We start from the raw sequence: 112,866 nt of genomic DNA on the forward strand, positions 1-112,866 counted from the left end.
TGCTCCCAACCGACCTGGGTCGATCCCTTGCGGCCTGAATGGCCGATTTGACAGCAGATCTTTGCATCGGTCTGTTGATGTACAAAATCCACCAGGCGTTTCCAGGCCGCCTCATGCTCTGGTGCATAAAGACCCGGACATCCCGGGGTAATCCGCCCCTCGGCACTGACGCAGGTCATCTCGGTGTAGACCAGGCCCGCGCCACCTTTGGCCCGTTCCCCGTAATGGATCAGATGCCAGTCCGTCGGGCAGCCATCCACTGCCTTGTACTGCGCCATCGGAGACACCACGATGCGGTTCTGCAATGTCATATCCCGCAGCTGATAGGGGGCAAACATCGGCGGGCGCACGGGGGCGTCGCTGGGTGCTCCTGCTTTTTGCTGAAACCACCGCTCAGCCGACTTCAGCCATTTGGGATCGCGTAAACGAAGGTTTTCATGAGAAATCCGCTGACTGCGGGTGAGCAGGGAATAGTTGAACTGTACCGGATCCATGCCAAGATACCGCTCGACATCCTCGAACCACTCCAGGGAATTGCGCGCCGCCGATTGCAGACGCAGCACATCCAGGCGGCGTTCCTCCTGGTAACGTTCAAAGGCCCGCTCCAGGCTTGCTTCGGTAGAGATCAGTTCGGCCAGGGCGATAGCACTGTCAAAGGCTAGCCTGGAGCCCGAGCCAATCGAAAAATGTGCCGTCGCCGAAGCATCGCCCAGCAAAACCACATTTTCATGATGCCACTTGTCGCAGAGCACCCGCGGGAAATTGATCCAGACCGCCGAACCACGCAGGTGATCAGCATTGGACATCAGCGCATGGCCGCCAAGATGATCGGCAAAGATCTCCTCGCAGGTGCGGATGATCTCCTCCTTGGACATGTCCTCAAATCCCCAGCGTTCCCAGGTCTCGCCAGAACATTCCACAATCACGGTCGCGGTGTCATCGTCGAATTGGTAAGCGTGGATCCAGACCCAGCCATGTTTGGTTTTTTCAAATACAAAGGTAAATGCATCATCAAACTTCTGATGGGTGCCAAGCCAGATAAACTTGCAGGGTCGCACGTCAATATTGGGTTTGAAGTGGTCGGCAAACTCGCTGCGAACGGCAGAGTTCAACCCGTCGCAACCAACAACAACGTCATAATCGGATTGATAGGCCGAAGCAGGCTTTGCCCGGGTTTCAAACTGAAGATCGACGCCCAGCTCTTTCGCGCGCTCCTGCAAGACCAACAGCATCTTCTTGCGGCCAATGCCCGCAAAACCATGCCCTTCAGAGACGGTCCTCACCCCCTCTTGCACGACAGCGATGTCGTCCCAATAAGCAAAACTCTCTTTGATCGCCTGGGCGCTTTGCGGGTCATTTTGACTGAGATTATCGAGCGCATCATCTGACAGCACCACGCCCCAACCAAAGGTATCATCCGCTTTGTTTTGCTCAAAAACCGTTACTTCGGTCTCAGGCTGTCGCAGCTTTAGCGAGATTGCAAAATAGAGCCCCGCAGGCCCCCCTCCCAAACATGCGACTTTCATGACAGCACTTCCCTGAAACCAGAATATCTATTCAGGATAAGTCAGCGGGAAAAACTTTCAAGCTTAAAGTTTCATACTTGAAGGTTTTAACAATCTCTCCCCCCTCCAGCCTGCAAAGCTGGGCAGCCTCCCCCGTGAGCACAGAAGGTAATGTAAGCCATCATACTGACCTGCACCCACACTACAGGGAGTGATGATTTTATCTTTATTAACAAAATATTAAAAGGTGAACTTATGTGGATAACACTGTGGACGAACACAGGATAAACCGCCGACTTGTTGAGACAGAGACAGGGCTTCATCAGGCTCCACATAGGAATTCGGGAAAAATGCTCCGCACTTTGGTCCCTCTGTGCTACCGCCCCCCGGCGATCCGCCCGGCTTGGCGCTAAAGGTTGAAAAAACACAAATTTTGACAGACATTTACGATAGATTGCTGAAATTTTACGGAATATCACAATGAAGAGTATCTGGAAAACGCCCAAACTGGGCATAGTCCAGACAAAATGGTAGAGGGGACGGAGAGAGAAAGTTCAAGTGAACACTTAGGCCAATGCCCTAGGAAATCTTAAAGAAAGGCCACCGAGGCACAATAGGTCAGACCATTCGACGTCAAACCTCACGCAGGTAGCGCATTACCGCCTCACGCACCGATTGGTCACCGCGATGCCGTGCCTCAAAGATGACCCTCCGCAAATCCTGAAGGTCAACTCGCATTAACAAAGACTTAACGGGCCCAATTGAAGCTGGTCGCATGGAAAGTGTCCGCACGCCCATTGCTGCAAGACAGGCAGCCTCGATGGGGCGTCCGGCGTCTTCACCACAGAAGCTGAGCGAGGTGCCCGAGATGGAACAGCGCTCCACAATCTGCTCAATGAAGCTGAGGAAGCTGACATTCAAACTGTCATAGCGCTTGCGGACGCGCTCATTCTCACGGTCTGCGGCAAAGAAAAACTGCTTCAGATCGTTGCCGCCGATGGAAATGAAATCGACCTCATCAAAGAATTTTTGCGGCGCAAAGGCCAGCGAGGGAGTCTCCAGCATGGCGCCAATTTCCAGGCTTTCGGGCAGCGCATGCCCCAGGATACGTTCTCGTTCCAGCGTCTTGCTCACCTCGTTGCGCGCGGCACGAAACTCCTCTGCCTGGGCCACAAAGGGGAACATCACAGTCAGCGGGCGCCCCTCGGCTGCGCGCATCAGCGCCTGCAGCTGCATCCGCATGATGCCCGGCTTATCCAAGCCCACCCGGATAGCACGCCAGCCCAGGGCCGGGTTTGGCTCGTCATTTGGCTTCATATAGGGCAGGACCTTGTCTGACCCAATATCCAAAGTTCGAAATACAACCCGCTTGCCCTGGGCCGCATCCAGCACCCGCTTATACAGCGCCACCAGCTCAGACCGCCGGGGCATCTGGTTGCGCACCAGGAACTGTAGCTCGGTGCGAAACAGGCCAACCCCCTCAGCGCCGGAGTTTTCCAGCGACGGCAAATCGGCCATCAGACCCGCGTTCATCACCAGGTCGATCTTGCAACCATCCTGGGTCACAGCGGCCTTGTCGCGGATCGAGACATAGCGCTCCTGCGCCTGGGCCAACATGGCAATCTTGTCACGGAAGGCGCTCACAACACTGTCATCCGGGCGCAGATGCACCACGCCCTGCTCGCCATCCACCATAATGTGGTCGCCGTTCAGCGCCTCGTTGGTGATGCGTTTGGTATTGACCACCAGAGGGATCGCCAACGCCCGGGCGACGATCGCCGCATGGGAGCCAACCGAGCCTTCTTCCAGCACGATGCCCTTGAGATTACGGCCATACTCCAACAGTTCTGCAGGGCCGATATTTCGGGCAACCAGAATAGGATCATCCGGCAGTTCAGCGCCGGTTTCAGCCCCCTGCCCGGTGAGAATACGCAGCAGACGGTTGGACAGATCGTCCAGATCACTAAGCCGCTCCCGCAAATAGGCATCCTGCACCTGAGAAAGCCTTGCGCGCGCCTGAGATTGCTCCTTTTCAACAGCCGCCTCAGCGCTCAAGCCCCGCGCGATATCCTCTTCCATGCGCCGCATCCAGCCCTTGGAATTGGCGAACATGCGATAGGCTTCAAGAACCTGTAGCTGCTCCTTGTCGCCATTCTGCGAGATCTCCAGCATCTTGTCGACGCCAACGCGCAACTGTTCCACCGCCTCATGCAGGCGCTCCAGCTCTTTGTCGGGGTCATCCGCAATTGGATTGGTGACCAGCACGCGTGGCTCATGAAGCCAAACATGCCCCTCTGCAGCGCCTTCCTGTGCTGCTGTTCCTGGCAGCAAAACCGGCTGCTGGTGCAATGGGGAGAGGCCGGACTCCTCGCCGACAAAAGCCCCCAGCTCTGTCATCTCGGCGATGACCATGGCGACCACTTCCAGCGCATAGACCGCATCAGCAGAGAATTCGCGCGCGTCTTTTGATTGCACAACCAAAACGCCCAGCATTTCGCCAAGCCGCTGGATCGGGATACCCAAGAAGGAGGAGAACCGCTCTTCGCCGGTTTCCGGCATGTAGCGGAATCCCTTGGCGTTGGGGGCATCGGGGGTGTTGATCACCTTGCCAAACTTGGCAACGCGCCCAACCAGCCCCTCGCCAATCCGCATCCGGGTCTGGTGTACGGATTCGACGTTCAGACCTTCACTGGCACAAAGCTCAAGCGTTTCATCATCGCGAAACAGATAGACCGAGCAAACCTCGGTGCCCATGCTATCGCCGATAAGATGCGTGATCTTGTCCAGACGGGCCTGGCCGGGGTCTTCCCCAGCCATGGCCTCTCGCAAGCGGCCAAGCAGCTTGCGGCTTTCTGATTCAGTAGATTCGACCATGGGCCCTGTTCACATATTCTTTTTGTGGCAGGCAGCCCAAAAGGATCAGGCTACCTTGTCCAATTCAAAGGCATCATGCAGTGCTTGGACTGCAAGTTCCATGTATTTTCGATCCACAAGGACGGAAATTTTAATCTCTGAGGTTGTAATGACCTTGATGTTAATCCCCTCATCCGAGAGCACCTTGAACATCTTGGCCGCCACACCCGACTGTGAGCGCATGCCAATGCCCACAACAGAGACCTTGGCAACATCCTTGTCGGCCACCAGTTCAGCGTAGTTCAGCTCGCCTTCTTCCTTGATACCCAGCAGTGCCTTTTCAGCACGGGCCACCTGATCGGTGGGGCAAGAGAAGGTCATATCCGTGCGGCCATCTTCGGAGATGTTTTGCACGATCATATCGACGTTCACCCCACCATCGGACAGGGCGTTAAAGATGATCGCCGCGATGCCTGGACGGTCAGCAACCGACATCAGGGTCATCTTGGCTTCGTCGCGGGAATAGGCCACACCGGCCACTACATTGGATTCCATGATTTCCTCCTCGTCGCAGACCAGTGTTCCGGCCTCGTCGGATTGTTCTTCAAAGCTAGAGAGAACGCGCAGTTTCACCTTGTAGCGCATGGCCAGCTCAACCGAGCGGGTCTGCAGCACTTTGGCCCCGAGTGAGGCCAGCTCCAGCATTTCTTCAAACGCGATCTTGTCGAGCTTGCGTGCCTTATCGCAGATGCGCGGATCTGTGGTGTAGACCCCATCCACATCTGTATAGATATCGCAGCGTTCCGCCTCAAAGGCCGCGGCAAAGGCCACCGCAGTGGTGTCAGAGCCGCCACGACCCAATGTGGTGATGCGGCCCTCGGGGCTGATGCCCTGAAACCCGGCAACCACGGCCACGCGCATGCCCTCAGCAAACTTGGCATTGATGTTTTCCGGCGGGATCTCTTCGATCCGGGCCTGGCTATGGGCGCTGGTGGTTTTCAGCGGCACTTGCCAGCCCTGCCAGCTGCGCGCGGGCACATCCATTTCCTGCAGCGTCAGCGCCATCAGCCCGGCAGTGACGTTTTCGCCAGAGGAGACCACCGCGTCATATTCACGGGCGTCAAACATCGGCGAGGTCTCATTGACCCAGCCAACCATTTCATTGGTCTTACCGGACATGGCAGAGACGATGACGATGACGTCATAACCCTTGGCCACTTCGACACCAACGCGCTTGGCGGCGCGGCGGATCCGGTCGAGGTTGGCGACAGAGGTGCCGCCAAATTTCATTACTAGAACGGGCATGGGCTAAAGTCTCCGTGCGCTCGCTGTTTCCGATCACTGCCTCATAGGCGGTCAGGGTTTCAAGGGCAAGGCTGCGTATTGTAGCGATACACGCCCCCACCCCGGACCAGACGATCTGCCGCAGTCGCTCGGCCACATACAATGCCTGAGCTCAGGCGCGCCAGAACCGGACGGTGAGAATGGCATAGACCGCCATTAGCTCCAGCCGCCCAATCAGCATAGCACTGCTCAGGATCCACTTGGCCGTATCGTTCAGTGAGGCAAAGTTCCCTGCCGGCCCGATGGTCTCTCCCAGTCCAGGGCCCACATTGGCCACTGCTGTGGCAGCGCCAGAAATCGCGGTGATGAAATCCAACCCCGTCAGCGCCAGTGCCCAGGCAACAATGCCCATGGTCACAATGAAGAACATGAAAAAGGAAATCACCGAGCTCAGCACGTCCTGCCCCACAGGGCGGCCCTCAAACCGGGGCACAAAGATCCCATGTGGCGAGCGGATTCGCTGGATCTGCACCCGGATCGAGGCAAAAAGCAGCTGATAGCGAAAGACCTTGATCGAACAGGCCGTTGAGCCCGCACAGCCGCCGATCATCCCGATGAAGAAGAACACCATCACCAGAAAACTGCCCCATTGCATATAATCGGTGCTGGCGTAGCCCGTGCCGGACATGATCGAGGTGATATTGAACAGCGACTGGCGCAGGACCTGTTCGGGTGGATGGGGCAGCACAAACAAAAGCACACCGGCCGTCACCAGCACCAACAGCCCCAGCGTCCCCAGAAAGGCCCGGATCTGGCTGTCACGAAACATTGCCTGTGTCTGGCCGTTGACCAATTGCACATAGCGCACAAATGGCAGTGCCGCGAGGATCATGAAAATGGAGGCGGCATATTCCGCCTGGCCGCTGAAGGCCCCAAAGGAGGCGTCGTAGTTGGAGAACCCGCCGGTGGCGATAGTGGTCATCGCATGGACCAGCGCATCAAAACCGCCAATCCCCAGCATCAGATATACCAGCATGCACATCAGGGTCAGCCCAACATAGATGAGCGAGATCTGCTTGGCGATGGCCTGAGCGCGGGGCAGGATTTTCCCAAAGGTATCAAAGCTTTCGGATTTGAAGATCTGCATACCACCGACCCGCAATTCGGGCAGGAACACCATGGCGACAACAATGATCCCGATGCCCCCCAGCCATTGCAGGATACCACGCCACAAGAGCAACCCCTTGGGCAGATCATCCAATCCCGAAATTACCGTTGACCCGGTGGTGGTCAGCCCCGACATGGCCTCAAAAAACGCATCCGTAAAGCTGAGCTCAGTCACCCCCAGCATCAAAGGCAGGGCCCCAAAGATCGGCAGCGCCACCCAGACAAAGGTGGTCAGCAAGAAGGTCTGCTGGATGGTCAGCCCCTGGTGGTCTCCGCTACCGCAGCTCAGCGCCAACAGTGCCCCGGCGAGCATGGTGATGACGGCGCTTTCCAGAAACACAGGCCATTCGCCTCGCCCCTCGATGAGGTCAGCAAGGAAGGGAAACACCATCATGGCGCCCAGAATCACAACCAGCAGGCCGATCACATATCCAACGGGTCGAAAATCCAACATGGGGGCGAGCGTTGGCCCTCCTTGCAGAAACTGTCAAGCCAAACTCCACCCAGATCCCAATGACGTGCTCAGCCAACAACGGTTTGCTGAACAGGTCGGAAGCGCGGTTTCAGCCTTGGTGGATCAGGGTGGAGAAAAGACGTGGGTCCAAGCTTTTATCAGCAAAAAGTGGCCCCTGGGTCAGGATGCTGATGGCATCATGGCTGTGCAGGCTTTCCTGATGGCTGGCGACAATGCGGAAATCCTTGATTCGCGCATCGTTCTGCAGGGCTTCACAGAACAGCCGCGCCGCATCCTCGACAAAGATCGGATTGGCAGCGTTCAGCTCGGCAAAGGCCTGTTCATCCTCGCGCTTGACCATCACCTGGGTTTCAGTGGGCACGGCTTTGCGACAATGCTCGATCAGATCCTCAAACCAGAGGATTTCGCCCTCGGGATCCGCGGAAACCGAAATCCGCGCCACTGAGCGCTGCGAATGGGGTGTCGCCAATTGGCCCCGCGCCTGGCGCGCATGTTCGCTCAGCTCCAGCGAACAGGGGCAGGTCGACGAATAGACATAGTCCAGATGCATCACCTTGTGGCGAAGACCTTCTGACTGCACCAGCTCCAGTGCGATGTCATAATACTGATAGCCAGACAGGCCGGAACGGAGGCTTTCGATCCGCACCGGAAAGGAAAACCGCATCTGGATACGGGCATCCATACTGCCCAGATCCGTGAGGTAGTCGCTGAGTGCAGCCTCCATCACCTCAAAACTAAAGGTTTTTTCGGCATGTTTGTAAAAGGACCGCATGATCCGGGACATATTGATGCCCTTCTTGTCGGCCTCCAGGCTCACCGATCCGGTGATGCTGGTCTCTAGGGTCTGATCACCGCCATCGCGGCTGTGAAAGCGGATCGGCAGGCGAAAGTTGGAGATGCCAACGTGCTGGATCTGCTCTTTGGCACCACGGATCAAGCTGGCGGGTCCGTTTTGCAGGTCGGGTAGCGTGGCGCGATAGGCCTCATCGGAGACAAAATCCTCAGGGTAGTCACGCGACAACTCTGGGTAATTGCCCACTTCACGTCCCGGCAACAAACGCGCAACAGCTGGATCCAGCTGTGCCACCTCGGTCGGGGTTGCGGCTTCGGCCCACTGGCGCAGCAGGGCCAAGGCAGCTTCTGCGGCCTGACGGTCGGGCGCGTCAGAGAGATCACGCGTTGGGATATTCATGGCAAAATGCACTCCGATGGCGCCGCCCTGCAGGGGTGACGTTCAACTGATGTAGACCTTTACGGCGCAAAACTCAAAACAGATCCGCCAAATACGGCAGGTTTCGGCCCGGATCGGACGAAAGCATTCAATCCGGGGGCCTGCCCAAAGGTTCGGATCAGGCTAGCCTTGGGCCACTGCCAGCGCCTGGGAGAGATCCGCGATCAGGTCATCAACGTCTTCCAGACCCACCGAGAAACGCACCAGGCCAGGGGTAATACCCAACTCCACCTTCAACTCATCAGCAAGCCGCTGATGGGTGGTGGTTGCCGGATGGGTGGCAATGGATTTTGCATCACCCAGATTGTTGGAAATCACCGGAATGGTCAGCGCATTGAGGAAGCGGAAGGCAGCTTCTTTGCCGCCCTTCAGATCCAACGAGAGCACCGTGCCGCCGCGGCCATCCAGCTGGCTCTGCACCAGCGCATTTTGCGCATGATCCGCCAGTCCGGGGTAGATCGTGCGCTCGAGTGCCGCATGGCCCTGCAGGGCCGTGGCAATCTGCAGCGCGGTATCGGCCTGCGCCTTGACCCGTAGATCAATGGTCTCCAACCCTTTGAGCAGCGTCCAGGCATTAAAGGGGCTGAGCGAGCCACCGGTGTGCTTCATATAGGGTTCAAGCGTGCCGCGGATATAGTCCATGGTGCCCAGCACCACGCCGCCCAGTACCCGCCCCTGACCGTCGATATGTTTGGTCGCCGAATAGACCACTACATCAGCGCCTTGCTCGATCGCTTTCGAGAAGACAGGCGTGGAGAACACATTGTCCACAACCACTGTTGCGCCCACCTCATGCGCGATGGCAGAGACGGCGGTGATGTCGATGACCTCCAAAGTGGGGTTCGACATGCTCTCAAAGAACACGGCCTTGGTGTCGGGACGCATCGCCGCGCGCCATTGATCCAGATCGGTGCCATCGACAAATGTCACCTCAACGCCGTATCGCGTCAGGATGTTTTCCAGAATATAGAGACAGGATCCAAACAGAGCCTTGGCCGAAACCACGTGATCCCCAGCCTTTAGCAGAGATGTCAGCGCGCCGCTGACAGCCGCCATGCCAGAAGCGGTGGCAAAGGCATCTTCGGCGCCTTCCAACAGGGCAATACGCTCTTCGAACATGGCCACCGTCGGGTTGCCGTAGCGCGCATAGATGAACTCATCCGGGCCGGTCTCGATAAACCGCGCCTCTGCCTGCTCAGCACTATCGTAGACAAACCCCTGTGTCAGGAAGATCGCTTCGCTCACCTCATTGTACTGACTGCGGCGGGTACCGCCATGCACCAGCTTGGTGCGGTTGTTCCAGCTCTCACTCATCTCATGTCCTCCTGCGCCTATCGCGCAAAAAAAAGCCCCCGTTCGGCCAAGCGAAAGGGGGTCCTTCACATCCTGACCTCTTTAGCGGAATATTTTACGTGGCCCGCAATCCGGTTACAAATCGCCACACTGGTAGTGGCAAAGCCGATACGCCCCTTGCGCCACTCAGTCAAGCGTTTCGCGCGTATTGAGCACCCGATCACTCCCCTGTGATCCGTCCTCCCTCCAGCCAAGCTTGCTTGCCCAGGGCCTGCATGCTGTTATCGGCCAGAAGCTATGACAGACAAGTTTGTACAAAGGGCGGATCATGCAGGACGCAATCGCGCTATTTTACTGGCCGACACCAAACGGCTGGAAAATCTCCATCGCGCTGGAGGAAATGGGCCTGCCCTATGAGGTCAACTTGATTGACATCTCGGCTGGCGATCAGTTTGCGCGGGAGTTTCTGAAGATCGCCCCCAATAACCGGATGCCCGCCATTACCGACCCGGGTGGCCCCGATGGCGCGCCTGTCTCCCTGTTTGAAAGCGGCGCGATCCTGCAATATCTGGCACGCAAAACCGGGCGTTTCTACGGCAAGGGAGAGGCCCAGCATCTGGTGGTCGACCAATGGCTGATGTGGCAGATGGGCGGGCTGGGGCCGATGGCCGGCCAGGCGCATCATTTCCTGAAATATGCGCCTGATCCCATCCCCTACGCCAAGGACCGTTACCGCAGCGAGGTGGCGCGGCTCTACGGGGTTTTGGACAGACAGTTGGCAGAAAACGAATTTGTGGCAGGCGACAGTTTTACCATTGCCGATATGGCGATCTGGCCCTGGGCCTCATTGTGGGAAGGACAGGAGCAATCACTGGAGGATAAACCCCATATGGCGCGCTGGCTTGATCTGCTTTGGACCCGTCCTGGTGTGATCGCCGGGCGCAGCCTGGAGGCGGTACGGCGCGCAGACCGCTCAGACAGCCGCGCACAACAGGTTATCTTTGGCAAAGGCGCGACGGGGCAATAGCCCCGCCTGCTTCGGGTTTATACTGAGGCAGCTTAAGCCTCATCCTCGTCAGGCAGCCCATGTTCCTGGAACACCTTGCCCTGGAACATGAAGAAGGCAAACATCGCAACTGGCAGACCAAAAGTTTTGAAATAAACCCATGTATCGGTGCTCGTCAGACGCCAGATCAGCTCATTCGCCAGGGCAAGACCGAGGAAAAACATGCAGATACGACGGGTCAGGATCATCCAGCCCTCATGCTCCAGCGGCATCAGCTCTTCCATCACCAATTTGAGATAGCTTTGGCCGCGCAGCAGACCAATTCCCAAAGCACCCCCAAAGAGCAGATAGATCAGCGTCGGTTTCATCTTGAAAAACCGCTCATCGTTGAGCCAGACCGATAGCCCGCCCATAAACACCACCAGCACCAGCGTGGCCACCTGCATCTTTGACAGATGGCCCGTGAGTTTCCACAGCGCCAGAGTGGACAGAATCATCAGCGGGATGAAGGCCGCTGTGATGATGATGAAGCCCTTGTATTCCTGACCTGCGATCAGAAATACCTCTTCGCGCAGCTTGATGTAGCCGATGAAAAACAGAACAACAGGGCCAAGCTCCAGCACCATTTTTAGGGTTGGATTGATCTTCTTGGCTGCACTTGTGTCGCGCGTCATGGGATCTCCTGTAGGTCAGTTAGGTCAGTGCCTTGATCGGCGCTTTGGATGGTGGCCGTCAGCCGCCCATCTCCACTATCACGGCGCCCAGCGCGATCAAAGCCATCAAGGCAATGCGGCGGGGGCCTACGGTTTCTTTCAGCACCAGCCAGCCGATGAGGGCGGCAAAGACGGTGGAGGTCTCGCGCAGCACAGCAGCCTCGCCCACCTTGTCGAGCCGGGTGGCCAGCATTACGGCACCAAAGGAAGCAAAGGCGATCAACCCGCCAAAGAAGCCTTTGACCGCCAAGGGCACCAGCGCCGGTTTTTCTGCCATGCGGCGCCAGCGCAGATAGGCATAGGGCGGCATCGCCAACCCGTCGATCATGAAGAACCAGGCCAGGAAGGTAAAAGGATCTGCAGTGGCGCGGATACCGTAGGCATCATAGGTGGTGTAAAGCGCCACAAAAAGCCCGGTGACCAGCGCCAGAAACATCGCCACCCCCAGGGTTTCCCGGTGGGTTTCGAGGTAACGGTAGTTATAGGCTGCAAGACCAAAAATCCCCGCAAGCAAGACGCCGACGCCAGCCCATTGCACCAGCGAGAAGGTCTCGCCGAACAAATAATAGGAGCCAATCACCGTGAACAGTGGCCCGGTGCCACGCACCACGGGGTAGACCACCGTATAGCTGCCCTTGGTATAGGCCAGCGCCTGCAACACCTTATAGGCCACGTGAATAACCCAAACGGCAGCAAAGATCGCCCACATATGGGGTTCGGGCCAGGGTACCACAAAGAGCGCAAAAGGCGCGGCCATCAACCCGTAGGAGGCATCAATGGCGCCACGCGACAGCCACGGATCATGGCGCCCCTTTTGCAGAGCCCCAAAGATCGCGTGCAGAAAGGCCGCCATCAGGGCCAGGATCAGCGCCGCCTGATGGCCTGCCTCTGTACCTTCCAGGGAAATCAGCCAATCGCTCATTGGGGGAACTCAATCTGTTGTTGCGAGGGCACGCGTTGGGGGGTTTCCACCCCCAAACCCCCGGAGGATATTTTTAGCCAAATGAAGGCAGGAGGTCGGTGTTTTAGGATTGGTCAAGCCCGGTCAGAGCGGCGGCAAATTCTTCGGGATCAAAGGGAGCGAGGTCGTCGATCTGTTCCCCTACGCCAATGGCATGAATTGGCAGAGCAAACTTATCTGCCAGTGCCACCAGCACGCCCCCCTTGGCGGTGCCGTCCAATTTGGTCATCACCAGGCCAGAGACATCCGCAAGTTTCTGGAAGGTCTCAACCTGGCTGAGCGCGTTCTGGCCGGTGGTGGCATCCAGCACCAGCAGAGTATTATGCGGCGCGGTCTCGTCCTTTTTGCGGATGACGCGGATAATCTTGGAGAGTTCCTCCATCAGGTCGGCCCGGTTTTGCAACCGGCCGGCAGTGTCGATCATCAACAGATCTGCGCCATCTTCCTGAGCACGAGTCATGGCGTCATAGGCCAGGCTGGCGGGATCTGACCCTTCGGGGGCGGTTAGCACCGGCACCCCAGCACGATCCCCCCAGACCTGGAGCTGCTCAACCGCGGCGGCGCGAAAAGTGTCCCCAGCGGCAATTACCACGTTTTTTCCAGCGGCTTTGAACTGGCTGGCCAGTTTGCCGATGGTGGTTGTCTTACCGGAGCCATTGACACCGACCACCAGAACCACCTGGGGGCGATGCGCATAGATCGGCATAGGCTTGGCGACCTGCTCCATCACCCGGGCAACCTCGGCTGCCAGCAATTCCTTGATCTCGCGGGCAGAGAGTTTCTTGCCCAAACGTCCCTCGGCCATATTGGCGGTCACCCTCAGAGCGGTGTCCACCCCCATATCGGCGGCAATCAGCAGCTCCTCGAGCTGCTCCAGCATGTCGTCATCCAGGGTCCGGCGCTGCTCGGCCCCGCTGCCGCGTCCCACGAGACGTCCCAAGATACCTGCAGGCTTTTCGTTCTCGGGCGCTGGAGTTGGGTCTAGGGGCGGGGAGGCGGGCGCCACATCCGCCGCGGATGTTTCGACAGCTGCGGTCTGTTCGGTGCCGCCCTCATCAACAATTGCCTCCAGCCCCTCGTCCAGTTTTGACGAGGATTTGAACAAGCGCTCCTTGAGCTTTGAGAAAAACGCCATCAGGGCCTCCGCAACAGGGTTTCCCCATCACCTAATGCGGATTGCGCCGGGTTGCAAAGCGGATGGGCGTCGCAGTCAGGAAAAAGACAGATAAAATCCAGCCTGCGCCCCCCAATAGAGCGGCCAGACCAGATAGGGCGTGTAACGACGCATTGGATGATCTTCGGGCAGGACAAAGGTTTCAAAGGCCAGGATCACATCGGAGGTCTTAAACGCCAGAGCCGCGGGCAGCACCCAGAGCAAGGCTGGACTGGTCAGGCTTGTTGCCGCGACCCCCATGGAGAGGATGATGGGAATATAGATCAACACCGGGATTTTGAGCTCCCCGGCACGAGGAACCAAAACAATGACCATCATCACGCCCAGCACCCCAAAGGCAGCGGCGAGGCCCAGACCGGGCATCACCCAGATCTGGCTCAAATCGCTGCTGGGATGCCCAAGAAACAATACGACATAGGCCAGGTGCCCCAGGGCAAAGGCTCCAACCCCGCCCATAAATGCGGTATCGCCGTCACGCGACAGGAAGAAATCTCCCAGCGCACAGAGCGCCAACCCCAGGACCAACCAGATCGGCGCACTCAGGAGCAAAGCAGCGATAGCGAGCACTGCAACTGAAGCGGTCTTGAGCAGGCTGCGCAGAGCGCTTGGCGGGCGGGCGGTAAAGCCAAGATAGCCGAGAGCCGCCAGCAGGGCTGCTACCTCCAAGATACCTATGCCTGTCATTTGCCGTTCTCCTGTCTGAGCCACCCCTATGGGACAATCATGGCTCATGCTTGCCCCGAATGCCCCCCCCGGTCAAAGGTGACCCAAGGGGAGACAGAAGGAAAGCGATAGGCGCGGTGGTGCAAGCTCTTTGCCTAAAAGAGCGGCTCTGTCACAGTGAAAGACATGCGACAGCAGATGATTCTTTTTGCCGTGATGATTGCGCTGCCCCTGTCCGGGCAGGCGGCAGAACCGATGGGGGGCGCGGAATTTGATCGCTACACCCAAGGAAAGACGCTTTTTTATGGCTTTGATGGCACCGCCTATGGGGTGGAACGCTACCTGTCCGGTCGTCGTGTCATCTGGTCCTTTTTGGATGGGCGCTGCCAGAGTGGCCAATGGTATGAGGAGGGCAAGCAGATCTGTTTTGTCTATGAAGACAACAACATTCCCCAATGCTGGAGCTTTGTGCTCACCCCAAAAGGCCTGACCGCACGGTTCCAAAATGACCCACAGGCCACCGAACTCTATGAATCCGGTGACATTGATGAGGAAATGCTCTGTCTTGGACCAGAGGTCGGGGTTTAATCCCGCTGCAGCCTATTCTTCTGGACTCTGTGCCACTGCTTTTGAAGCGAGATCCAGCGTCCCATCTGCAAATTCAATGCTGAGTGACGGGGCCTTTGCGGCCTGGACCTGGGTGGTGATCACCTCTGAACCGCTGCGCACAACCGCATAGCCACGCGACAAGGTCGCCTTATAGCTCAGGATATCCAGTTGACGCCCGGCGGCTTCCAACTGTTGGTTTTGCCGGGCAATCCGCACCGACTGGGCTGCAACCATACGGGCGTTCAACTTCTCCAGATCCGCCTTTTGTCGGGTGACTTCACGCGCAATCGGATAGGGAGAGAGCTTGGCAATTGCGGTCTCAAACTGCCCTCTGCGGCGCTGAACCAGGCTGCGCAGGGTGGCAGGTCGCAAACCAGCCGAGGCCCGGCTCAGACTGACCTGTCGCTGTTGCACCGCCGTCATCAGGGCGCGGGGCAGATTGTAGCTTGCCTGATCCAGGCGCTGGCGCGGGGTTTCCAACAGGCTCTCAGCACGCGGCATGGCGCGGGACAGATCATTCAGCCGCTGGCGACGCTGCTGCACCACCTGACTGGTGCCCCGCAACAGACGTGCGCCCTGATCTTCAACCCAGGCCATCAGCTCCAGCCGCACCGGCACCGCCAGCTCTGCTGCCGCTGTCGGGGTCGGGGCGCGGCGATCCGAGACAAAGTCGATCAAGGTGGTATCCGTCTCATGGCCCACAGCCGAGATTAGCGGAATATCCGAGGCTGCAGCGGCACGGGCCACCACCTCTTCATTAAAGCCCCAGAGATCCTCAATCGCGCCGCCACCACGGGCCACAATGATCAGATCCGGCCGCGGCAAAGCCCCACCGGGGGTCATTTTATTAAACCCTTCAATGGCATGAGCCACCTCTGGCGCACAATTGGGGCCCTGCACGGCCACTGGCCAGACCAGCACTTTACGTGGGAATCGCTCGCGTAAGCGATGCAGGATATCGCGAATCACCGCCCCGGAGGGGGAAGTCACCACGCCAATGATATGCGGCAGATAGGGCAGCGACTTCTTGCGCTCCGGGGCAAACAAGCCCTCAGCTTCGAGCTGCTTTTTGCGTTTTTCCAACAGCGCCATCAGGGCACCCTGCCCCGCAACGGCCACCTCATCTACGTTCATATTGTATTTGGACTGCGCCCCAAAGGCGGTCAGACGGCCAGTGACGACCACTTCCAACCCCTCTTCGGGCACCACCGACAAGCTGGAGATCTGCCCCTTCCAGGTGGTACAGGCCAGCACCGACCGGTCATCTTTGATATCGTAATAGAGATGGCCCGAGCGCGCCTTGAACACGCGCCCCACTTCGCCGCGCACCCGGATACGGCCAAAGGTACCTTCCAGTGTTCGCTTAACCTCACCGGAAATTTCGGACACGCTGAATTCCGGAGCATTCTGACCGGGGGTAGGATCATCAAAGAGGTCGGACACGTAGGCAGCGCTCCTGCGGCAAAGTTGGCGTTCTGAGCCTGCATTGAGCGCAGGTTCTTGTTTTGCGGGCTCGCGCAGCATAGAACCCGCCGCAAGCAAGGCAAGCCCCGACGAATGGCTTTGGGGTCCATGGGTGCAACTGGTTCTGATTTCTGGATGGCAGATCGGATCAGCAGATCGGAGACGACGCTATGAATATTCTTATCCTTGGCAGTGGCGGGCGTGAACATGCTCTGGCCTGGGCCGTGATGCAGAACCCAAAATGTGACAAACTGATCGTCGCGCCCGGCAATGCAGGCATCGCCCAAATCGCGGAATGCGCCGATCTCGACATCATGGATGGGGCTGCGGTCACCATCTTTGTCGAAGAAAACGCCATCGGCTTTGTCATCATTGGCCCCGAAGCGCCCTTGGCAACCGGTGTGGCCGACCGGCTGCGCGAGGCCGGTGTTCTGGTCTTTGGCCCCTCCGAGGCCGCCGCGCGTCTGGAAGCCTCCAAGAGCTTTACCAAGGAAGTCTGCGATGCTGCACAGGCCCCGACTGCGGGCTATGGTCATTTCACCGATGCAGCGGCTGCCAAGGCTCATATACGTCAGCACGGTGCACCTACCGTGGTGAAGGCGGATGGTCTGGCCGCCGGTAAAGGCGTGATCATCGCCATGAGTGAAGACGAAGCCCTGGATGCGATTGACGACATGTTTGGCGGCGCCTTTGGTGGCGCTGGTGCTGAAGTGGTGATCGAAGAGTTTATGGAAGGCGAAGAAGCATCACTCTTTGTGCTGGTCGATGGCGAAGAAGTGCTGTCGATTGGCTCCGCCCAAGACCATAAACGTGTTGGTGAGGGTGATACCGGTCCAAACACCGGCGGTATGGGCGCCTATTCGCCCGCGCCGGTGCTGACGGCGGCAATTGAAGCCAAGGCGATGGAGGAGATTGTCAAACCAACGATGAAGGTGATGGCTGACCGCGGCATGCCCTATCAGGGGGTGCTCTATGCCGGCCTGATGATCAAGGACGGCCAACCGCGTCTGGTGGAATACAATGTGCGCTTTGGTGACCCCGAGTGTCAGGTGCTGATGATGCGTTTGGGAGCCCAAGCGTTGGATCTGATGCAATCCGCCGCCGAAGGCCGCCTGGCAGAGGCACAGGTCAACTGGGGCGACGACCATGCCATCACCGTGGTCATGGCTGCCAAGGGATACCCAGGCTCGTACGAAAAAGGCACCTTGATCAAAGGCCTGGACGCTCTACCTGAAGACAGCTCCAACATGGTTTTCCATGCGGGAACAGCCGCGAAGGATGGCACAATTGTCGCCACGGGCGGACGCGTTCTCAACGTGACCGCACGGGGTACGAGCCTGAAAGAAGCACGCGACCGGGCCTATGCAATGGCGGCTCAGGTCGACTGGAGCGAAGGATTCTTCCGCCGCGATATCGGCTGGCGCGCGCTGGATTGATCCAAGTTCTGATGAGCGTGCCGGGGGCTCTGCCCCCGCCGCCTCCGGCGACTCCCCCGGGATATTTTTAGCCAAATGAAGATGGCAGGGGCTTTGACCTTCATTTGGCTAAAAATATCCTGGGGGTGAGCGCCTTGCGCGAGGGGGCAAAGCCCCCTTTGACGGAAACCTTTGAAACTGGGCCGCCTTTGACAAAGGCGAAGCCCAGGTTCCGCTATAAACTCAAGACAACAAAAGTCTAAGAATAGGCCAGATATGATCATCCGCGAAAAAACTGGCCTCTTTGAGTTGCTCTTTGCCACCAGGGGCTCGGTTCTGCCCCGTATACTGCCGCGTATCCTAGTCGTGTCGCTTTTGGCGCTGTTCATTGTTTGGCTGGATGGCTCTGTTGTCCCCCTACCCCATCTGGATGCGGCACCCTTTGCCGTTTTTGGTATTGCGCTATCGTTGTTTCTCGGTTTTCGCAACAATGCCGCCTATGAACGCTGGTGGGAGGGACGCAGGCTCTGGGGGCAACTGGTGGCGGATATGCGTTCCTTGGCCCGCGACTGCGAAGTGTTTCTACCGGAGGAAACAAGTCGACATGAGGTCCTGCGCCTGGCCTTGGATTTTGTGCACTTGCACCGGGTCAATCTGCGCCGCCTACGAGGTCCCGATGTGACACAGAAATGGTCCGCAGAAGATTTCAGCCAAGCGCCTCATCCGCCCTGTGCCGCCCTCAATGCTGCCAATCTCGCCATCGCCAAGGCCGCCCCGGATGGCTTTGCCCGCAAGGCCCTTTCAGAACGACTATGCTCACTCGCCTTGGCGCAGGCGGGTTGTGAGCGTATCGCGACCACGCCGCTGCCCTATGTTTATTCGCTCTTGGTGTTTCGTACCACCTACCTCTATTGCCTGCTCATCCCTTTTGCTCTGTTGGAAAATGCAGCCTGGATGACTCCGATCTTTGTTGCCATCATTGCCTATGTGTTTTTTGGTCTGGCAGAGGTTACTGAAGAACTGGCCCAGCCATTTGGGGTAACGGTTAACGGCTTGCCTCTGGATGCGATGTGCCGAACGGTGGAGATTTCCTTGGCACCCCATTTGGGCATCACAGCCCCTCCTGCATTGGAACCTCAGGGTTACTATTTAAGCTAACGCCTCGTAATATCCTCCTTTTCAGGGGTACTATGACCGTCAAAGCTGTTTTCATAGCGATCTTCCAAAGCTACAGTCCCCACAAGATCTTGGAGGAACGATGGAACAACAGCCCTGTTCGGACAAGCTAGACCAGCTTTTTGACTCGCGGGACCTGGCGAAACTGGCCTTTGACTTTGCGCCTGTTGGCATCGTCGTTACGGAAAACCGGGTCCTGCGCGAATGCAATCAACGTTTTTGTCAGATGTTTGGCTATGCGCGAAACGAGCTCCTGGATCAACTGTTTGCCTTTCTCTATCCCTCTGAAGAAGAATTTCAAAATCTGCGCACTCGCGGTGACAAGATCCTGGGTCAGGGCAACCCCTATTGGGATGAACGGGTGATGCAGCGTAAGAATGGCGAGCTGTTCTGGGTCAGGGTGCGCGGGCATACCTTCACCCCCGAAGCTCCTCTGGGTCGTGCAGTCTGGAGTTTTGCTGATCTCTCAACCCTGCGCCCCTATCTGCCGCTGACCCGGCGCGAAAGGGAAGTCTACTCACTGCTCGGCGAAGGTCAGACCAGCAAGGAAATCGCTCGCTCTCTAGATCTCAGCTACCGCACGGTCGAGGTGCATCGTGCACGTTTGCTCAAGAAGATGGGCGTCAACAATACTGCCAGCCTATTTTCTTCGCTGGGCGATATCGGAGGCGATCATGTGGTGCGCAACGCTACCCCCTAAGTCGCTACAACGCCTTTGTTACCAATCCGCCATGGCCTTGGCTTTCTGCGGCCAGCCTCGGCCTAAGGTGCCAAGCTCATGCTAAAACAAAGAAAGAGGGAGCTCCCGCGCGCTTAGGCATTCAAAGAATACCACACCCTTGGGCCTAGCGCCGCGCTGGCGCGCGGCGCTGTTCTTGCTACCGCATCGCTAGCAAGACGAGAAAGTTACAGGCAGTCCAGCGCAGACTGTAGGCTCGACTGGCCAGTAAAAGGGCCAATGTCGCGGCGATGGATTTCTCCTTTGGCCAGCCGTACAGCGACCAGTCTTTGCCAGCTGGCATCAACCAAGACCAGCTCTGGGGCTTCAGCACAGTTGCGCAAACCCGAGGTGATAAAATCGTCTCCGATACGATGATTGGTCAAGCCTGACATCGCAGCCACCTGCGTGAGTGCGCCCGCTTCAAACCGCCAAATTCGCAAGGTCTTTGCTAGATGTGGTCGGTCGACATAGGCAAGCTCAACCTGCCCGTCATTGTCAAGATCAGCTGCCGCAATCGGCGCCAGCCAACGAAAGCGGGTTCCGATCGGGGGAGTGGCAGCAATCTTTGCCCCACGTTGATCGTAGATCGCCAGCTGTGCGCCCAGAGAGGCGTCACTCTCGACCACCATAATCTCACGTTGCCCATCTCCATCAAGATCTATCAAGCGCGGCGCGAGATCTTCAAAGACACGCGATTGCGGCAATCGCACTACAACGGTTCCATGCCGTTCAACCGCGTCCTGGCTCAGTTGATTCTGAGCCGTATTGCTCCAATGGATAAGAAGGCTGCCATATTCAATCTCATCCCCCAACACCCCATGTGGATAGCGGCTGGTCGGATTGGAAAACTCCGCAGCTGTGATCTCTGCCGCCAAAGGTGACACGCCTGCAACCGCAGCTACAAACACGCCCCCTTGCCACGCGCGGCGGGGCAGACCGAACCACAGGCGCGACATCAGACGCCGCGCCAGGGTCCGTACAGGCATCAGATCTGCTTTTCAGGCATCTGAACGATCAGGCCTTCCAGTGCATCCGTCACCTTCACCTGACAGGTCAGGCGCGAGCGGGCAGGATCCGGTTCAAAAGCAAAATCCAACATGTCCTCTTCCATGTCATCCTTGGCCGGGAGCTTCTCTACCCAATCCGGGTGGATATAGACATGACAGGTTGAACAGGCACAGGCGCCACCACAATCTGCTTCAATGCCCGGAACATTATTGTCGCGGGCGCCTTCCATCACTGTCAGGCCATTGGCTACTTCCACAACATGCTCAGTGCCATTGTGTTCGACATAGGTAATCTTTGCCATCGTTTGCTATTCCCCTTCTCGGTACTTAGCTGAATGTGTAGCCAAGCCCCTGCGCCTGTACCAGCCCAATTTGTACAGATATATATCAGGGGTGAGTTCCCACCCCAAATGTTCTGCCTTTTCCCAACAATATCGCGTTTTTTGCAACAGGCTATTTTGAGAAAACCAGGCTCTCCTCCAATCTTCACGGTGTCTTCCTCGGCCTTCCACTGCGGTGGCCTGGTTTCAGCCAGCAGACTGCCACTTCCCAGGCTTCACCCAGAACGCCTGTCGCACCGCAATACAGGCTACAGGCTACTTCCAAAGATGCCAAAGTGCCCCCGCGGCTAGGTTTCTTGCACCAAGGCCCAGGCACCTGCGTGTGCCTGCCGCTGCGCTCAACTGGCAGGAGGCCGCGTGCATTTAAGTCGCTCACATCACCACCCAAGACCTTGGAGATAGCCGTTCCATGCGGGGTCTCTTGGCCATGGAACAGGGGATCAGGAGGATCTGACCTTTGCGCCCATTCAGGTTCTGGGCTAGGCTGACGCCAAACAGCAGTCTAAAAGGCTGGCAAAAAGGGTGGCCAAGGGAATCACCCAAAGAGATCGAGCACCTATAGGCATGACCAGACCAAATTCACCTCTTGTTGTCAGCCTGTCGCTCATTTTGACCATGGGACTTGGCGCCTGCGTTCCCCAACAGCTGGCAACCGACGCTGCAGCCTCCCCGCCTGAGGCCCCTCCCGGCGCGCCTCCGGGCACCTGCTGGCACCGCAACACCAGCCCGGCGGTCATCCAAACCGTCACCGACCAGATTGTCGTCAGCCCAGCTGTGCTCGATGCGACGGGTCAGATCACCCAGCCTGCGGTGTTTCGAACCGTCACCCGTCAGGAGATTGTCCAGCCCCGCCGCGACACCTGGCTTGAAACCCCCTGCCCGGAACAGATGACGCCCGAGTTCATCGCCTCGCTGCAACGCGCCCTCGCAGCGAGGGGGTTTTATCGCGGCATCGCATCTGGCCAGATTGACCGCGCAACCAGACTGGCCATTCGCCGCTACCAAAAAGAAACCGGACAGGACAGCAGCACCCTATCGCTGGACACTGCCCGACAGCTGGGCCTGATCGCCATCGCCCAGTAACAAAGGGTACCCAATCCGCCCTCCCCATAGACCTGGGCTTACAAGCAGTCGACGAACAACGAGGCGGAACTCAGCCCAGAGTTCCCCAAGCGGCCCTGCTCTGCTAGAACCACTGCAAAGAGCAGGCTTATGCTAGAGCCGCCCGCCCCGCCCGGAACACTCATCTGGCGCAACAACGATGGAGACCAGAGAGATCATGCCAAACGACCGCTTGCCAAAAACCGGCTTTTTGTCCGCTGCTTCAGCACCATTGCGTGAAATGCTGGAAAGTCAGGCAAGCGAAATACGCCTCTCCAACGGGGAGACCCTGTTTGAGCAGGGTGACACTGGAGATGCATTCTATGCCATCATTGAGGGGTCTTTGGAGTTCTCCATCCTGTCCGCTGCGGGCCGCAAGCTCTCGCTTGACCTGATGCGTCCCGGCGCTGTCTTTGGCGAAATTGTTTTATTTGACCCCGGCCTACGCACTGCCACAGTGACCGCCGCAGAGCCCAGCCGATTGCTGCGTCTGCGCAACCGTGACATTCTGAACCAGATCCAGAAACATCCAGAACTGGCCGGAGATCTCTTGCGCCTGGCAGGGCAACGGATGCGATGGATGAATATGCAGCTGAATGAGCAGGTCTTTCTGCCGATGCCGGTCCGGCTCGCCCGTAAACTGCTCTATCTGGCGCCTGATAGTGGCAACGGACGGCTGGCCCTGTCGCAGGCTGAACTGGCAGAATATGTGGGGGCCACCCGCGAGGCTGTCTCCAAGACACTGTCGAATTGGAAGCGCAGCCAGCTGATCGAAATCAGCCGAGGCGGGTTGCAGATACTGGACCGCAGCGCCCTTGCGCTGCTGGCGGAACCAGAATCGATCTAACCGACATCAGGATTTGTAAGCTGCCCCGCAAAGCCCAAAGCCTGCGGAGCCAACTGATTTTAGTTATGATCCTTGCGCCATTCAGCAGGGGTCTGGGTCTCTGCCTGCCAAATTCCGCGGCCAGCGGCCTGCGCCTGAGCCGCTTCCGGCAGGTAATGCCCCTGCTCTTCATCTGGCCAGGCCAGCCCCTCTGCCACCAATAGCGCGCCGACGTCCAGGCCATCGGCCTTGCAGGAGGCCAGGTAGTGACCATAGCTGTCTTGCTCATTGCTGAAGCACTCAATCCGCTCTGCGCTGCGTAGCAGGTCCCCGATCCGGTCCTCAGCCTCCGCTGCACATTCCCAGTGGCCACCCTCGGCAGTGTTGCACTGCTGCGCAACCTCGGGCGCATCAATCCCCACCAGGCGAATGCGCAGGCTGCCCAAGCCCAGGAAATCACCCTCGATGATCCGGAAGGTGCCGCCCGGCACGGAAAGCAGAGGATTCAAAACACCGGCGAGGCGCTGAATGCTGTGCAATTCCAAAAACACCTTCGCCGAGGCGGAGTCGCCTTTTGGCAAATCAGCAGCAAAAACCGTGCTGGCAGCAAACGCAAAGACAGCACTTACAAGGGTAGGTTTTATCATCATCAGGTGACCATTCTGGTTATGGGTTAGCGTAACGTCAGCCAGGACTGTGCACTCAAAGTGTCCAAGATTCTGTTAACTCTCACCAGATTTTCTCCTCTTCCAGGCAACACAGGCCCTCACCGCCTGGGAAATCCAGAAAACTCCTCATTCTTTTTTGCCTCCTGTGAAGCAGTTCACAGAACCCTGACCACAGCTCTGAAATAGTCTCCCTACGGCAGACATTATCATTCCATCCCGATGACTGCCTGTTCCATAAAAGAGCCGTATGCCCGCCAGCATATGGCTCTTTCCCTTTTGGGGGAGGTCTTTGGGACCAGGATCTCCAACAAAAAGGCCGGGGAGTCCCCGGCCTTTTGTCTAAATTTGCACTGTAGCAACCGCCTATTTCAGCAGGTTCAAAGCCACAAACCGTGGATCACCATTGCGCCGGACCAACAGCAAGAGCGACTTGCGTCCAGCTTCTTTTGCCTCAGCAATGCGGGTCTCCAATCCACTGATGGTCGATACCTTCTGTTGTCCTGCCTCGGTGATCACATCACCCGCCCGCAGGCCCTTTTCCCAGGCTTCGGAGACTTCATTAACGGACAGAATAACCAATCCATCCGTACCAGCCGAAAGGTTCAATTCGCCTCGGATCTCGTCGGTCAGCACCCCGATGGAGAGGCCCAGAAGCTCTTTCTCGGTGACTTTAGGCGTCTCGCTGTCACCGCCTGTCGTGGTGCTGGCTTCGCGCTCAGCATCCTCCCGGCGACCAAGGGTCACCTTCAGAGTTTCGGTTTTGCCCTCACGGTAGACGACTACCCGAACCGTCTTACCCACCTCAGTATTGCCAACGGTACGCACCAGGCTGCGGGTGTTTTTGACCTCTTCACCATCAAAGCTGAGAATCACATCCCCTGCTTGCAGACCGGCCTCTTTGGAGGGGCCTTCCGGCACATCAGTGACCAGCGCGCCTTTTGCGTCTTCCAGACCCATGGCCTCGGCCACATCATCGCTCACATCCTGAATGCGCACACCCAACCAGCCGCGACGGGTTTCACCAAACTCTTTCAACTGGACGACAACCTTGCTCACCACATTGGAGGCCATGGAAAAACCGATACCGATCGAGCCGCCATTGGGAGACAGGATCGCGGTATTCACCCCAACCACATAACCATCCATGTTGAACAGTGGCCCACCGGAGTTGCCCCGGTTGATCGCTGCATCGGTCTGGATGTAATCGTCATAGGAACCGGAAAGCTCGCGGTTGCGGGCCGAGACAATCCCGGCAGAAAGCGAAAACCCCTGGCCCAGCGGATTGCCCATGGCCACGACCCAATCGCCGACACGGGCTGTATCGCTATCACCGAAGGTGACAAATTTCAGCGGCGCTGAAGCCTCGACTTTGAGCAGGGCAATATCCGTATTAGGATCGGTGCCAATTACCTTGGCTGGCAACAGCTCTTTGGGCTGTCCATCACCAGGGAAGAATTCGATTTGGATCTCATCCGCATCGGCAATCACGTGGTTGTTGGTGACGATATAGCCATCCTCTGAGATCACGAACCCCGAGCCCAGCGCAGAAGAACGCTGCGGGCGGTTGCCGTTGCCACCATTGTTGCCGCCGTTGCGGTCCTGAAACTCGCGAAAAAAATCTTCAAAGGGCGAGCCCTCGGGCACAATGCCCTGCGGACCGGTGCGACCCTCAATGACGGTGGAGGTGGTGATATTCACCACAGCTGGGCTGATCTCCTCCGCCAGCGGTGCCAGGCTTTCGGGGCGCGCCTGTGCCGATAGCATCTGCGCCATCACCATCACCAGGCTAAGTACCCCCAACCAAAGCACGCGCCACATGGTGGCCTGTCCGCTTTGTTCTTTTGAAACTGCAATCGCCTTGGGCTGCACGGAGTTCCTCCTTGTCATCACCATTCCTGTTTTTGCCATCTTCTTGTTCTGCCCTCATCCCCAGATCTGATTGCCAAGAGCTGCAAGACATCGACCTGTGCCAGACACAGGCATTATCCTACAGGAGCTTGGTTCCAATGTAGGGGGAGAATTTCCTTTCACAACACCTGTAAGAGCGGATCAATTGGTTGTGAAAAATTTGGGTCATTTTCCGCTCCTCAAGATGTCCGGTTCTCAGCTGCAATTGTAGCACTGTTCAGGCTGAAAAGAGTCGTGAAAACAGCTCCGGCGGAAAATCGCTTGATACCAAAACACTAGACGAGCAGAGCCCTAGCGACCGCAACTCTGTGTCAGACTTTCAACAAAAAGGGGCCAACCGCTAGGTCAGCCCCTTTTGTTCCAACAGATTATAGATCCGAGGAGTTATTATTCGGCGGGCGTCCCGCGCGAAGATCTTAGGTAGTTGAAGAACTCAGAGTTCGGTGACAGCACCAGCGAAGAGTTGTTTCCCTTCAACGCGCCCTCATAGGCGTTCAGGCTGCGGTAGAATTCAAAGAACTCAGGGTCGCGACCATAGGCCTCGGCAAAGATAGCGTTACGTTCCGCATCCGCTTCACCACGGATGATTTCCGCTTCACGCTCGGATTCGGATACCAGCTCAACCACGGTCCGGTCGGCCTGGGCACGAATCCGCTGGGCGGCTTCGTTACCACGGGCGCGCTCATCAGTCGCTTCACGTACACGTTCAGCCCGCATCCGCTCAAAGGTTGCTTCCAGGTTTTCAGATGGAAGATCGGTGCGCTTCAGACGCACATCGATGATGGCAATCCCGAGCGACTGGGCATCGAGGCTCGCACCATTACGAATACGCAGCATCAGCGCTGCCCGGTCCGACGACAGAATATCGTTGGAGCTGACCGAGCCGAGGATCTCACGTGTCTGCGCCCGCAGGATCGAATCCAGACGGTTTTCCGCAGTTGCGATACCACCGGCACCAACCGCTTGGCGGAACCGGTTTACATCGACGACCCGATACCGTGCAAAGGCATCAACCACCAAACGACGATCATCCGATGGGGTGATTTCCAGCGGATCAATATCGCGGCTCAGGATCCGGTCATCATAGCGCACGACTTCCTGAATAAGCGGGATCTTGAAAGCCAGGCCCGGATCTTCCTTGACCGAGACCACACGACCAAACTGCAGCACCAGTGCCTTTTCGCGCTCATCCACGATGAAAACGGAAGACAGGATGCCAACGAGTGCCAGTACCAGAACCGGCAGGAGGAAAGTTGTCTTTTTCATCAGTTGCTTCCTCCCGAACGGCGCAGCTCGTTCAGCGGCAGATAGGGAACCACGCCCTGGCCACCTTCACCGGTTGATTGGTCCAGGATCACCTTGTTCACGTTGCCCAGAACCTGCTCCATGGTTTCCAGATAGAGACGCTTGCGCGTGACTTCTGGCGCCTTTTGGTATTCGGTCAGAACCGCGCTAAAGCGGCTGGCCTCACCCTGGGCCTCGTTGACCACCTGAGCGCGATACCCTTCGGCACGTTCCAACAGCTCAGCTGCTTGACCACGGGCCTGCGCCAAAGCGTTGTTCGCATAGGCATCCGCTTCGTTCTGACGCTGGTCGCGTTCCTGCTCAGCTGCCTGAACATCAAGGAAGGCTGCGATAACCGAGGCTGGCGGATCCGCCTTGTCAAAGTTCACCCGGATGATGTTGATGCCACTGTCGTAGTCATCCAGGGTTGCCTGAATCAGGTCCTGCAGACGCGATGTAATGGCGCCACGATCCCGGTTCAGGATCGGTGCCAGCTCGGACTGCGCGATGATCTCACGCATAGCCGATTCCGAGACCGCCCGAATGGTGGGGCGTGCATCGCGCAGGTTAAACAAATACTTCGCCGGATCACTGATGTTCCAGACCACCTGGAAATCAATATCGACGATGTTTTCGTCACCAGTCAGCATCAGCCCGGCGTCAGAGCCACGTCCGCCAACACCGATATCTTCGGTTTGTTCACGGGTGACTGGCAGGATCTCTTTTGTCACAATCGGCCAGGGGGCAAAGTTCAGACCCGGATTGCCCGTGTCCATATACTCGCCCAGAAACAGTTCAATCGACTGTTCTTCTGGTTTGACTGTGTAAAAGCTGTTCATGCCCCAGAGCACGGCGCCAACAACCGCAGCAATTGCCAAGGTGCCTTTGGTGAACAGGGGCGAGCCGCCGCCGCCCTGGCCACCGCCAGTGCCACCGCCCTGACCATTGCCGCCGCGACCGCCCATCAGGACGCGCAACTGCTCCTGGCCCTTTTTGACCAGCTCGTCGATTTCAGGGATCTGGGGGTCTTCGGGACGACGACCACCGCCGCCTCCGCCATTGTTACCACCACCGTTGTTTCCCCGGTTGCCTCCGCCGCCAGAAGAGCCTCCGCCCCCCCAGGGGCCACCGCTATTGCCCGCCATGTGTCTCCTATCCCATTTCTGCCGCCCGTTGCGGCATCTGCATCACATTTGTGATGTTAATCTTGTGAATTCAAGTCGTTCGACTTGGTTGCTTCATTGTGACCAATTCTTCCGACATGGTGGGGTGAACCGCAACCGTCCGATCAAAATCTTCCTTGGTTGCCCCCATTTTTATCGCAATCCCGGCCAATTGGATCATCTCACCGGCCCCTGGCGCCACGATATGGCAGCCCAGAACCTTTCGGTTTGCCTTGCTGACGATCAGTTTCATCAGCACTTTCTGAGCGCGTCCTGCAAAACTTTGCTGCATCGGCTTGAACGAGGCCGCGTAGACCTCGATCGCTTCCTGCGCGGCGGCTTCTTCTTCAGACAGGCCCACGGTGCCCATTTCCGGCTGGGTAAAGATCGCCGTTGGGATCAGCTCGTGATCCGGGCTGGTCGGATTGCCTTTGAACACGGTTTCGACAAAGGCCATGCCCTCGCGGATCGCAACCGGAGTGAGATTAGCGCGATCCGTGACATCGCCAATGGCATAGACCGAAGGCACGCCGGTCTGGCTGTAGTCATCGACCAGGATTTCGCCTTTCTTGCCGCGCGCGATCTCCAGCGCTTCCAGCCCCAGGTTATCGGCATTGGGGTGACGGCCCGTGGCATACATCACCTGATTAAACAGGGTCTCGCGGCCCTTGGTATCAGTAACGCGGATCTTGTCGCCATCTTTCACCATCGAAACCACATTGGTCTCCAGCTGCAGATCAACGCCATTGGCCAGCATGCCTTCGGCCACCACATTGCGGGCTTCTTCATCAAAGCCGCGCAGGATCTGGGTGCCGCGATAGAACTGGGTGGTCTTCACGCCCAAGCCATTCATAATGCCGGCAAATTCAGAGGCGATATAGCCGCCGCCGACGATCAGGATGCTCTCGGGCAGCTTGTCCAGGTGGAACATCTCATTCGAAGTGATCGCCAGTTCCGAGCCGGGGAACTCCGGCACAGTAGGCCAGCCACCCGTGGCAATCAGGATGTGCTTGGCGGTCTTCTGCGTGCCATCCGCCAACGCCACAGTATGGGCGTCCACCAGCGTCGCACGGCTGTCGTAATTGGTGACCGAGTTGTTTTTTAGGATGCCGCGATAGATGCCTTCCAGGCGATCCAACTCAGCATGCAATTTTCCCTTGAAGCTGTGCCAGTCGAAGTCACCACCCTTGATATCCCAGCCATAGGCCTGGGCGTCGCCCACTATGGCAGAATACTCGGAGGCAAAGACCATCAGCTTTTTGGGCACACAGCCGCGAATAACGCAGGTGCCGCCATAGCGATCCTCTTCGGCCAGTGCCACCTTGGCACCTTCCTGCGCCGCTACACGCGCCGCACGCACGCCGCCGGAGCCACCGCCAATAACAAAAAGATCGTAATCAAAGCTCATATTCGTCCTGCCTTTTAGTCAGAGAGATCGGAAAACAGATTGTCACTTTCGACAAAATCCAGCTTTTCCCGCTCCACTGTGCCTTCGTTGATATCTCGCACTTCTACATTGCCATCGCCATAGCCGATGATGACGGTGTCACAGATATCAATGAACAAGCCGTTTTCAACCACGCCGGGGATCTGGTTTATCACCAGTGCCAGCTGCCGCGCATTGCCAATCCGGTTCAGATGCAGGTCCAGAATATGGTTGCCCTCGTCGGTCACAAAGGCCCGATCACCATTCATCCGCAGGGTGGCCGAGCGCCCCAAAACATCCATGGAAACAAGGGTTTCTTCGATCAAGGCCTGGCTGGTCTGCCAGCCAAAGGGAATGATCTCTACCGGCAAGGGGAAGGCGCCTAGGTTTTCCACCTCTTTGCCTGCATCTGCGATCACTACCATTTGATCAGAAGCGGTCGCCACGATCTTTTCCTGTAACAGCGCCCCGCCGCCGCCCTTGATCAGGTTAAGATCATTGTCGAATTCATCCGCACCATCGATGGTCAGGTCCAGCCATTTGGCCGCATCCAGCGAGGTCACCGGGATGCCCACTTCGCGGGCCAGCTCTGCGGTGCGGGTCGAGGTGGGAACAGCCGTAAACTTCAGCCCCTCCTCGCGCACCATTTCGCCTAAGCAACGCACCAGCCAAGCCGCCGTGGATCCCGTACCCAGACCAACCCGCATACCATCTTCGACCAGTCCCGCCGCCCGTTTGGCAGCGACAAACTTGGCCTTGTCGATGGGGGACAGTTCTCCGGTCATGGTTCAGGCTCCGCAATGCTGTTTGACAGCCTTATAAGCAATGCTCGGCCCAAGGGCGAGCAGCAATTCTGCGGCTGCACCCAATGCAGACCAAGACTGGCGGCTAAACATGTCACTGAAAGGCGTGTTTCCTATTGGAAACGCCGGAATCGAGCGCTATTTGGGAGGATACGCCATTTAGAACGGTTCCATGACACAAAGCTATCGCCTCCATTATGCCCCCGACAATGCCTCGCTGGTGATCCGCCTGGCACTGGAGGAGCTTGGGCTGCCCTATGAAACCGCCCTGGTTGACCGAAGTGCCGGGGCCCAAAACAGTGCGGCGTATCGTGCGATCAATCCCAATGGGTTGATTCCCGTATTGGAGACATCGGATGGTGCGATTTTTGAAACCGCTGCCATCCTGTTGTGGCTGGCCGACCGGCACGAGACACTGGCCCCCGCTCCGGAAAGCCCTGTGCGTGCGGCTTTCCTGAAATGGCTGTTCTTTGCCTCAAACACCCTGCATGCGGATCTCAGGATCTGTTTCTATCCCCAAAAATACATCGGCTCCGATGCCGCAGATCAGGCCGCCCTCAGCAAGGTGATCAAACAGCGCCTGCAGCTGCATCTTGGCCATCTGAACGATCTGGCCGCCACAAAGCCCACGTGGTTTGGGGCTTCACAGCCATCGGTTATCGACTTCTATCTGGCCTGCATGATGCGCTGGATGGCACTCTATCCGGCAAAAAGTGACCGCAGCTGGTTCGACCTTGGCCAGTACCCACAACTGGCCGCCCTGTTGCAGCGTCTCGAATCCCGCCCCGCCACTCTGGCCGCGCAAGCGGCCGAAGGTCTCGGCCCAACACCTTTCACCCTGCCCAGTTTCGCAAATCCCCCAGAAGGATCAGCCACCTGATGTTCCTCTCCGTTTTTGACATGTTCAAAGTGGGCATTGGCCCCTCCTCCTCCCACACCATGGGTCCCATGGTCGCCGCCGCGCGTTTCCTCGACATGATGCGCGCCTCCCCGTTCGAGTTCCACGGGCTGCGGGCCTCCTTGCATGGCTCGCTGGCCTTTACCGGGGTTGGCCATGCCACCGACCGCGCCACCATTCTGGGTCTGGGCGGCTTTGTTGCACATGACTATGATGACGCAAAGGCCGAGGCCTTTCTGGCTGAGCTCGCCAAGACCCATACCATGCAGCCCGAGGGCCTGCCTGCTCTGCACTTTGATCCCAAAGCGGATATGGTCTTTGACTATGATCATGCGCTAGAAGGCCACGCCAACGGCATGATCCTGATGGCCACCGATGCGCAGGGCGATGTGATCCTGCGGCAGGTGTATTACTCTATCGGCGGCGGCTTTGTTGTCACCGAGGAAGAACTGGCCCAGGGCAAAGCCACAGATGAGGGCGATCCTGTCCCCTTCCCCTTCAAATCCGCCGCCGAAATGTTGGTGATGGCCAAGAAGAGCGGCAAAAGCATCGCAGAGATGAAACGCTCCAACGAGATCGCTCGTGGCTGTTCCGAAAGCCTCGCCAAGGGAACCGCCCGCCTTTGGCAGGTGATGAACGATTGCATCAATCGCGGGTTGGAGCGCGATGGTATCCTGCCCGGCGGCCTCAACGTGCGCCGCCGCGCCAAGGGCATCCATGATGCCCTGCAGGCCGAGCGTGGCATGAACCTGACCGCACCCCATACCATCAATGATTGGATGAGCGTCTATGCCATGGCGGTGAACGAGGAAAACGCCGCCGGAGGTCAGGTGGTGACCGCCCCCACCAATGGTGCTGCCGGGACTATGCCTGCGGTGATCCGCTACTATCTGGACCATGTGCCCGGCGCCTCGGAAAGCCATGTGGAAGATTTCCTGCTCACCGCTGCCGCTATTGCCGGTCTGGTGAAATATAACGCGTCCATTTCCGGCGCCGAGGCTGGCTGCCAGGCCGAGGTCGGTTCCGCCGCAGCCATGTCGGCGGCTGGTCTGTGCGCGGTCATGGGCGGCACCCCCGAACAGGTGGAAAACGCCGCCGAGATCGCGCTGGAGCATCACCTGGGCATGACCTGCGATCCGGTCAAAGGCCTGGTGCAGGTGCCCTGCATCGAACGCAACGGCTTGGCGGCAATCAAGGCGGTCTCGGCGGCTTCGCTGGCGCTGCGCGGTGACGGGCAGCATTTTGTGCCGCTGGATGCCTGCATTGAAACCATGCGCCAGACCGGCGCCGATATGCATGACAAATACAAAGAGACCTCGCTGGGGGGATTGGCGGTCAACGTTCCAAACTGCTGAGCCAGGATAACGCGGGGGCATAAAGGCAACCGCTGCTTGCACCTTTCTGGCGCCGCGCCTAGCGTGGCGCCATGACACAAAGCACCTCTCATGACCGGCCCCTGCTTGGCATCTCTCTGATGCTGGGTTTTTGCATTCTGATCCCGCTGGGCGATGCCATTGCCAAGCTGTTGGCGGAACAGGTCCCTGTTGGGCAGATTGTCTTTGTTCGTTTTGCCTCCCAAGCCCTGATCCTGCTGCCAGTGTCGCTCATTCTGAAGCAAAGCCTGCGCATCCCGCGGCACCTGCTGCCCCCTGTGCTGCTGCGCACCCTGTTGCAGATGGCCGGGATCAGCGCCATGTTCAACGCGCTGCGCTACCTGCCCCTGGCAGATGCAGTGGCCATTGCCTTTGTCATGCCTTTCATCATGTTGCTTCTGGGCAAATATGTACTGGGAGAAGAGGTCGGCTTTCGCCGTCTTGCCGCCTGTGTTGTGGGCTTTATCGGCACGCTTTTGGTAATCCAGCCCAGCTTTGCCGTGGTCGGGCTCAATGCGCTTTGGCCGCTGGCTGTGGCAGTGATCTTTTCCCTGTTTATGCTGGTCACCCGCAAGATCGCCAAAGACACCCAGCCCATTCCTTTGCAGGCGATCTCGGGCCTCATTGCCTCGGTGCTGATGCTGCCTCTGTTCTGGCTGGGGCATGGTTGGGAGATCGACGCTCTGAGCCCGGCCCTGCCGGCGCAGGATAGCTGGTGGCTGCTGGCCATGGCTGGCGGACTGGGCACCTTGGCGCATCTGTTGATGACCTGGAGCCTGCGCTATGCGCCTGCCTCTACCCTGGCCTCGATGCAGTATCTGGAAATCCCCATTGCCACCCTGGTTGGCTGGCTGATCTTTAACGAGCTGCCAAATACCCTGGCCAGCCTCGGCATTGGCCTGACTGTCGCGTCGGGGCTCTATGCGATCCTGCGGGAACATCGGGCCGCCAAAGAAGCCACACTGGCCGGTGCCAAAGCTGAAGTCACAAAAGCGCCTGCATAAGCGCTGGCAAATGGTGGCGCGGCACCAAGCCCAACAGCCCCGGCCCATCAACCGTGATGGTCACCGGGCCCAGTGCCCGGTTTGAGGTGCCAATCTGCCCGCCCGGCTGCATCACCAACCCATCCAGCGGCCACTCGAGCCCTGTAGACTGCGCGCTCACTCGGCGCAGAGGAAACAGTGAGAAAGTTTCACCCGCCGACAGAGGCAATGAAATCCGGGCAGGCAGGTGAAAAACCACCTCCTGCTCCCCCAACAGGACACAGGGAGAACCGATATCCTGTACCAAAGTGTTGAGCACCGCCAATTGGTGATCGACCCGACCGCCGAGAAATCCAACCGCCACAACCAGCGGTGCCCGGATCGCGCGCAGGGCTTTTTCAAAATCCGTGCTGTCCTGCTCGGTCACTTGAAACAGTCGATCTGGCGGGATCTGCGCCAGAATCTGTGGAGAAATCGAATCAAAATCGCCAATAACAGCGCTTGGCAGCCGGTTTTGCGCCAGTGCAGGGTCCGCCCCCCCATCAGCAGCCACTAAACATTTGGTTAAGGACAGCGCCCAATCCAGGTCACCTTCTCCCAGGTCACCACCGCCAACCAGTGTGACTGGCTCCGTTTTGTCTACAATCAGCTTGTTCATGCCGAGATTATTCGCAGATCTAGAAACCAGCCACAATCTAAACACAAAATGATACGATCAATTGCACGGATTCGAGCAGAATTTGACGAGCTAGCCCATATTGTAAATTGCAATTACTTTGGCGAGGACGAGCAAACCGATGGTACACAACAACAAAGTTCTGACGGTTTCTTATGGAACCTTCTCCTGCACCCTGGAAGGGTTTGAAGATTCCTTTGGCACGATGAAGGCCATTGCCGAGTACTTCCGCGATCTGGCATCGGATGATCGCTACTTTGGGGCCGAGCCACCCCAACCCGATGCCGAAATGCTGGCGCGCATTGCCCAGCGCGAGGTTGCACGTCAGGTTGAGGCCCGCACCAGCAGCGATGGCATTCACCTGCGCACCGCCGCGCCTGCAGAAGCCCCCTCACAGCCCGCGATCGAACCCTCCCCAGCGGTCGCGCCAGCTGTCGAAACTGCCCCCAATGAAGCCGTTGTCACGCCCGCTGCCGAAAACTCCGCTGAGATCTGGACAGACGAAAAACCGCAGCTAACGCCTCTTGCGGAAGACAGCACAGAGATCCACCCCAGCGAAGTTGACCTGTTTCTCGACGACGACAATCAGCCTGAGCCTGACAGCAGCGGTGCCGAAATCGCATCTGACGCGCAGGTGGAAGTTGCCACTGCCGCCCATGAGGCAGGCCCGGAAGAAGACCAAGAGAAGGTTGAGGCACCCGCCCCAGCCGCCACCGTTGATCTGGCGACCATTGCCGCAATCTCTGCAGCTGTATCCGAGGCTCCTGCCCCCGTGGAGACTGCACAGGAAGACAGCGCTGCTGAGGATGTGGAGTTCTTTGACGAGGAGGTGACCGCAGATCCTCTCAGCCCTCCGCGCGGCAACGACACAGTCCCAGCCGCCGACAGCATTGCGGCCAAACTGCAGCGCATTCGCGCCGTGGTTTCCCAAACCCCGGACGAGGAATTCTCTGAGGACGAACACGCCGAAGCCTTTGTCGAAACCGCACGTGCCGAATTGGCACAGGTTGAAGAGGATGAGCCCGCAGACATTGGAGCGGAAACTGAAAGCGATGAAATCACCCGCGTTCTGAATCGGCTCGACCTGACCGGAGATCTCTCTGCTACAGCCCCGGCCCCTCAAGACCTGTCTTCAGACGAAGAAGCCAGTGCATCGGACCTGCCAGAATCTGACGCCTCTTCCAGCGAGGTACTGATTGCCTCGGTTCTGCAAGAACCAGAAACGGATCAGGGTGAAGCGGTAGACTCCGCTGAAACAAATGATGCCGAAGAGGCCAGCGCAGAGGCCCCTGCCCGCCCCAGACGGCGTATCCGTCTGAACCGCCAAAGCGCGCCGGAAACGGAGGCGCCCGACGCCATCGGAGATGCCGCGCGTGATGTTCCTGCTGAGGCCGGTGAAACTCTGGCAGCAGAGGCCGCCGCAGATCAGGAACAAAAAGCTACGCCAGACAGGGCTGAGAGCGCCCAACCGCAAACTTCAAAACCGCTGCGTGCCCGCATCGTCAAGGTGAAGCGCGCCGATCTGGAACAGGCCATGGCAACTGGCGCTCTGGAAGAGGTCTCCGAAGAAACAGATATGGCTGCGCCTACAGTTGAAAGCTCGCTGGATGCAGAGGAGGAGGCGGACCTGCTGCGTGAACTCGCGGAGGTCGAAGCCGAGCTGCTTGCCAGCAATGAAGATGAGCTTGAGGAAGCAGACACGCAGCCTGAAGCCCCAGAGGAGACAGAGGTCCTCAAGACCGCTGAGCAGGTTTCGACTTCTCCTGCTGCCCCCAACACGCCCAACACACAGGCAACCTCCTCTCCGGATAGCGATGTCACACGCCTGATGGAAGCTGCGGAAAGCAAACTCGGGGACCCGGACAATGCCACCTCGCGGGAGACCTACAGCCAACTGCGCGCAGCCGTTGCTGCCGCTGAGGCGGATCGCTCAGCCGGGGGCAATAGCGTCCAGACGGATGAGGCAGAGCCCTATCGTGAAGATCTGGCCAGCGTCGTACGTCCGCGTCGCCCAGGAGCCGCAGGCGCCGCCAAGGCATCGCGTCCACGCGCCGCAGGCAGCCGCCCCGCGCCGCTGAAACTGGTCGCAGAACAGCGCATCGACCCGGAAACAACAGCACCGGCCAAGCCCGTGCGTCCGCGCCGTATTTCAACACCTGTTGAAGAGGCGCCTGCCGCTCAGACCGAAGCCTTTGGCAGCTTTGCTGAATATGTCCAGGATCAAGGTGCTGCAGAACTGCACGAGCTGCTGGAGGCTGCCGCCTCTTACCTCAGCTTTGTCGAAGGGCGCGATCATTTCTCGCGGCCTCAGCTGATGAACAAGGTGCGCAGCGTCGGACATGGCGACTTCAACCGCGAAAACGGGCTGCGTTCCATTGGCCTGCTGCTGCGGGAGGGCAAGATTGAACGCTCTGACAATGGCCATTTCTCGGCCACCGATGACATCGGCTTTCGCCCCCCCAAACGCGCCGCGGGCTAAGCCCCGCCAAACAGGCCAGGTCAATCAGGGCTGGTCTCAAATAGAAAAGGCCCGACCAGAGGAAACTCCGGTCGGGCCTTTATTTTTGTTCAATCACCAGTGCTATTGCTCTTCGGCATCCGGGTCTTCTTTGCCGACGCCGCGAAAGACGAATTTGAAGGGCAAAACCCACAGCACACCCAGCACTGCGTAGATCAACAGCTCCAACAGGATCGGAGGTCGCTCAAACAGGCTCACCACATTGATCGCGGCGATGATGTAGAGCGGCATGCCAACCAACAGGATGATCAACGCCCAGCGACGACGCGCCTTGTAGCTGAGGCCAGGTTTATCCGACATCAGTCAGCAAAGGGGTCGGTCACCAAAATGGTGTCGTCCCGCTCCGGGCTGGTGGAGAGCAGTGCCACGGGGCATTCGATCAGCTCTTCCACACGTTTCACGTATTTGATGGCATTGGCAGGCAGATCATTCCAGCTGCGCGCGCCTTCGGTGCTCTCGCTCCAGCCGGGCATTTCCTCATAGATCGGGGTGCAACGTGCCTGCTGATCGGCGGCGGTGGGCAGATAGTCCAGACGGGTGCCGTCCAGATCATAGCCGGTGCAGATCTTCAGGGTTTCAAACCCATCCAGCACATCCAGTTTGGTCAGGGAGATCCCGGTGATGCCGGAGGTGGCGCAGGTCTGGCGTACCAGGCAGGCATCAAACCAGCCACAGCGGCGCTGACGGCCAGTGGTGGTGCCAAATTCATGGCCACGCGTGCCCAGACGATCGCCATCAGCGTCGGGCTTGCCGTCGGCATCCAACAGTTCGGTTGGGAACGGGCCTTCGCCGACGCGGGTGGTATAGGCTTTGACGATCCCCAGCACATAGTCGATGGAGCCCGGGCCAATGCCCACGCCCGTGGCGGCCTGTCCGGCGATCACGTTCGACGAGGTCACAAAGGGATAGGTGCCAAAATCGATATCCAGCAGCGCGCCTTGGGCGCCTTCAAACAGGATGCGTTTGCCAGCTTTGCGCTTCTCGTTGAGTACTTTCCAAACTGGCGCCGCATATTTCAGAATCGCCGGTGCAACTTCGCGCAGCTGAGCAATCAGCGCGTCCCGGTCAACGGGCTCAAAGCCCAGACCTTTGCGCAGCGGATCATGGTGCTGCAGCGCACGGTCAACGCGGGCTTCCAGCGTGGCTTCATCCGCCAGATCAGCAACCCGGATGGCGCGGCGGCCAACCTTGTCTTCATAGGCGGGGCCAATACCGCGACCGGTGGTGCCGATCTTGGTGCCCTTGGAGGCCGCCTCTTCGCGGGCGCGATCCAATTCGCCGTGGATCGGCAGGATCAGCGGTGTGTTTTCCGCGATCATCAGGGTCTCAGGGCTGATATCAACGCCCTGCGCCTGCACGGTTTCGATTTCTTTCAGCAGGTGCCAGGGGTCCAGAACCACACCATTGCCGATCACGCTCAGCTTGCCGCCGCGCACCACACCCGAAGGCAGCGCGTGCAGTTTGTAGACTTTGCTGTCAATGACCAGCGTATGGCCGGCATTGTGACCGCCCTGAAAACGCGCAATCACATCGGCGCGTTCGCTGAGCCAGTCAACGATCTTGCCTTTTCCTTCATCGCCCCACTGGGCGCCGACTACCACGACATTGGCCATCTCAGGTCCTTTGTATGCTGGTTAGAATGTATGCTGGTGGAAACCAGAGCCCCGTATAGCGATGCCGCGCCCGCGAGGAAACCGTTAAATCGCCGCAGAGGCACTACATTCGGGCAAGGCCCTGTCGCATCGGTGGTTTGATCAGCGCGCCAGATGCACAGGTTCCCCGTGCGGCGTGCTCAGATAGGCCTCTTCCCAGTCGCGGCGTACCAGCTCAACCTCCTGCGCGGAGGCATTGCCCGCTTCGGCGAGAATCGCCTCCAGGGTTTCCAACCAGGCATCAAAATAATCGGCCCCACCGTCCAACTCGCGGCTGAGCCCATTGCGGCGTAGCGTTTGCGAGAATCGCGCCACCCAGTCCGCCCAGCTAAAGCGACCTGCCTCATTCAGGGAAACTGTGAGAGCAAAGACCTGGGCATGCCAGGGCTCCAGAAAGGCCGGCTCCGGGGCGCTGAGCTCCATGCAGTCGCTCATTCTTGCGCCTCCGGTTCCAGATAGCTTTGCCAGAGGTCCAGCACCACTTCGTCATTGGGGTGTTCCGGATGAGCCCAGAGCTCAGACGCCTTAAAGGCAACTGCATAGAGCGGCTCTGGCGCCTCACCCAAGCCATGGGCATTGCTGTCCGGCAGGACGTGCGCGCCGTGCTGCAACAGGATCTCGCCGCTGGCCCCCGCTGCATAATCTGGCAGACGGGTATGGCCGCCATTCACCAGTGCGCTGCCGCCGGGGTGGCGGGTTTTCACCCTGTCACCGGGGGCGAATCCGGCGGCAATTGTACTGTCACGATTGGCCGGGCCGCCCTTGGCCAGAACCGCCGCGACGGCCTCAGCCTTGAGCGCCTTCGAGGCCAGCGCGTGTAGCTCCTTCTCGCCCAGACCCATTTCGCCTTGCCCCTGCAGATCTTTGCGGGTCAGCACCCCGGTCTCAACCAGCAGGTCCGCCAGCGCAGAGATCCATTTCTCATAATAGGTATACCGGGTGTAATCCTTCGGCGACAGACGCTCGCGGGCGTGTCGCGACACATCAATATTCCATTTCCCCAGAGCGCCACAGGCCAGGGTAACGGCCAGAGCGCGGGCATGCCAATCGGTCGCAAAGACCGGTGCATCAGGGGCATCGGGCACAACGGCGCCATCGCCGAAACGCCCGCCCATGTCGTGTAACCGGCTCATGATGGATACCCCCCATCATCGGGTGTTGAGGCCAGCGCGGTGCCAATCATCGAATCACGCGAGACCAGCGCCGCCAGCGCATCCTCATCTAGTCCCTCGCTGCCTTCGGGGCGCATGGGCAGCACCAGATAACGGACCTCAGCGGTGGAATCCCAGACCCGCACCGCAGTCTCGGCGGGCAGTGTCATGCCAAAGTCAGCCAGCACTTTGCGCGGTTCACGTACGGCGCGGGCACGATAAGCGTCGGATTTATACCAGCCCGGCGGGATCCCCAGCAGCGGCCATGGATAGCAACTGCACAGGGTGCAGACGACCATATTGTGTTGTTCGGGGGTGTTCTCGACCACCACCATATGTTCGCCCTGGCGGCCATAGAACCCCAGCTCGGCCAGCACCGGGTCGGCATCTGCCAGCAGCGCTGCCTTAAACGCCGGGTCGCTCCAGGCGCGGGCCACAACCCGGGCGCCATTCTGCGGGCCGATCTTGTTTTGATAGGTATCAATGATCTCATCCAGCGCGGCTGGGTCTATCAGACCCTTGCGGGTGAGAATCGTTTCTAGCGCTTTGACCCGCAAGGCAGGGTCAGAAGGCAAAACGGCGTGCGGGTGGTCAGAATGATCATGAGGCATAGGCGCAGCCTGCCCCAGGCCACGCGGCTGCGTCCAGTCACTTTTCCTGTGATTACCCCGCGTTTTACCGGGCTTGAGCTCTTCAGCGCCAAGTCTGTACCAACAATCGAAACTGAGCCCTTGCCCCGGTCGGCATTCTTGCCTATTTACCGCCCGATAGTTTAGCCAACAGCCGCAGGAACCTATGGAAAACGTTGTTCTCATCATCCATCTTCTCTTGGCTCTTGGCCTGATTGCCGTCGTGCTGTTGCAGCGCTCCGAAGGCGGAGGTCTCGGCATGGGTAGTGGCGGCGGTGGTGGCGGTGCCATGTCTGGCCGTTCCGCAGCGACCGCGCTTGGTAAAGTGACATGGGTGCTGGCGATCTGCTTCATCTGCACCTCGATCACCCTGACAGTATTGGCCGCACAGAAATCCGCGGGCTCTTCAGTTGCTGATGGCATCGTGCCAAGCACTTCGGACAGCGGTGACGCCCCAGCGGCTCCAATCGCGCCATTGGGCAGCGATCTGTTGCCACCAGCCGAAGGCGACAATGCGCCGCTGGTTCCCAGCGTCGACTAACAACTACAAGACTTAGAATTCAGGTAGAGAACCGTAACAGCATCTTGCGGTTCTCTTGCGCATCCTGCGCGAATCCTCTATATGTGTAGCCCCGTGGTGCAGCGGTTTTTTACAGCCGCCGGGCAGCTATTTTCTGACTTCTCACGGGGGCAGCCGAACACTCATGGCGCGTTTCATCTTTATCACTGGTGGTGTGGTTTCATCGCTTGGCAAGGGCCTGGCGTCTGCCGCTCTTGGGGCTCTTTTGCAGGCGCGTGGCTATTCCGTCCGCCTGCGCAAGCTGGACCCCTATCTGAACGTCGACCCCGGCACCATGAGCCCCTTTGAACATGGCGAAGTCTTTGTCACCGATGACGGTGCAGAGACCGATCTGGATCTGGGCCATTACGAGCGCTTTACCGGGGTTCCCGCCCGCAAGACTGACTCGATCTCGTCGGGCCGGGTCTACACCAATGTGTTGGAAAAAGAGCGTCGTGGTGACTACTTAGGCAAGACCATTCAGGTGATCCCGCATGTGACAAACGAGATCAAAGACTTCATCTCGATTGGCGAAGACGAAGTTGATTTCATGCTCTGCGAGATCGGCGGCACCGTGGGTGACATCGAAGGCCTGCCCTTCTTTGAAGCCATCCGTCAGTTCAGCCAGGACAAGCCGCGCGGCCAGTGCCTGTTTATGCACCTGACGCTGCTGCCCTATATCAAGGCCTCCGGCGAGCTGAAGACCAAACCAACACAGCACTCGGTCAAGGAGCTGCGCTCCATCGGTCTGGCCCCCGACATTCTGGTCTGCCGTTCAGAAGGCCCGATCCCCAAAAAAGAACGCGAAAAGCTGGCGCTGTTCTGCAATGTGCGCCCCGACAGCGTGATTGCGGCGCAGGATCTGAAATCCATCTACGAGGCCCCTCTGGCCTATCACCGCGAAGGTATGGATCAGGCGGTTCTGGATGCCTTTGGCATCTCCCCTGCTCCAAAGCCAAACCTCACGCGCTGGGAAGATGTTGCAGACCGCATCTACAATCCCGAAGGCGAAGTGCGGGTGGCGATTGTTGGCAAATACACCCAGCTGGAAGACGCCTATAAATCCATCGCAGAGGCACTGACCCATGGCGGCATGTCCAATCGGGTCAAGGTCAAGATCGAATGGGTCGATGCCGAATTGTTCGACCGTGAAGATGCCACGCCACATCTGCAGGGTTTCCATGCGATTTTGGTGCCCGGCGGCTTTGGCGAACGTGGCACCGAAGGTAAGATCAAGGCGGCGCAATATGCCCGCGAACACAAGGTTCCCTATCTAGGCATCTGCCTCGGCATGCAGATGGCGGTGATCGAGGCCGCCCGTAATGTCGCTGGCATTTCTGAGGCCGGTTCCGAAGAGTTCGACCACGAGGCTGGCAAAAAGCGGTTTGAGCCCGTTGTCTACCACCTGAAAGAATGGGTGCAGGGCAATCACAAGGTTCAGCGCAAGGCAGATGACGACAAGGGCGGCACCATGCGCCTGGGCGCCTATGACGCCACCCTGACCGAGGGCTCCAATGTCGCCAACGTCTATGGCAGCAGCCATATCGAAGAGCGTCACCGTCACCGCTATGAGGTTGACACCAAATACAAAGAGAAGCTGGAGGCCTGTGGCCTGAAATTCTCTGGCATGTCCCCCGATGGCCGCCTGCCGGAAATCGTTGAGTGGTCAGATCACCCCTGGTTCATCGGTGTTCAGTTCCACCCGGAATTGAAATCCAAGCCCTTTGCCCCACATCCGCTGTTTGATGGTTTTGTGCGCGCAGCTAAGGATGCCTCGCGGCTGGTTTGAACAATCTACGCCTAGGACAGGTATTGAATACGACGAGCTCCTTTGGGGGCCCGTTTTCTTTTTGCATAATGAGCAGATTCCTGCGGCTTTTGCCCTTGCCGCCGAAAACCCGGCTCCGTTAGCGCAAGCTTTTGCCGCGACAACTTGTTTCTTGCGGCAGGCCCGCTATAGACGGGGCCAGATATAGCAACGACATTTCGCGGAGAGACCGGATCATGGCGCAAGAGATCAACCAGGAACAGTTTGACCGTATCGCAAACGGTGGCGGCTTTATTGCAGCACTGGACCAATCCGGCGGCTCGACCCCCAAAGCGCTGGGTCTTTATGGCGTTACCGAAGATGCCTATTCCAACGACGAAGAGATGTTCGGCGAAATCCAGAAGATGCGCGCCCGCATCATCTGCTCCCCTGACTTCAGCTCGGGCAAGATCCTGGGCGCCATCCTGTTTGAAAAAACCATGGATAATGCCATCAATGGCACCCCTGTCCCAACCTACCTCTGGGAAACATGTGGCGTTGTGCCCTTCCTGAAGGTCGACAAAGGCCTCGCGGATGAAGTCGACGGCGTGCAGATGATGAAGCCCATGCCGGAACTTGACGCGCTGCTGTCACGTGCCGCTGAAAAGGGCATCTTTGGTACCAAGATGCGCTCGGTCGTAAAAGAAGCCAATCCGCAGGGCATCAAAAACGTAGTGGCGCAGCAGTTCGAAGTTGGCAAACAGATCGCCGCTGCCGGTCTGGTGCCAATCATCGAGCCTGAGGTGGACATCAACTCCCCCACCAAGGCAGAGGCTGAGATTTTCCTCAAAGCCGAGCTGAAAGACCAGCTGGACGCGCTGGAAGAGGGCACCAAGGTTTCGCTGAAACTGACCATTCCAAATGAGGCAGGGCTTTATGATTCCCTGGCTGATCACCCCGCTGTGGTGCGTGTTGTCGCCCTGTCTGGCGGCTACAGCACTGCTGACGCCTGCGAGAAACTCACCAAGAACAGCAAGATGATCGCTTCTTTCAGCCGCGCGCTGACCGAAGGGTTGAATGTTGCCATGTCTGATGACGAGTACAACGGCGCTCTGGGCTCCAACATCGAGAAAATCTACCAGGCTTCGCTCTAAGCACAGCCCTAACATCGGTACAGATTTCGGACCGTCCCTTTGGGGCGGTCTTTTTTTGCTCTCGACTTCGGCCTATGCTGCGCAGGGCCAGCCAGCGGGGGAAACCGGATGCCATCCAAAAAAGAACTGCTTCAAACCTTTCTGAAGGGAATCGAAACAGGTGACGCCATGGCCGCTGCAGTGGTCAATGAGGCAAGATACATCCAGCATAACCCACAGACCCATGAAGGCAGCGAGGGCATCGCCAGCCTCTTTGCACGGCTGTCCAAGACCGATCCCAAGGTAACCTTCTACCGGGTTTTTGAAGATGGTGACTTTGCCTTTGCCCATATTCAATATGACTTTGCCAGCCTGCGGACCGCTTTTGAGGTGTTTCGCTTTGAGGATGGTCAGGCCGTGGAGCATTGGGACAATATTCAACCCGACCAGCCGCCAAACCCCTCTGGCCGTGGCATGCTGGATGGCAGCAGTGAAATCACCGACCTTGATAAAACCGAGGCAAACCGCGCGGTTGCGCGCGAGTTTGTGCAGAAAGTCTGTGTCGACCAGCAGTTCGACAGGCTGTCAGGCTACGTTCACTCCGAGCTGCAGCAACATCACCCAAAGCTTGGTGATGGGGCAATTGCGCTGAACAAGGCACTCCAGGACCCTGGGCTTTCCCTACGTTACAGCCAGATTCACCGAGTTCTGGCCGAGGGCAATTTTGTACTCTGCGTCTCTGAGGGCTGGCGCGGGGATCTCCACTCCAGTTTTTACGATCTGTTCCGCCTCAGCGAGGGAAAGATCGTTGAGCAGTGGAACACCACCGAAACCGTACCGCCCCGGTCCGAATGGAAGAATGACAATGGCAAGTTCTGATCTGACCTAACCCTCGGACCCTGCAAAAATCTCTGCCAGCCAGGTTTCAAACAGCTGCACCTCGGGCCTCAGCGGTCCACGCTCTTTGCGGCGGATCAGGTAGTGGGATTGTTGAAAGGGCATCTCAGGGCCTGCAATGGCAATCCCCATGCCCCGCGCAATCGACAGCTTGGCAAAGCGCGCCAGCACCGTGGCATAGCCCCCGCCGCCCGCAACCAATTGCAGCGCAGAGACCGTTGTATCCACGGAAAACCGTGCATGTTCATTGGTATAGGGCAGATCATGAGCGGCAAAATAGCGCGCCCAGTGGTCCTCATAACCCAAAATATGAATCAACGGACCTGCAAGCAGTTCCGAGACTGAACCGGGCTGCGGCGTGCAGGAAGCACAGACCGGCACGATGGTTTCCTGCGACAGGCGCAGGGCGGTGCCGTCCTCCCAGTTGCCATGGCCGAGGCGTATTTCCACATCCGCATCCACATCATCGCGCGGCTCTGGCTCGGCCCAGATGTTGGACACCAGGCGGATATTGATCTCGGGATTCTGGGCCGCAAACTCGGGCAAAAGATGCGCCAGCCACAGCGCCGAGGTAGAAACCGGCACCCGTACCGTCAGGGTCTGCGCCGAATCTGCGCCAAATAATCGCGTTGTAGAGAGCGAGATATCTCCTAGCGCCTGACGAACCGTCAGCGCATAGGCCTGGCCGATCTCGGTCAGCTCCAGCCGCCGGGCTTGGCGATAGAACAACTTGCTGCCCAGTCGCGCCTCCAACGAGCGGATATGCAGGCTGACGGCCGTCTGGGTCAGCCCCAGTTCCTGCCCGGTCTCGGTAAAATTCAGCAGCCGCGCTGCCGCCTCAAAAGTGCGCAGCCAGGTCAGATTGGAGAGGCGTTCATCCATTTATCACCAAAAATTTTTGGGTATTTCTGGCGATAATTATCATTTTACTTCCCCCTCGTCGCGGGTTTTCTTTGCCGTCAGAGCAATAGGGCCGCCCGCGGGGGCAGGCGCGATACCGATGTGGGAGAACACAGATGAAAGTTGGATTTATTGGCCTGGGCAATGTTGGCCACAAACTGTCCGGATCCTTGCTGCGCAATGGCATTGACCTGACGGTGCATGATCTGAACGCTGACCTGGTGGCAACATTTGTCGCCAAGGGCGCCAAGGCGGGCACCAGCCCCGCGCAGCTGATGCGCGACTGTGATGCGGTGATCACCTGCCTGCCCTCGCCAGCGGCATCGGACGCGGTGATGCAGGAGATGCTGCCCGAAGTTACCGAGGGCAAGATTTGGATGGAAATGTCCACCACCGATGAGGCAGAGGCCAAGCGTCTGGGCGGCATGGTCATTGCCGCCGGTGGTGCTGCGGTGGATTGCCCGGTTTCGGGCGGCTGTCACCGGGCCGACACTGGCAATATCGCCATTTTTGCTGGCTGTGATCGCGCCACATTTGAACGTATCCTGCCCTTCCTCACCACCATGGGGCGCCGCGTCCTGCACACTGGTGAGCTCGGCTCCGCTTCAGTGCTCAAGGTGCTGACCAACTATCTGGCCACCGTGCATCTGGTCGCCAATGCCGAGGCTCTGGTCACCGCCAAGGCCGCGGGCATGGATCTCAATACCGCCTATGAGGCGATCAAGATCAGCTCGGGAAATTCCTTCAGCCATGTCACCGAAAGCCAGGTGATCCTGAACGGCAGCCGCGATATCTCCTTCACCATGGACCTGGTGAAAAAGGACGTGGGCCTGTTTCAGGAGATCGCCGAGCGCAATGATGTGCCGCTGGAAATCAGCCCGATGATCGTGAAGATCTTTGAGGATGGCATTGCCAAATACGGTGAGCGCGAGCTGTCGCCAAATATCATTCGCCGCCTCGAAGACGCCACCGGCCTGTCGATCCTTGCCCCGGGTTTCCCACCGGAAATGACCGATGATGAGCCCGAAGAGCCCGGCTATGAGGTGATCCCTCAGGGCAAACAACAGGGCTAAACCTGACAAAAAAATTGACGGCGTCAGGGATCTGGCGCCGTCATTTTCTCCTCAACCCGTTTGGATTCGGAGAGAGGTTAAAACAGTCTGGGAGGGAAGACTGTTAGAACTGATATAGGATAGTCGCAGCCTATTTAAAGACCGGGGCACGTTTTTGCATCTGCGCCGCGATCACTTCCATCTGTTCCGGCTTGCCGATCAGCTTCACCTGTTCCGCGCTTTCACGCAGCAGCACCTCGGATTGCGAAGCACCGGATTCGGCATATTCGATCATCCGTTTGGCCGCACGAATCGCCGTTGGCCCCTTGCCTGCGATTTCAGCCGCCATGGCCTGCGCTTCGGCCAGCGGATCATCGCAGACTGATGTCACCATGCCCCAGGCCTCAGCCTGTGCCGCCGTGATAGGTGCAGCAGTATAGGTCAGCTGACGCAGCACATCCGAGCGCACCAATTTGGGCAACAGAACCATGCCGCCCATATCGGGGATGATACCCCATTTCATCTCCATCACCGCCAATTTGGTATCGGGCGCTGCAATGCGGATGTCGGCGCCCATCGCCAGCTGCAATCCCCCGCCATAGGTTGCGCCCTGTAGCACTGCGATCACCGGGATCTCCAACCGGCGCCAGATCATCGACACTTCCTGCATCTCATTGGCGTCGTGATGGCTGCGCTCCATCAGCCAGGCCTCGGCATCAACCTTGCCCATTGCCATAAAGCTCATCAAATCCAACCCGGCGCAAAAGCTTTTGCCTTCGCCCGACAAAACCACTACCCGCGCATCCGAGGCCGCGACCTCGGCGCCGGCGGCTAAGATGCCCTTGACCATGGCATCATCCAGGGCGTTCATTTTATCGCCCCGTGTCAGTGTGACATGCGCAATGTGATCTTTGATCTCAACGGAAACCCGCGCCATGGTGGCACCTCCAGCCTGTTTCATTTGCTGATAGACTGCCCCGGTTGCCCCCTATGATCCAGCATAACGCCGGGGCAAAATGCCAATCCCCCCGACGTCAGGAATTTGGGGAAGCCCGGTGGCGTCACTGCTTGTCCGGCAGATCACTGACCGATCCGCGCCCAAAGCCGCGCCCATCCAGGGACATGACATAGAACTGCTCACCAACCGTCAGCGCACTGGTGGTAACGCCAAATCGCCCCATAGGATCCTGCAGGTTGCGCAGGAAATTTCCCTTTTCATCAAACTGCACAACCATTCCCCGATGCACCGGAGCAGGCCGCACCATTGGTCCCAGACGCCAGATCACTTTGCGCAGAAAAGGATATGGCATCACCTTCTCTGCAGGCAGACGCGGGCTGGCAAAGGCCAGCCAGAAGGTGCCATCCCCCTGGGTCTCCAGATTATCCGGGTAGCCCGGAAGGTTGCCCAAGAATAGCTCCTGTTCGCCCGCCTTTTCCCCCGTCAACCACAGCTTGTGGATCCGCGCCCGACCTGTTTCCGCGATCAGCAGGAAATCCTCGGCCTGCGATAGGGCGACACCGTTGGTATAGACAAACCCTGAGGCGATTTTCTCGACCCGCCCATCGGGATGGCGGCGGGCAACAAAGCCGCTGTTGGATTGCTCCCAGACCGACATGACGGAGGTCGGTTTCGTTCCGCCAAGAAATTCCGGGTCAAAGCGGTCCGTCGAGTTGGAGAAATAGATCGTCCCGTCCCGCGCAATATCGAGCTGATTCGCATAGATCAGCGGCGCCCCCTCGACCTCTGTCACCAGGGTTTCCAGGCTGCCCGGCCCGCTCCAGCGCAGAATGCCACGATAGCTGTCAGCAATATAGAGCGCCCCGTCCGGCCCAGCCTTGAGCCCCAAGGGACGCCCCCCCAGATCCTCGATGAATTCGGGAACCGCGCCGTCAATGCGATAGAGCCTGCCCGCAAGGTCGGTGGTATAGACGCGGCCATCCGGCATGACCGCCAGATCCTCGGGGCCAACTGCCGCATCTGGCAACGCAACCAGCTCCAGCGCGGCCATAGCATCGTTGCTTTCAAACTCGCCACTAAAGGCCGGAGCCTTGAGCGGTTCATAGACCTCAGGGCTCAGGGGGATCGGCCAAAAGGCCAGATAGCTCAGGCCCAGGGCAAGCGCCGCCAGTAAAGTCTTCTTCATCCCAGTTCTCCCTTGATTTGCGCCATTCTGCTCTGGGTTGAAGCGACAGGCAAGCCTTGCCGCAACATGGCAATTTGCGCTATCTGCCCTGCATGAAAACGCCTCGCTACACCCCGCTTGCCCTGTCCCTGCCCTCTACTGTGCCCTTTGTCGGCCCGGAAACCCAGGAGCGCAGCCGTGGCAAAGAATTTGCCGCCCGGCTTGGCGCCAACGAAAACATCTTTGGCCCCTCGCCTTTGGCGATCGAAGCCATGCAGCAAGCTTCTGAAGAGATCTGGAAATATGGCGATGCCCAGAGCCATGATCTGATCCAGGCGTTGGCTGCGCATCACGGCATTCCAGCGCAGAACATCATGGTTGGCGAAGGCATCGACGGCTTGCTGGGCTATCTGGTGCGGTTGTTGATTGGCCCCGGTGATACGGTTGTTACCTCGCAGGGCGCCTATCCAACCTTCAACTACCATGTGGCGGGGTTTGGCGGCGCGCTGCATATGGTCCCTTACCGCGACGACCTTGAGGACATTCAGGCGCTTTTTGCCAAGGCAGCAGAGGTAGATGCCAAGCTGGTTTACCTTGCCAACCCTGACAACCCGATGGGCAGCTGGCATCGCGGACAAACAATCGTCGAGGCACTTGAGCACCTGCCCGACGGCGCTTTGCTTTTGCTGGACGAGGCCTATGTGGAATGCGCACCGGAAGGCACCGCCGCTCAAGTAGATATCAATGACCCCCGCGTGATCCGCATGCGCACCTTCTCCAAAGCCTATGGTATGGCTGGGGCTCGGGTGGGCTATGCACTGGCTCAGGCCGATTTGATCCAGGCCTTCAACAAGGTGCGCAACCATTTTGGCATGAACCGGGCCGCACAGGCCGGGGCATTGGCCGCCTTAACGGACCAGAAATGGCTGACCCATGTGCAGGGCGAAATTGCCACCGCGCGCCGCCATATCGCTGAGATTGCCGCAGAAAACGGCCTCAACGCCCTGCCCTCGGCCACTAATTTTGTAGCCATCGACTGTGGCCGGGACGGGGATTTTGCCAAATCGGTTCTGGAATCGCTTCTGGCACAGAATATCTTTGTCCGCATGCCCTTTGCCGAGCCGCAAAACCGCTGCATCCGGGTCAGCTGTGGTCCCGAAGAAGATCTCGCGCTTTTTGCCGCTGCCCTGCCGCAGGCCCTTGCGGATGCGCGGGCGGCTCTCAATTCCTGAGGCACAGCCTACCCGCAGCCCTTACAGTCTCCAGAACGCAGCTTCGCGCAGAATTTTTGTTGGTTTTACCGGACTTTCATCCCTTGCGCGCTAGCTTCTAAGGGGAGACAGCCAGGAGGCCAGGCCATGGACTATGATAAGGACAACAGAAACACTCAACAGACCAGCTCCGCACAACCGCAGGAGCCGATTGATCTCTTTGCAGCAGCGCTGTCCTTTATTGGGCTAAACTTGATGTGGGTCTTCTTTGCCGGCTGGATGTTGTTTGGCATGGTGCCAGTGCTGATATTTGCACTGTTTCTCAATCATCTCATCGATCGCCTTGAAGATCACTTACAACATCCCGAAACCTGAGCACCGCCGAGGCAGCGCTACCCGCATCATTGGGTGACGAACCTTGGCACGCCACCCAGAAAGAGTGCTTACAGTCGCCGTTACTGCTCGCCAGCCAGTGCCTGCGCAGCCGCACTCAGCGCCCCGCTGCCATGCGGGATCTCCAACGCTTGTAGTCCGGTTTCGATCCCGCCCAACAGCCCCATGATCATCTGACCATTCACATGACCCATATGGCCAAGGCGGAAATGACCATGCCACTCGGGGCTGTCAGGTGGCGCCAGCCCCAGCCCGATCCCCAGCGTCAAACCGAGGTTCTGCTCCAGCCATTGGCGCAGATCGCTGGCGCGCGGCGTCGGCAGGTGCAGTGCAGTCACCGCATGGGAGCGCAGGCCCGGATCGGACACGTTCATCCGCAGCCCCTGCTCTGGTGTCTCGATCTGCCCCCAGGCCTCGCAGGCGGCCCAGACTGCCCTTGCCAGGCGCGCATGCCGATCCCAGACCTGCTGCAGCCCTTCACCGTGGATCAGATCCAATGCGGCGCGCAGCCCGTATAGATGGTGCGTCGGCGCAGTGCCGCCAAAATACTGGTAGAACTCCTGTGGGTTGGCACGCGGGCTCCAGTCCCAATACAGGCTGATCCGCGGCAGCCTGGCGCGCGCCGCAGCCGCCCTGTCGTTGAAAAAGACAAAACTCACCCCAGCTGGGGTCATCAGCCCCTTCTGGCAGGCAGCAACCATGACATCGACCCCCCAGGCATCCATCTCAAACCGGTCACAGCCCAGCGAGGCAATACAATCGGCCATCAACAGCGCCGGGTGCCCTGCCGCATCCATCACCGCCCGCAGTGCCGGGAAATCATTGCGAATGGAGCTGGAGGTATCCACATGAACGCCCAGAACCGCCTTGATCTCATGTGCCTCATCGGCTGCCAACCGCTCCGCCACCAGGGTAAGATCCCAGGCTGAGGCCGTGCCAAAATCAATCAGCTCAACCTCGATCCCCAACGCCTTTGCCATTTCCGACCAGCTAATGGCAAAGCGCCCCGAGGCGGGCACCAGTACCCTGTCGCCCGGTTTCAGTGTATTCATCAGTGCCGCTTCCCAGGCGCCATGACCATTGGCGATATAGATCGCCACAAAATGCGAGGTTCCTGCCAGCGCCTTGAGATCCGGCACCAGACTGTCGGTGAGGGTCAAAAGCTCACCTGCATAGATATTGGGCGAGGGTCGATGCATCGCCTGCAAAACCGGGTCCGGAATGACCGATGGTCCCGGAATTGCCAGATAGGGCCGCCCGCCCGATGGGTTTGATGTCGCGCTCATCTTTTCTGCCCCAGATGGGATCGGGGGCCGCCCCTGGCAGCCCGCAATCAGTTAACTCTGCCGCAACCCTAGCCTGCGTTCTGGTGAGGTCAATTGCGGAAAAGACGCGCCCGCAGCCCGGCACAGCCTCTCAACGCCGGGGTCACGCCCGCCAAGAGGAGGCGCAGAACGCTTGCACCCCGGCCCTGAGCTGCTTAAATGACGCGATCAAGTCACGAGAAGGCGCCAGATGACAATCGAGTTACGACGCTCTCCAGCCGGGCAATCCCATCATGAGCACTGAACACAAGTCTTCCCGCGAGTTGCTAGGCTGGCTGTGGCGTGGCTATCTGCGTCAATACATGGGGCTGTTGGGCGTAGCGGTTCTCTTTATGCTCGTCGAGGGTGCCACCATGGGGGCGCTTGGCTACATGATGCAGCCGATGTTTGATCTGGTCTTTGTGGCGGGCAATACCAATGCCCTGTTCTGGGTCAGCCTGGCCTTTCTGGCGATCTTCGCGATGCGCGGGATATCCAGCGTCACCCAGAAAGTTCTGCTGAGCAAGGTCTCGCAAAGTTCTGCGGCGCGGCTGCGCAAGGACATGCTGGCGCGGCTGATCCGTCAGGACCCCGCCTTTCATCAAACCCATGCCCCCGGCCTGTTGCTGCAACGGGTGCAGAGCGACGTTGGTTCAATCAATGCCGTCTGGCAGGCGATGATCACTGGCGCCGGCCGCGATGTAGTGGCCCTGGTCGCCGTACTGAGCGTCGCCATCAGCATTGATTGGCGCTGGACCGCAATCCTGCTCATCGGCGTTCCCGGCCTGCTGCTGCCGATCTCTTTACTGCAGAAATACGTCCGCCGCAGGGCCTCCGAGGCCCGCGACCTGGGCGCCACCCTGGCGACCCGCTTGGATGAAATCTTCCATGGCATTGTGCCCATCAAACTAAATAACCTGGAAGACTACCAGCTGGGTCGGTTTTCCAAACACACGGATGGTTTTGTGAAGGCCGAGGTGAAATCCGCCTTTGGCACCTCGGCGATTTCCGGCATGACCGATATCATGGCTGGTGTCGGCTTTATGGCGGTGCTGCTCTATGGCGGTTCGGAAATCATTGCCGGCGAAAAATCCGTGGGCCAGTTCATGAGTTTCTTCACCTCGATCGGCCTCTCCTTTGAACCGATGCGCCGCCTTGCCAATATCTCAGGCATCTGGCAGGCCGCTGCTGCCGCGCTGGAACGGATCAAGGCGCTGATGGACGCGCCGATCCTGCTGACCTCGCCCGCAGAGCCCAAACCCGCCCCCAAGGGCCTGCCCGGTATTCACCTGCGGGATGTCAATCTGAACTATGGTGAGGCGGCAATCCTGCGCGACCTGACACTGGAGGCCGAAGCAGGCAAGACAACCGCTCTGGTCGGGGCTTCTGGTGCTGGCAAATCCACCATCTTCAACCTGCTAACCCGCATGGTGGACCCACAGTCCGGCGCGGTGCAGGTCAATGACACCAGCGTTACGGATCTGGCCACCGAGGATCTACGCGGGCTGTTCTCTGTCGTGACCCAAGAGGGGCTACTGTTTGACGAGACCCTGCGTGAAAACATTGTTCTGGGCCGCGAGGACGTCAGCGACGAGGCTTTGGCCAAAGCGCTTGAGGATTCTCATGTCGCTGACTTTCTTGGAAAACTGCCCGATGGGCTGGAGACACTTGTGGGACCACGCGGCTCGGCGCTGTCGGGCGGGCAACGCCAACGGGTGGTGATTGCCCGTGCACTGTTGCGCGATACGCCGGTGCTGTTGCTGGATGAGGCCACCTCAGCGCTGGATGCGCAGTCAGAAAAGGTGGTGCAGCAAGCGCTCGACAGTCTTGCAGGCGGGCGCACCACCCTGGTGATCGCCCACCGCCTGTCCACCGTGCGCAATGCCGATAAGATCATCGTGATGGAACGGGGTCAGGTGGCGGATCAGGGCACCCATGAAGAGCTCATTGCCCGTGGCGGCATCTATGCTGATCTCTATCGGTTGCAGTTTCAGGATGGCAAAACCCTGCTGGACCCCAAGGGCATTGCAGCGCAAATTCCGGCCCGTCTCGCGGCGGAACAAACTGCCCCTTCAGGCTGGTTTCGGCGTCTGGTGACCCGGCTCCTGGGATAACCCGGCGCAGCCTTGCTGACACGGGCACTGGCACTGGCCGGGGCTATTTGTGATACTCTCGCGCCAGTTCTTGCGGCTCCGCCCCAAGAAAATAGCGCAGCAAGGTCCATAGATTGCCTGCCCCCCGGCGCAACCAGCCATCGCGTTGATATCGTGCTGCGCTGGTCAGGGCTGTGACCGGCAATGGCGTCAGCGTTTTGAGACGGCGCACCAAGGCCACATCTTCCATCAAAGGCTGGTCGGGGTACTCACCCGCCGCCAGATAGGTGGCACGTGGCATGAGCAGCCCCTGATCGCCATAGGGCAGCCCAAAGACCCGCGCCCGCAGATTGGCCCAGCCTGCCACCAGGGTCGCCGCCACTCCCTTGGCGCGGAATTTCAACTGAAAATAGGCGGGGCTGCCCTGGCCAGTCGTGCCTTGCCCTTCCTGAATATGCGCGGCTACCACCGAGGCCCATCCCGGCGCCAGCTGCGTGTCGGCATGCAGCACCAGAATCCATTCGCCGCGTGCGGCAGCACAGCCCCGGCGCAGCTGACCTCCACGTGACGCCGCGCCTGTGACCAGCTCCGCTCCGGCCTCCTCAGCCAGATCCGGCGTCGTATCCGTCGAGCCGCCATCGCTGATCACCACCTCCCGGATCAGACCCTCAGACAGCCCCTCCATCAGCGCCCCCAGACTGCCCGGCAGCTCAGCAGCGGCATTCAGGGTTGGTATCACAACAGTAATCGGCGCGGCCATGGTGTTTTCCTGGTTCAACTCTTGCCTCATTCCTATATCACTAGGAATGGGCTTGGCCACGCCTCTGCGACCTCGCCCGCCCAGAACACCACCACCGCCCGCAGCCAAATGGCCCGGGCCGCTTTGGAGAACTCGCCATGCGCGCGCGCAAGATCCTTCGCCTATCCGGGGCAGATGCCCGCGATTTCCTGCAGGGGCTGATCACCAGCGACATCAACAAGATCGATCAGGGTCTGGTCTATGCCGCCTTACTGACACCGCAGGGCAAATACCTGGCTGATTTCTTTCTGGCAGCCGATGGCGATGATGTGCTGCTGGATGCTGATGGCGATCAGGCAGAGGCCTTGATAAAGCGCCTGACAATGTACCGTTTGCGCGCCAAGGTCGAGATCACCGCAACAGATTTGCAGGTACAGCGCGGCACTGGCCCGGCCCCAGCGGGCGCACTGGCGGACCCACGCCATGCGGATCTGGGCTGGCGGTTGATCGGCGCGGAGGCTGGCGAGGATGCCAGCGACTGGGAGGCCCTGTATGTCGCCCATTGCATCCCCCGGAGTGGCATCGAACTGGGCCCCGACAGCTATATTCTGGAATCCGGGTTCGAGGATCTGAACGGGGTGGATTTCCGCAAAGGCTGCTATGTCGGCCAGGAGGTCACCGCCCGCATGAAGCACAAAACCGAGCTGCGCAAGGGATTGCGTGTGGTCGAAATCAGCGGCTCCGCCCCTGTTGGCAGCGACATTACCGCCGGTGGCAAAACCGTCGGCACGGTCTTCACCCAGTCCAAGGGGCAGGCGATTGCATATCTGCGCTTTGATCGCGCCAAGGGCGAGATGACAGCGGGCGAGGCAAAGTTGCACTGGAAACCTTAGTGGGATCAAACCTCAGGCTGCCCTACTGAATTCATCAGCGCATTATCAGTTTGTTGCAACCTTATAGGGAATGCTGTGCCAAACTCAGATTTTCTCCTTCCCAGCGAAGGCGAGAATGAACCCAAGCGAATTACCCCTCCGGAGATCCCATGCACCGTTCCAGCCTTGCTCTTGCCCTGACCCTCCTGCCTGCCCTGCCTGCCACGGCACAGTATTGGGAATTCGGCGACTGGCGGGTCTTTGTTGAGGTGCAGGAGACCAGCGAGCACACTAGCCATACCTGTACCGCCCTTACCGGCGGCGATGGTAGCCCCTCGCTCAGCCTGTCGGTCTATGACCTGGACGCGGGCCCTCCGAATGACTACCCAAAGCCAACCCTGCACGAATCTGCCATTCGCGGCCATGCAACCCTTGTGCAAAATGGCCAGGCTGTAGGCTTTGTCTTTGATCAGCAGGCTGCGTTTTATGGCATCGCCAATGGCTATTTTGATGCCGAAGGGTTTGCCCACGCCAAAGTAGCGCCGCGCTGGCAGGACACGGTCAATATGCTGCTGTGGATGAAGGCAGGCCAGAGCATCGACATCCGAACGGTACAGCCCTATGGCCCTGGGCACCCGATCATGCAGGCATCGCTTAGCGGATTTACTGCCGCCTATGGCAAGATGATGGACGAATGTGGATTCAGCATCGAGCTGCCGTCTCCGAGTCAGTAGCACAGCAGCCTTCAATGCTCGTCCTGAACAGGTCAGACACGAATGAAAGGCGCTCACCGGTTTCGCTGGCACCCCATGCAGACCTCTTCAAAAGAAAAGCCCTCGCAGACTGTAACGATCTGCGAAGGCTTTTCTTTAAGTCGATAGCCTGATTTAGGCGCGTTCGGAATAGTCCATGGTATCAGTATTGACCACGATCATTTCATCCTGGCCCACAAAGGGGGGCACCATGACCTTTACGCCATTGTCCAGGATCGCAGGCTTGAACGAATTTGCTGCCGTCTGGCCCTTAACCACCGGTTCGGTCTCGACGATCTTGCAGATCACTTTCTGGGGCACAGTGGCGTTCAACGCCTCTTCTTCGTAGAATTCTACGACAATTGTCATCCCATCCTGCAAGAAGGGGCGACGATCCCCCAGAAGCTCGGCAGGAAGTTCGATCTGCTCGTAGGTTTCGGTATCCATGAACACCAGCATGCCGTCGCTCTCATAGAGAAACTGCTGGTCTTTTTGCTCCAGACGCACGCGCTCAACCTTGTCGGCGCTGCGGAAGCGTTCGTTCAGTTTGGAACCATTGCGCAGGTTGCGCATTTCCACCTGGGCAAAAGCACCACCTTTACCGGGCTTTACGTGATCGACCTTGACTGCGGCCCAAAGACCGTCGTTGTGCTCCAGAACATTGCCGGGGCGGATCTCGTTACCATTGATCTTGGGCATCTGAAAAATCCATCTGGGAAGGTTGATGATATATTAAGCGACCCTATATCTGTCGTGGTCCCGGCTGGCAAGACAACGATATCTCGTAGATGCGCCGCTTAAGCCATGCAATTTTTGCATGAAAGCTATGCATATACAGGCTATCCGAATCGTCACAGTTCCGTCATAAGGAACGCCACGCCGAGAATTGCAATAGCAAGAACAATAGAGGAAACGGGATGCGAGATTTCGTTGACGGCACTGCGTACAATAATGAACAGGGCAACCGAGCGCGCAAGCTCTTTGCTGCTGTTGTACTGGCCGCATTGGATGATGCCATTGCCGATGATAAAAAATATGGCAACGGCCCCGAACAGATTGCCCGCTGGGCACGTTCGCGCGATGGGCGCGAAGTGCTGAGCTGTGCCGGCATTGACCCCAATGAGCGGGTTGTCGGTGGGCTGATGGATTTTGTTGGTCGGGGTGTGCGCACCTCTGTTGCCCTGTCGCGCGAAGAGAGCGAACGCCGCAACGCAGCCCAGGCCGAAGCCGCCTGAAGCTGACCAAGGCCAAAAGGCCAAACAAGATGATCACTGATCTAAAGAAAAGCGCGTCCTGGGGGGCGCGTTTTTCTTTTATACGCAGCCCGCTTACCCACAGCCATCACGCAAACCTGTCGCTCACGGCTCCGCCAAGGGCGAATTTTCCCGTCCCCCGCTCCTTAAATTCTTTATCTTGACCAAGAAAACTCTTTTCCTTGTCGCAGCAATCGGCAATCAGACAGGGAAGACCCCGCCTGTTCAGGCCAGCCAGATGAGGAGAGAGCCATGACGGCACGCGCACTGATGATCCAGGGCACCGGCAGCAATGTCGGGAAATCTCTGCTGGTGGCTGGGTTGGCACGCGCCTTTGTGCGTCGTGGGTTAAAGGTGGCCCCCTTCAAATCCCAGAACATGTCCAACAATGCTGCCGTTACCCCCGAAGGGGGCGAGATCGGCCGCGCCCAGGCGCTACAGGCGCGAGCCGCCGGGTTGGCGCCACATGTGGACATGAACCCGGTGCTGCTCAAACCCGAAACCGACACCGGAGCTCAGGTCATCGTTCAGGGCAAACGACGCGGCACCCAGGCGGCCGGATCCTTCATGCGCGACAAAACCGGGCTGATGGAGGCGGCACTGGACAGCTATCACCGTCTCGCCGCTGGCGTTGACCTTGTACTGATTGAGGGGGCGGGCTCCCCGGCAGAAACCAACCTGCGCAAAGGTGATATCGCCAATATGGGCTTTGCCTGCGCGGTGCAGGCCCCTGTTGTGCTGGTGGGCGATATTCATCGCGGTGGTGTCATTGCCCAGATTGTCGGCACCAAAGCCGTGCTTGAGAGCACAGATCTGGACCGTATCGTTGGCTTTGCTGTGAACCGCTTTCGCGGCGATATCAGCCTGTTTGACGCTGGGCGAGATGACATCGCTCAACGCACCGGCTGGCCCTCGCTAGGGGTTATCCCATGGTTTTGGGAAGCCTGGAAGCTCCCCGCCGAGGATATGATGGATATCGCCTCCCGCAAAGGTGGCGCCTGTAAAGTGGTTGTGCCCCAGCTGGAGCGCATGGCCAATTTTGACGACCTGGACCCGCTGGCCGCCGAACCAGAAGTCACTGTGGAAATTGTGCCGCCCGGGCGGGCCCTGCCGGGGGATGCCGATCTCGTGTTGATACCGGGCAGCAAGTCCACCATTGGCGACCTCGCCTATCTGCGCGCCCAGGGGTGGGACATCGACATTCTGGCCCATCACCGTCGCGGCGGCCACGTGCTGGGGCTTTGTGGCGGCTATCAGATGCTGGGCAAGACCATCGACGACCCCCAGGGCGTTGAAGGGGCCGCTGGTAAGGTTGCCGGGCTGGGGCTGCTCGACGTGCATACAGTGATGTCGCAGGAGAAACGCGTCACCCTGACCGAGGCCACCAGCCTGGAAGGCGGTCTGCCTGTGCGCGGCTATGAAATCCACATGGGGCGCACAACAGGGCAGGATTGCAAAGGCGGCTGGTTACAGATCGCAGATCGCGTCGAGGGAGCCGCCTCCGCAGATGGGCGGGTGCTGGGCTCTTATCTACACGGGCTGTTCAGCGCCGATAGGTTTCGGGCGCAGTATCTCTCAAGGCTCGGCTATGACAGCTCCACCCAGTATGAAGACAGTGTTGAAGATACGCTGGACGCCCTGGCAGACCATCTGGAACGACACATGGATCTGGATCAGCTCCTGGCCCTCGCCGCGCCAGTTCCTGCCGGCCCTTAACCTCTTGGCGGTAGGCCGCGTTGCCAAAAGCAGCGACATCTGTCTTCACCACTGCAGGTGCCGGGAAATGAGCCGCGCCGCGCGTCAGCGCGGCGCCGGGCCCAAGGAAAAAGGCCCTCCTTCAGGAGAGCCTTTTTGGGCGGGAGCCCCCGCTTGTTCTCGTGAAAGTCACCCCAGGCACTGGGATCAGCCAGGTCAGACCAGGTCAGACCAGGTCCTGAGCGGCAAGGGCACGTTGGATCTCACGCCGGACCAGCTTGCGCACATTGCGGGTGATTCTCTCGCCCAGGGCCCCCTGCAACTCACTGCGCACAATTTCGGCAACCAGCTCGCGCAGGCTCTCTTCATCGAGATAGCTTTCCTCACCGTTGCCTGCGTCCAGAGCATCCAAAGCGGCGTCGGTCACGGCCTCCTCGGCCAGAGTGCCCGAGTCAAAACCAGCTTCAGACCCGCCCTCAGATCCGTCCGGGACACGTGACGTCAGCTCCTCTTCGCGCTCGGCTTCGCCGTCTTCATCAATGTGATCTTGCCATTCCAGGGTTTCAATATTGGTCCCCGCATAGGGATCAGTGGATTGACCGTCCGGCTCCCACTGCCCGCTTGAACGCGCCACCTTGGCCTCCAGCTCAGCAATCTTCTGCACCACCGCCGAGACCCGCTGACTGCCGTCCAGCTCAACAGGCTGATCCACCTCCGGCTCAACCTCATCCCAGTTCTGCTCGGCAACCCTCTCGTCCAGCTGCGGCGAAGACTGTGATGTCTCCTCTTCTGGAGCCTCCACCAGAGCCTCCACCGAAGGCTCTACGGCGCCAAACAGCGTTGCCTCTGGATCACGCCACGGCGCGGTATCGAGCTGCTCCTCGGCATCGGTGATTGGTTCCTCCAGGGCCTCCGAAGGCTCAAGGTCAGCCTGCGGCTCGGCATCCGTGTAGCTATCGACGACGGTCTGATCTTCGACGGAATCATGCGGGCGGAAGGCCAAAACTTCGGCAGGATCCAATTCTGGAGCAACCTCGATATCCATATGGCTCTCGGCCTGCGATGCACTCTCTGCGGGCTCCGCCGCACCCAAAGCCGCATCGCTGTCCATCGTGGCGATGACCTCCGGCTGCTCCGCATCATCCTGTGCCCTGTCCGAGACCTCATCGGCCACGCGCAATGCGGGGGTCAGAACCAGGCGCGATGTGGGCTTTGCCAGATCCAGCGAGGCGGCTTCCCCTGCGTCTCGCTGTGCCTCTGCGCGTTGCGCAGAAACCGGGCGCGGCGCTGAGCGCCCGTCCTCACTCACCAAACGGCGGATGGAGGACAGGACATCTTCGATTTCGGCCTGCGTTACAGGATCGGACATAGTATTTGAACCACTCTAGCCTTTGCGACGAGTGTAGCTCTCCCGCCGCAATCGCACAACATTTAGAGACACTTTTAGTTTTTTCCCGGCATTGTTTCCGCCGGGAACCTCTGGGTCTTGTTTCCAGCCCGTTCTAGTTCTTCCCCAGAGCCCGCAACACCCGGTCAAGATCCCGGCTCTGGCGGCTGACCTGCGCTGGCGCATCCTTGACCAGATTGTAATAGAGGGTTGGGTCATAGATCTCGACCGCAAGGCCAAGGTGTTCAGCGGTCAAAAGCCCCTGTGCCTGCAGCAAGGAATAGGCCGCCGTGGCCTGATTGGCCCGTGACTGCACCCGCGCCGTCAACGCATCCAGAAGATCCTGTTCCGCCTGCAACACATCCAGTGTGGTCCGGGCCCCCAATGTGGCCTCTTCGCGGATACCATCAAAGGCCACCTGCGCCGCCCGTACGCTCTCATTTGAAGACACGAGACTGGCACTCGCCGCCTCGTGCGTGACATAAGCCGCGGCAACAGATTGGGTCACCGCCCTCTGGGTGCTGAGCAAAACCCCTTTGGCCGCATCGACATTAGCAATGCTTGTCCGCAAAGCGGAAGCAAGCGAACCACCAGAATAGATCGGCTGAGTAAGTCTCACAGAGGCATTGGAGCTGTGAAAATCCTTAGAATTGATTCCCCCAAGTGTACCCGTTACGCCCGCACTCAGGTTCACCTGAGGCCCCAGCCCTTTTCGCGCAGCCTCAACCAAATGCTCTGCTGATTTAACAGAATGTTGCTGAGCTAGGAGGCTCGGATGATTGCGCGCCGCAATGGCCGCAGCAGCTTGCAATGAAGCGGCACGCTTGGGAAGCGGGGGTTGCCCAGCCACAACTCCGATGGGGCTCCCGACAGCCTGCACATATGAGGCTTTTGCCTCCAGCAGGTTGCCCCGGCTTTCGATAAGGTTTGCCCGTGCCGAGGCCAGGCGGCTCTGGGCCAGCGCGACATCCGTGCGGGTGACCTCGCCCACTTCAAAGCGATCCTGCGAGGCCTTCAATTCTTCCTGCAGCAAGCGCAGGTTGTTGCTTTGCAGACGGACTGTATCCTGCTGCAACAACACGTTTACATAGGCCTGCACGGCCCCAAACAACACATCCTGTTCAAAATTCAAGAGGCTCTGGCGCGTTGCCAGAACAGCTTGTTGCGCCGAAAGCTGTCTCTTACGAGTTGCCCCACCATCAAACAGGAGCAAGGAAAGTTCGACCCCTGAGGTCAAGCTGGTTGAGGTGTTTCCAGCACTACCGCGCGCGGACCCCCCATTGCTTGCTGTTGCAGTCGTTACCCAATTGATGATGGGTCGCAGCCCCGCAACAGCCAAAGCTACATTTTCATCCTGAACCCGCAGCAAAGCCCGGTTCTGTTCCAGCAAGCCGCTGGATTTATAGGCGCCAATCAGCGCGTCAGACAGGTTGTCCGCACTCGCGGATTTTGGCAGCGCAAATGCAAGCGCTACAGAGCCTGCAAATACAAACGTTTTCAACAAACTTGCCGAATTCTTCTTCAACATCGGTCGCCCTATTCGTTGTCCGCGCCGCCAGCCGCGGAAGTTTTGGTTTTGGCTCAACCCATACATGCTGCAGGGGTCGTCAGTCTTGCTTTTCCCTGCGTCATCTCCCCCCATTGGTCCGGGCAAAGGTCGCAAGGTAAATTTGCCTGCCTGATTGGTCTCAGGTCAGGCAATGGTCGGTTGCGACAGACCCGCCAGCGCGGGTCTGACCTCACAGAGAAAAGGCAGCAGCCCGTTCAAATCCGGGCATGACTTGGGCGCCCGCATTAAATTCAAAGCGCCAGGAGATTTGGTCACCCTGCTTATAGCCGACCTTCACTTCGCCCAGGGAGCCCGTCATGAAAATCACCGCAATCCGGCCACCGTCCTTGAGCTGCGCCAGCAGGGACTCTGGTAGATCCTCAACTCCGCCCTGTACCATGATGACATCATAGGGGCCATGTTCAGCTGCGCCTTCGGTGAGCGGACCAACATGGACAATCGCATTGTCCGCGCCAGCCTCGGAAAGCTGCGACTGCGCGTCAGCAGACATGATCTCATCTTCTTCGACGCCGATCACCATTTCGGCCATCTGCGCGGCAACCGCGGTGGAATAGCCCAAACCGCAGCCCACATCGAGCACCAGCTCATCGCGTTGAATGTCCAGCGCATCCAGCATTTTTGCCAGGGTGCGCGCCTCGATCAGGGTGCGCTGCCCACCGAGATCCATATTGCGATCAGCATAGGCACCTTCACGCTGTGCAACGGGGACAAAATCCTCGCGTGCAACAGACAGCAGGGCCTCGATGATCGGATATTTGGTCACGTCCGAAGGACGAACCTGTGTGTCAACCATCAAGCGGCGACGTTCGGCAAAGTCGGTCATATGCTAAACTCTTTTGTTCAGTCTGTTTGACTGAGTTGTGCCATATCGCTTCACACTCGGCAACGGCCCTTGAGCGACAGATAGGCGAATTGCGAAGGATGTTGCCACAGCATCTATTTCTTTTTGACAAATTTGGTCAAAATCACGATGCGCTGCCCCTCAACACGGCCCTCGATATGTTCCGGATTGTCCTGCACCAGCGATATGCCGCGCACTGCGGTACCCCGTTTGGCAGTAAACCCGGCACCCTTGACCGGCAGATCCTTGATCAGCACCACATTGTCCCCAGCAGCCAACGCCGCGCCGTTGCTGTCGACATGGCCGCCACCTGAGATCTGATTGTCAGCCCAGGCCCGGGTTTCCTCGTCCAGCCAAAGCTGATCGGCCAGATCGCGTGCCCAGTCCTGCTCCGCCAGCCGGGCAAGGATGCGCGCCGCCAGAACCTGCACCGCAGGCTCTTCAGACCACATGGAGGAGGCCAGGCAGCGCCAGTGACCAGGCTCCAGCTCGCCTTCAATCTGTGTTTGACAGGTATCGCAGATCTGCGCTCCGGCCTCATCGGGCCCGCCGGAAACACCAAAAAACCGGGTCGCAGCCTCAGCTGAACACAAGGCACAAGTCATGGGAAACCCTCCTGGAAAAGACCCTCTCGCCTTATCGCCTTCGCCTCAGGATGAAAAGCCACCCAAGGGCACTGCCCCAGCCCGGGTCTAGCCTCAGGAGGCACAGCCGCTGCAAAAGGGGGTCGCAGGGAGCAAATCCAAGCGCTTTGCGGCAATTTCATCGCCGCAGATCTGACAATAGCCGTAAGAACCCTCAACCAGTCGCGCCAAAGCTGCATCAATCTGGCGCAGCTCCTCCATCTCATGCAGGCCAAGCGTTTCCAGCACCTCGTCCCCCTGGCGCTCTGAAGAGCGGTCTTCCCAGTCTTTTGGCATCGGCGCATCCAAGGCGTGCTCGACCTCAAGCAAATGCCCAGCCAAAGCAATTCTACGTGCCTCAAGCGTTTGTCTTCGTGCTGCAAAGTCCATGCGTAATCCTCCCAAATCAGTGGCTTTACATTACCTTACCCAAGGGCAAGCTTAGAGCATTGACCGAAGTCAAAGAACTCGCGGGATCTGGGGAGTGTTGCGCAGGCTTAACGCCAGACGCCTGCGAAATGCGCAATACTTAACCTCACAGCCCAAACTTTAGGCAAGTTAAGAGCAGAATGGAGGCCTGCGACCCAAGAATGGCGCCACATCAAAGCGAAGGCCGAGCGCCCCCTCTTGCCGAGCGCTGACCGGTGTACCGCCGACTAGACGCTGAAAAGCGTGCAACAAAAAAGGCCATGTCTGCAAACCGTGTTGGTCCGCTTCGAGCCCAATCTTTAAGGATGCTGCACAGCCCACAGACGTCGGCAATTGGTTGATTTGATCAAAGCTCTTCCGGCGAGGTTATGTCGTGAACCGACGCCGTGATGGGATGTGAGAAATCCCCTCTGGTTTCTGACACAATCTTCTTGAACCAAGGAAAGACAATTCTAGGAACGTTTAGCTTGTCGAGCGGTTGCTCCAAGGCCACTTGGCGCCCCCACTTTGGATCATCTTCCCAGATCGTATATTGATCTAGTTCGTCGTCTGTCATGATTGGCCAAAGGCGATCTATGGTCTCGTTAAGTTCCCTAACTGGTTCAGGTTGATCTGCCCAAACATCGTTTTTCCCTTGGCTAAAAAGCTGAAAAGAAAAAGCAGGGTCATCAAGAAAAACCTCGATGTGAAGCCCTTTTATGCTTTCGGAAAAGTCAGCGTCCAGCAGCGCTGCGAATGCGTCTCTGACGTCGGGATAAAACTTTGTCATCCGGTCAGCGAGAAAGACCTCAAACTGCTCTAGCAGATCGCTGTCTTGCACAGTGTCGGTTGAAGAGTTTGCTGTCCCTAGCTTTCTAAAAAGAAATTTGCCCCATTTGATCATAGCCTTATCTCAACGCCCTCAGATTGTCACAGTGAGTACCAATAAACAACTTCTAACTGAATTACGAAAGCGGACATTGAGACACCCGGTATGGACTGCAACAAAGTCCGCATTGCCGCCAATACGATTTGCAGACATGCCCACAAAAAACGGGACCGAAGCCCCGTCTTGAAATCTATCTTTGTCTCTCTCACTTTCCCTTCAAACTGAACAGCCTTAGCTATCCATCTTGAGGGCTGAGATAAACGCCTCCTGCGGGATGTCGACCTTGCCGAACTGACGCATCTTTTTCTTACCCTTCTTCTGCTTCTCCAGCAGTTTCTTCTTCCGGGTTGCGTCGCCGCCATAACATTTGGCCGTCACATCCTTGCGCATCGCCGAGAGTGTCTCACGGGCGATAACCTTGCCGCCAATGGCCGCCTGGATCGGGATCTTGAACATATGGCGCGGGATCAGGTCTTTCAGCTTCTCCACCATGGCACGGCCACGGGCCTCGGCACGGTCGCGGTGCACCATCATCGACAGCGCATCCACCGGCTCATCATTGACCAAGACCGACATCTTGACCAGATTGTCGGTTTGATAGCCGGTCATCTGGTAGTCAAAGGAGGCATATCCCTTGGTCACGGATTTCAGCCGGTCGTAGAAATCAAATACCACCTCATTGAGCGGCAGGTCATAAACCGCCATAGCACGGCTGCCGGCATAGGTCAGATCGGACTGGATACCGCGCCGGTCCTGGCACAGCTTCAGCACATCGCCCAGATACTCATCCGGCACCAGAATGGTCGCCTTGATGCGCGGTTCTTCCAGATGATCCACATGGGTCAGATCAGGCATATCGGCCGGGTTGTGCAGCTCGATCATGGTCTCGTCCCGCATATAGACGTGATAAACCACGCTCGGCGCCGTGGTGATCAGCTCGATATTGTATTCGCGCTCCACCCGGTCCCGGATCACCTCGAGGTGCAGGAGCCCCAGGAAGCCACAGCGGAAGCCAAAGCCCAGCGCCGCAGAGGTCTCCATCTCAAAGCTAAAGGAGGCATCGTTCAGCGCCAGCTTGTCGATGGCATCGCGCAGATCTTCGAACTCGGAGCTATCAACCGGGAACAGCCCACAGAACACCACGGGCTGTGCTGGCTTAAAGCCCGGCAGCACCTCTTCGGTGCCCTTTTTCTCATGGGTGATGGTATCGCCCACGCGGGTGTCACGCACCTGCTTGATCGAGGCGGTCAGGAAGCCGATCTCACCGGGGCCCAGCTCCTCAATCACTTCCATCTCGGGGCGGAACACACCGATGCGATCCACATGGTGGGTCGAGCCATTGGAGAGCATCTTGATCCGCTCGCCCTTTTTCAGCACCCCGTCCATGATCCGCACCAGAACAATCACGCCCAGATAGGCGTCATACCAGCTGTCCACCAGCATCGCCTTCAAGGGCGCATCGCTGGTGCCGGTTGGGGCAGGCAGATCCTTGACGATGCTTTCCAGCGTCTCATGGATGCCCTGGCCGGTTTTGGCCGAGACCTGAATGGCGCCGGTGGCCTCGATGCCGATCACATCTTCGATCTGCTCCGCCACCCGGTCACAATCCGAGGCCGGCAAGTCAATCTTGTTCAGCACCGGCACGATCTCGTGGTCGGCCTCCATGGCGTGATAGACATTGGCCAATGTCTGCGCCTCGACCCCCTGGGTGCTGTCGACCACCAGCAAGGAGCCTTCAACCGCGCGCATCGAGCGAGAGACCTCATAGGCAAAGTCAACGTGGCCGGGGGTGTCGATGAGGTTGAGCACATAAGCCTCGCCGTCATCGGCCTTGTAATCAATACGCACTGTATTGGCCTTGATGGTGATGCCGCGCTCGCGCTCGATATCCATCGAGTCCAGGAGCTGCGCCTTCATATCACGGTCCTCCACCGTGCCGGTCTCCTGGATGAGCCGGTCAGCGAGGGTGGATTTGCCATGGTCGATATGGGCGACGATGGAGAAATTGCGGATTTTGGCCAGATCAGTCATGCATGGGGATATGTATAGATTCTAGGGTTTGGTCAATGGGGTGCATGCCTCGACAACAGAGATTGCTCATGATGACTTTCGCACAATATGAAATAGCACTTGAAGATTTGTTGGACGAACTCACCCTTGAGGACGCACAACAACTTCTTATCAGGCATGCTTGGAGAAGCTTGTTCCTTGTCAGTCCCAGTTTTCCTGGTTCAGACACACCGCAAGGCCAACCTGTTCTATTTCCCAACTTTGAGGCCAAGTACATTCTCTCATGCTTTCGAACCTTAGTGGCTGCTGAAGCCTTGTTTTGGGACAGTCAGGCCTTAGACCAAATGACCGTAACCCAGATACGAGACTCACTTAGTGGATTTCGCCAAGGGGCAGATCATTTTTCATCTCAAACGCTATTGGCTCTTAAAGGTGCAATTGATCTGGTCGATCCATACACGATAGAAAAAAGTAGAGGTTTAGCACTCCATTACCTTCAAAGAACCGCAGCTCCGGAACAATGGGTGAATACATACACTTTGGCAGACGGCGAAAAACTCGCTACCGAATCCGGAGGGATATCAATGGATCCGCTTTATCCCTCACAAGAAGCGACATCACAGCAAGACCCCACACACAAATTCGATATCGTTCACTTTGAGAATGAACTTCACCTAAACGGTCCTGCGTGGAATTTCTGGAAGTCACAATATGCTGCAAGGCTTGCAGGTCAGCGTATAGACTTTTCGAACTTGCGAACTATTTCCAAAATTCAAGAGATTGTCTGGGAAGCAGGCCCCGAGGCGGTTGCCAAAGAAATCGAGCGTATTCAGGCGGAAATGCTCGCTGAAAAACTGCCACTGGCAGAGCGCATTGAGGCCAACCCCGACACCGGAAAGTTCCGAGCCATTCCGATCTCGGTGGAAAACCCCACCACACTCTCTGCCCTTTTGTCACAGATCGAAGATGCGCTGGAGGATTGCCTGGGTGGCCACAACGGGCTGGCGGAACACTCTGGATCGGCAAAAAAGCTCAACCGGGTTCTGACCAAATACAAAGACGACCCGCAGAATGCGGAACTCACCCTGACCCGCGTTGCAGGCAGCCTGCGCAATCAGTTGCATGACACGCGAGAGCTGCCCGACAATGAAGACAACCTCGCCCTGCTGAATGCGGTCGAGGAAGGCGTGCGCGGCATTCGCGCCAACCATCCCGAAGTGGCCAAAAACCGTGAACAACTGGCGCAGCAGGCTATCCACGCCCTCACACCCGAGGACAAAGACCTTCTCCAACAGGCGCTTCCGGTTTTGGAGCAAATCAGTGAGCCAGAACTGGCGGATGACTTTGGAACGGACATCCCCGAACTGATCAATGACACCCTCCTGCCCCTCCCCGATGGGGCACCACCCCTGCCCGGCGCGGATACAACAACACGGATCTTCAGTCGCATTTCGAAGATGGCTTTGCTTATCCAGAATGGGAAAGACCTAGCGCAAAAAGGCGCCAAGACTTTTGACAGCGGCATCGTGAAATCGGTCCGCCTCGCGGGGCTTGCCATTTCTGTTACGGGTGGAATTGGAGGAATAGTATTCGCTCTCGTCAAGGTTGGCCTCAAAATACTAGGCGTCCTCTGAAACTCAAAGGTTAGCGCCTGACCCTGGGTGGGTGCGAAAGCGCCCTCCCGTGGGGAGGGTCGGGCGCTGACCGGCGGTGCCGCCGGTCCAGGGATCTGTTGGTCACCCCCACTTCCGCGAGTATAGCGCTGCACCTTCCCAAGGTTAGACGTAGCTCCCATCATTTCCCAGATCAGCAAAAACCCGGCAAAATCCTGCGCATTTGTAAATGGATTTTAACCACGATTGAAACTCCCCGCGCTCTTCGTCATATTCCCCCAAATCCGGGCACGCGATCCGGGCCTAACCACGAGGGACATCTGATGACATTGCTGCCCACCTCCCTGCGCTCTGCGGGGCTTTGTGCTCTTTTGACGGCTCAGGTCTTTACCGCGCAGATTGTGCTGGTGCAGCCCGCTCAGGCCGGTGCGATTGAGCGCGCCTGCCGCAGCTCTGATCGCTCTGCAGCCAGCCCCTCGCTGTGCCGCTGCATCCAGAGGGTGGCCAATGTGCAGCTGACCTCCTCTGAGCGCAAAACCGTGTCCAAATGGTTTGGCGATCCACATCAGGCCCAGGTCACCCGCCAGTCCAGCAACTACCGCGATGAACAGCTTTGGGAGCGTTACAAGCTCTTTGGCGACACTGCCGCCAAGACCTGCGGATAACGCCAGCCCTCTCCTCTCTTTTGTTCAGGCTCCGCCAACGTTCAACCGGTGCCCGCAGCATTATAGATTTTACAAAACAAAATTTCCGCACCATCCGGCCAGCATGCCCCTGCCCAGTTATGGCCTGCGCCAACATTTATGGCGCAACTTCCCCTCGTACCACTTTAGGGGGAACGGCAGCCCGATTGGCACCCTTGACCCGGCAGCAAGTCACGGGGAAACTACGCTGAAGTAATAGTTTTTTGGAGTTCGGCATGTTGATCAAGGGGGTTACCCTTCGGGGGCTGGAGGTTTTTGAAACCCTGGCCAAGACCGGATCCGTTGCGCAGACGGCCGAAGTGACCGGGCTGAGCCAGCCTGCCGTCAGCCAGCAGTTGCGAAACCTTGAAAAGGCGCTGGGAACCGATCTGGTTGATCACGGTCGTCGCCCCATGGTGCCCACCTCTGCCGGGCGCAATTTCCTTGCCCGCACCCAGGCGGTCCTGTCAGAGCTACGTCTGGCCCAGAACGAACTGTCGATGATGGACCTCAGCCACCTGCCGGCGCTCTCCATCGGATTGATTGATGATTTTGACAACGACCTGACGCCACGGCTGGTGACCGCCCTGGCCGAAAGCCTCACTGAGTGCCGGTTCAAGATGATCACCGCTTCCAGTCATGACATCCTGCGCGCCATTGAAGCGGATGAAATCCACCTCGCCGTGACCGCCACAACAGGCGAGCCACAGGAGGGGTTGATCGAGTTCCCGCTGGTCCGGGATCCCTTTATTCTTGTTGCCCCCAAGGGCTTCATAACCAATCCCAAAGCCCCGCTTGGCCAACTCAACCAGCTGCCGTTTCTACGCTATGCTTCAGATCAGCTGATCTCGCAGCAGATCGAAGCCCAGATCACAGAGCAGCAAGTCACGTTTGAAAACCGTTTTGAAGTGGGCTCACATCTGGCGCTCATGGCCATGGTTGCCCGCAATATCGGCTGGGCGGTGACGACCCCGCTGGGCTATATGCGCGCCACCCGCTTCCATGACGAGATCGAGGCCTTTCCCCTGCCCTTTGGCACTGCGGCACGCCAGATATCGCTCTTTGCCAGCAGCGACTGGGCCGACCAGCTGCCCCGCACTGTAGCTCAAACCACCCAGGGCCTGATCAAACGTCAGATGGTAGATCCTGCGATTGTCCGGCTCCCCTGGCTGGCACAGGACTTCCAATTGCTCGACGATTTGAGCTAACGCCTGCAGACCGGCGCCTGCCCAGCTTGCGATCCGCCCGCTAGGCCCGAGAGTAGATAACGGTCGTTTCTGCTAGCTTACTGCGTCGTTCAAGGCGCGTTTCAGACCTGAAGCGGCCTGTTCAAGCAGATCAAGACATCCCTCAAAATCCCGCGTGTAGTAGGGATCTGGCACATGGTCCATCCCAGCCTCGGGCGCAAAATCGGTAAACAAGCTAACTGGCACCTGATTGCCTGCTGGTCGCAGCGCCTCAATAGCCTGCAAATTGCTTTGATCCATCGCCAGGATCAGGCCAAAACTGCCAAAATCTGCGGCGCTAAACTGGCGTGCCCGCAGATCCGACACATCAATACCACGGCGTTTTAACGCCCCCTGCATCGCCCCATAGGGTGGCTCCCCCACATGGTAGCTGGCAGTCCCAGCGCTATCGCAACTGAGGGATGGTTCGAGCATTCGCAACACCCCTTCCGCAGCCGGAGAGCGGCAAATATTGCCTAAGCAGACAAACAGAATGGGACAGGGGTTAGGAGTCACCCCTTCGGCATCACTGGTTTGTAAATTGATCCGTGAACTGGCCTGCAAACGCTGCGACATATATTCTCCTCCTGAGGATCTTGTCAGCATAAAGGGTACACCTAAACGCTGGCGAAGCACGGTGAAATTTCTACTCTTACCAGGGCAGGCAATTCCACCGAATGCGGGCCTGGTCTCTTTTGCAACCTAGGGGGGCTTTGGGCGTCTTACCAGATTGAGCCAGGGCGGATAAAAGACGATCGCAACGGTGCAGCAAAAAGCCCGCCACCAGGGCGGGCTTTGGGCGCGAAGGAGGGCTGCAGCGCAGCCTGACGCCGCGCCCGCCCCTCCGCTTTCTGTCACACCAGCTTAGTTGGTCTGTTTCATATGGCCATGGCCGCCATGGCCGGGCTTGCGCTCCAGATCAACGGGGATCTCGATGCTGACCTCTCCAGCGTTTTTGAACACAAGGGTCACAGGCACTACGTCGCCATGTTTCAGCTCCTGGTTCAACCCCATGAACATCACATGGGCACCACCACGCTGCAGCATGTAGCTCCCCTCAGCAGGAATGGGAAAACCCTCTTCCACATGCACCATCTGCATCACACCGTCGCCGCTTTCCATATGGGTATGCAGCTCAACACGTTTGGCCACATCAGAGCGCGCCTCGACCAGCTGATCTGCCTCAGCGCCCATATTCATGATTTCCATGAAGGCGGCCCCGCTGGAGGACATTTTTGTGGACACGCGGGCATATTGGTCATGCACCATGATTTTGGCGCCTTCAGCAGTGGCGGCACCAGCAAAAGACACAGCGGCAACCGCCGCAAACAATACGGATTTCAGGGACATTTTGTCTCCCCTTTCTCTGGTTTTGAGTAGGTTTGGGTAATCGTAAAATCGTCAACCATCAGCCAGCTCGGGCTTTTGGCAGAACAGATCTGTCGTCAGATAGGGATATCAGGCGGTTTTGGGCGGGGCCCGTGCGGTCGCCTCAACCTGCATCAGATGGCCTGCCTGAACCTGCATGCCGAGACGATCAAAAGCCTGCCCCCCATAGGAGCGCAGCAGCAGGTCCTGTGGGCCAGAGACCGCATCCAGCAGATGCATCACACAGTCCGGGCAATAATGCGGCGCCTGGGTCGGCTGACCATCCTCATCGACATAGATGGCAACCGGACCGCTAGCCGCGCAGATCACCATCTGCCCCGCAGCATCCCGGCTGCCCTTGGCACTGGCCGACGCATGCCCCGTCAGGGTCACCACCAAAGCCAGCATCAGAGCCAGAGATATCCGCAGGAATCGAGCCATGGCAAATCATATGCCTTTGCAACGCTAAGGCTGCAAGTTGTAAATGAGATGCGTCTATAACGGCAAAACGCCGCGCATCCCTAAGATGCACGGCGCTTCAAATTCTCATGTGATCAAAGATCAAGCTTCGGCGGACTGTGCCTTGGCGATCTCTTTTTTCACTTTCAGTGCGCTTGTGGACAACTCATCGTCCTTGGCTTTTGCCAGGAAGGCGTCCAGGCCACCGCGGTGATCAACAGTGCGCAGAGCAGCAGCTGAGATTTTCAGCTTGATGCCACGACCCAGAGTCTCGGACTGCAGGGTAACATCGTTCAGGTTTGGCAAAAACCGACGACGAGTTCTGTTTTTAGCATGGCTGACATTGTTGCCAGTCATCGGGCCTTTTCCGGTCAGTTCGCAACGGCGCGACATAGGTTCATCCTTCGTATCTGGGGCAGCACCCGAGGATCCCCCCGAATCGTCTGCAAATCTCAAAGGGCGCGGCCAAGAGGCAACGCCCGAAAACTGGTTGGATGCGTTTAGGAGGAATCGCCCCAAGGGTCAAGCCAAATGCTGGGGTTTTGTAGCAGCACCCAGGAAATGGCTCAGGGAAATGTCTCAGGCGCGTTCCAACCTTTGAATTTCACAAGCTCTATAGGCCTTTCTCATCGACTTGGCCAGTGCTTCTCATGGCTAGTCCCTCTTGATGCTGGCTTGCCGCCTATAGGCCCTTAACCCGCAACACCAAGCCCTTTCAGCATCTCCTGCGCGGCTGCAGTTGGCGACACCTCTCCGCTGGCCACCTGATCCGACAGTGCCTCCATGCGGTCCTGCGCCCAGGTGGTCTTCAGCCGAGCCAACAGGGCCTGACGCACGTCTTCGCCAAACCAATATCGCGCCTGCTCTGCCCGGGTACCACTCCAGTGGCCCTTCTCGCGACGCCACTCCATCAAGGTCTTCATGTCTTCCCAGGCTGTGTCCAACCCGGCCTCCTGCAGCGCCGAGACTGTCTGCGCCTTGGGATACCCCGTCGGATCCTGCGGGCGCTTGCGCAGCAACCGCAGTGCGCCAGAGTAATCGGCACAGGTACGCATGGCTGCGGATTTCAGATCACCATCGGCCTTATTGACCAGGATGATATCCGCCATTTCCATGATGCCGCGCTTCACCCCCTGCAATTCATCCCCGCCCGCGGGCGCCAGCAACAGCAAGAACAAATCCGACATCTGTGCCACGACGGTTTCAGACTGGCCCACACCAACGGTTTCAATCAGCACCACATCAAATCCTGCCGCCTCGCATAGCGACACCGCCTCGCGAGTGCGCCGCGCCACCCCGCCCAGATTGGTCTGACTGGGTGAAGGACGGATAAAGGCCCCTTTTTGACGGCTCAGCTGCTCCATCCGGGTTTTATCCCCCAGAATGGATCCGCCAGTCCGGGCCGAGCTCGGATCCACCGCCAAAACCGCCACCCGCAGGCCTTGAGCCACCAGCATCATGCCAAAGCTCTCAATAAAGGTGGATTTCCCCACGCCGGGTGTTCCCGACAAACCAATACGCAGGGCTTGGCGACCGGATTTGGCCAATTGTTCCAACAGCTCCGTCGCTGCCGCCCGGTGATCCTCGCGGCCACTTTCGACCAGAGTGATAGCCCGCGCCAACGCACGGCGATCCCCGCTTAGGATTTTCTCACTCAGCTCGGCGGTCTTCATGCCCGGTCTCCAGTCTTGAACAGCTCGCAAATTTTCCCGCCTAATTGACGCAGCCCGCAAGCCATTGTCCAGTGCGAAGCTGCCGCAGGGGGCAACTGGTCCTCCCTCCCCTCTAAGGGAGAGCACTGGACGCTGACCCGCGCTTTGGCGATAAGCAAGCCATGACAAAACCCACCATGCCACGCCTGCCCATTGATGACGCCCTGCCCGATCTGATTGCGGCCCTGCAACAGGGCGGCCGCGCCGTGCTACAGGCGCCTCCCGGTGCCGGCAAAACCACCAAGGTGCCGCTCGCCATGCTCAGGGCCGGTCTGACCGCGCAACGCATCGTGATGCTGGAACCCCGCCGTCTTGCAGCCCGCGCCGCCGCCGAGCGCATGGCCGAAACTCTGGGTGAGCCAGTAGGCCAGACGGTTGGCTACCGCATTCGCGGCGAGGCCAAGACCAGCAAATCAACCCGCATCGAAGTGGTGACCGAAGGCATCCTCACCCGGATGCTGCAATCAGACCCGGATCTGCCCGGCGTCGGCGCGGTGATCTTTGATGAATTTCACGAACGTTCCCTCAATGCCGACCTCGGCCTGGCGCTTTGCCTTGAGGTGGCGGGTGCCCTGCGGGACGATCTGATCCTACTGGCCATGTCTGCCACCCTGGATGCTGCCCCCGTGGCTGCGCTGATGCAGGCGCCGCTTGTGACTTCCGAAGGGCGCAGTTTCCCGGTTGAGACCCGCTGGCTGGAACGCCCGCTCGGACCACAGGCACGCCGTTTGGATGCGCTCTGCGATCTGGTGGTGCAGGCAGAAAAGGACAGCCGCGATACCGCCAAGGGCGCACAGATGGGCGGCGGCCTGCTGGTCTTTCTGCCCGGCGAGGGCGAAATCCGCCGTGCCGCGCAAAACCTCTCACACCGCCTGCCCGGAGATTGCCTGATCCAGCCACTGTTTGGCGCCCTGCCCTTCAAGGACCAGCAGGCCGCCATTCGTCCCGCCGCCACCGGGCGCAAGGTGGTTCTGGCCACCTCAATTGCCGAAACCTCTCTCACTATTCAGGATATCCGCGTGGTGATCGACATGGGCCAGGCGCGGCGCGCCCGGTTTGATCCCGGCTCCGGCATGTCGCGGCTGGTGACCGAAAAAGTCACCCGTGCCGAGGCCACCCAGCGGCAGGGGCGCGCCGGACGTGTTGCCCCCGGCACGGCCTATCGGCTCTGGACCAAAGGCGAAGAAGGCGCATTGGCTGCCTTTCCCCCGCCAGAGATCGCCTCGGCAGATCTGACAGGTCTGGCACTGGAACTGGCGCTCTGGGGCGCTGGAGCAGAGGATCTGGCCTTTCTCACCACGCCCCCCAGTGGCACCATGGCGGAGGCCCGTAAGTTACTTGAGATGCTGGGCGCACTGGATGCACGAGGTCAGATGACCGAACATGGCAAGGCACTTGCCAGACTGCCCCTGCACCCGCGCCTTGGACATATGCTGCTGACAGCGGGTCCCAAAGCGGCCGAACTGACCGCACTTCTGGCAGAACGTGACCCGCTGCGCGGTGCGCCGACGGATCTTACGCTGCGCCTAGAGGCCCTGAAGGATCCCAAGGGGTTTCAGCGCAAACGTCCCTATCAGCTCTCCTATCCGGTGGTGGATCGCATCCGCAGCGAAACACGACGATTGCAAAAACAAGGGAGCAGCGCTCACAAAGGAGGCAGCAGCCTCTCCCCCGCCGCCATGGCCGCGCTGGCCTATCCCGACCGCATCGGCCAACGTCGCAAAGGCGAACAGCCGCGCTATGTGCTCTCAGGTGGCAAAGGCGTGCTGCTGGATCCCGGCGATCCTTTGGCCTCTGCCCCCTTCATCGTAGCGCTGGACACCGACGGCAACCCCCGCGAGGCCCGCGTGCGCCTGGCGACCCAGATCAGCCTCAGCGAAATCCGCGACCTCTTTGGGGATCAGATCGCCTGGCAGGACAAGTGTCACTGGTCAAAACGCGACCGTCGGGTGGTCGCCCGCCAACAGGAATGCCTGGGCGCCATTACCCTGGACGACCGCATGTGGAAAGACGCGCCTGAGGATCAGATGGCTGAGGCCATGCTCGACGGGGTGCGTGACCTAGGATTACGCCTCGACGGCGCGGCGGCGCGGTTGGCGGCCCGCGTAGAGCTGTTGCGCGCCGATGGGATTGACCTGCCCGACTTTACGCCCAATGGCCTTCTGGATCGGCTGGAAGACTGGCTCTTACCGATGCTTGGGGGGGTCAAAACTGCCGCCGCCTGGAAACAATTTGATCTGCTCCCCGCTCTGCGTGCCGCGCTCAGTTGGGAACAGACGCAGGTGCTCGACCGTGAAGCTCCGGGCAGTTTCATCACCCCGCTGGGGCGTAAGATCCCAATCACCTATAGCGCAGAAGCCCCCGAGATTTCGGTCCGTCTGCAAGAACTGTTTGGTGTCACCCGCCACCCAAGCGTGGGCGGTGTCCCCCTCAAGATTACCCTGCTCTCCCCGGCCCAGCGTCCGATCCAGATCACCCGAGATCTGCCGGGATTTTGGTCAGGTTCCTACGCCGATGTCCGCAAGGACATGCGCGCGCAATACCCCCGCCACCCCTGGCCCGAAGATCCCAGACAAGAAGATCCAACACTGCGGGCAAAAAAACGCCGTTAGCGCTGAGATCAAGGCAGTAAGCAGTAAAGTGAGAGGGCTTTGCCCCCTCGCGCCTAAGGCGCTCACCCCCAGGATATTTCTGGCCAAATGAAAACAACCGCCTTTTCATTTGGCCAAAATATCCCGGAGCGCGAGGCAGAGCCTCGCATCTTCATCTCAACCAGACTTACCTTTTTTCAGGAACGCAGGGCGGGCAGGCCAATTCCTGTCGCTTCAAAACCGCCATCTGCCGCCAGAACCTGGCCGGTGATAAAGCTTGCCTTCTCGGACAGAAGGAAATTGATCGCTGCCGCTATTTCACCCTCGCTTCCATAGCGGTTCAGCGGCAGCGCGTCGTGATAGGCGGCGATGATCTCCGGGCTATGGACCGCCATGGCCAATTTTGTTGCCACCGGCCCTGGTGCGACACCGTTGACGCGGATGCCGAGCTCACCCAGCTCCACCGCCTGCTGTAGTGTCAGCTGCGCCAAAGCCGCCTTGGAGGTCCCATAGGCCACACGCAGCGTGCTGGCGCGCAGTCCAGAAATTGATGTGATGTTTACCACCGCACCGCCACCCTCTGCCGCCAACAGATCGGTAAATGCTTGGGTCATGAGAAAGGGACCATCGAGATTGGTCTCCATCACCCGGCGCCAGCGATCAAATGTCGTCTCCCGGATCGGGCCAAAATCTGCAACACCCGCGTTATTGACCAACCCGTCCAAGCGGCCAAAACGCGCCGTGACTTCGGTTACGGCCTTCTCCACATCTTCTGGTTTGGAGACATCCCCTTCAATCAGCAAAGCCTCCGGCAGCAGGGTTGCTGCCTTAGCCAGTTCTGGCCCGTCCCGGTCCATCAGCGCGACCTGCCAGCCCGCCTCCTGCAGTCCCCGTGCCGTGGCCAGGCCAATTCCACGTGCCGCGCCTGTAATCAATGCTGCTTTCATCTGTTTGCCCATTCAATACCCAAGTTTTGTCACTGAGCCCGCCCGCATTGGCAAAGTCAACATAGCGTCTGGCCCCCAGGGCCAACCTTCTGTTGTGCCCAACCGACAAATAGCAAATGCCCCCTTTGCCGGCGCAAACGCAGTTTAAACATGCAAATGTGGTACATTTTTGATCGAGAGGAGGGACCGAAGGGTTGCACTTTATCCACAAGCCCCTATTTTAAGGGGCAATAAGAAAAATGCAGCGGCTTCTAACATCAGTTCAAATGCGCGGCTGTCAAAAATGATGCAGTTAAGGCAAATCACAATGAGCAACATTATCGCCCAGGCTTGGGAAGAAATGATCAAGCCCATTCTGTTTCGCCCCAAGCGGGTTCAGGTCGCAGCCCTTTGCCACCGAACCACGACCGGAAACAAAGAGGTGTTGATGATCACCAGCCGTGGCACCGGTCGCTGGATCATCCCCAAGGGCTGGCCAATCAATGGCAAAGATGGCGGTGAATCCGCGCTGCAGGAAGCCTGGGAAGAGGCAGGCGTGCAAAAGGGTCGCGTTGAAGGCGACCCTATTGGTGCTTTCAGCTACGAAAAAGAGCTGAAATCCGGGCTGCCGGTTCCGGTTCAGACCTTTGTTTACACCATTGGTGATATCGAACTGGCCGACAGCTACCCGGAGGCCCATCAGCGGCGGCGCAAATGGTTCCCCGCTCAAGAGGCTGCAAACATGGTCCGCGAGCCTGAATTGCAAGATATCCTGCGTCAATTGTAACACTCACACGACTATTTTATGACAGTCCCGCTTGCCTCATTATGCAGGCTCACTTAGTGCGTGCTCAAACTGCCTGCCAAAGGGACGACCATCGTGAGCACCCCACCAAACGACGCCAACCACCGCGAAACGCTTGACCGCGACCTGCATCGGTTTTCGCATCTTGAATCCGCAACCCAATATGTCGCCCGCCCCATGATCGCACCTGGCATCGCCCTGGTGTTCATGGTTCTGGCCGGCCTTGGGGCTGCCATCCTCTTTGGCGGCAGTCAGACCAACCTGATCGTGGTCGCGGCCGCGGTCTTTGGCGCCTATATGGCGATCAATATCGGTGCCAATGATGTAGCCAACAACATGGGCCCTTCGGTGGGGGCAAATGCCCTGACCATGGGCGGTGCCATCGTCATCGCTGCCGTTTTTGAGAGCGCAGGCGCGCTCTTGGCCGGTGGCGATGTGGTCTCGACCATCTCCAAGGGCATCATTGATCCCAATGTCGTGGCAACATCCGAAATCTTCATCTGGGCGATGATGGCCGCGCTGATCTCTTCGGCGCTCTGGGTCAACCTTGCCACCTGGATCGGCGCGCCGGTCTCCACCACCCATTCGGTTGTTGGGGGCGTCATGGGAGCCGGGATTGCGGCTGCGGGCTTTGCCGCGGTGAACTGGGCCACCATGAGCAAGATCGCCGCCAGCTGGGTGATTTCACCTGTTCTGGGTGGGGTGGTTGCGGCCCTGTTCCTGGCACTGATCAAGGCAAAGATCATCTATCAGGATGACAAGATCGCCGCCGCCCGACGCTGGGTGCCGGTGCTGGTTGGCATTATGGCCGGCGCCTTTGCCTCCTATCTGGCCCTCAAAGGTCTGAAACGCATCATCAAGATTGACCTGCAAACCGCACTGTTGATTGGTGCGATGATCGGCGCTCTGGCCTATGTCATCACTGCGCCGCTGATCAAGCGTCAGTCCGAGGGCATGGAGAACCGCAACAAATCCCTGAAGGTGCTGTTCCGCATTCCGCTGGTGATCTCTGCCGCACTCTTGTCCTTTGCCCATGGGGCCAATGACGTGGCCAATGCGGTGGGTCCGCTCGCGGCCATCGTGCACGCCTCTGAGTTTGGGGATTTTGCCTCAAAGGTGGCGATCCCAACCTGGGTCATGGTCATCGGTGCCTTTGGTATTTCCTTTGGCCTGTTCCTGTTTGGCCCCAAGCTGATCCGCATGGTCGGCAGCCAGATTACCAAGCTGAACCCGATGCGGGCCTATTGTGTGTCGCTCTCGGCTGCCATCACGGTTATTGTCGCCAGCTGGCTCGGCCTGCCTGTCTCCTCGACCCATATTGCGGTTGGCGCTGTTTTTGGTGTTGGCTTCTTCCGCGAATGGCACCACGAGCGCCGTTTACGCCAGAACGCGGTGGCCCGTGCGGAGGTAAATCGCATCGCTCCCGAAGAGCGTCGCCGCCGCAAACTGGTTCGACGCAGCCACTTTATGACAATTGCTGCCGCCTGGGTGATCACAGTCCCCGCAGCAGCGCTGTTGTCAGCCGGTATCTATCTGTTGCTGGCAACGATCACCCTGTAACAGCCTGGAAAATCAGTTCTGGAGCCTAAATCTGGCCGGGTTGCATTTTTGGCAGCCCGGCCTTTTTCATTTCCGCCTGCCGGATCAACAGAATGATCACGTCACAAATCGGCGTCGGAACGCCATGCGCCAGGCCGAGGCGCTGGACTTCGCCCTGTAATGCGTCCACTTCGGTGATCCGCCCCTGCATCAGATCCTGCGCCATAGAGCTGCGCGCGGTGGGGTCAATTGTCAGCATCTGGGCGGCGATCCGGGTAAAGGCCCAATTGGGAAGGCGCAGAATATGCGGGCTCATCCAGACTGGCAGCGGCGTTGTGGACACCGGGCGCAGGCCAGCTGCGCGCATGACCCGCAGGGCCTCTGCCATCTGGTCGGCCATCAATTGTCGCCAGTGGCGACTTTGCAGCTGCGTCATCAGTGGGATACCCGACAGGGCATTCAAGGCGTTGTTGAGGTTGATCAGCAACTTGCCCCATTGCACCCCGGTTATGTTTGAAGTTTCAACCACTGGCAGCCCCGGCACCGACAACAACCTGCCCCAATGCCCGCCCCCCGCAGCAATCATGATATCGCCAGAGGAGGCCCGGTGGTAGCCAGGCGGCGCGCCCTCAGAGGTCTCTGCAGGCACCACGTTAAAGGGCACCATCGCGGCGCGCACATCCCGCCCCGGCAACATTTGACTCAGCATCTGTGCATTTGTCATCGCATTCTGAAAGCTGAGCACCGGCGCATCGGGTCGTCCATATTGCGCAATCAATTGCCCCATCGCTGCCGTGCCACTTGATTTGACCGCAACAACCACCAGATCGGCCTCAGCCAGGACCGCCGGGTCTTCGCTGCAGCGTAGCTGCTGCGGCTCAACCCGCTGCTGCAGCCCCGCATAATCACTCAGCAGCAGACCACGCTGCGCAACAGGTCTCAAGACACGGCTGCGCCCCAGCAGGGAAACGCTATGACCCGCTGCCGCCCAGAGCCCACCGCAAAAGCACCCGATCGCCCCGGCACCGGCGATTGCAATGCGCAGCGGTTTCCCTCCCTGCTGGCTCATGCTGGAACAGTCAGCCGCGCCAGCACCTCTGCTGTGGGCAACACCCTACCAAATCCCGCCGCGAGGCCTGACAGCGTCACCTCCAACACCACTTCCGCATCCAGATCACCGCCATTGCGGGCGGGCATGGCAAAGGCGATCAACGCATCTTCGACCACCTCAATGACAAACCCCAGATTAGCTGCTGAACGCGCGGTGGAGTTCACACAAAAGGCGGCAACGCCCCCTGCGATCACCAAGTGAGTAATGCCACGGGCCTGCAGCGCCTCTGCCAACCCGGTGCCGACAAAACCCGAAGAACCCGTCTTCCAGAACAGGGCCTCGCCCGCCAGGGGGTGGGCACAGGGCATCGGCTGACCTGAGGGCAGATCGCGGCGAAACCTGCTCTCGGGTCTGGGGTCATCATGCATGACATGCAACACTGGCAGGCCCGCGCCGCGAAATCCCGCCAGCAGCTGGGCGATATTGGCTTCGGCATCCGGGTTGGCACGGGGGCGCCCCGCTGCGGTGACATTTTCCATCTCCATCTGCATATCAACGATCAGGAGTGCCCAGTTCTGATCCATCCGCTGCGGCTGATCTTTGCCCATTAGAAAACCCTCGCGCTAATTGAATAACGCGAGGGTTGCAGAAGTTTTTTGTAATGACCAGTCCCCTGTCCGCCCCTAGGCCAGCCTGTGAGACATCTTGGACACCGGGCGACAAGCCAGGTTAGACGCCAAGACACCAGCGCATGATGGCCTTTTGGGCGTGCAGGCGGTTTTCGGCCTCGTCAAAAATCACTGACTGTGGCCCATCCATAACCGAAGAGGTCACCTCTTCTTCGCGGTGTGCGGGCAGGCAATGCATGAACAACGCATCAGATTTGGCATGGGACATCAGGGCGTCATTGACCTGATAGGGGCGCAGCATATTGTGGCGGCGCTCTTTTGACGACTGGCTGTCATGCATGCTGACCCAGGTATCGGCGACAATCAGATCAGCCCCTTCCACCGCTTTGAAGGCATCGCGCTCAATCACCACCTTGGAGCCCGCTTTGCGCGCCAGTCCGACAAATTCCTCTTCCGGATCCAGCTGCGCCGGACCGGTAAAGGTGAGGTCAAAGCCAAACTGTGCCGCCGCATGCAGGAAAGAGGCGCAGACATTGTTGCCGTCTCCGGCCCAGACCACCTTTTTGCCTTTGATCGAGCCGCGGTGCTCCTCATAGGTCTGGATATCCGCCATGATCTGGCAGGGGTGGCTGCGGTCGGTCAGCCCGTTGATCACCGGAACCGTGGCATATTCAGCCATTTCCTGCAGCACCGCCTCGTCAAAGGTGCGGATCATGATCAAATCCACATAGCGTGACATCACCCGCGCGGTATCGGCAATGGTCTCGCCGTGGCCCAGCTGCATGTCCTTGCCCGAGAGCACCATGCTCTGACCGCCCATCTGCCGCACCCCGACGTCAAAGGAAATGCGGGTGCGGGTGGAGGGTTTTTCAAAGATGAGTGCCACCATCTGGCCTGCCAGGGGCTGTTCATCATCTGCCATGCCCTTGGGGCGGCCTTGACGCGCCTGTTTCATCAGCTTTGCCTGGTCGATGATACCGTGCAGATCTTTGGGGTCGGTGGTGTGAATATCAAGGAAGTGATTCATAAGATGTCGCTTTTTACTTGCGAGGGCTGTGTAGTAACGGGGGCTGCCTGCCCCCGTAAACCCCCGGGAATATTTGGGGAAAGGTGAAAGTCAGCCCTGTTCTATCGCAGTGGCCGCCTTGTCCAGCCGGGTGATGGCTTCGCCGATATCCTCTTCGCTCAGCGTCAGGGGCGGCAGTAGGCGGATGACATTATCCGCTGCGGGCACCGTGATGACCGCATTGTCATAACCTGCCTGCACCACATCCATGTTCAAAGCCTTGCATTTCAGCCCCAGCATCAGCCCGGAACCGCGCAGCTCCTCAAAGACATCCGGATGGGCTGCAATCAGCCCTTCGAGCTTTTGCCGCAGCAAGCCGGCGCGACGGTTCACATCCTCCAGAAAGCCCGGCGTCATGACTTCTTCAACCACCGCACAGCCCACCGCGCAGCCCAGCGGGTTGCCGCCATAGGTAGACCCGTGGGTCCCTGCGGTCATGCCACTTGCGGCTTCCTCGGTGGCAAGAACCGCCCCCAGGGGGAAGCCGCCGCCAATGCCCTTGGCCACCATCATGATATCCGGGGTGATGCCAGCCCATTCATGGGCAAAGAGTTTACCCGTCCGGCCAACGCCACATTGCACCTCATCCAGGATCAGCAGAATGCCTGCATCGTCGCAGATCTGGCGCAGCGCCTTAAGCTCGGCATCCGGCACCGGGCGAATGCCGCCCTCGCCCTGTACCGGCTCGATCAGCACCGCGGCGGTCTTATCGGAGATGGCATTGGTCAGCCCGTCCATATCGCCAAAGGTGAGATGCACAAAGCCTGGCAAAAGCGGGCCAAAGCCTTTGACCATTTTTTCAGTTCCCACAGCGGCGATGCCGGCAGAAGAGCGCCCATGGAAGGAGCCGTCAAAGGTGATGATCTCCACCCGCTCGGGCTGGTCTTTCTCAAAGAAGTATTTGCGCGCCATTTTCACCGCCAGCTCGCAGGCCTCGGTGCCGGAATTGGTGAAAAACACCGTATCGGCAAAGGTATGCTCGACCAGAAGATCCGCCAGGTTTTCCTGCTGGGGGATCTTGTAGAGGTTGGAGACATGCCAGAGGTTTTGTGCCTGATGTGTCAGCACCTCAACCAGTTTGGGGTGAGCATGGCCCAATGCATTTACCGCAATGCCGGAGCCCAGATCCAAAAATCGGCGCCCGTCCGCCTCGAACAGCCAGGAACCTTCGCCTTTTACGAACTCCAGCGGAGCACGATTATAGGTGGGCAATACGGACGGGATCATTGGATCATCCTTTTTCGAGAAGTTAAGGCCAAAGCAGTGCATGAGCCAGGCCTGAGGGTCAATAATGAGAGATTGGATTTGTGCCATTACGCCGCAAAAGCGCGCAGGCACGAGATCAAGCGTGCCGAATTACGCCAATCGGCGTCGGCGTCGCAACAAGGGGATATGCGTGGCTTTGATCATGGTCAGGGTCCATATCGGAGCTTTTGACAAAAAGAAACCCCTTTCGCCACCTCTGGCTGACATTTTGGCCCTACACCACCGCGCGCATCCTCGAGGCAACAGGGCCAACCCTAGCGATAGATCTTGCAAATAGGGACCATCCAGCGCAGCAGTGGCAACATGAGCATTTCAACCCCACAAAACCCGCCCCTCGCAGCAGCCCTGATCACCGTGGCGACGATCTTCATTGCTGCCACCACGCTTCTGGCCAAGGCGCTGGGGACCGATTTCCTGGGGCCTACGCTGCATCCCTTGCAGATCAGCCATGGGCGGTTTTTGTTTGCATTTATTGCAATTTCCATGGCCGTGGGGGCCTTGCGCTTCAAGCTGCAACGGCCAGAATGGCGGTTGCATATCGGGCGGACCAGCTGTGGTTGGCTGGGCATCACGCTGATGTTTGCCTCGGTGGCCTACATCCCACTGGCGGATGCCACAGCTATCGCCTTTTTGAACCCCGTCTTTGCCATGTTGCTGGCGATTCCGCTGCTCGGCGAGCAGGTCGGACGCTGGCGCTGGGGCGCTGCCGGGGTGGCCCTGATCGGCGCGATGATCCTGTTGCGACCAACACCCGACAGTTTTCAACCTGCAACCCTTTTGGCTCTGGGCGCGGCGGCGATCATGGGGCTGGAGCTGATCTTTATCAAAAAGCTCGCGGGGCGCGAACGCCCGCTGCAGGTTTTGTGGTTCAACAATGCCCTGGGGATGCTGATTGCCACAGCGGCTGTGCTGCCGGTCTGGCAAATGCCAACAGCCCTGCAATGGGGGGCTTTGGCCGCGCTTGGCACCCTGATGGCCTGTGCACAGGCCTGTTTTGTCAATGGGATGGCGCGGGCAGATGCCTCATTTGTGGCGCCTTTCAGCTATGCGACGCTGATCTTTGCCACGCTCTATGATTTCCTGGGCTTTGGTGTGATCCCGGATTGGATCACCCTCACCGGTGCGGGTGTCATCCTGACCGGTGCTGCGGTTCTTGCCTGGCGCGAGGGGCGGCAGAAAACAGCGCCCTCGCTCCAAGATCCCTCGGTAAATCAGGCTCGCGTCAAGCCTTGAGACGATAGCCACTGCGCAACATGGCCCAGGCCAGCAAGCAGATGGCAAAACTGGAGCCAGCACAGATCGCCATGCCCACCAGCGGCGCGCCATCAGAGGTGCCAATCATCCCATAGCGCAGCCCATCGATCAGATAAAAAACCGGGTTCACCTGTGACAAGGCGCGCAAGACTGGCGGCAGCGCCTCCACCGAATAGAAGGTGCCTGACAAAAACGCCAATGGCGTGACGATAAAATTGGTGATCGCCGCCATCTGATCAAATTTGTTGGCAAAAATCCCGGCAACAATGCCAAGCCCGCCCAGAAACAGCGCCCCCAACACGATGAACACAAGCGCAATCAGCGGATGTGCGGGAATGATCTGCAGTAGCAGCGCCAGCCCCATTGCGATGCCGCAGGCCACCAGGGTGCCCCGCACCACTGCGCCAGCCAGATAGCCCAGCAGGATCTCCAGCCCGGACAGCGGCGGCATCAGGGTGTCAACGATATTGCCCTGCACCTTGGAGATCACCAGCGAGGAAGAGGTATTGGCAAAGGCATTCTGGATCACCGTCATCATCATGATGCCAGGCGCCAAGAAATGCAGAAACGGTACCCCCATCACATCGCCCCGCTTGGAACCGATGGCAAGGTTGAAAATCAGCAAAAACAGCGCCGCTGTCACCAGCGGGGCAAGCAGCGTCTGGGTCCAGACCACTAGAAAGCGGGTGATTTCCCGCTGCGCTAAGGTTTGCAGCCCCAGCCAGTTTACCCGCCCAAAGCGGCGCTCTCCGAGCGCAATCTGGTAGCCCATCTGATTGTTTGACAGCTGCTCTGGCATGGTTTCCCCACATTTGTTGTGCTTTCACTGCATAGCGCTTGGGTTCTGAGGCGCAAGGTCTCTTGTAACTCGCGGCCCTTTGACTAAGATAGGGGACTGAATACGGAACTCGATGGCGGCCGCAGGATTCTGGGGCCGCTATTAGCTTGGAAAGGCAACAGATGTCCTGGACAGACGATCGCGTCGAATTGCTCAAGAAGATGTGGGGCGAAGGTCAGTCGGCCAGCCAGATCGCAAAAGAACTGGGTGGGGTGACCCGCAATGCTGTGATTGGCAAGGTGCATCGCCTCGGCCTGTCCAACCGCGCCACCACGGGCGCCAAGGCCGCAGCCGAACCGAAAGAAAAGCCAGCCGCGGCCGCCAAACCGGCGCCAAAGCCAAAACCGCAGCCCAAGACCGAGCCTGCGCGCCCGGTGACGCCACCGCCTGCGGCAACGCCTGCCTCGGATGCGCGCCCACTGGTGCCTGCCCGCAAGCAGATCATCCCGGCCGGTCAGCCGCTGCCACCGCAGCCTTCGGCCAATGAGATCAGCCCAGAGGCCCTGGCCAAAGTCAATGAAATTGAAAAGAAAGCCAAGAAGCTGTCTTTGATGGAACTGACCGAGCGCACCTGCAAATGGCCTGTTGGCGACCCCGCCACCGAGGATTTCTGGTTCTGCGGTCTGCCTGTGCAGCAGGGCAAGCCCTATTGCGAGGCCCATGTCGGCGTGGCCTTCCAGCCAATGAGCGCCCGTCGCGATCGCAAACGGTAGTTTTATCCCACCGGATTTTTAAAAAGCCCCGCGCCATCCTGGCTGCGGGGCTTTTCTTTTGGCGTACATCACCCTGTGGCACATCCCGCCTGCAAGGTCGTTGCAAACGGGATGCTATCCGGTATCAGCTCTCCGGGGCCGAGGATGAAAAGTTGGGAATGGTATTGCCCGAGGCATCTTTAGGCTCGATGCCCGGCCAATTGCCTTCGGCGAGGTTGATGTTTCCGGGAATGTCCTCTTCCCAGAAACCCACAACGTTTTTGGTGATGTTCAGATAAAGCCGATCATCCACAATCCGCCAGAGATTGGGGTTGCCCGGAACCTTGCCACCTTTGGAGACTCCATAGGCGCAGTGACCATCATATTGCGGCGCATAATGCGCGGGGTTTTCCAGGAACTTTGCCCGGTTTTCTTCGCTGGAGAAGGCAAATTTGGCACCATTGTATTCCGCTGTGATATCCGCCCGCCCCGGTACGCCTGCCGGTTGTGACTGGCCAACAGCAGCCTGATCGAGGCTGCGATAGGCAACCACGTCATAGCCCGACACGGCAAAACCGGTCTCGTCGACAAACTGTGGCCCAGCAAAGGCTGGCAGAGCAAAACTTATGGCCGCAAGGGCGGCAAATGCAAATCGCTTCATCTGTGTCGTCTCCTGAGTTAATTCATCGCCTGACCTAGGCGTTTGGACCTGTGGCAATGTCTGAACCACAGCCCCGTTGAAACCCAGATTAGCCAGTTCCTCACAGCTGTGAAACGGGGCTCACGTGACTGTGTTTTACGCTGGCAATTCCGTGAACACGCAAAAAGTTGATGTGATCAGACCTTCCAGTCATTGGAATTTTGAACAAAGCCCCTATTCTCAATAGACAAGGCGTTTAGGCCATTGGCTCCGCGCATTTAACATACGGTTAGCAAAAGACAGGGTTTCTCCAGATGAGTGATACAACCTATACCCCGCCACAGGTTTGGACCTGGGAAAAGGGCAACGGCGGACAGTTTGCCTCGATCAATCGCCCAATTGCCGGGGCAACCCACGATAAGGAGCTGCCGGTGGGCAAGCATCCGTTTCAGCTCTACTCCCTGGCCACACCCAATGGTGTCAAAGTCACGGTAATGCTGGAAGAGCTCTTGGCTAAGGGGCACACAGGCGCCGAATATGACGCCTGGCTGATCAATATCGGCGAGGGCGATCAGTTTGGATCCGGGTTTGTGGCTATCAACCCAAACTCAAAGATCCCCGCCCTGCATGATTTGAGCGGCGACGCGCCGCTACGGGTGTTTGAATCCGGCTCCATGCTGGTGCATCTAGCCGAGAAGTTTGGTGAATTCCTGCCCAAGGATGGGCCTGCACGCACTGAAGTGATGAACTGGCTGTTCTGGCAGATGGGCAGCGCGCCCTACCTGGGTGGCGGTTTTGGCCATTTCTACGCCTATGCGCCAGAAAAATGGCAATATCCCATCGACCGCTTTTCCATGGAAACCAAGCGCCAGCTTGATGTGCTGGACCGGCAGCTGGCCGACAACCGCTATATTGCCGGGGATGACTACAGCATCGCGGATATTGCAATCTGGCCCTGGTACGGCCAGCTGGTGCTGGGTCGTCTTTATGAGGCCGCTGAATTCCTCGATGTGGAAAGCTATACCCATGTGATGCGTTGGGCCAAAGAGGTAGACGCTCGACCCGCCGTCAGCCGTGGTCGCATGGTGAACCGAGCCTTTGGCGCCTTGCACACTCAGCTACGCGAACGCCATGACGCCGGCGATTTTGACACCCGCACCCAGGACAAGCTGGAACCTTCTGAAGGCGACAGCTAAAACTGAAATCTATCGAGCCTGCGCCTCAAACGCAGGCTCGTTACCCACCGTCAGGGGGCTTTGCCCCCTCGTGCCAAGGCACTCATCCCCAGGATATTTTGAGCCAAATGAAGAGGCTAACTGCAGGTCTCAAATTCATTTGGCCATAAATATCCCGGGGGAGTGGCCTTGAGCGACGGGGGCAGAGCCCCAATCTTTGTTTGGCGTTACTTCAGGATTGGAGGCGCATCCGGATCGCCGCCAGGTATCTTTGGCTGATATAGTTTTGGCGCCTCCATTACAGGCAGATCAAAGCGCAACCCAACCCGTTCCAACCCAGCTGCCATCTGATCCGAGGTGGCAAAGAAACCAACATCCAGGGCCCCGGCCTCGATCCCCGAAAAGGTCAGAGCCTCGCTCACCGCCTGTGCCAATGCCGCCTCTGCCTCTGGCTTCGCCGCGACGAAGCCCAACAAATGCCCCTGACCGCCCCCTGCGTAACGCAGTGAAACCAGATAAGCGGCAGCCGCCAGCCCTGCAGCCGTTGCAAGCTTGGCATCCAATGCGGTCAGCAAAACCTCCGGCAATCCACTGGGAGGGAGCAGCTCTTCGATCTCGGCTTCCACCCGGTCTGGTGCATTCTGCAGAGTTTCATGCAGCCAGTTGATGGCCTCAGCCCCCAAGAGCGTTGACGACGGTGCCACCTCCAGGTTCACCCCCAGGCCAATGCCCTGCCCTGCCAGCATCTCTACAACCCCACGCCCGGCAAGCCCGGCATAGGGCACCGCGTCACTGGCAAACTGCGCCAGCCGTTCTTCGCGGTCAAAGACCAGTACAAACCGCCCATCCGGCGTTTCAAACAGCTCCGGCGAGATCCGATCTCCGTCGGCCTCCTTGCTCAGCATAACAAACAACTCGCTATCCGCCAGACGCTCATAAAACCGCAACCGTGCCGCGCCATCTTCAGGGGCCGCCTGCATCTCCGCATGGGCCCGGTCCAGCGCGGTTACCTCTTCTGGGGGTGTCTCACTCATGTCATCAGCTCCTTTACCCGCCCGCGCAGCACTGGCAGAAGCTCAGTCTGGAACCAGGGATTTCGTTTCAACCACCCGGTATTGCGCCAAGACGGATGAGGCAAGGGAAAGAGGCGCGGCGCATAGTCCCGCCAGGCGGCCACCCGTTGGCCCACCGGCATCTTACCCCCCAGATGGAAGGCCTGGGCAGGACCGCCAATGGCCAATGTCAGCGCAACATTTGGCAGACTCTGCATCACCCGGTCATGCCAGGTCTTGGCACAGACGGGTGGTGGCGGCAGATCAGATTTCTGGGCGTTATAGCCCGGAAAGCAAAACCCCATCGGCACAATCGCCACCCTGCTCTGATCATAAAACGCGGCCTCATCCAACCCCAGCCAATCGCGCAACCGGTCGCCGGAAGGGTCAGTGAAAGGCTTGCCGCTCTCGTGTACCCGCAACCCGGGCGCTTGCCCGGCAATCAGGATTCGCGCCGGCGTAGAAAACCAGGCAACCGGACGCGGCTGATGCCCAGTATGTGTTGCCGCAAACCGATCTGAACAGATCCTGCAGGCTCTGATTTCGTCACAAAGCTTTTCTGCCCGCATCGCTTCCCCCTATTTTCTGCCTCTCCCTGCCAGGCAGCAAAGCCCCCGGACAAACCGTCACAGCCATTGTTTCCAATACAAAAACAGTTAGAAAGCAGGCAGCTATACCGTTTCCGCCTTTGCAGGCGGCGGATCTCGCCACAATGGTTAATCAATCCTTGAAGATTTATGCCATAATTCGACATAATAAAGCCCAAATGAGAGCCCATACCCTTAACAATCTTAGGATATTCCTGAAACGCAGAGGATCAGACAGTCTTCCAGACCACCAGGTCCCCCGCCAAACCCCGACCCGCAGGGCCGTCAACAGAAACACCGGAACAAGCGATGCTTGAGTTTGAAAATGTCAGCAAGTCCTTCTGGACTGGAACCCAGCGCAAGGTCATTCTTGACCAAGTGTCCTTTCGGGTTGAGCTGGGCAAATCACTTGGCATTCTGGCACCAAACGGCACTGGCAAAACAACGCTGATCAATATGATGGCGGGCCTGGAAAAACCCGACGAGGGTGAAATCCGCCGCGGCTGCAAGATCTCCTTTCCGTTAGGGTTCATGGGCGGCGTGGTCAGCCGGCTTTCGGCACTGGCCAATGCCCGCTACATCGCCAATCTCTATGGGCTAGACCCCGATTACGTTGAGGCCTACTGCCGTTGGCTCTGTGGCCTGGGCGAGTATTTCGACCAGCCCATCGGCACCTACTCCTCGGGTATGCGAGCCCGGTTCAGTTTCTCGCTGATGCTGGCTTTGGATTTCGACGTCTACCTGATTGATGAGGGTATGCCGAGCACCACAGATGTGGAGTTCAACAAAAAGGCCGGGGCGATCCTGCAGGAACGCTTGCAGACGACCACCATCATCATTGTCTCACACCAGGCCAAGACCCTGGAAAAATTTGCCCGCTCCGCAGCCGTCTTGCTGGATGGGCAGCTCAACATGTTTGAAACCTTGGAAGAAGCGAAACAGCTCTATGACTATCAAACCCAAGGCTAAAAAGTTCAGAATTCGTCGCAACCCTGCCTCTCCAGATGCCGGGTCCGGAGGCGAGGCCGCAGCAGCGCGCCCGGTGCCTGCCCCCGATGCCCACAGCAGCGCAGGCGCGGCCAGTGCCTCGGCGCAGCAACAGCCCCCCGCCGCGGCACCAGCCGAGGAGGCCGGCACCAAGCCTGAACAGCCCCGGTCCGGACAGGTGAGCTCGGCGCGTGAAACCCGCCTTGAAACAGATATCGACGCCATCCGCCAAGAGGGGCTCACCGGGCGCCAGCTGCGCATGGCGCGGCGCGTGGCACAAAAACACGACCTACCCGCCACTTCAGATTTTGACGCGGTGCGTCTGCTGCGGGAAAAGGGTATCGACCCGTTCAAACGCGCCAACATGCTGGAACTGGTGGTGCCGCAAAACAAGGCACAGCCCGACAACACGCCAGCTGTCGGCAACAATGTGCAATTGCCTCAGACAGTGCCGGCCGCAAAGACCAATCTGCCCTCAACCGAGCTCAGCCCTGCCGAGCGGCGCCAGCGCGAAATTTCCGAAATTCAGCGCGACATCGCCGGACGCCGCCGCCGCAAGCTCGTTCTGCTGATGGCCCGTCTGGGCTTCTTTGTCATGTTGCCCACCCTTATCACCGGCTATTTCTTTTATGCCGTGGCAACCCCGATGTATGCGACCAAATCCGAATTCCTGGTGCTCAAGGCCGATGGCGCGGGCGCGGTCAGCGGCTTGTTGAGCGGTACCCAGTTTGCCACCAGCCAGGATTCCATCGCGGTACAGGGCTATCTGCAGTCAAAAGTCGCCATGTTGCGGCTGGACGAAGAGATGGGATTCAAGTCCCATTTCACCCAAGACTGGATCGATCCCATTCAGCGGCTTGATCCCAATCCTACCAATGAAGAGGCCTACAAGACCTACAAGCGAAACGTCAAAATCGGCTACGACCCAACCGAAGGCGTGGTGCGCATGGAAGTTTCCGCCGCCGATCCCGAAGTCTCTGCCGAGTTTTCCCGTCGTCTGATCAGCTATGCTCAGGATGAGGTAAACCACCTCTCCGAGCAAAAGCGCTCTGATCAGGTCAGCGAATCCGAGGCCGCCTTGGAACTGGCCGAAGGCAAACGCCGTGAAGCACAGCGGCATCTGGTGGAGTTGCAACAGGACGGCATGGTGCTGGACCCGGAAGGGGTAATTGTCTCCCTGCGTTCGCAGATCAATACCTTTGAGGTACAGCTGCAGCAAAAAGAGCTGGAACTGGCAGCCTTGCTGGACAACACCCGCCCCAACCGTGCCAAGGTCGCCGGGGTCGAGGCCGACGTCAGCCGCCTGAAAGCAGTTATCGAACGGCTGAATGACCGGATGACCGATGCCTCCGAAGGCGAAAATTCGCTTGCCAATCATCGGGTGCAAATTCAGATGGCTCAGGCTGATCTCGCCACCCGCGATTTGATGCTGCAATCGGCTTTGCAGCAAGTGGAATCCACCCGCATGGAGGCCAACCGTCAGGTCCGCTACCTAACCACCGCCGTGGCCCCCGTTGCCAGCGAAGAACCCACCTATCCGCGCAAGTTCGAAAATACGATTTTGGCATTCCTGATCTTTTCCGGTATCTACCTGTTGTGTTCACTCACAGCATCCATTCTCCGGGAACAGGTTTCGTCGTAAGTCATGAAAAACATCCAAGTCGCCAACCTCACCATTGGCAATGATCGCCCCCTGACCATTCTGGCTGGCCCCTGCCAGCTGGAGAGCGCCGATCACGCGCAGATGATTGCAGGCACCCTGAAAGAAGCCTGCGACAAGGCCGGGGCGCAATATGTCTTCAAAGGTTCTTACGACAAGGCCAACCGTACCTCGATCAATGCCAAACCGGCGCTGGGACTGGAAAAGGGCCTGGAGGTTCTGCAATCTGTCAAAGACAGCATCGGCGTGCCGGTGCTGACGGATATCCACGAGCCCGATCACTGCGCGCCTGTGGCCGACGTTGTCGACATCATGCAGATCCCGGCTTTCCTGTGCCGTCAGACGTCGCTCTTGCTGGCGGCAGGGCGCACAGGCGCGGTGATCAACGTCAAAAAGGGTCAGTTCCTGGCCCCTTGGGACATGCCCAATGTGGTGGCCAAGATCGCCAGCACCGGCAATGACCGCATCATGCTGACCGAGCGCGGCGTCTCCTTTGGTTACAACCGTCTGGTGGTTGATATGCAAAGCCTGCCGGAGATGGCCCGCACTGGGTATCCGGTGGTGATGGATGCCACCCATGCGGTAGCGCAGCCCGGCGGGTTGGGCGGTGCCTCGGGCGGCCAGCGCGAATTTGCCCCGGTTCTGGCCCGCGCCGCTGTCGCCACCGGGATTGCGTCGGTGTTTATGGAGACCCATGAAGACCCGGACAATGCGCCCTGTGATGGCCCCAATATGATTTACCTGGATCAGATGCCCCAGCTCATTGAAACATTGATGGCCTTTGACGCCCTCGCCAAAGCCAACCCCATTTCCATTTGACCCTCAAAGGGACTTTTTAAAGATGAAAAAGACAAGCTCCCCGGTGCAGCCAAACACCTGGAAATTTTTGCGTGACCCGATGATCACTCCCACCGGCTTTCGTGAGTATGACGCCCGCTGGAAATATCCCGAAGAGATCAACCTGCCCGGCATGACCGCTCTGGGCCTTGGGCTGGGTACCCAGATGCACCGCCGTGGCATTGATCCCGTCATTGCTGTGGCCAATGACTACCGTGATTATTCTCTGGCGATCAAACAGGCGGTGATCCTTGGCTTGATGCAGGCCGGGATCCAGGTCAAGGATATCGGCCCGGCCGTGTCGCCCATGGCCTATTTTGCCCAGTTCCACCTGGATGTGCCTGCGGTGGCGATGATCACAGCCAGCCACAACCCCAACGGCTGGACCGGTGTCAAAATGGGTTTTGAACGCCCGCTGACCCACGGCCCCGACGAGATGTCCGAGCTGCGCGACATCGTGCTCAATGGCGAAGGCGAGCCTCGTTCCGGCGGCTCTTACGAGTTTGTTGATGGTGTCAAAGAAGCCTATCTCGACGATCTGGTCGGCGATTTCAAAATGACCCGCAAGCTCAAGGTAGTCTGCGCCACCGGCAATGGCACCGCCTCGGCCTTTGGCCCCGAGCTGTTTGAGCGCATCGGCGTCGAGGTCGTCCCCAGCCACAACGAGCTCGACTACACTTTCCCGCACTACAACCCCAACCCCGAAGCCATGGAAATGCTGCACGACATGTCGGCCAGCGTCAAAGCCTCGGGCGCCGATATGGCGCTGGGATTTGACGGTGACGGTGATCGCTGCGGCGTGGTGGATGACGAAGGCGAAGAGATCTTTGCCGATAAGGTGGGCGTCATAATGGCCCGCGATCTCAGCAAGCTCTACCCCAATGCCACCTTTGTGGCGGATGTGAAATCCACCGGGCTCTTTGCCTCCGACCCCGAGCTGCAGAAAAACGGTGTCACCGCTGACTATTGGAAGACCGGCCACAGCCATATGAAACGCCGGGTGAAAGAAATCGGCGCTCTGGCGGGCTTTGAAAAATCCGGCCATTACTTCTTGGCCGAACCCGTAGGGCGCGGCTACGACTGTGGCATGCGCGTTGCCGTCGAGATCTGCAAGCTGATGGAGCGCAACCCAGACATGTCGATGTCCGACCTGCGCAAGGCCCTGCCAAAAACCTGGTCGACCCCCACCATGTCGCCCTATTGCGCTGACACCGAAAAATACACTGTGCTAGAGCGCCTGGTCGAAAAACTGGTCGCCAAACATCAGGCCGGTGAGACACTGGCAGGTCGTGCCATCAAGGAAGTTGTGACGGTGAACGGCGCGCGCGTCATCCTCGACAATGGCTCCTGGGGCCTGGTGCGCGCCTCTTCCAATACGCCAAATCTGGTGGTTGTCTGCGAAAGCTCGGAAAGTGAAGCAGAGATGCGCGCCATCTTTGCCGATATCGACGCCGTGATCCGCACCGAGCCGCTTGTTGGCGACTACGATCAGACCATCTGATCTGGCTGATCCTGTTAAAATGGTTTCCCCTGCCTTGCGGCAGGCGACCCGGGCCCGCCTATCGGCGGGCCCTTTTCTACACAGACCTGTCTCGCCGAGAGGCGAGCCAATTGGGTTGCGCACACAGTTACTTTTCGAGCACGAGGCACTCGTGTGGCAGAGCTCTCTTTCGTTCAAACCAGTCTCGCCCTCCGGGCGAGCCAATTTGACAAGAGAGCCCTACCAGGACCGGGTCAATCCGATCTCAGTTGCCCTGCAACAATCGCAAAAGCTGATCTTTGGCCTCTTGCTCGATGCGGTCCCTGATCACCTCATTCAGATCCTGTTCCGGTGCAATCTCCACCTCCAGCTCCTCGCTGAGTTTTTCAATCACCCGGTCCTTGGCCTCTTGCTCGACAGCGTCAATTTCCGGCTGCAGGGCATTTTTGAGATCAGGGCGGATCTTGGGGTCTGCCCAGGGGCCGGTGATCAGCACGGGAATGGTCAACCCTGCCACCCCATTGAGACCGGAAATCGTCGGTGCAAACCGGTAGTCCAGATCCTGCGCGCCAAGCCCGATCCGCCCGGCGCCATCCGCCCGAATGCCTTTCAACGTCACCAGCAGATCATCGTTCAGCAGATTGCCCTTTTCCAACACATAGCTCGCCGACAGTGTCTCAAACACCGTACTGCCGCCATTGCCCTGCCCCGAACGCATCAGTTTCTCCAGATCAAAGCCGGTAAAGAAGCCCTTGTTGATCTCCAACCAGCCCTTTCCCGACAGCGAGCGCATCAGCGCATCCAGATTACCGCCCGAGGCCAAGAATTCCAGCTCCCCCAATGTCTCCCCATTCAGCCGATCATATCCGGCCACCTGCCCCATGGCCTTCTCCAGGCGGATGCCATTGAAACTCAGCTTGCCCCCGGCGGAAAACCCGTTGCGGTTATTGGCAACCACCTGTCCCTGCACCTGGCCGCCAAATAACGCTGCGGGCTGAAACTTCAGCACTGCCCGTGAACGGTCTAGGCTCAAGGAGAGTTTGCTGGCACCAAACTCGTAACCCGCCGCCGAGAGGCTGTCGAAACTCAGCACTGCGGTGCCATTGGCCAGTGCCAATGCGGACGCATCAATCGGCGCCTTTGACCAGCCAGCATCCGCCTGTCCTGTGGCTTCGCCCCCCCCGGAAGGCGCAGCAGAGCTCAACCCGGGCACCTTCAAATGCCCGCCATTCAGCTGGGCCGTGAATTGTGGCACCTCCGAGAGGGCAATATCCACCCCACCCTCCAGTTTGTTGCCATCCAGATCCAGTGCCATATCCCGCAGCGCCAGACGCCCATCCGTGGTATAGGTGGCATCAGCACCAATCACCAAGGCCTGCCCCAGCCCCTGTGGCAGGGCAATCCCGCTCTGACCAAAACCCGTCAAAAAGGTTTCCGTATCGGTGGTCTTAGCCGTGACCCGCCCGGTCGCCGCCCCAGTAAGATCAGCGCGCCCGTCAAAGCGCAGGAAACCACCCTCAGCCGTAACCGAGGCCCCGACCGAGGCAACCTCCCCGTTCAGGAAGGCCGCAAAACTGCCCACCTCGGCCTGCACCTGCAAGGGCGCCCCGGCAGGTCTGACGGTCAGATCCACGTTCACCGTGCCACTGGGATCCGGCCAGCGCAGAACCATATCAACCTGAGACATTTCCACCGGCGTGCCCTGATGCGGCTGATAGCGCAGGGAGGCCCCGGTCAGGGTCAGCTTTTCAATACTGATCGGCAGCACCGCCGCCTGGTTTTCCGGCGCAACAGCTGTCGGGTTGCTCTCAGCCTCTGTCCCTCCGAGCACCCAATTGCCCTGACCCTGGGCATTTTCCGACAGGTTCAGATGCGGCAGCAGGGCCGAGACCTCGGTCACCCGCACCTTGCCCCGCAGCAGATCCGCCGCAGAGATGCCAATCGACAGGCGCTCCGCCGTTAACATCGGCTCAGGGCCGGCCCAATCGGCATTGGACAGCGCCACCCCATCGGATTTCACCCCCAGCACCGGCCAAAGGGTAAAGCGTACCTTGCCGTGAAACGTTAGCTTGCGCCCGGTCTGGGCCTCGATCTGATCGGCTGCCAGCCCCGCCACCTTCTCACCCGGCAGCATGAACAACACCATAAGCAAAACCGCCAGCGTCGCGACCACTGCCCCCAAGATCCGCAAAATCAGCTTCATCTGCCCAATCCTCCTGTCTTTCCCCATGGCTTTAGGGGCTTAACACCAGCTTAGCCAGTCCGTGACTGGGTGCAATGCTTGACTGAGCCAAGCCATCCCCAAGCCCCCTAACGCAGCCGGAACCGCTGCCGCAGCCCAAGGCCGAGAAAGAACAACAGCGGCAGGCTGGCGACGGTCTGGAAACCTGCTACGAACTTCAGGAATGGAGGCAGCTCATTGAGCTGACCACCAAAATACACTCGACCAAATCCAAACACAGGAAACAGATTGGAAAAACTCAATCCAAGCGCAGTCCAGTCATTTGCACTCTCAAACAATCCTGAATGGTCTACCACGAAATGTGCGGAAAAAAATGCGACACCAACAAACCAAACCCCAAAGAGAAACCAGAAGGGGCGTGCAATGGAATGGCCATAATCGGAGAACAGCCCAAAGAGCAAGTAAGGCAACCGCTGCCAGATCGAGCCGATCTGCCCCGCAAAGTGCATTTCCTTGCGGAAGAAGAAGTGTTCGTCTTCGGAAAGACTTTGTTTTGCCAGGATGTGGCGGATGGTTGAGCAGGTCTCCTTTGCGATGTTCAAAGGCTGCTCGGTCCTAGCAGGCCAGTAAGTTTCGCCTTTCTCATCAACAGTGAACTTTGTTCGCTCATGCAATATGGCATCTTCAAAGACTGGATAGAGGGTCTCAAATTTTGCTCCTCGGAAATTTGCAGGCTTGTCGAACACGGCTTCGGAAAAATTCGGCGCAAATCTGGGCTCCTTGGAAAGAAACTCGGCTCTATTGAAAGCAACGACTCCATGAAAGAGTGCTGCCCGAAACGATACAGCAGATTCAAAGATCGCTGACGATAGGGTCAAGCTTTTGTCAAAAACTGCCGCATCGAAATAGATGTCTTTTTTGAACTCAGTAGCTCCAAAATTTGCCTTCTCTGCAAAGGCTACGTTTTGAAAGATAACCGGATGAAAGAAGCAAGATGACGAAAACTCTGCTCTCCCTGAGAACTTTGCATTTTGGAAATCTGTCCGACCTGATCGTTTGTCCTGCGACCCAAAATGAACACAGCTAAACTCAGCCAGTTTTTCGAACTCGCTTGAACGGAAGTTGATTAAGCCATTGAAGTGCACGTACTTGAAATTTACTATACCCTTGAAAACCACCTCTTGAGAAGACAGCCCACATTTCACCTGGGCGCCAGATACATATAGGTCACCCTCAAACACCGCTCCAGATAGATCCAAGTGCTCTTCAAAGACAGAAGCATGAAGGTTGAGACCGCCTCGAAAGCAGAACTCAGCTAACTTTACAGAACGTCGAAATTCGCATTCACGCAAGCTTGGTTGTCTTTTGAGGTCAGGAAATCCTGGGTACATGAAATTTCCACTGTTTCGGAATTTCATTTCCTGTTCATGTTTCTCTTTAATATCTCGGAATGATAGGATCCCTTGCTGTGGTGAACTCTCATTGTAGACAAGCCTTTCATGATCCCGATCACTGTTTACTTCAGCACGATCGAGAAAGTTCCAAAGATCGCGGTTCTTCTTCCAGACTTCCAAATCCTGGAGGTTATCTTTGTCCTCCTGCTCTCCAAACAGTGTCATCAGCACATACCAGGGGTTCTCATTGGCAAGCTTCAGTTTGGACCTTGGCACGTTCTGCGCCTCACTCTCGTCTCGCATCTGTGGGTCTCGTCCTCAAAATCACTTTGGTTCAGCCTATGAGGTTCCACTGCTACCGTGCAACTTGCAACTTAGGGCAGCGCTTGACCTTGGGGAGGCGAGTAGCGCCTTCCAGGGGGAAGGTCAGGCGCTGCCCGGCCTGTTGGCCGGGCGGGAAGCTTGCAGCAGCCACCAAATCACAGGAGGGTCTACAGGTGCCGCACAAGCGGGAAAGGCCAGGAACTGCCGTTTTTCTTGCCTCCTCGCGCATTCCTGCTATATGCGCGATCATGACCAGCAATCCGCCAGAACTCCGCCCCGACCTCGCCCCCAAAGCCCTGATGGGGGATACCCCGCGCGCAGGCCAGCCAACCCTTGGCATGGTCTCGCTTGGTTGCCCCAAGGCCTTGGTGGATTCTGAGCGCATCCTCACCCGGCTGAGGGCCGAGGGCTATGGCATCTCGCCCGATTACGCCGGGGCTGATGCGGTGATCGTCAACACCTGTGGGTTCCTCGACAGTGCCAAGGCCGAAAGCCTGGAGGCCATTGGTGAGGCGCTGAAGGAAAACGGCAAGGTCATCGTCACCGGCTGCCTCGGCGCCGAGCCGGATTACATCCGCGAGCATCACCCGCGTATCCTCGCCGTTACCGGCCCGCACCAATATGAGCAGGTGCTGGATGCGGTCCATGCTGCTGTGCCCGCCGACCCGAACCCGTTTATTGATCTGCTGCCAGCCACCGGCGTGCAACTGACCCCGCGCCATTTCAGCTATCTGAAGATCTCAGAAGGCTGCAATCACAAGTGCAAGTTCTGCATCATCCCCGATATGCGCGGCAAGCTGGCCTCGCGGCCCGCCCATGCGGTGCTGCGCGAGGCGGACAAGCTGGTCAAGGCCGGGGTCAAGGAACTCCTGGTGATCAGCCAGGATACCTCGGCCTATGGGCTGGACCGCAAATATGACGTGAACCCCTGGAACGCAGGCGAGGTACGCAGCCATATTCTGGATCTCAGCCGCGAGCTGGGCAGGCTGGCCCCGGCGGATGAGCTGTGGATCCGGCTGCACTATGTCTACCCCTACCCGCATGTGCGCGAGCTGATCCCGCTGATGGCCGATCCCGACAATGCGCTGCTGCCCTATATGGACATCCCCTTCCAGCATTCGCACCCCGATGTGCTGAAACGCATGGCGCGCCCCGCCCATACCGCCAAGACCCTGACCGAGATCGCCGCCTGGCGCGAGATCTGCCCCGATATCACCCTGCGCTCGACATTCATCGTCGGCTACCCCGGCGAGACAGAGGCCGAGTTCCAGCACCTGCTGGACTGGATGGATGAGGCCCAGCTGGATCGGGTGGGCTGTTTCAAGTACGAAAACGTCGATGGTGCGCGCTCCAATGCCCTGCCCGATCATGTGGCGGAAGAGGTCAAGCAAGAGCGCTGGGAACGGTTTATGGAGAAGGCCCAGGCCATTTCCGAGGCCAAGCTGCAGGCCAAGGTTGGCCAAGTGATGCAGGTCATTGTTGATGACATCGACGAGGACGGCATCGCCACCTGCCGCACCAAGGCCGACGCGCCCGAGATCGACGGCAACCTGTTCATTGATGAGGGCACTGACGCATTGCAGGTCGGCGATCTGGTCACCGTAGAAGTGGACGAGGCCGGCGATTATGATCTGTGGGGGCGTGTGGCGTCCTAGAAATGATCCGGGGGATCATTTCAGCCACACGCGGGCGGAGCCCCGGCCACAAACGATCCGGGGGATCGTTTCCCGAGTTTACGGACGGAGCCCTAACCTACCAGCTCAGATCCCCCCTTCCCCGTATCTCGCCCCCTCCGCCCGGACCGAGGGGAGGAAGCAAAGCACCCGCCCCGTGGGGGCGGTCCGGGCGCTCCACAGTCAAAGACTGTGGATGATTGGCTCTCCCGCCAATGGCCTGCAAGCAATCAAAGTCCTGTGCAGGGCAATCAACTAACTCTTCCACCTACAGGAGAATTGCGTATCCTCGCCTCATTCGGTTTCAGTGCCGAAACAGGATTGAAGTCAAAGACTTTTCAGGAGGCGATATTGTTTAGGTTCGTTCGCATTTTCACCAAGGGAACAGCTTTTCACGCGTCGATAGGGTTCTACTTTGGTCTTTTCTATATCTGGTTCTTAACCGGATGGGAGATCCAAGAAACAAGCACAAGTGTCATCAACACTTTGATTACAGTAACTGCCAGTCTATTGGCCGCAGGCGCTGCCATTGCAGCCGCTGTCTACGACTCCGAAAACAAACGCATAGCTTCACTAAAAGCGGCTAGAGCAACTCTTCCTTTGGCACTCTCGAACTTATCACAAGCCTGTACGAACGGCGCAATCTACTCGTACTGCCGCCACCCCAAAAAGCCTGAAACTGTGAGCTTTGAAGTTCCCTCAGACACAATCGAAATTTTCAAGGCATGTATCGAGTACTCTGACCCAATTTCGGCACGATGGTTGTCTGCTATACTGGCTAGGTTTCAGGTTTTGACTTCACGCACCTCCAATCCCACCTTTGAAGGTTCAGATCGTAAGATGGCTGCGGATTGGCTCTTACTAGAAAGGGTCATCGGTCATTGCTTTTCTTTTGCACGATCACCAGACAGTTCGGTGAGCATTCCTGAAATCATCAACTTGGAAAAGGGATTCGACTATTTCAACGTTGAGGACGCCTGCGGTACGGACATCGCAGACGTTGCCGAGTTAATAAGAGACAAAATTTCAAGACTGCAAGGAGTGTTGGAAGAATTTGAAGGCGGCAGCATTCAGAGCAAAGAAGATCGCTCCAAAGCTGGAAGGTAACAAAATCGCTCTCCCCTTTGCCAGAGGCAAACCCCTCCCGTGGGGAGGGTCGGGCGCTAACCTGCTCTTCCATCAGGTTTTGGTGCAGTCTACACCCCATAGGCTTTCCGACCAAAATCCTGCTACTCTTCCCACATCGCAACCAGCCAGGGAGAGCCCCAAGCCATGTCCGATGAGATCCCAGTGATCGCCCAGAAAAGCCCCTATGCCTTGGAGGTCACCGAAGGCAAAAGCTATTTCTGGTGCTCCTGCGGCAAGTCGCAGAAACAGCCCTTTTGTGATGGCAGCCACAAGGGCAGCAGCTTTACTCCGGTGAAATACACCGCTGAAAAAACCGGCGAGGTCTTCTTTTGCGGCTGTAAACACACAGGCAAGCAGCCGCTGTGTGATGGCAGCCACTCGGGGCTCTAGCGCCCCTACCCTTCCGGCCTCTCCCCAGGGACTGGCCTCAGCGTGATTTACGAAGGTGTTCGAAGATCGCGCGGTTGGCGCAGAAGGCAGGGATCTCCCGGTGATCTACAGTGGTCTCACCCAGCCAATCAGCGCAGGCCTGCAGGCAATTGGCGGCGCGGCAGCGGGTGATCATCTCTGAATACTCAGCCGCAGTGATCTGCCGCTCATGCAGGGCCTCGCCAAGGTCGGCGCCTGCACGCTGTGCCACTGCACGCAGCTGTTTGAAATGGGGATTAAACTCCCCCAGAGCCCGGCCTTGTACCGGGCTGTGCTCAACAGGGCTGTGCTCACTGCGCCAATCTTTCATGATCCCTCTTTCTTACTCAGCCGTTTATGCCCCTAACGGGCCTATGATGTGTCCCCGTCACGCAGCTTCAGCAGGCGAGCGGCGTTGCAGCAATAGCTCGGGGGCAGATCCGTTTGAACCTCTCCTTCTGCGCGCTCCTGACTGTCGAGCCAGGCCCTGCAGTGCTCTGGGGCGTCGCAGCCACGACAGGAGGTGATCATCTCTGCCCAGTCCTCAGGACTGATTTTGCCCGCTTCAAATGCCTCTACCAGATCCGCGCCAAGATGTTTGCCCATGCGGGCCAAAAGCTGCAGATGCTGCATCGCGTCGCCAAGAGGGTGCATAGGGTCGCTCCTTTTCGTGTGACGGCTCACGCCTGGGTGATTGCGAGGGCCCATCCCTAGGGGCCAAGCTAGGCGGCGTTTTCTTTCAGATAGGCCAGCAGATCCCGGTTGCGACAATAATCCGGAGCCTCAGCCAGCCCCGCTGCGACCTGACCCAGCCGCGCTGAACACTGTGTGGGATGGGCGCATTTGCTACAGCGCAGCACCGCTTCGGAAATTTCGTCAAATTGCAAACGGCCAGCAATGGCCTCTTCCTGCAGGTCCAGCCCTAGGGACTGGCTCATGCTGTCAAACAGGGCTGCGTGGGTTTTTAGGGTTGATTGCGCGCGCACCGATGATCTCCTGTCAATCGTGATGCGCAAAAGCTATGAGAGCGGGATCTGCTTTGCTTTGATGCAAATCAACGCTGGCTCAGCCGGGGTATTGATCCAGATAGGCCCGCACCGCATCCTGGACCCGGCGAAAGCGATCACCGCCCAGTTTCTTGCCGCCGTACCAGCGGGTTACGATGATGACATGATCCCGCAGTTCCGCACGCTCCAGCATCCGCAGGATCACCATACCAGCTCCGCTTTCGCCATCATCCGCTTTGAGCCCACCCGTCGGCAAAAGCGCCGCCCAGGTGTTATGGGTGGCCTTGGCATAGCTGCGGTCTTTTTTGAGCTCCGCCAGAACCCGGTCCACCTCTGCCCGCGAAGTCACCTGGGCGCCGGTCACCGCATAGCGCGATCCACGGTCCGTCAGAACGACCCCTAGCTGGGTCATGGCGATGTCGGAAGAGGTCATTTCGGGCGCGATCCGTTCAGTCAAAGGGCTAGGCTGAAGCCCATTCATATCGATCAAAGCCAAGCAGTACCAGCCACCGCCAGACAGGCCATCTCTGCGTCGAGAGCGCTTGCAAACCACCACGGATGCGGGCAGTCTGGATCTTATGTTTAGTATCGAACATGAATTTGACTGCACCACCGTCACGCTTGTCGACGAAGGAGAGCAGCCGCTGTTAGAAGACCTCACCCTGCATGCCTTTGCTGAATGTGTGACCATCGAACAGCTGGATAGCCGCACCGATCAGGTGCAGAAAATCACCCTCTCCTATACCCAGGTCCGCGATCTGGCGGCCGCCTTGGATCTGCCCGAAGGCGTCTACCGGCTGGTCGCGGAGGAAGCAAAACCCCAAGGCTGACCGAACTGCCGCACGCCAGGGCTTAGCCGCCAGCTGTATAGACAAAGATCTTGTTGCGCGAACTGGCCCCCTGGTGCAGCTCCAACCTTGAAGCCGCCACCCCCATGGCCTTGGCCAACAGGCGGCGCACGGCTTCGGTTGCCTTGCCGTTTTCAGGAACCGCGGTGACCGCGACCTTGAGCCCCGCCTCACTGCGCAAAATACTATTAGAGGAAGCTCCGGGCGTGACTTTCACCGCGATCCTGGCGCCTGTTATGGCGAGATCAGAAAGATCTGGCAGGTTTTTTCTCTTTGGTTTGCCCATGCCCTGTTGATGCCAGTTCACTACGGAATTGAACAGAGGAACTCCCCATACCGTAATTAGCCACCTCCGATGAAGTCGCCCCGATCACAAAAACGAGCTCCAGAGCAGCAGAGTTGACAAAAATGTAGCTGTGCAGCCTCTCTGCCTCTTGAATTCCTGCTGCCACATGATGAGATTGACCCCATTGATGTAAAAGGGCTTTACATATGACCAACGACAGCCAAACTCTGGCAAATGATGCCGCGCTGGACTTTCTCTTGTCGCGCCGCTCCCGTCCCTTCAAGACACTGATCGCCCCCGCCCCGACCCGTGACGAGCTCATGTCGCTTTTGACGGCAGCGGCGCGGACGCCGGATCATGGTAAGCTGGAGCCCTGGAGATTTGTAGTCATCGAGAAGGCGGCAATGCCCCGACTGGCTGAGCTAACGGCTCAGGCCGGTGTTCGCCTGGGCAAGTCAGACGAAGACATCACCAAGGGGCGCGCCCAGTTCGATCTGGGTCAATTGGCTGTGGTGGTTGTGGAAGTGCACAAAGAAAGCGAAAAAGTTCCCGCCATTGAGCAGAGCTATAGCGCTGGCGCTGCCTGTCTGGCGCTGCTCAATGCCGCCCTGGCTGCCGGTTGGGGGGCCAATTGGTTGTCCGGCTGGGCCAGCCACGACCGCATATTCTGCCAACAGGCCTTTGCCCTGCAAGACAACGAGCGTGTGGCCGGCATCGTCCATATCGCAACCCAGCGCGCCACACCGCCAGAACGGCCGCGCCCAGAGCTTTCTGATCTGACAACCTGGATGCAAGAATGATCTTTGACGCCTTTTTTAAAACCCTGAGCCAGATCACCGACCCGCGTTTTATGCGGGTGCTCTTTATTGGCATCGGCCTGACGCTGGCCCTGTTGATCGGGGCCACTGTTGGCTTTCTGGTGCTGGTGCAATGGCTGACAGCGGCCTCAGTTAACCTGCCCTTGATCGGGGAAGTCACCTGGCTCGACAGCCTGTTTTCCGCCGGCTCTGTCCTGTTGATGATGATCCTGTCGATTTTCCTGATGGTGCCCGTGGCCTCGGCGATCACCTCGATGTTTCTGGATGATGTGGCTCAGGCGGTTGAAGACAGGCATTTCCCCCATCTGCCAAAGGTCGACCCTGTGCCGCTCTGGGCGGCGCTGAAAGACACCGTGAATTTTCTGGGCGTCTTGATCGGTGCCAATATTCTGGCGCTGATCCTGTATGCGATATTCCCGCCTGCAGCGCCCTTTATCTTTTGGGCCTTGAACGGCTACCTCTTGGGCCGCGAGTATTTCACCCTGGCGGCCAGCCGTCGCGTTGGCCCGGTAGAGGCACGAAAACTCTGTCGTAAACACAGCGGAACCATCTGGATGGCGGGTGTCTTGATGGCAATGCCACTTTCAATTCCGTTGGTAAACCTGGTGATCCCAATTCTGGGCGCGGCCACCTATACGCATCTGTTTCACGCGCTGTGGCGGCACCACTGATATAGGCCCGGCCCCTTTTGAGACGGATCAGGAGGGGTCTGGCATTCGGTCGAACCAGTCAAAGTCATTCACCGTGATCAGCCCGGAGAGGATGATCCCCGCGATCACCGCCCAGAGCAGACAGGCAACTCCGGTGGTGATCCACGCCTTTTGCTTCAGGTAGTGGTTCTCGGGCGCACCGGCATGGGTTCCGGGTTCAATATTGCCCTTTTCGCCCTGTGTCTCGATACGGATCGGGATGATGACCAGAAAGGTCATGAACCAGATCACAGCAAACAGAACCAACCCGGATGTAATGGCCATAGTGTATTATCCTCAAGTAGACGGGCTGCACGGCAGCGCAGCCCGCTCTACATAGTCTCAAACCTGCTCGAGTTCCACCAGGCAACCGTTGAAGTCTTTGGGGTGCAGGAACAAGACCGGCTTGCCATGCGCGCCGATCTTTGGCTCACTACTGCCCAGAACCCGGGCGCCTTCAGCTTGCAGGTGATTGCGCGCTGCCAGGATGTCATCGACTTCATAACAAATATGGTGAATGCCGCCTGCTGGGTTCTTTTCCAGGAACCCGTTGATCGGAGAATTGTCGCCCAGCGGGTAGAGCAGCTCGATCTTGGTGTTTGGCAGCTCGATGAAAACAACGGTCACACCGTGATCGGGCTCATCCTGTGGCGCGCCAACTTTGGCGCCCAACGTGCTGCGGTACTGGGCCGATGCGGCCTCCAGGTCGGGAACGGCAATAGCTACGTGGTTCAGGCGCCCAATCATGATCTGTCTTCTCCTTGGCAAAACATTTGTTGCAGCCTTATGCTCAATTGCGCCGATCCCACGCAAGTGCGCCAATGCGCCCAGACCTGCAGATCACGCAGGGTTCGCTCTTGTGGCCCTTCCCTGCCCGTATTTCTACGCGCCTTTGGGCCTCTCAAACTGGCCTCTGGGGCCGTTAACTTCGAATTAGCCTCAAATTTATAGCGTCTCTACATATCCGATAAGGAGTATATGTAATGGACGATTCGGAACTGTTTGCAGCCGCCCAAAGACTACCAAGTGCCCGCCGCCCCCTGTTGGGCCTGACCATCCTGGTCATTGAGGACAGTCGCTATGCCTGTGAGGCCCTGCGCCTTTTGTGCCTGCGTAGTGGCGCCCGTATTCGACGCGCTGACTGCCTGAAATCTGCACGCCGCCATCTGCAGGTCTACCGCCCCTCGGTGGTGATTGCCGATGTTGGCCTGCCGGATGGTTCCGGCCTCGACCTGATCCAGGAAATGGACGACGCCCACCCAAGGGTTCGGATCATTCTGGCGATCTCGGGGGATGAAAACGTCGAAGAACAGGCCATTGCAGCCGGTGCAGACGGTTTCCTGGCCAAGCCCATTACCTCGCTTGCCTCCTTCCAGAACGCCATTCTGTCACGCCTTCCTGATGATCGCCAACCCAGCGGTCCGCGTCAGGTCACGGATGAAACCATCGAGCCGGATCCAATCGCCTTTCTTGACGATATGGCCCATGCGGCAGACGTGCTGAACGACACCCAGGAAGAAAAGTCCCTAGACTATCTGGCCCAGTTTGTCGGCGGCGTTGCCCGCAGCGCCGGAGATGGCCCCCTGGCCAAAGCCGCAGAAAGCCTGGCTCGTGCCAGATCCGAAGGCCGCCCTGTGGCCAGCGATGCTGCGGTGATCGCCGGCCTGGTCCAAGAGCGCCTGGAACGAAAGATTGCCATCTGATCATGTTCGAAGTCTTTTCGACATCTTTGGCGACTCTCGCCATTGTTCTCTATTTGCAGGCCCGCCACTCCGCGCGGATCATTCGGCGCAACCGTGACAATGCCCCGGAGACGCTAAAATCTATGCAGATCCACCCCCGCGAGCTGTTGTAGTAGGAAAATCTGTTTCATACTGGCGACATCCGCCAGTTCCTGGTCGGGCAGCGCGCCGCGATAGGCGTGATCCGCTATCGTAGAAAACCGGGATCCTGGTTCATCTGCAGCCCCGGGAAGACCTGCTGTTCCAGATCGCTTTGCCGGGTTCCGGTCAGCCCACGCATGATCCAGGCCGTGACTTCACGTACATCACCGGTTGGCATCAGATCGCGGCGATTGTACAGCGCGGCCTCTTCCAGCCCAGGCCAGCGCCCGTAGACCCTGCCCCCGCGAATGGCACCTCCGGCCAGAACCATGGCCCCGCCGGTGCCATGATCCGTGCCGCCAGTGCCATTTTCGCGCACCGTGCGACCAAATTCAGTCATCGCCACCACCGCTGTCTTACCCCAGACGGATCGGCCAACCCCACGTTTCAACGCCCAAATACAGCCACTCAACCGCTTCAAAGCCGCTCCAATACTGCGTTTTTGGTTGCTGTGAGTATCCCAGCCGTTCAAGGAGAACGAGGCAATGCGGGTATCACCGCGCAGCTGTTTTGCGGCAAATTCCGCCAGTTTCAGATGCGCCTTGCCGCGTGTCGCGCGCGGCATCTCCATCATGCCCCCCATCGCCCCCTCTGCGGAATCGCTGCCTGCCGCGCCAGTGATGCGCTCCTCTCCGTCAGACCGCGACAGGGCCAGCGCCTCGGACAGCGCCTCAGAAAACAGCGGATCCTCCTGCATCAACAGCCCGGCCAAATGCTCGGCCTGCGGGCTCAGCGCCAGATCTGCATCCGGCGACCAATCCGAGACCGGTGCCGCCCCGTGCAACAGCTGCAAATCCCCGTGCCCAATGGCAAAGGCCGTGCGCGCGGCAACCCCACTTTGCAGTTGCAATAAGCGATTGAGCCAACCATCGCGCCGCTCCCCGAGGCCAAGGGTGCCCGCTTCCAGCAGGTCCTGCCCGTCAAAATGGCTGCGGCGATCCCGGTAAGGGGTGGAAACCGCCTGTACAAAGCCAAGCTCCTCTTGCCGCCACAGTGGCATCAGGGGGGCCAGTTCCGGGTGCATCGCAAAATAACCATCAAGATCCAGTCCTGTTTGCGCTGCCAGACCAGGCCGCAACCCGGCAAACCCCGGATCGCCGTAGGGGCGGATAACATCCAGCCCATCCATGCCGCCGCGCAGGATAATCACCACAAGGCGCTGATCCCAGGGGGCCGCCGCCAGACTCACCGGGGTGATCAGCGGGCTGGCCGCAAGGGAGCAACCCAATAGGCCGCTGCGGGTCAGGAATTTTCTGCGTGAAAGTGTCATGCCGGATGCCCCCTTGATCCCAACTATCGCCGCTGAAAGGCGGGTGAGCTGAGCACCAGCCCAATCGCCTCGGCGCGGGTTTCCGCAGCTGAAGCGACAAACATCACCCACGGATTTGCGCGGCTTCCCAAACAGTGGCCTGCAAAGTCAGTTGGATCCGGCAAAGCCTCTACCAGCCGCCGCGGCGCCGCCATGGCCCAGCGCAGCCGCGCTGACAGCCCCTGTGGCGTAATCCAGGCCGCATCGGCCTCCTCCCATCCATCCGGCCCCACAGGGGATTGCCAAGCCTGTCCCATGAGCCGCAGTGGCGCGATAAAATTTTGCCGCATCTGCTTTGGCTTCCAACCTGTCAAATGCGCCGGGTCAACCCCCAGGCCACGACAGGCCGAGGCCATGTAGTCAAAGGGCGGTTTCACATTGCCCAGCTCTGGTTCCCAGGACAATTCATGGTTCAGCAAAACGTCATAGACCTGGGCCAGATCCCCATCGCTGTCGCGATAGGCGGCACTCAGCGCGGCGACCAGTTCTGGCGCAGGCTGGTCCTTGGTGAAATGCACCGCCAGTTTCCAGGCGATATGATCGGCGGTCGCCGGATGGCGGGCCAGGTCCCGCAGCGCCTGCAGCACCGGTTCCAGCTCTGCCTCGGCACCACCATAGACCCGCCCCAAAACGGTTTCAGCGCCCGGTTCAGCCATTCCCTCGTCAAACAAAAACCCCTTGTTGACTCGGTAGCTAAGTCCCGTGAACAACTCCGCCAGCTGGCGCACATCCGCCTGATCATAGGGCCCCTCAAGACCCAGGGTATGCAGCTCCAACACCTCGCGGGCCAGGTTTTCATTCAAGCCGCCACGACCGCCCTGTCGCTTGTTCAGAGCGCTGTTCTCTCCGCGCGAGCGGAATTGATCCAGGTAGTGCAACATCAAAGGATTGGTGACAGCCGCGATCAACAGATCCTCAAAGCGGCTGGAGATGTTCGGGCGAATGGCGCTTTCGATGTAGCCATAGGCCAGCGGCTGCATGGCGCGGTTTTTGCCTTTTGCGGTAAAATGATCTGCCCAGAACAGGGTCAATCTTTCGCGAAAACTGTCTTGCGTTGTGACATGGCGCAACAGGAGCTGGCGAAACCACAGATCACGCTGTTGCAGGTGTTTGCGGCGAAAGCGCTTGAAGTCCTTTTCAGCCTGCTTGGCCTCTGAGCTGCCGGCCTTGGTACGGCGGAGTTTACGCAGCCTGGCAAAGTCGCTCACCGAGGCCAGTATCGTTTCAGTTCCTGCAATGGGGAATTGCTCGGCCGCCCTGTCGGGCCCCTGAAGCCGTGCCAGCATCGCCTCTCTGGAGGCGAGCGGCGAAATGCTTGGTGACAAGCCGCAGCCAAATCGGATCTCGGCCAGTTCCGGATCAAATACCATCACCCTACTCCCTTGGCGGCGCGCATTGCCGCCGGATCTATCCCCAACCTAATCGGTCACAATAAAAGCTGACACCCTGTTATTCTGGGATACGCGTAAACCAGCGCAGTGAGTTGGCATGGGGGTTGTTTTGGGGGCTCTGCCCCCGCGCCCAGGGGCGCTCCCCCGGGATATTTTGGGCCAAATGAAACCTGGGGAGCCGTGCACAGCAAGGCTGGCGGCAAAGAAAAACACCCGAGAGCGGCCCCCCGGGTGTCACTTTGATCGGTGCCAAAGTAGCCGATTTGCAGCAGCGGTTTACTGATCCTGTGGGATCACCCGCAGGCCAAGTTCCATCAACTGATCGGACATCGGCTCGGACGGTGCTGACATCATCAGATCTTCGGCGCGCTGGTTCATCGGGAACATGATGACCTCGCGAATGTTGGCCTCATCGGCCAGCAGCATCACCATGCGGTCGATGCCGGCTGCACAGCCACCGTGGGGCGGGGCGCCGTATTGGAAGGCATTGACCATACCGCCAAAGCGTTTCTCAACCTCGTCCTTGCCGTAGCCGGCAATTTCAAAGGCTTTGAACATGATTTCAGGGCGGTGGTTCCGGATCGCACCCGAGACCAGCTCGTAGCCGTTGCAGGCGAGATCATACTGATAGCCCAGCACCTCAAGCGGGTTGCCGTTGAGGGCTTCCATGCCGCCCTGGGGCATCGAGAAGGGGTTATGTTCAAAATCGATCTTGCCGGTTTCTTCATCTGCTTCATAGATCGGGAAGTCGACAACCCAGGCAAAGGCAAAGCGGTCTTTGTCGGTGAGGCCCAGCTCTTCGCCGATGACATTACGGGCGCGGCCTGCAACACCTTCAAAGGCTTTGGGTTTGCCACCCAGGAAGAAGGCTGCATCACCCACGTCCAGACCCAGCTGCTGGCGGATTGCCTCGGTGCGCTCGGGGCCGATGTTCTTGGCCAGCGGGCCTGCGGCCTCATTGCCCAGAGTGATCTCGCCGGATTTGACCAGAGCGTTGACTTCTTTGACGGTGATGCCGCGTTCCTGGGCGATGCTGTCGGGCGATTGTTTGCGCCAGAAGATATAGCCCATGCCGGGCAGGCCTTCTTTTTGCGCAAAGGCATTCATCCGGTCACAGAATTTGCGGCTGCCGCCTTTGGGCGCTGGAATGGCGCGCACTTCGGTGCCTTCTTGTTCCAGCAGTTTGGCAAAGATGGCAAAGCCGGAACCGGCAAAGTGCTCAGACACCACCTGCATCTTGATCGGGTTGCGCAGGTCGGGCTTGTCGGAGCCATACCAGAGCGCCGCATCACGGTAGGAGATCTGCGGCCATTCGCTATCAACCTTGCGGCCACCGCCGAATTCCTCAAACACGCCCTGCATCACAGGCTGGATGGTATCAAAGACATCCTGCTGGGTAACAAAGGACATCTCCAGGTCGAGCTGGTAGAAATCGGTGGGCGAGCGGTCGGCGCGCGGATCTTCGTCGCGGAAGCAGGGGGCGATCTGGAAGTATTTGTCAAAGCCCGAGACCATCATCAGCTGTTTGAACTGCTGTGGTGCCTGCGGCAGGGCGTAGAATTTGCCCGGATGCAGACGCGAGGGCACCAGGAAGTCACGCGCGCCTTCGGGGGAAGAGGCGGTGATGATCGGGGTTTGATATTCGTTAAACCCCTTGTCCCACATGCGTTTGCGGATCGACTGCACCATGTTGGAGCGCAGGAGCATATTCTGCTGCATCTTTTCGCGGCGCAGGTCGAGGTAGCGATAGCGCAGGCGGGTTTCTTCCGGGTATTCCTGCTCGCCAAAGACCATCAGGGGCAGCTCATCGGCTTTGCCAAGGACTTCGATGTCGCGGATGAAGACTTCGACCTCGCCGGTCGGCAGCTTGTCATTCACCAGGCTCTCATCGCGGGCCAGCACATTGCCGTCGATGCGGATACACCATTCCGAGCGCACCTTTTCAATCTCGGCGAAAACCGGGCTGTCGGGATCCGCCATCACCTGAGTGATGCCATAATGGTCGCGCAGATCGATGAACAAGAGGCCGCCGTGATCGCGGACGCGGTGGACCCAACCAGAGAGGCGCACGGTTTCGCCCACGTTGGATTTGTTCAGTTCGGCGCAGGTATGGCTGCGATAGGCATGCATGGCGTGACCTTTCGGTATGAGGGTCTAGTCTGTGGTCGCGCGGTCATTCGGACTATGCCATGGGCAGGTTGAATTCGGCGCAGAATTCGTCTGGGCCGATACACAGGGTTGCAGCGCGCTTGTCAAGCAAAGCTGGCAAATTCCTCGCCGTCAGCAGCCCAAATCGCCTGCATCTCGCCGCGCAGGGAATTCACCAGCCGGATCTGGCGGGCATTTGCCAGATCCTCGGGCCGCAGAACGGCTTCGGTGACACACCCCGCATCCAGCAGGCTTTGGCGGTAGATCCCTGGCAAACAGCCAGAGCTCAGAGGCGGTGTCAGCTGTTCGTTCTCTGCTGTGGTGAGTATCAGATTGGTAATTGTCCCCTCACAGAGCTCTCCCCGGTTATTGAGGAAGACTATTTCATCAAGTCCCTTGGGCAGGGCCTCACGGGCCTGATCATAAAGGGTGCGGCGCGTGGTCTTATGCCTGAGAAAGGGATCATCCGCATCAAGCCGTGTCTGAGATATGGCAAAGCGCCACTGTGATGCCGCCTGAGGCATGGGCGCCGTGGTGACATCGACCCTGCCATCAGCGGCCAGGGTCAGGCGACACCGCAAGGGGTCCTCCCCTGCAATCGCTGCAATGGAACGACGAGCCGCTGAAGGGTCAAAAGCAATGTCGAAATGCGCTGCCGAGGCGGTAAGTCTTGC

Annotated in this window: 109 protein-coding genes and 1 riboswitch (2 of these 110 running past the window's edge); of the genes, 44 read left to right on the top strand and 65 right to left on the bottom strand. The window is 58.5% G+C overall.

Translation table 11 applies throughout. The features are described from left to right. The 6 genes from ED661_RS10995 to metZ form a co-directional block, all read right to left on the bottom strand. Positions 1–1,526, bottom strand: the 5' portion of a protein-coding gene (locus ED661_RS10995; protein ID WP_122073926.1) for a bifunctional salicylyl-CoA 5-hydroxylase/oxidoreductase. Its footprint begins 769 nt before the window's first position; only the first 1,526 of its 2,295 coding nucleotides appear in the window; it begins with the start codon at positions 1,524–1,526; its stop codon lies beyond the left edge, outside the window. A 612-nt stretch (positions 1,527–2,138) separates the two neighbouring features. Further along, complete coding sequence (ptsP, locus tag ED661_RS11000) at positions 2,139–4,379, bottom strand: phosphoenolpyruvate--protein phosphotransferase (RefSeq protein ID WP_122073927.1); 2,241 nt, start codon at positions 4,377–4,379, stop codon at positions 2,139–2,141. 45 nt (positions 4,380–4,424) lie between these two features. Then, positions 4,425–5,663, bottom strand: coding sequence for an aspartate kinase (locus tag ED661_RS11005; protein WP_054459533.1), 1,239 nt, complete (start codon positions 5,661–5,663; stop codon positions 4,425–4,427). 151 nt (positions 5,664–5,814) lie between these two features. Further along, positions 5,815–7,263, bottom strand: a complete 1,449-nt coding sequence (locus ED661_RS11010; RefSeq protein WP_122073928.1) for a TrkH family potassium uptake protein — start codon at positions 7,261–7,263, stop codon at positions 5,815–5,817. A gap of 109 nt (positions 7,264–7,372) precedes the next feature. Further along, positions 7,373–8,476 carry a GTP cyclohydrolase FolE2 gene (gene folE2, locus ED661_RS11015; protein ID WP_122073929.1) on the bottom strand — a complete coding sequence of 368 codons (1,104 nt, stop codon included), beginning with the start codon at positions 8,474–8,476 and terminating at the stop codon, positions 7,373–7,375. Positions 8,477–8,638: 162 nt separating this feature from the next. Further along, positions 8,639–9,829 (bottom strand): O-succinylhomoserine sulfhydrylase, encoded by a 1,191-nt coding sequence (metZ, locus tag ED661_RS11020; RefSeq protein WP_122073930.1) that lies wholly within the window; start codon positions 9,827–9,829, stop codon positions 8,639–8,641. Positions 9,830–9,889: 60 nt separating this feature from the next. Further along, positions 9,890–9,967: riboswitch (SAM riboswitch) on the bottom strand. A 169-nt stretch (positions 9,968–10,136) separates the two neighbouring features. Here metZ and ED661_RS11025 point away from each other — a divergent pair. Next, positions 10,137–10,835 (top strand): glutathione S-transferase family protein, encoded by a 699-nt coding sequence (locus ED661_RS11025; RefSeq protein WP_122073931.1) that lies wholly within the window; start codon positions 10,137–10,139, stop codon positions 10,833–10,835. Between the two features lie 32 nt (positions 10,836–10,867). Here ED661_RS11025 and ED661_RS11030 read toward each other — a convergent pair whose 3' ends face one another. The 4 genes from ED661_RS11030 to ED661_RS11045 all read right to left on the bottom strand — a co-directional run bounded on the left by ED661_RS11030 (position 10,868) and on the right by ED661_RS11045 (position 14,346). Beyond that, positions 10,868–11,488, bottom strand: a complete 621-nt coding sequence (locus ED661_RS11030) for an inner membrane-spanning protein YciB (RefSeq protein WP_122073932.1) — start codon at positions 11,486–11,488, stop codon at positions 10,868–10,870. A 58-nt stretch (positions 11,489–11,546) separates the two neighbouring features. Then, positions 11,547–12,449, bottom strand: a complete 903-nt coding sequence (locus ED661_RS11035; protein ID WP_122073933.1) for a DMT family transporter — start codon at positions 12,447–12,449, stop codon at positions 11,547–11,549. 103 nt (positions 12,450–12,552) lie between these two features. Next, positions 12,553–13,623, bottom strand: coding sequence for a signal recognition particle-docking protein FtsY (ftsY, locus tag ED661_RS11040; RefSeq protein WP_122073934.1), 1,071 nt, complete (start codon positions 13,621–13,623; stop codon positions 12,553–12,555). Between the two features lie 75 nt (positions 13,624–13,698). Further along, on the bottom strand, positions 13,699–14,346 hold the full coding sequence (locus ED661_RS11045; RefSeq protein WP_122073935.1) for a lysoplasmalogenase: 648 nt from the start codon (positions 14,344–14,346) through the stop codon (positions 13,699–13,701). 177 nt (positions 14,347–14,523) lie between these two features. Between ED661_RS11045 and ED661_RS11050 the strand changes: the two genes are divergently transcribed. Then, a complete protein-coding gene (locus ED661_RS11050; RefSeq protein ID WP_371412432.1) occupies positions 14,524–14,913 on the top strand; it encodes a hypothetical protein in 390 nt (129 codons plus the stop codon). Positions 14,914–14,925: 12 nt separating this feature from the next. Here ED661_RS11050 and xseA read toward each other — a convergent pair whose 3' ends face one another. After that, complete coding sequence (xseA, locus tag ED661_RS11055) at positions 14,926–16,377, bottom strand: exodeoxyribonuclease VII large subunit (RefSeq protein WP_122074114.1); 1,452 nt, start codon at positions 16,375–16,377, stop codon at positions 14,926–14,928. 191 nt (positions 16,378–16,568) lie between these two features. Between xseA and purD the strand changes: the two genes are divergently transcribed. The 3 genes from purD (at position 16,569) to ED661_RS11070 (ending at position 19,689) form a co-directional block, all read left to right on the top strand. Further along, on the top strand, positions 16,569–17,834 hold the full coding sequence (gene purD, locus ED661_RS11060; protein WP_122073936.1) for a phosphoribosylamine--glycine ligase: 1,266 nt from the start codon (positions 16,569–16,571) through the stop codon (positions 17,832–17,834). A 255-nt stretch (positions 17,835–18,089) separates the two neighbouring features. Beyond that, the gene (locus ED661_RS11065) at positions 18,090–18,971 is read left to right on the top strand and encodes a bestrophin family protein (protein ID WP_122073937.1); all 882 of its coding nucleotides are present in this window, start codon (positions 18,090–18,092) and stop codon (positions 18,969–18,971) included. A gap of 100 nt (positions 18,972–19,071) precedes the next feature. Continuing rightward, positions 19,072–19,689 carry a LuxR C-terminal-related transcriptional regulator gene (locus tag ED661_RS11070; protein WP_122073938.1) on the top strand — a complete coding sequence of 206 codons (618 nt, stop codon included), beginning with the start codon at positions 19,072–19,074 and terminating at the stop codon, positions 19,687–19,689. Positions 19,690–19,895: 206 nt separating this feature from the next. On the opposite strand, the gene ED661_RS11075 is transcribed toward ED661_RS11070, so the two are convergent. Beyond that, a complete protein-coding gene (locus ED661_RS11075; RefSeq protein WP_122073939.1) occupies positions 19,896–20,696 on the bottom strand; it encodes a VCBS repeat-containing protein in 801 nt (266 codons plus the stop codon). Further along, positions 20,696–21,019 carry a 2Fe-2S iron-sulfur cluster-binding protein gene (locus ED661_RS11080; RefSeq protein WP_122073940.1) on the bottom strand — a complete coding sequence of 108 codons (324 nt, stop codon included), beginning with the start codon at positions 21,017–21,019 and terminating at the stop codon, positions 20,696–20,698. Before ED661_RS11080 ends, ED661_RS11075 begins: the two co-directional genes overlap by 1 nt. Before the next feature lie 603 nt (positions 21,020–21,622). Between ED661_RS11080 and ED661_RS11085 the strand changes: the two genes are divergently transcribed. Both ED661_RS11085 and ED661_RS11090 read left to right on the top strand, forming a co-directional pair. Beyond that, positions 21,623–22,141, top strand: a complete 519-nt coding sequence (locus tag ED661_RS11085) for a peptidoglycan-binding protein (protein ID WP_122073941.1) — start codon at positions 21,623–21,625, stop codon at positions 22,139–22,141. A gap of 196 nt (positions 22,142–22,337) precedes the next feature. Then, on the top strand, positions 22,338–23,006 hold the full coding sequence (locus ED661_RS11090) for a Crp/Fnr family transcriptional regulator (RefSeq protein ID WP_122074115.1): 669 nt from the start codon (positions 22,338–22,340) through the stop codon (positions 23,004–23,006). Positions 23,007–23,065: 59 nt separating this feature from the next. Here ED661_RS11090 and ED661_RS11095 read toward each other — a convergent pair whose 3' ends face one another. From ED661_RS11095 to rpiA, 6 genes are all read right to left on the bottom strand, one after another. After that, positions 23,066–23,635, bottom strand: coding sequence for a thermonuclease family protein (locus tag ED661_RS11095; RefSeq protein WP_122073942.1), 570 nt, complete (start codon positions 23,633–23,635; stop codon positions 23,066–23,068). A 381-nt stretch (positions 23,636–24,016) separates the two neighbouring features. Next, positions 24,017–25,561 (bottom strand): Do family serine endopeptidase, encoded by a 1,545-nt coding sequence (locus ED661_RS11100; protein WP_174214172.1) that lies wholly within the window; start codon positions 25,559–25,561, stop codon positions 24,017–24,019. 387 nt (positions 25,562–25,948) lie between these two features. Next, positions 25,949–26,827 carry a protease modulator HflC gene (gene hflC / locus ED661_RS11105; RefSeq protein WP_122073943.1) on the bottom strand — a complete coding sequence of 293 codons (879 nt, stop codon included), beginning with the start codon at positions 26,825–26,827 and terminating at the stop codon, positions 25,949–25,951. Next, positions 26,827–27,990, bottom strand: a complete 1,164-nt coding sequence (gene hflK / locus ED661_RS11110; RefSeq protein WP_122073944.1) for an FtsH protease activity modulator HflK — start codon at positions 27,988–27,990, stop codon at positions 26,827–26,829. Before hflK ends, hflC begins: the two co-directional genes overlap by 1 nt. Positions 27,991–28,060: 70 nt before the next feature. Then, positions 28,061–29,416, bottom strand: coding sequence for a glutathione-disulfide reductase (gene gor / locus ED661_RS11115; RefSeq protein WP_122073945.1), 1,356 nt, complete (start codon positions 29,414–29,416; stop codon positions 28,061–28,063). A gap of 14 nt (positions 29,417–29,430) precedes the next feature. Continuing rightward, on the bottom strand, positions 29,431–30,219 hold the full coding sequence (gene rpiA / locus ED661_RS11120) for a ribose-5-phosphate isomerase RpiA (protein ID WP_122073946.1): 789 nt from the start codon (positions 30,217–30,219) through the stop codon (positions 29,431–29,433). Between the two features lie 190 nt (positions 30,220–30,409). Between rpiA and ED661_RS11125 the strand changes: the two genes are divergently transcribed. The 3 genes from ED661_RS11125 (at position 30,410) to ED661_RS11135 (ending at position 33,512) form a co-directional block, all read left to right on the top strand. Further along, positions 30,410–31,117 (top strand): glutathione S-transferase family protein, encoded by a 708-nt coding sequence (locus ED661_RS11125; RefSeq protein WP_122073947.1) that lies wholly within the window; start codon positions 30,410–30,412, stop codon positions 31,115–31,117. Further along, positions 31,117–32,490, top strand: a complete 1,374-nt coding sequence (locus ED661_RS11130) for an L-serine ammonia-lyase (RefSeq protein WP_122073948.1) — start codon at positions 31,117–31,119, stop codon at positions 32,488–32,490. Before ED661_RS11125 ends, ED661_RS11130 begins: the two co-directional genes overlap by 1 nt. Before the next feature lie 71 nt (positions 32,491–32,561). After that, positions 32,562–33,512 carry a DMT family transporter gene (locus tag ED661_RS11135; RefSeq protein WP_122073949.1) on the top strand — a complete coding sequence of 317 codons (951 nt, stop codon included), beginning with the start codon at positions 32,562–32,564 and terminating at the stop codon, positions 33,510–33,512. On the opposite strand, the gene ED661_RS11140 is transcribed toward ED661_RS11135, so the two are convergent. Then, a complete protein-coding gene (locus ED661_RS11140) occupies positions 33,493–34,149 on the bottom strand; it encodes a thiamine diphosphokinase (protein ID WP_122073950.1) in 657 nt (218 codons plus the stop codon). The genes ED661_RS11135 and ED661_RS11140 overlap by 20 nt on opposite strands. A gap of 139 nt (positions 34,150–34,288) precedes the next feature. Between ED661_RS11140 and ED661_RS11145 the strand changes: the two genes are divergently transcribed. Beyond that, positions 34,289–36,646, top strand: a complete 2,358-nt coding sequence (locus ED661_RS11145; RefSeq protein ID WP_122073951.1) for a chemotaxis protein CheA — start codon at positions 34,289–34,291, stop codon at positions 36,644–36,646. 102 nt (positions 36,647–36,748) lie between these two features. Here the strand turns inward: ED661_RS11145 and ED661_RS11150 are convergent, their stop codons facing one another. The 5 genes from ED661_RS11150 to nthA all read right to left on the bottom strand — a co-directional run bounded on the left by ED661_RS11150 (position 36,749) and on the right by nthA (position 40,099). Beyond that, complete coding sequence (locus ED661_RS11150) at positions 36,749–36,985, bottom strand: DUF2842 domain-containing protein (protein ID WP_122073952.1); 237 nt, start codon at positions 36,983–36,985, stop codon at positions 36,749–36,751. Next, positions 36,985–38,298, bottom strand: a complete 1,314-nt coding sequence (locus tag ED661_RS11155) for an adenylosuccinate synthase (RefSeq protein WP_122073953.1) — start codon at positions 38,296–38,298, stop codon at positions 36,985–36,987. The genes ED661_RS11150 and ED661_RS11155 overlap by 1 nt, the downstream gene beginning before the upstream one ends. Before the next feature lie 141 nt (positions 38,299–38,439). Next, the gene (locus ED661_RS11160; protein WP_122073954.1) at positions 38,440–38,772 is read right to left on the bottom strand and encodes a nitrile hydratase accessory protein; all 333 of its coding nucleotides are present in this window, start codon (positions 38,770–38,772) and stop codon (positions 38,440–38,442) included. Continuing rightward, positions 38,769–39,470 (bottom strand): nitrile hydratase subunit beta, encoded by a 702-nt coding sequence (gene nthB, locus ED661_RS11165; protein WP_122073955.1) that lies wholly within the window; start codon positions 39,468–39,470, stop codon positions 38,769–38,771. The genes ED661_RS11160 and nthB overlap by 4 nt, the downstream gene beginning before the upstream one ends. Next, positions 39,467–40,099 (bottom strand): nitrile hydratase subunit alpha, encoded by a 633-nt coding sequence (gene nthA / locus ED661_RS11170; protein ID WP_122073956.1) that lies wholly within the window; start codon positions 40,097–40,099, stop codon positions 39,467–39,469. Before nthA ends, nthB begins: the two co-directional genes overlap by 4 nt. Before the next feature lie 184 nt (positions 40,100–40,283). Here nthA and secG point away from each other — a divergent pair, with 184 nt between their 5' ends. From secG to ED661_RS11190, 4 genes are all read left to right on the top strand, one after another. Further along, positions 40,284–40,658: a preprotein translocase subunit SecG gene (gene secG / locus ED661_RS11175; protein WP_122073957.1), complete on the top strand. Its 375-nt coding sequence runs from the start codon at positions 40,284–40,286 to the stop codon at positions 40,656–40,658. A 163-nt stretch (positions 40,659–40,821) separates the two neighbouring features. Continuing rightward, complete coding sequence (locus ED661_RS11180) at positions 40,822–42,465, top strand: CTP synthase (protein WP_122073958.1); 1,644 nt, start codon at positions 40,822–40,824, stop codon at positions 42,463–42,465. Between the two features lie 215 nt (positions 42,466–42,680). Next, entirely contained in the window at positions 42,681–43,577 is an 897-nt protein-coding gene (locus tag ED661_RS11185; RefSeq protein WP_122073959.1) for a fructose bisphosphate aldolase, read from the top strand. A 108-nt stretch (positions 43,578–43,685) separates the two neighbouring features. Then, a complete protein-coding gene (locus ED661_RS11190; RefSeq protein ID WP_122073960.1) occupies positions 43,686–44,435 on the top strand; it encodes a nuclear transport factor 2 family protein in 750 nt (249 codons plus the stop codon). Between the two features lie 6 nt (positions 44,436–44,441). On the opposite strand, the gene ED661_RS11195 is transcribed toward ED661_RS11190, so the two are convergent. Then, complete coding sequence (locus tag ED661_RS11195; RefSeq protein WP_122073961.1) at positions 44,442–45,335, bottom strand: LysR substrate-binding domain-containing protein; 894 nt, start codon at positions 45,333–45,335, stop codon at positions 44,442–44,444. A 134-nt stretch (positions 45,336–45,469) separates the two neighbouring features. Between ED661_RS11195 and ED661_RS11200 the strand changes: the two genes are divergently transcribed. Continuing rightward, complete coding sequence (locus tag ED661_RS11200; RefSeq protein ID WP_122073962.1) at positions 45,470–46,426, top strand: NAD(P)-dependent oxidoreductase; 957 nt, start codon at positions 45,470–45,472, stop codon at positions 46,424–46,426. A 130-nt stretch (positions 46,427–46,556) separates the two neighbouring features. On the opposite strand, the gene ED661_RS11205 is transcribed toward ED661_RS11200, so the two are convergent. Continuing rightward, positions 46,557–47,342, bottom strand: coding sequence for a crotonase/enoyl-CoA hydratase family protein (locus ED661_RS11205; RefSeq protein WP_122074117.1), 786 nt, complete (start codon positions 47,340–47,342; stop codon positions 46,557–46,559). Positions 47,343–47,466: 124 nt separating this feature from the next. Continuing rightward, positions 47,467–48,549, bottom strand: a complete 1,083-nt coding sequence (locus ED661_RS11210) for an SMP-30/gluconolactonase/LRE family protein (protein ID WP_122073963.1) — start codon at positions 48,547–48,549, stop codon at positions 47,467–47,469. 92 nt (positions 48,550–48,641) lie between these two features. Between ED661_RS11210 and ED661_RS11215 the strand changes: the two genes are divergently transcribed. Then, the gene (locus tag ED661_RS11215; protein WP_122074118.1) at positions 48,642–49,760 is read left to right on the top strand and encodes a pyridoxal phosphate-dependent aminotransferase; all 1,119 of its coding nucleotides are present in this window, start codon (positions 48,642–48,644) and stop codon (positions 49,758–49,760) included. Between the two features lie 126 nt (positions 49,761–49,886). After that, positions 49,887–50,114 (top strand): histidinol phosphate aminotransferase, encoded by a 228-nt coding sequence (locus tag ED661_RS11220; RefSeq protein ID WP_122073964.1) that lies wholly within the window; start codon positions 49,887–49,889, stop codon positions 50,112–50,114. 80 nt (positions 50,115–50,194) lie between these two features. On the opposite strand, the gene ED661_RS11225 is transcribed toward ED661_RS11220, so the two are convergent. Then, entirely contained in the window at positions 50,195–51,418 is a 1,224-nt protein-coding gene (locus ED661_RS11225; RefSeq protein WP_122073965.1) for an alanine--glyoxylate aminotransferase family protein, read from the bottom strand. A gap of 272 nt (positions 51,419–51,690) precedes the next feature. Between ED661_RS11225 and ED661_RS11230 the strand changes: the two genes are divergently transcribed. After that, complete coding sequence (locus tag ED661_RS11230) at positions 51,691–53,550, top strand: ABC transporter ATP-binding protein (protein WP_122073966.1); 1,860 nt, start codon at positions 51,691–51,693, stop codon at positions 53,548–53,550. 43 nt (positions 53,551–53,593) lie between these two features. Here the strand turns inward: ED661_RS11230 and ED661_RS11235 are convergent, their stop codons facing one another. After that, the gene (locus ED661_RS11235) at positions 53,594–54,289 is read right to left on the bottom strand and encodes a TIGR04283 family arsenosugar biosynthesis glycosyltransferase (protein ID WP_122073967.1); all 696 of its coding nucleotides are present in this window, start codon (positions 54,287–54,289) and stop codon (positions 53,594–53,596) included. A gap of 137 nt (positions 54,290–54,426) precedes the next feature. Between ED661_RS11235 and ED661_RS11240 the strand changes: the two genes are divergently transcribed. Both ED661_RS11240 and ED661_RS11245 read left to right on the top strand, forming a co-directional pair. Then, complete coding sequence (locus tag ED661_RS11240; RefSeq protein ID WP_122073968.1) at positions 54,427–55,161, top strand: folate-binding protein YgfZ; 735 nt, start codon at positions 54,427–54,429, stop codon at positions 55,159–55,161. A 149-nt stretch (positions 55,162–55,310) separates the two neighbouring features. Beyond that, the gene (locus ED661_RS11245; RefSeq protein WP_122073969.1) at positions 55,311–55,874 is read left to right on the top strand and encodes a hypothetical protein; all 564 of its coding nucleotides are present in this window, start codon (positions 55,311–55,313) and stop codon (positions 55,872–55,874) included. A 153-nt stretch (positions 55,875–56,027) separates the two neighbouring features. Here the strand turns inward: ED661_RS11245 and efp are convergent, their stop codons facing one another. Further along, positions 56,028–56,591: an elongation factor P gene (efp, locus tag ED661_RS11250; protein ID WP_009811620.1), complete on the bottom strand. Its 564-nt coding sequence runs from the start codon at positions 56,589–56,591 to the stop codon at positions 56,028–56,030. A gap of 218 nt (positions 56,592–56,809) precedes the next feature. On the opposite strand from efp, the gene ED661_RS11255 reads away from it, so the two are divergent. Further along, positions 56,810–57,127: a DUF6280 family protein gene (locus ED661_RS11255; protein ID WP_009811619.1), complete on the top strand. Its 318-nt coding sequence runs from the start codon at positions 56,810–56,812 to the stop codon at positions 57,125–57,127. A gap of 270 nt (positions 57,128–57,397) precedes the next feature. Beyond that, on the top strand, positions 57,398–58,861 hold the full coding sequence (locus ED661_RS11260; RefSeq protein WP_122073970.1) for a cobyric acid synthase: 1,464 nt from the start codon (positions 57,398–57,400) through the stop codon (positions 58,859–58,861). 205 nt (positions 58,862–59,066) lie between these two features. On the opposite strand, the gene ED661_RS11265 is transcribed toward ED661_RS11260, so the two are convergent. The 7 genes from ED661_RS11265 to lepA all read right to left on the bottom strand — a co-directional run bounded on the left by ED661_RS11265 (position 59,067) and on the right by lepA (position 66,589). Next, positions 59,067–60,209, bottom strand: coding sequence for a hypothetical protein (locus tag ED661_RS11265; RefSeq protein ID WP_122073971.1), 1,143 nt, complete (start codon positions 60,207–60,209; stop codon positions 59,067–59,069). A gap of 133 nt (positions 60,210–60,342) precedes the next feature. Then, positions 60,343–61,755: a TolC family outer membrane protein gene (locus tag ED661_RS11270; RefSeq protein ID WP_122073972.1), complete on the bottom strand. Its 1,413-nt coding sequence runs from the start codon at positions 61,753–61,755 to the stop codon at positions 60,343–60,345. 211 nt (positions 61,756–61,966) lie between these two features. Next, positions 61,967–62,620 carry a protein-L-isoaspartate O-methyltransferase gene (locus tag ED661_RS11275; RefSeq protein WP_122073973.1) on the bottom strand — a complete coding sequence of 218 codons (654 nt, stop codon included), beginning with the start codon at positions 62,618–62,620 and terminating at the stop codon, positions 61,967–61,969. A gap of 113 nt (positions 62,621–62,733) precedes the next feature. Further along, positions 62,734–63,243, bottom strand: coding sequence for an alkylphosphonate utilization protein (locus ED661_RS11280; RefSeq protein WP_122073974.1), 510 nt, complete (start codon positions 63,241–63,243; stop codon positions 62,734–62,736). 93 nt (positions 63,244–63,336) lie between these two features. Continuing rightward, positions 63,337–63,651: a TraR/DksA family transcriptional regulator gene (locus ED661_RS11285; protein WP_122073975.1), complete on the bottom strand. Its 315-nt coding sequence runs from the start codon at positions 63,649–63,651 to the stop codon at positions 63,337–63,339. 385 nt (positions 63,652–64,036) lie between these two features. Continuing rightward, positions 64,037–64,573, bottom strand: a complete 537-nt coding sequence (locus ED661_RS11290) for a hypothetical protein (RefSeq protein ID WP_122073976.1) — start codon at positions 64,571–64,573, stop codon at positions 64,037–64,039. A 216-nt stretch (positions 64,574–64,789) separates the two neighbouring features. Further along, positions 64,790–66,589, bottom strand: a complete 1,800-nt coding sequence (gene lepA, locus ED661_RS11295; RefSeq protein ID WP_122073977.1) for a translation elongation factor 4 — start codon at positions 66,587–66,589, stop codon at positions 64,790–64,792. A 68-nt stretch (positions 66,590–66,657) separates the two neighbouring features. On the opposite strand from lepA, the gene ED661_RS22235 reads away from it, so the two are divergent. The 3 genes from ED661_RS22235 to ED661_RS11310 all read left to right on the top strand — a co-directional run bounded on the left by ED661_RS22235 (position 66,658) and on the right by ED661_RS11310 (position 70,072). Then, positions 66,658–68,202 (top strand): hypothetical protein, encoded by a 1,545-nt coding sequence (locus ED661_RS22235; RefSeq protein ID WP_254054816.1) that lies wholly within the window; start codon positions 66,658–66,660, stop codon positions 68,200–68,202. A 302-nt stretch (positions 68,203–68,504) separates the two neighbouring features. Beyond that, on the top strand, positions 68,505–68,846 hold the full coding sequence (locus tag ED661_RS11305; RefSeq protein WP_122073978.1) for a hypothetical protein: 342 nt from the start codon (positions 68,505–68,507) through the stop codon (positions 68,844–68,846). Positions 68,847–69,100: 254 nt separating this feature from the next. After that, positions 69,101–70,072 (top strand): LysR family transcriptional regulator, encoded by a 972-nt coding sequence (locus ED661_RS11310; RefSeq protein WP_122073979.1) that lies wholly within the window; start codon positions 69,101–69,103, stop codon positions 70,070–70,072. Between the two features lie 72 nt (positions 70,073–70,144). Here ED661_RS11310 and ED661_RS11315 read toward each other — a convergent pair whose 3' ends face one another. From ED661_RS11315 to meaB, 5 genes are all read right to left on the bottom strand, one after another. Continuing rightward, entirely contained in the window at positions 70,145–70,606 is a 462-nt protein-coding gene (locus ED661_RS11315; RefSeq protein ID WP_371412437.1) for a low molecular weight protein-tyrosine-phosphatase, read from the bottom strand. A gap of 348 nt (positions 70,607–70,954) precedes the next feature. Further along, positions 70,955–71,440 carry a copper chaperone PCu(A)C gene (locus ED661_RS11320; RefSeq protein WP_122073981.1) on the bottom strand — a complete coding sequence of 162 codons (486 nt, stop codon included), beginning with the start codon at positions 71,438–71,440 and terminating at the stop codon, positions 70,955–70,957. 108 nt (positions 71,441–71,548) lie between these two features. Next, complete coding sequence (locus ED661_RS11325; protein ID WP_122073982.1) at positions 71,549–71,899, bottom strand: hypothetical protein; 351 nt, start codon at positions 71,897–71,899, stop codon at positions 71,549–71,551. 120 nt (positions 71,900–72,019) lie between these two features. Next, a complete protein-coding gene (gene rpmB, locus ED661_RS11330; protein ID WP_027241059.1) occupies positions 72,020–72,310 on the bottom strand; it encodes a 50S ribosomal protein L28 in 291 nt (96 codons plus the stop codon). A 299-nt stretch (positions 72,311–72,609) separates the two neighbouring features. Then, positions 72,610–73,590, bottom strand: coding sequence for a methylmalonyl Co-A mutase-associated GTPase MeaB (gene meaB, locus ED661_RS11335; RefSeq protein WP_122073983.1), 981 nt, complete (start codon positions 73,588–73,590; stop codon positions 72,610–72,612). A 176-nt stretch (positions 73,591–73,766) separates the two neighbouring features. Here meaB and hrpB point away from each other — a divergent pair, with 176 nt between their 5' ends. Further along, positions 73,767–76,241, top strand: coding sequence for an ATP-dependent helicase HrpB (gene hrpB, locus ED661_RS11340; protein WP_122074120.1), 2,475 nt, complete (start codon positions 73,767–73,769; stop codon positions 76,239–76,241). Positions 76,242–76,417: 176 nt separating this feature from the next. Here hrpB and ED661_RS11345 read toward each other — a convergent pair whose 3' ends face one another. Then, on the bottom strand, positions 76,418–77,167 hold the full coding sequence (locus tag ED661_RS11345) for an SDR family NAD(P)-dependent oxidoreductase (RefSeq protein WP_122074121.1): 750 nt from the start codon (positions 77,165–77,167) through the stop codon (positions 76,418–76,420). A gap of 307 nt (positions 77,168–77,474) precedes the next feature. Here ED661_RS11345 and ED661_RS11350 point away from each other — a divergent pair, with 307 nt between their 5' ends. Together ED661_RS11350 and ED661_RS11355 are read left to right on the top strand one after the other, a co-directional pair. Beyond that, on the top strand, positions 77,475–77,933 hold the full coding sequence (locus ED661_RS11350; RefSeq protein ID WP_122073984.1) for an NUDIX hydrolase: 459 nt from the start codon (positions 77,475–77,477) through the stop codon (positions 77,931–77,933). A 93-nt stretch (positions 77,934–78,026) separates the two neighbouring features. Beyond that, positions 78,027–79,511 carry an inorganic phosphate transporter gene (locus ED661_RS11355; protein WP_122074122.1) on the top strand — a complete coding sequence of 495 codons (1,485 nt, stop codon included), beginning with the start codon at positions 78,027–78,029 and terminating at the stop codon, positions 79,509–79,511. Between the two features lie 25 nt (positions 79,512–79,536). Here the strand turns inward: ED661_RS11355 and ED661_RS11360 are convergent, their stop codons facing one another. The 4 genes from ED661_RS11360 to ED661_RS11375 all read right to left on the bottom strand — a co-directional run bounded on the left by ED661_RS11360 (position 79,537) and on the right by ED661_RS11375 (position 83,463). Beyond that, complete coding sequence (locus ED661_RS11360) at positions 79,537–80,559, bottom strand: 2-dehydropantoate 2-reductase (RefSeq protein WP_122073985.1); 1,023 nt, start codon at positions 80,557–80,559, stop codon at positions 79,537–79,539. Then, positions 80,556–81,149 (bottom strand): cysteine hydrolase family protein, encoded by a 594-nt coding sequence (locus ED661_RS11365; protein WP_254054818.1) that lies wholly within the window; start codon positions 81,147–81,149, stop codon positions 80,556–80,558. Before ED661_RS11365 ends, ED661_RS11360 begins: the two co-directional genes overlap by 4 nt. A gap of 121 nt (positions 81,150–81,270) precedes the next feature. Beyond that, entirely contained in the window at positions 81,271–82,197 is a 927-nt protein-coding gene (gene argF / locus ED661_RS11370; protein WP_122073986.1) for an ornithine carbamoyltransferase, read from the bottom strand. A 90-nt stretch (positions 82,198–82,287) separates the two neighbouring features. Further along, a complete protein-coding gene (locus ED661_RS11375; RefSeq protein ID WP_122074124.1) occupies positions 82,288–83,463 on the bottom strand; it encodes an aspartate aminotransferase family protein in 1,176 nt (391 codons plus the stop codon). Positions 83,464–83,805: 342 nt separating this feature from the next. Here ED661_RS11375 and ED661_RS11380 point away from each other — a divergent pair, with 342 nt between their 5' ends. Further along, positions 83,806–84,735 (top strand): DMT family transporter, encoded by a 930-nt coding sequence (locus tag ED661_RS11380; RefSeq protein ID WP_122073987.1) that lies wholly within the window; start codon positions 83,806–83,808, stop codon positions 84,733–84,735. Here ED661_RS11380 and ED661_RS11385 read toward each other — a convergent pair. Continuing rightward, the gene (locus tag ED661_RS11385) at positions 84,725–85,555 is read right to left on the bottom strand and encodes an ABC transporter permease (RefSeq protein ID WP_174214173.1); all 831 of its coding nucleotides are present in this window, start codon (positions 85,553–85,555) and stop codon (positions 84,725–84,727) included. The genes ED661_RS11380 and ED661_RS11385 overlap by 11 nt on opposite strands. Positions 85,556–85,716: 161 nt before the next feature. Between ED661_RS11385 and ED661_RS11390 the strand changes: the two genes are divergently transcribed. Continuing rightward, positions 85,717–86,307, top strand: a complete 591-nt coding sequence (locus ED661_RS11390; RefSeq protein ID WP_122073988.1) for a GcrA family cell cycle regulator — start codon at positions 85,717–85,719, stop codon at positions 86,305–86,307. 124 nt (positions 86,308–86,431) lie between these two features. Here ED661_RS11390 and ED661_RS11395 read toward each other — a convergent pair whose 3' ends face one another. Next, positions 86,432–86,947: a YHS domain-containing (seleno)protein gene (locus ED661_RS11395; protein WP_122073989.1), complete on the bottom strand. Its 516-nt coding sequence runs from the start codon at positions 86,945–86,947 to the stop codon at positions 86,432–86,434. 293 nt (positions 86,948–87,240) lie between these two features. Between ED661_RS11395 and yghU the strand changes: the two genes are divergently transcribed. Then, entirely contained in the window at positions 87,241–88,122 is an 882-nt protein-coding gene (yghU, locus tag ED661_RS11400) for a glutathione-dependent disulfide-bond oxidoreductase (RefSeq protein WP_122073990.1), read from the top strand. A gap of 206 nt (positions 88,123–88,328) precedes the next feature. Here yghU and ED661_RS11405 read toward each other — a convergent pair whose 3' ends face one another. Continuing rightward, a complete protein-coding gene (locus ED661_RS11405) occupies positions 88,329–89,135 on the bottom strand; it encodes an SseB family protein (protein ID WP_122073991.1) in 807 nt (268 codons plus the stop codon). Next, positions 89,132–89,722, bottom strand: coding sequence for a uracil-DNA glycosylase family protein (locus tag ED661_RS11410; protein WP_122073992.1), 591 nt, complete (start codon positions 89,720–89,722; stop codon positions 89,132–89,134). Before ED661_RS11410 ends, ED661_RS11405 begins: the two co-directional genes overlap by 4 nt. 327 nt (positions 89,723–90,049) lie before the next feature. On the opposite strand from ED661_RS11410, the gene ED661_RS11415 reads away from it, so the two are divergent. From ED661_RS11415 to ED661_RS11430, 4 genes are read left to right on the top strand one after another with little or no spacing between them, the layout of a single operon-like run. After that, on the top strand, positions 90,050–90,709 hold the full coding sequence (locus ED661_RS11415) for an ABC transporter ATP-binding protein (protein ID WP_122073993.1): 660 nt from the start codon (positions 90,050–90,052) through the stop codon (positions 90,707–90,709). Continuing rightward, on the top strand, positions 90,687–92,369 hold the full coding sequence (locus tag ED661_RS11420; RefSeq protein ID WP_122073994.1) for a capsule biosynthesis protein: 1,683 nt from the start codon (positions 90,687–90,689) through the stop codon (positions 92,367–92,369). Before ED661_RS11415 ends, ED661_RS11420 begins: the two co-directional genes overlap by 23 nt. 3 nt (positions 92,370–92,372) lie before the next feature. Further along, the gene (gene kdsA / locus ED661_RS11425) at positions 92,373–93,206 is read left to right on the top strand and encodes a 3-deoxy-8-phosphooctulonate synthase (protein WP_122073995.1); all 834 of its coding nucleotides are present in this window, start codon (positions 92,373–92,375) and stop codon (positions 93,204–93,206) included. A gap of 22 nt (positions 93,207–93,228) precedes the next feature. Further along, positions 93,229–94,725 carry a phosphomannomutase/phosphoglucomutase gene (locus ED661_RS11430; protein WP_122073996.1) on the top strand — a complete coding sequence of 499 codons (1,497 nt, stop codon included), beginning with the start codon at positions 93,229–93,231 and terminating at the stop codon, positions 94,723–94,725. Between the two features lie 244 nt (positions 94,726–94,969). Here the strand turns inward: ED661_RS11430 and ED661_RS11435 are convergent, their stop codons facing one another. Together ED661_RS11435 and ED661_RS22240 are read right to left on the bottom strand one after the other, a co-directional pair. Beyond that, a complete protein-coding gene (locus ED661_RS11435; RefSeq protein ID WP_122073997.1) occupies positions 94,970–96,907 on the bottom strand; it encodes an AsmA family protein in 1,938 nt (645 codons plus the stop codon). 107 nt (positions 96,908–97,014) lie between these two features. Beyond that, on the bottom strand, positions 97,015–98,583 hold the full coding sequence (locus tag ED661_RS22240; protein WP_254054819.1) for a hypothetical protein: 1,569 nt from the start codon (positions 98,581–98,583) through the stop codon (positions 97,015–97,017). Positions 98,584–98,852: 269 nt separating this feature from the next. Between ED661_RS22240 and rimO the strand changes: the two genes are divergently transcribed. The 3 genes from rimO to ED661_RS11455 all read left to right on the top strand — a co-directional run bounded on the left by rimO (position 98,853) and on the right by ED661_RS11455 (position 101,795). Continuing rightward, on the top strand, positions 98,853–100,259 hold the full coding sequence (rimO, locus tag ED661_RS11445; RefSeq protein WP_122073998.1) for a 30S ribosomal protein S12 methylthiotransferase RimO: 1,407 nt from the start codon (positions 98,853–98,855) through the stop codon (positions 100,257–100,259). Positions 100,260–100,469: 210 nt separating this feature from the next. After that, positions 100,470–101,384, top strand: a complete 915-nt coding sequence (locus tag ED661_RS11450; protein WP_162930115.1) for a hypothetical protein — start codon at positions 100,470–100,472, stop codon at positions 101,382–101,384. A gap of 165 nt (positions 101,385–101,549) precedes the next feature. Next, positions 101,550–101,795: a CDGSH iron-sulfur domain-containing protein gene (locus ED661_RS11455; RefSeq protein ID WP_122074000.1), complete on the top strand. Its 246-nt coding sequence runs from the start codon at positions 101,550–101,552 to the stop codon at positions 101,793–101,795. 37 nt (positions 101,796–101,832) lie between these two features. Here ED661_RS11455 and ED661_RS11460 read toward each other — a convergent pair whose 3' ends face one another. From ED661_RS11460 to ED661_RS11475, 4 genes are all read right to left on the bottom strand, one after another. Further along, a complete protein-coding gene (locus ED661_RS11460; RefSeq protein ID WP_122074001.1) occupies positions 101,833–102,144 on the bottom strand; it encodes a DUF6455 family protein in 312 nt (103 codons plus the stop codon). A gap of 41 nt (positions 102,145–102,185) precedes the next feature. Beyond that, a complete protein-coding gene (locus tag ED661_RS11465; protein WP_122074002.1) occupies positions 102,186–102,467 on the bottom strand; it encodes a DUF6455 family protein in 282 nt (93 codons plus the stop codon). A 68-nt stretch (positions 102,468–102,535) separates the two neighbouring features. Beyond that, the gene (locus tag ED661_RS11470; RefSeq protein ID WP_174214174.1) at positions 102,536–102,799 is read right to left on the bottom strand and encodes a DUF6455 family protein; all 264 of its coding nucleotides are present in this window, start codon (positions 102,797–102,799) and stop codon (positions 102,536–102,538) included. A 79-nt stretch (positions 102,800–102,878) separates the two neighbouring features. Further along, on the bottom strand, positions 102,879–103,253 hold the full coding sequence (locus ED661_RS11475) for a YigZ family protein (protein ID WP_254054820.1): 375 nt from the start codon (positions 103,251–103,253) through the stop codon (positions 102,879–102,881). 145 nt (positions 103,254–103,398) lie between these two features. On the opposite strand from ED661_RS11475, the gene ED661_RS11480 reads away from it, so the two are divergent. Beyond that, complete coding sequence (locus ED661_RS11480) at positions 103,399–103,650, top strand: hypothetical protein (protein WP_122074003.1); 252 nt, start codon at positions 103,399–103,401, stop codon at positions 103,648–103,650. 22 nt (positions 103,651–103,672) lie between these two features. On the opposite strand, the gene ED661_RS11485 is transcribed toward ED661_RS11480, so the two are convergent. Next, the gene (locus ED661_RS11485) at positions 103,673–103,954 is read right to left on the bottom strand and encodes a DUF167 domain-containing protein (protein ID WP_122074004.1); all 282 of its coding nucleotides are present in this window, start codon (positions 103,952–103,954) and stop codon (positions 103,673–103,675) included. 206 nt (positions 103,955–104,160) lie between these two features. Here ED661_RS11485 and ED661_RS11490 point away from each other — a divergent pair, with 206 nt between their 5' ends. Further along, positions 104,161–104,754, top strand: a complete 594-nt coding sequence (locus tag ED661_RS11490) for a nitroreductase family protein (protein WP_122074005.1) — start codon at positions 104,161–104,163, stop codon at positions 104,752–104,754. Continuing rightward, on the top strand, positions 104,751–105,443 hold the full coding sequence (locus ED661_RS11495; protein WP_122074006.1) for an EI24 domain-containing protein: 693 nt from the start codon (positions 104,751–104,753) through the stop codon (positions 105,441–105,443). Before ED661_RS11490 ends, ED661_RS11495 begins: the two co-directional genes overlap by 4 nt. A gap of 27 nt (positions 105,444–105,470) precedes the next feature. On the opposite strand, the gene ED661_RS11500 is transcribed toward ED661_RS11495, so the two are convergent. After that, a complete protein-coding gene (locus ED661_RS11500; protein WP_122074007.1) occupies positions 105,471–105,746 on the bottom strand; it encodes a DUF1467 family protein in 276 nt (91 codons plus the stop codon). A 57-nt stretch (positions 105,747–105,803) separates the two neighbouring features. Continuing rightward, entirely contained in the window at positions 105,804–106,208 is a 405-nt protein-coding gene (mce, locus tag ED661_RS11505; protein ID WP_122074008.1) for a methylmalonyl-CoA epimerase, read from the bottom strand. A 236-nt stretch (positions 106,209–106,444) separates the two neighbouring features. Here mce and ED661_RS11510 point away from each other — a divergent pair, with 236 nt between their 5' ends. Beyond that, the gene (locus tag ED661_RS11510) at positions 106,445–107,164 is read left to right on the top strand and encodes a response regulator (RefSeq protein ID WP_122074009.1); all 720 of its coding nucleotides are present in this window, start codon (positions 106,445–106,447) and stop codon (positions 107,162–107,164) included. A 2-nt stretch (positions 107,165–107,166) separates the two neighbouring features. Then, positions 107,167–107,316: a hypothetical protein gene (locus tag ED661_RS21935; protein ID WP_162930116.1), complete on the top strand. Its 150-nt coding sequence runs from the start codon at positions 107,167–107,169 to the stop codon at positions 107,314–107,316. Between the two features lie 74 nt (positions 107,317–107,390). On the opposite strand, the gene ED661_RS11515 is transcribed toward ED661_RS21935, so the two are convergent. The 4 genes from ED661_RS11515 to ED661_RS11530 all read right to left on the bottom strand — a co-directional run. Next, the gene (locus tag ED661_RS11515) at positions 107,391–108,614 is read right to left on the bottom strand and encodes a DUF1501 domain-containing protein (protein ID WP_122074010.1); all 1,224 of its coding nucleotides are present in this window, start codon (positions 108,612–108,614) and stop codon (positions 107,391–107,393) included. 23 nt (positions 108,615–108,637) lie between these two features. Next, entirely contained in the window at positions 108,638–110,023 is a 1,386-nt protein-coding gene (locus ED661_RS11520; RefSeq protein ID WP_122074011.1) for a DUF1800 family protein, read from the bottom strand. Positions 110,024–110,320: 297 nt separating this feature from the next. Further along, positions 110,321–112,174 (bottom strand): aspartate--tRNA ligase, encoded by a 1,854-nt coding sequence (aspS, locus tag ED661_RS11525; RefSeq protein WP_122074012.1) that lies wholly within the window; start codon positions 112,172–112,174, stop codon positions 110,321–110,323. Positions 112,175–112,296: 122 nt separating this feature from the next. Continuing rightward, a protein-coding gene (locus tag ED661_RS11530) for an aminotransferase class IV family protein (protein ID WP_122074013.1) crosses the window boundary here: on the bottom strand, positions 112,297–112,866 show its 3' portion. The gene runs 114 nt beyond the window's last position; 570 of the gene's 684 nt are visible here — the last part of the coding sequence; its start codon lies beyond the right edge, outside the window — the gene reads right to left on this strand; it ends in the stop codon at positions 112,297–112,299.

The organism is Pseudophaeobacter sp. EL27, assembly GCF_900313025.1.
GTDB lineage: Bacteria > Pseudomonadota > Alphaproteobacteria > Rhodobacterales > Rhodobacteraceae > Pseudophaeobacter.

Coding starts and splice junctions, on each gene's coding strand:
- ptsP (WP_122073927.1), bottom strand. CDS start 4,379: ATGGTCGAATCTACTGAATCAGAAAGCCGCAAGCTGCTTGGCCGCTTG.
- ED661_RS11005 (WP_054459533.1), bottom strand. CDS start 5,663: ATGCCCGTTCTAGTAATGAAATTTGGCGGCACCTCTGTCGCCAACCTC.
- ED661_RS11010 (WP_122073928.1), bottom strand. CDS start 7,263: ATGTTGGATTTTCGACCCGTTGGATATGTGATCGGCCTGCTGGTTGTG.
- folE2 (WP_122073929.1), bottom strand. CDS start 8,476: ATGAATATCCCAACGCGTGATCTCTCTGACGCGCCCGACCGTCAGGCC.
- metZ (WP_122073930.1), bottom strand. CDS start 9,829: ATGAGTGAGAGCTGGAACAACCGCACCAAGCTGGTGCATGGCGGTACC.
- ED661_RS11025 (WP_122073931.1), top strand. CDS start 10,137: ATGCAGGACGCAATCGCGCTATTTTACTGGCCGACACCAAACGGCTGG.
- ED661_RS11030 (WP_122073932.1), bottom strand. CDS start 11,488: ATGACGCGCGACACAAGTGCAGCCAAGAAGATCAATCCAACCCTAAAA.
- ED661_RS11035 (WP_122073933.1), bottom strand. CDS start 12,449: ATGAGCGATTGGCTGATTTCCCTGGAAGGTACAGAGGCAGGCCATCAG.
- ftsY (WP_122073934.1), bottom strand. CDS start 13,623: ATGGCGTTTTTCTCAAAGCTCAAGGAGCGCTTGTTCAAATCCTCGTCA.
- ED661_RS11045 (WP_122073935.1), bottom strand. CDS start 14,346: ATGACAGGCATAGGTATCTTGGAGGTAGCAGCCCTGCTGGCGGCTCTC.
- ED661_RS11050 (WP_371412432.1), top strand. CDS start 14,524: ATGATTCTTTTTGCCGTGATGATTGCGCTGCCCCTGTCCGGGCAGGCG.
- purD (WP_122073936.1), top strand. CDS start 16,569: ATGAATATTCTTATCCTTGGCAGTGGCGGGCGTGAACATGCTCTGGCC.
- ED661_RS11065 (WP_122073937.1), top strand. CDS start 18,090: ATGATCATCCGCGAAAAAACTGGCCTCTTTGAGTTGCTCTTTGCCACC.
- ED661_RS11070 (WP_122073938.1), top strand. CDS start 19,072: ATGGAACAACAGCCCTGTTCGGACAAGCTAGACCAGCTTTTTGACTCG.
- ED661_RS11075 (WP_122073939.1), bottom strand. CDS start 20,696: ATGCCTGTACGGACCCTGGCGCGGCGTCTGATGTCGCGCCTGTGGTTC.
- ED661_RS11080 (WP_122073940.1), bottom strand. CDS start 21,019: ATGGCAAAGATTACCTATGTCGAACACAATGGCACTGAGCATGTTGTG.
- ED661_RS11085 (WP_122073941.1), top strand. CDS start 21,623: ATGACCAGACCAAATTCACCTCTTGTTGTCAGCCTGTCGCTCATTTTG.
- ED661_RS11090 (WP_122074115.1), top strand. CDS start 22,338: ATGCCAAACGACCGCTTGCCAAAAACCGGCTTTTTGTCCGCTGCTTCA.
- ED661_RS11095 (WP_122073942.1), bottom strand. CDS start 23,635: ATGATGATAAAACCTACCCTTGTAAGTGCTGTCTTTGCGTTTGCTGCC.
- ED661_RS11100 (WP_174214172.1), bottom strand. CDS start 25,561: ATGGCAAAAACAGGAATGGTGATGACAAGGAGGAACTCCGTGCAGCCC.
- hflC (WP_122073943.1), bottom strand. CDS start 26,827: ATGAAAAAGACAACTTTCCTCCTGCCGGTTCTGGTACTGGCACTCGTT.
- hflK (WP_122073944.1), bottom strand. CDS start 27,990: ATGGCGGGCAATAGCGGTGGCCCCTGGGGGGGCGGAGGCTCTTCTGGC.
- gor (WP_122073945.1), bottom strand. CDS start 29,416: ATGAGCTTTGATTACGATCTTTTTGTTATTGGCGGTGGCTCCGGCGGC.
- rpiA (WP_122073946.1), bottom strand. CDS start 30,219: ATGACCGGAGAACTGTCCCCCATCGACAAGGCCAAGTTTGTCGCTGCC.
- ED661_RS11125 (WP_122073947.1), top strand. CDS start 30,410: ATGACACAAAGCTATCGCCTCCATTATGCCCCCGACAATGCCTCGCTG.
- ED661_RS11130 (WP_122073948.1), top strand. CDS start 31,117: ATGTTCCTCTCCGTTTTTGACATGTTCAAAGTGGGCATTGGCCCCTCC.
- ED661_RS11135 (WP_122073949.1), top strand. CDS start 32,562: ATGACACAAAGCACCTCTCATGACCGGCCCCTGCTTGGCATCTCTCTG.
- ED661_RS11140 (WP_122073950.1), bottom strand. CDS start 34,149: ATGAACAAGCTGATTGTAGACAAAACGGAGCCAGTCACACTGGTTGGC.
- ED661_RS11145 (WP_122073951.1), top strand. CDS start 34,289: ATGGTACACAACAACAAAGTTCTGACGGTTTCTTATGGAACCTTCTCC.
- ED661_RS11150 (WP_122073952.1), bottom strand. CDS start 36,985: ATGTCGGATAAACCTGGCCTCAGCTACAAGGCGCGTCGTCGCTGGGCG.
- ED661_RS11155 (WP_122073953.1), bottom strand. CDS start 38,298: ATGGCCAATGTCGTGGTAGTCGGCGCCCAGTGGGGCGATGAAGGAAAA.
- ED661_RS11160 (WP_122073954.1), bottom strand. CDS start 38,772: ATGAGCGACTGCATGGAGCTCAGCGCCCCGGAGCCGGCCTTTCTGGAG.
- nthB (WP_122073955.1), bottom strand. CDS start 39,470: ATGAGCCGGTTACACGACATGGGCGGGCGTTTCGGCGATGGCGCCGTT.
- nthA (WP_122073956.1), bottom strand. CDS start 40,099: ATGCCTCATGATCATTCTGACCACCCGCACGCCGTTTTGCCTTCTGAC.
- secG (WP_122073957.1), top strand. CDS start 40,284: ATGGAAAACGTTGTTCTCATCATCCATCTTCTCTTGGCTCTTGGCCTG.
- ED661_RS11180 (WP_122073958.1), top strand. CDS start 40,822: ATGGCGCGTTTCATCTTTATCACTGGTGGTGTGGTTTCATCGCTTGGC.
- ED661_RS11185 (WP_122073959.1), top strand. CDS start 42,681: ATGGCGCAAGAGATCAACCAGGAACAGTTTGACCGTATCGCAAACGGT.
- ED661_RS11190 (WP_122073960.1), top strand. CDS start 43,686: ATGCCATCCAAAAAAGAACTGCTTCAAACCTTTCTGAAGGGAATCGAA.
- ED661_RS11195 (WP_122073961.1), bottom strand. CDS start 45,335: ATGGATGAACGCCTCTCCAATCTGACCTGGCTGCGCACTTTTGAGGCG.
- ED661_RS11200 (WP_122073962.1), top strand. CDS start 45,470: ATGAAAGTTGGATTTATTGGCCTGGGCAATGTTGGCCACAAACTGTCC.
- ED661_RS11205 (WP_122074117.1), bottom strand. CDS start 47,342: ATGGCGCGGGTTTCCGTTGAGATCAAAGATCACATTGCGCATGTCACA.
- ED661_RS11210 (WP_122073963.1), bottom strand. CDS start 48,549: ATGAAGAAGACTTTACTGGCGGCGCTTGCCCTGGGCCTGAGCTATCTG.
- ED661_RS11215 (WP_122074118.1), top strand. CDS start 48,642: ATGAAAACGCCTCGCTACACCCCGCTTGCCCTGTCCCTGCCCTCTACT.
- ED661_RS11220 (WP_122073964.1), top strand. CDS start 49,887: ATGGACTATGATAAGGACAACAGAAACACTCAACAGACCAGCTCCGCA.
- ED661_RS11225 (WP_122073965.1), bottom strand. CDS start 51,418: ATGAGCGCGACATCAAACCCATCGGGCGGGCGGCCCTATCTGGCAATT.
- ED661_RS11230 (WP_122073966.1), top strand. CDS start 51,691: ATGAGCACTGAACACAAGTCTTCCCGCGAGTTGCTAGGCTGGCTGTGG.
- ED661_RS11235 (WP_122073967.1), bottom strand. CDS start 54,289: ATGGCCGCGCCGATTACTGTTGTGATACCAACCCTGAATGCCGCTGCT.
- ED661_RS11240 (WP_122073968.1), top strand. CDS start 54,427: ATGCGCGCGCGCAAGATCCTTCGCCTATCCGGGGCAGATGCCCGCGAT.
- ED661_RS11245 (WP_122073969.1), top strand. CDS start 55,311: ATGCACCGTTCCAGCCTTGCTCTTGCCCTGACCCTCCTGCCTGCCCTG.
- efp (WP_009811620.1), bottom strand. CDS start 56,591: ATGCCCAAGATCAATGGTAACGAGATCCGCCCCGGCAATGTTCTGGAG.
- ED661_RS11255 (WP_009811619.1), top strand. CDS start 56,810: ATGCGAGATTTCGTTGACGGCACTGCGTACAATAATGAACAGGGCAAC.
- ED661_RS11260 (WP_122073970.1), top strand. CDS start 57,398: ATGACGGCACGCGCACTGATGATCCAGGGCACCGGCAGCAATGTCGGG.
- ED661_RS11265 (WP_122073971.1), bottom strand. CDS start 60,209: ATGTCCGATCCTGTAACGCAGGCCGAAATCGAAGATGTCCTGTCCTCC.
- ED661_RS11270 (WP_122073972.1), bottom strand. CDS start 61,755: ATGTTGAAGAAGAATTCGGCAAGTTTGTTGAAAACGTTTGTATTTGCA.
- ED661_RS11275 (WP_122073973.1), bottom strand. CDS start 62,620: ATGACCGACTTTGCCGAACGTCGCCGCTTGATGGTTGACACACAGGTT.
- ED661_RS11280 (WP_122073974.1), bottom strand. CDS start 63,243: ATGACTTGTGCCTTGTGTTCAGCTGAGGCTGCGACCCGGTTTTTTGGT.
- ED661_RS11285 (WP_122073975.1), bottom strand. CDS start 63,651: ATGGACTTTGCAGCACGAAGACAAACGCTTGAGGCACGTAGAATTGCT.
- ED661_RS11290 (WP_122073976.1), bottom strand. CDS start 64,573: ATGATCAAATGGGGCAAATTTCTTTTTAGAAAGCTAGGGACAGCAAAC.
- lepA (WP_122073977.1), bottom strand. CDS start 66,589: ATGACTGATCTGGCCAAAATCCGCAATTTCTCCATCGTCGCCCATATC.
- ED661_RS22235 (WP_254054816.1), top strand. CDS start 66,658: ATGATGACTTTCGCACAATATGAAATAGCACTTGAAGATTTGTTGGAC.
- ED661_RS11305 (WP_122073978.1), top strand. CDS start 68,505: ATGACATTGCTGCCCACCTCCCTGCGCTCTGCGGGGCTTTGTGCTCTT.
- ED661_RS11310 (WP_122073979.1), top strand. CDS start 69,101: ATGTTGATCAAGGGGGTTACCCTTCGGGGGCTGGAGGTTTTTGAAACC.
- ED661_RS11320 (WP_122073981.1), bottom strand. CDS start 71,440: ATGTCCCTGAAATCCGTATTGTTTGCGGCGGTTGCCGCTGTGTCTTTT.
- ED661_RS11325 (WP_122073982.1), bottom strand. CDS start 71,899: ATGGCTCGATTCCTGCGGATATCTCTGGCTCTGATGCTGGCTTTGGTG.
- rpmB (WP_027241059.1), bottom strand. CDS start 72,310: ATGTCGCGCCGTTGCGAACTGACCGGAAAAGGCCCGATGACTGGCAAC.
- meaB (WP_122073983.1), bottom strand. CDS start 73,590: ATGAAGACCGCCGAGCTGAGTGAGAAAATCCTAAGCGGGGATCGCCGT.
- hrpB (WP_122074120.1), top strand. CDS start 73,767: ATGCCACGCCTGCCCATTGATGACGCCCTGCCCGATCTGATTGCGGCC.
- ED661_RS11345 (WP_122074121.1), bottom strand. CDS start 77,167: ATGAAAGCAGCATTGATTACAGGCGCGGCACGTGGAATTGGCCTGGCC.
- ED661_RS11350 (WP_122073984.1), top strand. CDS start 77,475: ATGAGCAACATTATCGCCCAGGCTTGGGAAGAAATGATCAAGCCCATT.
- ED661_RS11360 (WP_122073985.1), bottom strand. CDS start 80,559: ATGAGCCAGCAGGGAGGGAAACCGCTGCGCATTGCAATCGCCGGTGCC.
- ED661_RS11365 (WP_254054818.1), bottom strand. CDS start 81,149: ATGGGCAAAGATCAGCCGCAGCGGATGGATCAGAACTGGGCACTCCTG.
- argF (WP_122073986.1), bottom strand. CDS start 82,197: ATGAATCACTTCCTTGATATTCACACCACCGACCCCAAAGATCTGCAC.
- ED661_RS11375 (WP_122074124.1), bottom strand. CDS start 83,463: ATGATCCCGTCCGTATTGCCCACCTATAATCGTGCTCCGCTGGAGTTC.
- ED661_RS11380 (WP_122073987.1), top strand. CDS start 83,806: ATGAGCATTTCAACCCCACAAAACCCGCCCCTCGCAGCAGCCCTGATC.
- ED661_RS11385 (WP_174214173.1), bottom strand. CDS start 85,555: ATGCCAGAGCAGCTGTCAAACAATCAGATGGGCTACCAGATTGCGCTC.
- ED661_RS11390 (WP_122073988.1), top strand. CDS start 85,717: ATGTCCTGGACAGACGATCGCGTCGAATTGCTCAAGAAGATGTGGGGC.
- ED661_RS11395 (WP_122073989.1), bottom strand. CDS start 86,947: ATGAAGCGATTTGCATTTGCCGCCCTTGCGGCCATAAGTTTTGCTCTG.
- yghU (WP_122073990.1), top strand. CDS start 87,241: ATGAGTGATACAACCTATACCCCGCCACAGGTTTGGACCTGGGAAAAG.
- ED661_RS11405 (WP_122073991.1), bottom strand. CDS start 89,135: ATGAGTGAGACACCCCCAGAAGAGGTAACCGCGCTGGACCGGGCCCAT.
- ED661_RS11410 (WP_122073992.1), bottom strand. CDS start 89,722: ATGCGGGCAGAAAAGCTTTGTGACGAAATCAGAGCCTGCAGGATCTGT.
- ED661_RS11415 (WP_122073993.1), top strand. CDS start 90,050: ATGCTTGAGTTTGAAAATGTCAGCAAGTCCTTCTGGACTGGAACCCAG.
- ED661_RS11420 (WP_122073994.1), top strand. CDS start 90,687: ATGACTATCAAACCCAAGGCTAAAAAGTTCAGAATTCGTCGCAACCCT.
- kdsA (WP_122073995.1), top strand. CDS start 92,373: ATGAAAAACATCCAAGTCGCCAACCTCACCATTGGCAATGATCGCCCC.
- ED661_RS11430 (WP_122073996.1), top strand. CDS start 93,229: ATGAAAAAGACAAGCTCCCCGGTGCAGCCAAACACCTGGAAATTTTTG.
- ED661_RS11435 (WP_122073997.1), bottom strand. CDS start 96,907: ATGAAGCTGATTTTGCGGATCTTGGGGGCAGTGGTCGCGACGCTGGCG.
- ED661_RS22240 (WP_254054819.1), bottom strand. CDS start 98,583: ATGCGAGACGAGAGTGAGGCGCAGAACGTGCCAAGGTCCAAACTGAAG.
- rimO (WP_122073998.1), top strand. CDS start 98,853: ATGACCAGCAATCCGCCAGAACTCCGCCCCGACCTCGCCCCCAAAGCC.
- ED661_RS11455 (WP_122074000.1), top strand. CDS start 101,550: ATGTCCGATGAGATCCCAGTGATCGCCCAGAAAAGCCCCTATGCCTTG.
- ED661_RS11460 (WP_122074001.1), bottom strand. CDS start 102,144: ATGAAAGATTGGCGCAGTGAGCACAGCCCTGTTGAGCACAGCCCGGTA.
- ED661_RS11465 (WP_122074002.1), bottom strand. CDS start 102,467: ATGCACCCTCTTGGCGACGCGATGCAGCATCTGCAGCTTTTGGCCCGC.
- ED661_RS11475 (WP_254054820.1), bottom strand. CDS start 103,253: ATGACCTCTTCCGACATCGCCATGACCCAGCTAGGGGTCGTTCTGACG.
- ED661_RS11480 (WP_122074003.1), top strand. CDS start 103,399: ATGTTTAGTATCGAACATGAATTTGACTGCACCACCGTCACGCTTGTC.
- ED661_RS11485 (WP_122074004.1), bottom strand. CDS start 103,954: ATGGGCAAACCAAAGAGAAAAAACCTGCCAGATCTTTCTGATCTCGCC.
- ED661_RS11490 (WP_122074005.1), top strand. CDS start 104,161: ATGACCAACGACAGCCAAACTCTGGCAAATGATGCCGCGCTGGACTTT.
- ED661_RS11495 (WP_122074006.1), top strand. CDS start 104,751: ATGATCTTTGACGCCTTTTTTAAAACCCTGAGCCAGATCACCGACCCG.
- ED661_RS11500 (WP_122074007.1), bottom strand. CDS start 105,746: ATGGCCATTACATCCGGGTTGGTTCTGTTTGCTGTGATCTGGTTCATG.
- mce (WP_122074008.1), bottom strand. CDS start 106,208: ATGATTGGGCGCCTGAACCACGTAGCTATTGCCGTTCCCGACCTGGAG.
- ED661_RS11510 (WP_122074009.1), top strand. CDS start 106,445: ATGGACGATTCGGAACTGTTTGCAGCCGCCCAAAGACTACCAAGTGCC.
- ED661_RS21935 (WP_162930116.1), top strand. CDS start 107,167: ATGTTCGAAGTCTTTTCGACATCTTTGGCGACTCTCGCCATTGTTCTC.
- ED661_RS11515 (WP_122074010.1), bottom strand. CDS start 108,614: ATGACACTTTCACGCAGAAAATTCCTGACCCGCAGCGGCCTATTGGGT.
- ED661_RS11520 (WP_122074011.1), bottom strand. CDS start 110,023: ATGGTATTTGATCCGGAACTGGCCGAGATCCGATTTGGCTGCGGCTTG.
- aspS (WP_122074012.1), bottom strand. CDS start 112,174: ATGCATGCCTATCGCAGCCATACCTGCGCCGAACTGAACAAATCCAAC.